At 38.6% G+C, this 115343-nt stretch carries 102 protein-coding genes and 2 tRNA genes (1 of these 104 running past the window's edge); 42 read left to right on the top strand and 62 right to left on the bottom strand.

What is annotated here, in order from left to right; all coding sequences use genetic code 11:
• The 6 genes from purH to DO88_RS14755 all read left to right on the top strand — a co-directional run.
• Positions 1-211: the 3' end of a bifunctional phosphoribosylaminoimidazolecarboxamide formyltransferase/IMP cyclohydrolase gene (gene purH, locus DO88_RS14730; protein ID WP_007586526.1), read on the top strand. 1376 nt of this gene lie to the left of the window's left edge; only the last 211 of its 1587 coding nucleotides appear in the window; its start codon lies beyond the left edge, outside the window; it ends in the stop codon at positions 209-211.
• A gap of 106 nt (positions 212-317) precedes the next feature.
• Positions 318-1139, top strand: a complete 822-nt coding sequence (locus DO88_RS14735; protein ID WP_007376020.1) for a class I SAM-dependent methyltransferase — start codon at positions 318-320, stop codon at positions 1137-1139.
• A gap of 15 nt (positions 1140-1154) precedes the next feature.
• Positions 1155-2438, top strand: coding sequence for a phosphoribosylamine--glycine ligase (gene purD, locus DO88_RS14740; RefSeq protein WP_033038208.1), 1284 nt, complete (start codon positions 1155-1157; stop codon positions 2436-2438).
• A 113-nt stretch (positions 2439-2551) separates the two neighbouring features.
• Positions 2552-5092 carry an EAL domain-containing protein gene (locus DO88_RS14745; protein ID WP_033031038.1) on the top strand — a complete coding sequence of 847 codons (2541 nt, stop codon included), beginning with the start codon at positions 2552-2554 and terminating at the stop codon, positions 5090-5092.
• Between the two features lie 22 nt (positions 5093-5114).
• Entirely contained in the window at positions 5115-5924 is an 810-nt protein-coding gene (locus DO88_RS14750; protein ID WP_008136908.1) for a DUF2797 domain-containing protein, read from the top strand.
• A gap of 6 nt (positions 5925-5930) precedes the next feature.
• Entirely contained in the window at positions 5931-6224 is a 294-nt protein-coding gene (locus DO88_RS14755; protein ID WP_007376015.1) for a hypothetical protein, read from the top strand.
• Positions 6225-6237: 13 nt separating this feature from the next.
• Here the strand turns inward: DO88_RS14755 and DO88_RS14760 are convergent, their stop codons facing one another.
• From DO88_RS14760 to DO88_RS14785, 6 genes are all read right to left on the bottom strand, one after another.
• Positions 6238-7155: a histone deacetylase family protein gene (locus DO88_RS14760; protein WP_007376014.1), complete on the bottom strand. Its 918-nt coding sequence runs from the start codon at positions 7153-7155 to the stop codon at positions 6238-6240.
• 104 nt (positions 7156-7259) lie between these two features.
• Positions 7260-8801, bottom strand: coding sequence for a serine hydrolase (locus DO88_RS14765; protein ID WP_007376013.1), 1542 nt, complete (start codon positions 8799-8801; stop codon positions 7260-7262).
• Between the two features lie 15 nt (positions 8802-8816).
• The gene (locus DO88_RS14770) at positions 8817-9311 is read right to left on the bottom strand and encodes a gamma-glutamylcyclotransferase family protein (RefSeq protein ID WP_007376012.1); all 495 of its coding nucleotides are present in this window, start codon (positions 9309-9311) and stop codon (positions 8817-8819) included.
• Between the two features lie 26 nt (positions 9312-9337).
• Complete coding sequence (locus DO88_RS14775) at positions 9338-9976, bottom strand: LysE family translocator (RefSeq protein WP_007376011.1); 639 nt, start codon at positions 9974-9976, stop codon at positions 9338-9340.
• Positions 9977-9987: 11 nt separating this feature from the next.
• A complete protein-coding gene (locus DO88_RS14780) occupies positions 9988-10761 on the bottom strand; it encodes a hypothetical protein (RefSeq protein WP_007376010.1) in 774 nt (257 codons plus the stop codon).
• Between the two features lie 30 nt (positions 10762-10791).
• The gene (locus DO88_RS14785; protein WP_007376009.1) at positions 10792-11277 is read right to left on the bottom strand and encodes a CreA family protein; all 486 of its coding nucleotides are present in this window, start codon (positions 11275-11277) and stop codon (positions 10792-10794) included.
• 204 nt (positions 11278-11481) lie between these two features.
• On the opposite strand from DO88_RS14785, the gene DO88_RS14790 reads away from it, so the two are divergent.
• Positions 11482-11811, top strand: a complete 330-nt coding sequence (locus DO88_RS14790) for a 5-carboxymethyl-2-hydroxymuconate Delta-isomerase (RefSeq protein WP_007376008.1) — start codon at positions 11482-11484, stop codon at positions 11809-11811.
• A gap of 69 nt (positions 11812-11880) precedes the next feature.
• Here DO88_RS14790 and DO88_RS18535 read toward each other — a convergent pair whose 3' ends face one another.
• A complete protein-coding gene (locus DO88_RS18535; RefSeq protein ID WP_007376007.1) occupies positions 11881-13479 on the bottom strand; it encodes an EAL domain-containing protein in 1599 nt (532 codons plus the stop codon).
• Between the two features lie 294 nt (positions 13480-13773).
• Here DO88_RS18535 and DO88_RS0118200 point away from each other — a divergent pair, with 294 nt between their 5' ends.
• Positions 13774-14121 carry a hypothetical protein gene (locus DO88_RS0118200; protein ID WP_007376006.1) on the top strand — a complete coding sequence of 116 codons (348 nt, stop codon included), beginning with the start codon at positions 13774-13776 and terminating at the stop codon, positions 14119-14121.
• Positions 14122-14388: 267 nt separating this feature from the next.
• On the opposite strand, the gene DO88_RS14795 is transcribed toward DO88_RS0118200, so the two are convergent.
• From DO88_RS14795 to DO88_RS14815, 7 genes are all read right to left on the bottom strand, one after another.
• Complete coding sequence (locus tag DO88_RS14795; RefSeq protein ID WP_007376005.1) at positions 14389-16527, bottom strand: CHAT domain-containing protein; 2139 nt, start codon at positions 16525-16527, stop codon at positions 14389-14391.
• Positions 16528-16576: 49 nt separating this feature from the next.
• The gene (locus DO88_RS0118195; RefSeq protein WP_007376004.1) at positions 16577-17932 is read right to left on the bottom strand and encodes a hypothetical protein; all 1356 of its coding nucleotides are present in this window, start codon (positions 17930-17932) and stop codon (positions 16577-16579) included.
• Positions 17933-18185: 253 nt separating this feature from the next.
• Positions 18186-19913 (bottom strand): hypothetical protein, encoded by a 1728-nt coding sequence (locus tag DO88_RS14800; RefSeq protein ID WP_007376003.1) that lies wholly within the window; start codon positions 19911-19913, stop codon positions 18186-18188.
• Between the two features lie 51 nt (positions 19914-19964).
• On the bottom strand, positions 19965-21041 hold the full coding sequence (locus DO88_RS14805; RefSeq protein ID WP_007376002.1) for a DUF4297 domain-containing protein: 1077 nt from the start codon (positions 21039-21041) through the stop codon (positions 19965-19967).
• Positions 21042-21427: 386 nt separating this feature from the next.
• A tRNA-Ile gene (locus DO88_RS14810) sits at positions 21428-21504 on the bottom strand.
• A gap of 280 nt (positions 21505-21784) precedes the next feature.
• On the bottom strand, positions 21785-21943 hold the full coding sequence (locus DO88_RS18670; RefSeq protein ID WP_002957822.1) for a YqaE/Pmp3 family membrane protein: 159 nt from the start codon (positions 21941-21943) through the stop codon (positions 21785-21787).
• A 64-nt stretch (positions 21944-22007) separates the two neighbouring features.
• Entirely contained in the window at positions 22008-22574 is a 567-nt protein-coding gene (locus DO88_RS14815) for a BON domain-containing protein (protein WP_007376001.1), read from the bottom strand.
• Positions 22575-22890: 316 nt separating this feature from the next.
• On the opposite strand from DO88_RS14815, the gene DO88_RS14820 reads away from it, so the two are divergent.
• A complete protein-coding gene (locus DO88_RS14820) occupies positions 22891-23556 on the top strand; it encodes a LiaF domain-containing protein (protein WP_033030818.1) in 666 nt (221 codons plus the stop codon).
• Between the two features lie 321 nt (positions 23557-23877).
• Here DO88_RS14820 and DO88_RS14825 read toward each other — a convergent pair whose 3' ends face one another.
• Positions 23878-24294, bottom strand: coding sequence for a VOC family protein (locus DO88_RS14825; protein ID WP_007375999.1), 417 nt, complete (start codon positions 24292-24294; stop codon positions 23878-23880).
• Between the two features lie 234 nt (positions 24295-24528).
• Between DO88_RS14825 and suhB the strand changes: the two genes are divergently transcribed.
• A complete protein-coding gene (suhB, locus tag DO88_RS14830; RefSeq protein ID WP_007375998.1) occupies positions 24529-25332 on the top strand; it encodes an inositol-1-monophosphatase in 804 nt (267 codons plus the stop codon).
• Between the two features lie 121 nt (positions 25333-25453).
• Here the strand turns inward: suhB and DO88_RS14835 are convergent, their stop codons facing one another.
• The 7 genes from DO88_RS14835 to queA form a co-directional block, all read right to left on the bottom strand.
• Positions 25454-26263: a substrate-binding periplasmic protein gene (locus DO88_RS14835; RefSeq protein ID WP_007375997.1), complete on the bottom strand. Its 810-nt coding sequence runs from the start codon at positions 26261-26263 to the stop codon at positions 25454-25456.
• 17 nt (positions 26264-26280) lie between these two features.
• Entirely contained in the window at positions 26281-28065 is a 1785-nt protein-coding gene (locus DO88_RS14840; RefSeq protein WP_007375996.1) for a GGDEF domain-containing protein, read from the bottom strand.
• A gap of 132 nt (positions 28066-28197) precedes the next feature.
• A complete protein-coding gene (secF, locus tag DO88_RS14845; protein WP_007375995.1) occupies positions 28198-29145 on the bottom strand; it encodes a protein translocase subunit SecF in 948 nt (315 codons plus the stop codon).
• Between the two features lie 9 nt (positions 29146-29154).
• A complete protein-coding gene (gene secD / locus DO88_RS14850) occupies positions 29155-31014 on the bottom strand; it encodes a protein translocase subunit SecD (protein ID WP_007375994.1) in 1860 nt (619 codons plus the stop codon).
• 19 nt (positions 31015-31033) lie between these two features.
• Entirely contained in the window at positions 31034-31372 is a 339-nt protein-coding gene (yajC, locus tag DO88_RS14855) for a preprotein translocase subunit YajC (RefSeq protein WP_007375993.1), read from the bottom strand.
• A 26-nt stretch (positions 31373-31398) separates the two neighbouring features.
• The gene (gene tgt / locus DO88_RS14860; protein ID WP_007375992.1) at positions 31399-32526 is read right to left on the bottom strand and encodes a tRNA guanosine(34) transglycosylase Tgt; all 1128 of its coding nucleotides are present in this window, start codon (positions 32524-32526) and stop codon (positions 31399-31401) included.
• Positions 32527-32796: 270 nt separating this feature from the next.
• Positions 32797-33828, bottom strand: a complete 1032-nt coding sequence (gene queA, locus DO88_RS14865) for a tRNA preQ1(34) S-adenosylmethionine ribosyltransferase-isomerase QueA (RefSeq protein WP_007375991.1) — start codon at positions 33826-33828, stop codon at positions 32797-32799.
• Between the two features lie 185 nt (positions 33829-34013).
• On the opposite strand from queA, the gene DO88_RS14870 reads away from it, so the two are divergent.
• Positions 34014-36530 (top strand): EAL domain-containing protein, encoded by a 2517-nt coding sequence (locus DO88_RS14870; RefSeq protein WP_007375990.1) that lies wholly within the window; start codon positions 34014-34016, stop codon positions 36528-36530.
• 200 nt (positions 36531-36730) lie between these two features.
• Positions 36731-36943 (top strand): hypothetical protein, encoded by a 213-nt coding sequence (locus DO88_RS14875; protein WP_007375989.1) that lies wholly within the window; start codon positions 36731-36733, stop codon positions 36941-36943.
• 18 nt (positions 36944-36961) lie between these two features.
• On the opposite strand, the gene DO88_RS14880 is transcribed toward DO88_RS14875, so the two are convergent.
• The 7 genes from DO88_RS14880 to DO88_RS14910 all read right to left on the bottom strand — a co-directional run bounded on the left by DO88_RS14880 (position 36962) and on the right by DO88_RS14910 (position 45609).
• Positions 36962-37888 (bottom strand): hydrogen peroxide-inducible genes activator, encoded by a 927-nt coding sequence (locus DO88_RS14880; RefSeq protein ID WP_033038205.1) that lies wholly within the window; start codon positions 37886-37888, stop codon positions 36962-36964.
• Positions 37889-37970: 82 nt separating this feature from the next.
• Positions 37971-39239 carry an inorganic phosphate transporter gene (locus DO88_RS14885; protein ID WP_007375987.1) on the bottom strand — a complete coding sequence of 423 codons (1269 nt, stop codon included), beginning with the start codon at positions 39237-39239 and terminating at the stop codon, positions 37971-37973.
• A 39-nt stretch (positions 39240-39278) separates the two neighbouring features.
• Complete coding sequence (locus DO88_RS14890) at positions 39279-39956, bottom strand: TIGR00153 family protein (RefSeq protein ID WP_007375986.1); 678 nt, start codon at positions 39954-39956, stop codon at positions 39279-39281.
• 150 nt (positions 39957-40106) lie between these two features.
• Positions 40107-40808, bottom strand: coding sequence for a phosphate signaling complex protein PhoU (gene phoU / locus DO88_RS14895; protein WP_007375985.1), 702 nt, complete (start codon positions 40806-40808; stop codon positions 40107-40109).
• Between the two features lie 46 nt (positions 40809-40854).
• Positions 40855-41682, bottom strand: a complete 828-nt coding sequence (gene pstB / locus DO88_RS14900) for a phosphate ABC transporter ATP-binding protein PstB (protein ID WP_007375984.1) — start codon at positions 41680-41682, stop codon at positions 40855-40857.
• Positions 41683-41709: 27 nt separating this feature from the next.
• Complete coding sequence (gene pstA / locus DO88_RS14905) at positions 41710-43359, bottom strand: phosphate ABC transporter permease PstA (protein ID WP_033032120.1); 1650 nt, start codon at positions 43357-43359, stop codon at positions 41710-41712.
• Positions 43360-43374: 15 nt separating this feature from the next.
• A complete protein-coding gene (locus DO88_RS14910) occupies positions 43375-45609 on the bottom strand; it encodes an ABC transporter permease subunit (protein WP_033032122.1) in 2235 nt (744 codons plus the stop codon).
• A gap of 382 nt (positions 45610-45991) precedes the next feature.
• Between DO88_RS14910 and DO88_RS14915 the strand changes: the two genes are divergently transcribed.
• The 3 genes from DO88_RS14915 (at position 45992) to DO88_RS14925 (ending at position 50162) form a co-directional block, all read left to right on the top strand.
• Complete coding sequence (locus DO88_RS14915; protein ID WP_007375981.1) at positions 45992-46498, top strand: glycine cleavage system protein R; 507 nt, start codon at positions 45992-45994, stop codon at positions 46496-46498.
• A gap of 96 nt (positions 46499-46594) precedes the next feature.
• A complete protein-coding gene (gene ppk1 / locus DO88_RS14920; RefSeq protein ID WP_033038204.1) occupies positions 46595-48682 on the top strand; it encodes a polyphosphate kinase 1 in 2088 nt (695 codons plus the stop codon).
• Positions 48675-50162, top strand: a complete 1488-nt coding sequence (locus tag DO88_RS14925; RefSeq protein ID WP_033038202.1) for a Ppx/GppA phosphatase family protein — start codon at positions 48675-48677, stop codon at positions 50160-50162. The genes ppk1 and DO88_RS14925 overlap by 8 nt, the downstream gene beginning before the upstream one ends.
• 47 nt (positions 50163-50209) lie before the next feature.
• On the opposite strand, the gene DO88_RS14930 is transcribed toward DO88_RS14925, so the two are convergent.
• The 7 genes from DO88_RS14930 to DO88_RS14955 all read right to left on the bottom strand — a co-directional run bounded on the left by DO88_RS14930 (position 50210) and on the right by DO88_RS14955 (position 59520).
• Positions 50210-50665, bottom strand: coding sequence for a hypothetical protein (locus tag DO88_RS14930; RefSeq protein WP_007375977.1), 456 nt, complete (start codon positions 50663-50665; stop codon positions 50210-50212).
• 200 nt (positions 50666-50865) lie between these two features.
• Positions 50866-53985: an efflux RND transporter permease subunit gene (locus DO88_RS14935; RefSeq protein WP_033038201.1), complete on the bottom strand. Its 3120-nt coding sequence runs from the start codon at positions 53983-53985 to the stop codon at positions 50866-50868.
• Positions 53986-53993: 8 nt separating this feature from the next.
• Positions 53994-55556, bottom strand: a complete 1563-nt coding sequence (locus tag DO88_RS14940) for an efflux RND transporter periplasmic adaptor subunit (protein WP_033038199.1) — start codon at positions 55554-55556, stop codon at positions 53994-53996.
• Positions 55546-56922 carry a TolC family protein gene (locus DO88_RS14945; RefSeq protein ID WP_033038197.1) on the bottom strand — a complete coding sequence of 459 codons (1377 nt, stop codon included), beginning with the start codon at positions 56920-56922 and terminating at the stop codon, positions 55546-55548. The genes DO88_RS14940 and DO88_RS14945 overlap by 11 nt, the downstream gene beginning before the upstream one ends.
• 258 nt (positions 56923-57180) lie before the next feature.
• Complete coding sequence (locus DO88_RS0118185; protein ID WP_232224781.1) at positions 57181-57543, bottom strand: hypothetical protein; 363 nt, start codon at positions 57541-57543, stop codon at positions 57181-57183.
• Between the two features lie 94 nt (positions 57544-57637).
• Positions 57638-58252: a paraquat-inducible protein A gene (locus DO88_RS14950; RefSeq protein WP_033030450.1), complete on the bottom strand. Its 615-nt coding sequence runs from the start codon at positions 58250-58252 to the stop codon at positions 57638-57640.
• Positions 58253-58254: 2 nt separating this feature from the next.
• Positions 58255-59520, bottom strand: coding sequence for an EAL and HDOD domain-containing protein (locus tag DO88_RS14955; protein WP_033038196.1), 1266 nt, complete (start codon positions 59518-59520; stop codon positions 58255-58257).
• Between the two features lie 505 nt (positions 59521-60025).
• On the opposite strand from DO88_RS14955, the gene DO88_RS14960 reads away from it, so the two are divergent.
• A complete protein-coding gene (locus DO88_RS14960; RefSeq protein ID WP_007375970.1) occupies positions 60026-60592 on the top strand; it encodes a PhnA domain-containing protein in 567 nt (188 codons plus the stop codon).
• Positions 60593-60643: 51 nt separating this feature from the next.
• On the opposite strand, the gene DO88_RS14965 is transcribed toward DO88_RS14960, so the two are convergent.
• Positions 60644-61483: a 23S rRNA (adenine(2030)-N(6))-methyltransferase RlmJ gene (locus DO88_RS14965; RefSeq protein ID WP_007375969.1), complete on the bottom strand. Its 840-nt coding sequence runs from the start codon at positions 61481-61483 to the stop codon at positions 60644-60646.
• 218 nt (positions 61484-61701) lie between these two features.
• Between DO88_RS14965 and zapB the strand changes: the two genes are divergently transcribed.
• The 10 genes from zapB (at position 61702) to DO88_RS15015 (ending at position 69615) form a co-directional block, all read left to right on the top strand.
• Complete coding sequence (zapB, locus tag DO88_RS14970) at positions 61702-61932, top strand: cell division protein ZapB (protein WP_007375968.1); 231 nt, start codon at positions 61702-61704, stop codon at positions 61930-61932.
• Positions 61932-62237 carry a cell division protein ZapA gene (locus DO88_RS14975; RefSeq protein WP_033038195.1) on the top strand — a complete coding sequence of 102 codons (306 nt, stop codon included), beginning with the start codon at positions 61932-61934 and terminating at the stop codon, positions 62235-62237. The genes zapB and DO88_RS14975 overlap by 1 nt, the downstream gene beginning before the upstream one ends.
• Positions 62238-62300: 63 nt before the next feature.
• Positions 62301-63323, top strand: a complete 1023-nt coding sequence (locus DO88_RS14980) for an MBL fold metallo-hydrolase (RefSeq protein ID WP_033038193.1) — start codon at positions 62301-62303, stop codon at positions 63321-63323.
• A gap of 55 nt (positions 63324-63378) precedes the next feature.
• Complete coding sequence (locus DO88_RS14985) at positions 63379-64854, top strand: LysM peptidoglycan-binding domain-containing protein (protein ID WP_033023267.1); 1476 nt, start codon at positions 63379-63381, stop codon at positions 64852-64854.
• Positions 64855-64918: 64 nt separating this feature from the next.
• Positions 64919-65407 carry an FKBP-type peptidyl-prolyl cis-trans isomerase gene (locus DO88_RS14990; protein WP_007375964.1) on the top strand — a complete coding sequence of 163 codons (489 nt, stop codon included), beginning with the start codon at positions 64919-64921 and terminating at the stop codon, positions 65405-65407.
• Between the two features lie 25 nt (positions 65408-65432).
• Positions 65433-66161, top strand: coding sequence for an SDR family NAD(P)-dependent oxidoreductase (locus DO88_RS14995; protein WP_007375963.1), 729 nt, complete (start codon positions 65433-65435; stop codon positions 66159-66161).
• Positions 66158-66997 (top strand): amidohydrolase family protein, encoded by an 840-nt coding sequence (locus DO88_RS15000; RefSeq protein WP_007375962.1) that lies wholly within the window; start codon positions 66158-66160, stop codon positions 66995-66997. Before DO88_RS14995 ends, DO88_RS15000 begins: the two co-directional genes overlap by 4 nt.
• Positions 66998-67044: 47 nt before the next feature.
• Positions 67045-68622 carry a S41 family peptidase gene (locus DO88_RS15005; RefSeq protein WP_007375961.1) on the top strand — a complete coding sequence of 526 codons (1578 nt, stop codon included), beginning with the start codon at positions 67045-67047 and terminating at the stop codon, positions 68620-68622.
• Positions 68623-68625: 3 nt separating this feature from the next.
• Complete coding sequence (locus tag DO88_RS15010) at positions 68626-69006, top strand: hypothetical protein (protein ID WP_007375960.1); 381 nt, start codon at positions 68626-68628, stop codon at positions 69004-69006.
• Positions 69007-69135: 129 nt separating this feature from the next.
• On the top strand, positions 69136-69615 hold the full coding sequence (locus DO88_RS15015; RefSeq protein WP_007375959.1) for a hypothetical protein: 480 nt from the start codon (positions 69136-69138) through the stop codon (positions 69613-69615).
• 5 nt (positions 69616-69620) lie between these two features.
• Here the strand turns inward: DO88_RS15015 and DO88_RS15020 are convergent, their stop codons facing one another.
• Complete coding sequence (locus DO88_RS15020; protein WP_007375958.1) at positions 69621-72161, bottom strand: serine/threonine-protein kinase; 2541 nt, start codon at positions 72159-72161, stop codon at positions 69621-69623.
• A 121-nt stretch (positions 72162-72282) separates the two neighbouring features.
• Here DO88_RS15020 and DO88_RS15025 point away from each other — a divergent pair, with 121 nt between their 5' ends.
• The gene (locus tag DO88_RS15025; protein WP_033038191.1) at positions 72283-73254 is read left to right on the top strand and encodes an FHA domain-containing protein; all 972 of its coding nucleotides are present in this window, start codon (positions 72283-72285) and stop codon (positions 73252-73254) included.
• A 131-nt stretch (positions 73255-73385) separates the two neighbouring features.
• Here DO88_RS15025 and DO88_RS15030 read toward each other — a convergent pair whose 3' ends face one another.
• The 4 genes from DO88_RS15030 to DO88_RS15045 form a co-directional block, all read right to left on the bottom strand.
• A complete protein-coding gene (locus tag DO88_RS15030) occupies positions 73386-74561 on the bottom strand; it encodes a mandelate racemase/muconate lactonizing enzyme family protein (protein WP_007375956.1) in 1176 nt (391 codons plus the stop codon).
• A gap of 26 nt (positions 74562-74587) precedes the next feature.
• Entirely contained in the window at positions 74588-75355 is a 768-nt protein-coding gene (locus tag DO88_RS15035) for a class II aldolase/adducin family protein (RefSeq protein ID WP_007375955.1), read from the bottom strand.
• A 164-nt stretch (positions 75356-75519) separates the two neighbouring features.
• On the bottom strand, positions 75520-75843 hold the full coding sequence (locus tag DO88_RS15040) for a c-type cytochrome (RefSeq protein WP_033016362.1): 324 nt from the start codon (positions 75841-75843) through the stop codon (positions 75520-75522).
• Between the two features lie 182 nt (positions 75844-76025).
• Entirely contained in the window at positions 76026-76565 is a 540-nt protein-coding gene (locus tag DO88_RS15045) for a DUF2058 domain-containing protein (RefSeq protein WP_002957867.1), read from the bottom strand.
• A gap of 198 nt (positions 76566-76763) precedes the next feature.
• Between DO88_RS15045 and DO88_RS15050 the strand changes: the two genes are divergently transcribed.
• Positions 76764-77912 carry an MFS transporter gene (locus tag DO88_RS15050; RefSeq protein WP_033038189.1) on the top strand — a complete coding sequence of 383 codons (1149 nt, stop codon included), beginning with the start codon at positions 76764-76766 and terminating at the stop codon, positions 77910-77912.
• Here the strand turns inward: DO88_RS15050 and DO88_RS15055 are convergent.
• Positions 77879-78379 carry a prolyl-tRNA synthetase associated domain-containing protein gene (locus DO88_RS15055; RefSeq protein WP_008138855.1) on the bottom strand — a complete coding sequence of 167 codons (501 nt, stop codon included), beginning with the start codon at positions 78377-78379 and terminating at the stop codon, positions 77879-77881. The genes DO88_RS15050 and DO88_RS15055 overlap by 34 nt on opposite strands.
• Position 78380: 1 nt before the next feature.
• A complete protein-coding gene (locus DO88_RS15060; protein ID WP_033038187.1) occupies positions 78381-78776 on the bottom strand; it encodes a hypothetical protein in 396 nt (131 codons plus the stop codon).
• Between the two features lie 165 nt (positions 78777-78941).
• On the opposite strand from DO88_RS15060, the gene DO88_RS15065 reads away from it, so the two are divergent.
• The 4 genes from DO88_RS15065 (at position 78942) to DO88_RS15080 (ending at position 85915) form a co-directional block, all read left to right on the top strand.
• A tRNA-Ala gene (locus tag DO88_RS15065) sits at positions 78942-79017 on the top strand.
• A 149-nt stretch (positions 79018-79166) separates the two neighbouring features.
• Positions 79167-80429, top strand: a complete 1263-nt coding sequence (locus DO88_RS15070; RefSeq protein ID WP_007375950.1) for an ABC transporter substrate-binding protein — start codon at positions 79167-79169, stop codon at positions 80427-80429.
• 50 nt (positions 80430-80479) lie between these two features.
• On the top strand, positions 80480-83653 hold the full coding sequence (locus DO88_RS15075; RefSeq protein WP_232224779.1) for a response regulator: 3174 nt from the start codon (positions 80480-80482) through the stop codon (positions 83651-83653).
• 63 nt (positions 83654-83716) lie between these two features.
• Positions 83717-85915, top strand: coding sequence for a two-component system response regulator (locus DO88_RS15080; protein WP_033038184.1), 2199 nt, complete (start codon positions 83717-83719; stop codon positions 85913-85915).
• 55 nt (positions 85916-85970) lie between these two features.
• Here DO88_RS15080 and DO88_RS15085 read toward each other — a convergent pair whose 3' ends face one another.
• Together DO88_RS15085 and proB are read right to left on the bottom strand one after the other, a co-directional pair.
• Complete coding sequence (locus DO88_RS15085; protein ID WP_007375947.1) at positions 85971-87218, bottom strand: glutamate-5-semialdehyde dehydrogenase; 1248 nt, start codon at positions 87216-87218, stop codon at positions 85971-85973.
• On the bottom strand, positions 87215-88321 hold the full coding sequence (gene proB / locus DO88_RS15090; RefSeq protein ID WP_007375946.1) for a glutamate 5-kinase: 1107 nt from the start codon (positions 88319-88321) through the stop codon (positions 87215-87217). The genes DO88_RS15085 and proB overlap by 4 nt, the downstream gene beginning before the upstream one ends.
• A gap of 862 nt (positions 88322-89183) precedes the next feature.
• Between proB and DO88_RS15095 the strand changes: the two genes are divergently transcribed.
• The gene (locus DO88_RS15095; protein ID WP_007375945.1) at positions 89184-91031 is read left to right on the top strand and encodes a cation:proton antiporter; all 1848 of its coding nucleotides are present in this window, start codon (positions 89184-89186) and stop codon (positions 91029-91031) included.
• A gap of 69 nt (positions 91032-91100) precedes the next feature.
• Here DO88_RS15095 and DO88_RS15100 read toward each other — a convergent pair whose 3' ends face one another.
• The 15 genes from DO88_RS15100 to cutA all read right to left on the bottom strand — a co-directional run bounded on the left by DO88_RS15100 (position 91101) and on the right by cutA (position 106665).
• On the bottom strand, positions 91101-91739 hold the full coding sequence (locus DO88_RS15100; protein ID WP_007375944.1) for a tetratricopeptide repeat protein: 639 nt from the start codon (positions 91737-91739) through the stop codon (positions 91101-91103).
• Positions 91740-91851: 112 nt separating this feature from the next.
• A complete protein-coding gene (locus DO88_RS15105) occupies positions 91852-93165 on the bottom strand; it encodes an adenylosuccinate synthase (protein ID WP_007375943.1) in 1314 nt (437 codons plus the stop codon).
• 214 nt (positions 93166-93379) lie between these two features.
• Complete coding sequence (gene hflC, locus DO88_RS15110; protein WP_007375942.1) at positions 93380-94258, bottom strand: protease modulator HflC; 879 nt, start codon at positions 94256-94258, stop codon at positions 93380-93382.
• 5 nt (positions 94259-94263) lie between these two features.
• Positions 94264-95433 (bottom strand): FtsH protease activity modulator HflK, encoded by a 1170-nt coding sequence (gene hflK, locus DO88_RS15115; protein WP_007375941.1) that lies wholly within the window; start codon positions 95431-95433, stop codon positions 94264-94266.
• 100 nt (positions 95434-95533) lie between these two features.
• Positions 95534-96823, bottom strand: a complete 1290-nt coding sequence (gene hflX / locus DO88_RS15120) for a ribosome rescue GTPase HflX (RefSeq protein WP_007375940.1) — start codon at positions 96821-96823, stop codon at positions 95534-95536.
• Positions 96824-96838: 15 nt separating this feature from the next.
• Positions 96839-97102 carry an RNA chaperone Hfq gene (gene hfq, locus DO88_RS15125; protein WP_007375939.1) on the bottom strand — a complete coding sequence of 88 codons (264 nt, stop codon included), beginning with the start codon at positions 97100-97102 and terminating at the stop codon, positions 96839-96841.
• Positions 97103-97183: 81 nt separating this feature from the next.
• A complete protein-coding gene (gene miaA, locus DO88_RS15130; RefSeq protein ID WP_033038182.1) occupies positions 97184-98101 on the bottom strand; it encodes a tRNA (adenosine(37)-N6)-dimethylallyltransferase MiaA in 918 nt (305 codons plus the stop codon).
• Between the two features lie 10 nt (positions 98102-98111).
• Entirely contained in the window at positions 98112-99965 is a 1854-nt protein-coding gene (gene mutL, locus DO88_RS15135) for a DNA mismatch repair endonuclease MutL (protein WP_033038181.1), read from the bottom strand.
• Positions 99966-100001: 36 nt separating this feature from the next.
• Positions 100002-101345 carry an N-acetylmuramoyl-L-alanine amidase gene (locus DO88_RS15140; RefSeq protein WP_033038180.1) on the bottom strand — a complete coding sequence of 448 codons (1344 nt, stop codon included), beginning with the start codon at positions 101343-101345 and terminating at the stop codon, positions 100002-100004.
• 24 nt (positions 101346-101369) lie between these two features.
• On the bottom strand, positions 101370-101840 hold the full coding sequence (tsaE, locus tag DO88_RS15145; protein WP_007375935.1) for a tRNA (adenosine(37)-N6)-threonylcarbamoyltransferase complex ATPase subunit type 1 TsaE: 471 nt from the start codon (positions 101838-101840) through the stop codon (positions 101370-101372).
• Positions 101841-101965: 125 nt separating this feature from the next.
• Complete coding sequence (gene accC, locus DO88_RS15150) at positions 101966-103306, bottom strand: acetyl-CoA carboxylase biotin carboxylase subunit (protein WP_007375934.1); 1341 nt, start codon at positions 103304-103306, stop codon at positions 101966-101968.
• A gap of 26 nt (positions 103307-103332) precedes the next feature.
• Positions 103333-103797 (bottom strand): acetyl-CoA carboxylase biotin carboxyl carrier protein, encoded by a 465-nt coding sequence (accB, locus tag DO88_RS15155; protein WP_002958842.1) that lies wholly within the window; start codon positions 103795-103797, stop codon positions 103333-103335.
• Positions 103798-103835: 38 nt separating this feature from the next.
• Positions 103836-104288 (bottom strand): type II 3-dehydroquinate dehydratase, encoded by a 453-nt coding sequence (aroQ, locus tag DO88_RS15160; RefSeq protein ID WP_007375932.1) that lies wholly within the window; start codon positions 104286-104288, stop codon positions 103836-103838.
• 227 nt (positions 104289-104515) lie between these two features.
• Entirely contained in the window at positions 104516-106345 is a 1830-nt protein-coding gene (locus DO88_RS15165; RefSeq protein WP_033038179.1) for a protein-disulfide reductase DsbD, read from the bottom strand.
• Positions 106345-106665 carry a divalent-cation tolerance protein CutA gene (gene cutA / locus DO88_RS15170; protein WP_008138826.1) on the bottom strand — a complete coding sequence of 107 codons (321 nt, stop codon included), beginning with the start codon at positions 106663-106665 and terminating at the stop codon, positions 106345-106347. The genes DO88_RS15165 and cutA overlap by 1 nt, the downstream gene beginning before the upstream one ends.
• Positions 106666-106843: 178 nt before the next feature.
• On the opposite strand from cutA, the gene DO88_RS15175 reads away from it, so the two are divergent.
• The 9 genes from DO88_RS15175 (at position 106844) to DO88_RS15215 (ending at position 113282) form a co-directional block, all read left to right on the top strand.
• Positions 106844-107320 carry an FxsA family protein gene (locus DO88_RS15175; protein ID WP_008138824.1) on the top strand — a complete coding sequence of 159 codons (477 nt, stop codon included), beginning with the start codon at positions 106844-106846 and terminating at the stop codon, positions 107318-107320.
• Between the two features lie 110 nt (positions 107321-107430).
• On the top strand, positions 107431-107718 hold the full coding sequence (locus DO88_RS15180) for a co-chaperone GroES (RefSeq protein WP_007580032.1): 288 nt from the start codon (positions 107431-107433) through the stop codon (positions 107716-107718).
• 48 nt (positions 107719-107766) lie between these two features.
• Entirely contained in the window at positions 107767-109416 is a 1650-nt protein-coding gene (gene groL, locus DO88_RS15185; RefSeq protein WP_002958835.1) for a chaperonin GroEL, read from the top strand.
• 332 nt (positions 109417-109748) lie between these two features.
• Positions 109749-110372 (top strand): hypothetical protein, encoded by a 624-nt coding sequence (locus DO88_RS15190; protein WP_033038178.1) that lies wholly within the window; start codon positions 109749-109751, stop codon positions 110370-110372.
• Between the two features lie 73 nt (positions 110373-110445).
• Complete coding sequence (locus DO88_RS15195) at positions 110446-110838, top strand: hypothetical protein (RefSeq protein WP_033038177.1); 393 nt, start codon at positions 110446-110448, stop codon at positions 110836-110838.
• Between the two features lie 138 nt (positions 110839-110976).
• A complete protein-coding gene (locus tag DO88_RS15200) occupies positions 110977-111552 on the top strand; it encodes a hypothetical protein (protein WP_033038176.1) in 576 nt (191 codons plus the stop codon).
• A 197-nt stretch (positions 111553-111749) separates the two neighbouring features.
• Entirely contained in the window at positions 111750-112355 is a 606-nt protein-coding gene (locus DO88_RS15205) for a hypothetical protein (RefSeq protein ID WP_198022395.1), read from the top strand.
• Between the two features lie 136 nt (positions 112356-112491).
• A complete protein-coding gene (locus DO88_RS15210) occupies positions 112492-112773 on the top strand; it encodes a hypothetical protein (RefSeq protein WP_033038174.1) in 282 nt (93 codons plus the stop codon).
• 92 nt (positions 112774-112865) lie between these two features.
• Complete coding sequence (locus DO88_RS15215; protein WP_033038172.1) at positions 112866-113282, top strand: VOC family protein; 417 nt, start codon at positions 112866-112868, stop codon at positions 113280-113282.
• 22 nt (positions 113283-113304) lie between these two features.
• Here DO88_RS15215 and DO88_RS15220 read toward each other — a convergent pair whose 3' ends face one another.
• Complete coding sequence (locus DO88_RS15220; protein WP_033038169.1) at positions 113305-114780, bottom strand: NAD(P)H-hydrate dehydratase; 1476 nt, start codon at positions 114778-114780, stop codon at positions 113305-113307.
• Between the last annotated feature and the right edge of the window lie 563 nt (positions 114781-115343).

Here is a 115343-nt window from a genome sequence, read left to right as displayed (position 1 = left end):
AGCTGCAGACGAAAACCTTGAAGTTAAAGGTTCAGTTATGGCGTCTGATGCGTTCTTCCCATTCCGTGATGGCATTGACGCAGCCGCAGCCGCTGGCATTACTGCGGTAATTCAGCCTGGTGGCTCAATGCGTGATGAAGAAGTGATTGCAGCTGCTGATGAAGCTGGCATGGCAATGGTACTAACTGGTATGCGCCATTTCCGCCACTAATCACACAAAGGGTTAAACGTTGGTTTAACCCTTTTTGTTTGCTATAAATTCACGTATTCTGATTATTCAATAACCTATTTAAAATTATAATGTGAAGGAACAAACAATGAAATTTGCGCTAAAATCGCTACTTGTAGCCACACTAACGATGACATCGACTATGGCGCTTAGCCATAACCACGAATCGAGCCTTGAACATGCACTTCAATCAAGCGAACGCAGTGCTAAAAACAGCGTTCGTGACGAATATCGTCACCCGGCTCAAACACTGGCATTTTTTGGCTTTAAACCAACTATGACAGTTGTTGAAATTGCGCCCGGCGGTGGTTGGTATAGTGAAATTTTAGCGCCAGCACTAAAAGAGCAAGGCACTTATTATGCCGCGCACTTTCCTGCTGATTCATCAGTTGGCTACTACCAACGCTCTCTTGCGGGCTTTAAACAAAAAGTAGCTGAAGATAAGCGCTTTAGTAGCGTTAAAATTACTGAGTTTGCACCTGTAACACATTTAGATATTGCGCCAGCTGGCAGTGCCGATATGGTTTTAACATTTCGTAATGTACATAACTGGTACATGGGCAAAGATAAAAGCGGTGCATTAAGTGCATTCCAAGCTTTTTATAAAGCCCTTAAACCAGGTGGTACATTAGGTTTAGTTGAACACCGTTTAGCTGAAGAACGTGCTGACGAAGATCAAAAAACATCAGGTTATATGAAGCAGAGCTACGTAGTAGACCTTGCTAAACAAGCAGGGTTTGAATTAGTAGCAAGCAGTGAAATAAATGCAAATCCAAAAGATACAGCCGATCACCCTAAAGGTGTATGGACGCTACCACCAAGCTTAAGACTCGGCGAACAAGATGCTGATAAATATAAAGCCATTGGTGAAAGCGACCGCATGACGCTGAAATTTAAGAAACCGCTTTAAATAGGAATTTTCGCCATGAATGTTTTAGTCATTGGCAGCGGCGGCCGCGAACACGCACTTGCGTTTAAAGCCGCTCAAAACACCAAAGTAAATACTGTATTTGTAGCCCCTGGTAATGCAGGTACTGCACTTGAACCAAAACTTGAAAACGTAGCAATAAACGTTGACGACTTAGATGGTTTACTTAATTTTGCACAGCAAAATAAGGTAGAGCTTACTATTGTAGGTCCTGAAATACCGTTAGTACTGGGTGTTGTTGATAAGTTTCGTGAACATAACATGGCTATTTTTGGACCAACGGCGGGCGCAGCTCAGCTTGAAGGTTCTAAATCGTTTACTAAAGACTTTTTAGCACGTCATAAAATCCCAACGGGCGACTACCAAACGTTTGAACAGATTGAGCCTGCCCTTGCTTATTTAAAAGAGAAAGGCGCGCCAATTGTTGTAAAAGCAGATGGTTTAGCTGCGGGTAAAGGCGTAATTGTAGCCATGACGCAAGCCGATGCCGAAGAAGCTATTCGCGATATGCTTGCGGGTAATGCTTTTGGCGATGCGGGAAGTCGTGTTGTTATTGAAGAGTTTTTAGACGGTGAAGAAGCGTCTTTCATCGTAATGGTTGATGGTAAAAACGTATTACCATTTGCGACCAGTCAGGACCATAAACGCGCTTACAATGGCGATGCGGGTCCTAATACGGGTGGCATGGGTGCATACTCACCTGCGCCAGTTGTTACTGATGAAATCCACCAGCGTATTATGAACGAAGTGATCTACCCTACGGTAGAAGGCATGGCAAGCGAAGGCCATCCATACACAGGCTTTTTATACGCAGGTTTAATGATTGACGAAACAGGCACCCCTAAAGTCATTGAGTACAACTGTCGCTTTGGCGACCCTGAAACTCAACCAATGATGCTACGTTTGCAATCAGACCTAGTTGAATTGATTGAAGCCGCTAACCGTGTAGAACTTGATAAAACAACAATTAAGTTTGACCCACGTGCAGCTGTTGGTGTTGTACTTGCCGCTAAAGGTTACCCTGGCGATTACCCTAAAGGCGATGCTATTTCGGGGCTAAAAGTTGATTACCCTGCAGATGAAAAAGTGTTTCATGCAGGCACTAAACAAAGTGGCAATGACGTTGTAACCGCAGGCGGTCGCGTATTATGCGCAACAGCACTTGGTAATACTGTTACGCAAGCGCAGCAACGCGCCTATGAGCTTGTTAAACAAATTAGCTGGAATGGTATGGAATATCGTACAGATATTGCTTATCGTGCTATTGCACGCGAGCAATAGGCTTATAATACCAGTTTATTGGTATAACCAGTTAATTTAACTACAAAAGCGCAGTCTCTCTGCGCTTTTTTAGTGCTACACTAATTAAAAGTTTTTTTAAAAGTACGCAAACGTTGGAACTAAGAACTTTACGTTATCATGCAATTGCTGTTGCCATACTAGTACTTATATTTTTTATTATAAGTACACTGGCATCAAACCTCGTCGTGCCTACACGATATACAATTGATAAAACCGCGCCCGTATATCTTGATTACGCGTACTATATTGATGAAACTAAGAGCCTTACTTTTGACGATGTTATAACCCAGCCGCAGTTACTCTCTCATCAAAAATTTTCGGAAATACCGTGGAGTTTTACTCAACAAAATTATTGGCTGTTTCTCGATTTAGAAAATAAGAGCTTCAAAAAAGAAAACGTTGTTGCCCATTTTGATAACCCCATGGTTGATCACCTAACTATTTTTCGACTCAATAAAAACAACCAATTAATTGATACTTATAAGCTCGGAGATAAAGAACAAGCACTTACTTTATTTCAATACAGTGTGCCGCATATCCGCTTTTCGCTCGAAAGTAAGTCCTCACAACGACTCGTAATGAAAATAGATACGATAGGTATAAGTAAAACACCTGTAAATTTATATCGTGATAAAGAGTTTATTGACTTAGTGCGTTCGCAAACAGGGATTTGGGGGATTTTTGTTGGCGTATTGCTAATGGCTGCACTGTACAATCTTGTTCTTTATTTTGGTATAAAAGACCGAGTTTACTTAATTTATATTGGCTACATTATTAGCGCTATTATACTAATGGGAGCGGTATTAGGTTTTGGCTTTTATTTATGGCCAATGGAATGGCAATTATTTATTCACGAAAAAATAGTACTTGGTAATTACGGCGTTGCTTTTTTTACCCTCTCCTTCTGTATTATGTTTTTACGTTACCACAAAGAAAAATGCTGGCGCTATAAAATGAGTACAGCGCTACTTAAGCTTATGTTTGTTCTTGCTGTAAGCAGCCTTTTTATCCCTGAAAATATAGCAGCACCTATTTTTTTTGGAGTGATGAGCCTACTTTATATAGCGTGTATTATTTTAATTTATAACAAATTACGTAGTGGTTTTAGATGGGCTAAATTTTATGTTTTTTCATGGGTGCCACTAATTTTTGGCGCGGCAATTCAACCTATGGAACTGACTGGCCTTTTACCTTATAGCTTTACCACACGCCACGCCTTTTTAATGGCTATACTATGCGAAGTAATATTAATGGCAATGGCATTAGCAGACCGAGTTAGGTATCAGCGTGAACGTGCTTTATATCACGCTACGCACACTCAACAAACAAAGCTTCTTAATAGTGCTAAGCTCAAGCAAACCTTTATGGAGTTACAAGCAAAAAACCGCTCAACAACTTTGTGTTTGATTAAAATACGCCACTTTAACTCTCTTAATACTATAATTACCCCTTCTCAAGGCTATGCACTTATAAAACATATAGCGAGAGAATTAGAGTTAGAATTGAGCCACGAGCGCGAATTTATAAATCTTGATACTAACTTAAACACCATCCCTCGATTAGCCGATCTCAATAGCGGCGTATTTGCCTGTATTTCGACTAAAACACAAAACCAAGAAATGCTAGAAGCACTTCTCACCAAAGTAATTAGCAACTTACCAAAACAATACGAAATAAAAGGGCTAAACCTGCAACTTAATTACAGTATTGGCATTAGCTGTGCGGGTAAAACTAACGACTTTGAGTATTGGTTAAAACGTGGATATTTAGCACTTAAAAAAGCAAAAAGTAGTGTTAATCAAGTAGGGTTATCATCAAACGTGAATAACCAAATGATGGACGTTTCCTTAGCTGCAAAGCTACAAAAAGCCATAAAAACAAATCAACTTACACTCTATTACCAGCCACAAATAAATTTATTAAATAACCAAGTAATTGGCGCAGAAGCTTTACTACGCTGGCCCGATCCAACCTTTAATAATTTACCGATTGAAGAGTTAGTAATTCTTGCTGAACATACAGGTATTATTAACGAACTAACACTGTGGGTCATTGAACAAGCGTGTAAAGATATTGCCGAACTAACAAAAAATGGTTACATCAATCATACTATTAGCGTCAACCTCAGCGCTAAAAACTTGACCATAAATAACTTAGCTGAAAAAGTAGAAAATATACTCATTAAATACCAAGTACCGGCTCGTTTACTTAAGTTTGAACTAACCGAATCAGCTTTTGTAGAGAGTCAAGATGCACTCATTAAATTAGTTGATGAATTATCGGCATTAGACATTAACGTTGTTTTAGACGACTTTGGTACAGGTTACGCATCACTTAACTACTTAGTTAACTACCATTTTAGTGAACTAAAAATAGATAAGTCGTTTGTTTTTGATTTACCTAATAACCCCACTCATCAAGTTATTGTACAAACAGCCATTGATATGGCGCACAACCTTAATTTATCAATAACAATTGAGGGGGTAGAAACTCAGGAGATTCATCACTTACTTAAAGACATGAATGCTGATTCTGCCCAAGGTTATTTATACGCAAAAGCACTGCCTTACACCGACTATTTACACTTCTTAAAAAGCCAATATAGCTTAAAAATGTTAGACTCCTCTTTTTAACATCTTTAGGGGCCAAGTAAAGATGCAAGGCACACTGCGTAAACTAAAATCGAGTTTAACCGAACCAGTACAATATCACTTACCTGTAGGTGAGCACTTAGTAGACTTAAATGCATTTATAGGTAAGGAGCTTACGCTCACCTTTAGTGGCACTATTTTATGTTCTAACTGCGGTAAAAAAACCAAAAAAAGCTATTCTCAAGGTCACTGTTTTGTATGCATGCGCAAGCTCGCTAGTTGCGACATGTGTATTATGAAACCAGAAACTTGCCACTACGATCAAGGCACTTGCCGAGAGCCACAGTGGGGCGAAGAAAATTGCATGATCCCACACTATGTGTATCTCGCTAACACTTCTGGATTAAAAGTAGGTATTACCCGCCACACACAAATACCGACTCGTTGGGTGGATCAAGGCGCTACTCAGGCATTACCTATTTTTAAAGTGCAAACTCGCCTGCAATCGGGTTTAGTGGAAGTTGCTTTGGCTGAATTTATTGCCGATAAAACCAATTGGCGCAATATGTTAAAAGGCCAAAACGACGCACTTGATTTAAAAGCAGCAGCGGCTGAGTTAATTCCACAAATTAGCGAAAAACTAAACGAGCTAAGTGAGTTATTTGGCGCAACAGCAATAGAGCAACTTGACGAAGATGTGGTTGATTTAGATTTTCCAGTAACCGAATACCCAACAAAAATCAGCTCATTTAACTTTGATAAAGACCCTGTTGTAAGTGGTGTTTTACAAGGTATTAAAGGTCAGTACCTAATCTTTGAAAAAGGCGTTATTAATATTCGTAAATTTACGTCTTATGAAGTAACCGTAGGCTAACGGGCTATGTTAAACAGCTACCCACAGTTATTGGTTATTTATAATGAGCTTGAGATAGCTCAAAACCAAAAAGAGCAACAAGAGTGCTTACACAGCGTTATGCAAAGTGAGCTAAGCGACGTGCGAGTACTTAATAAGCAAGGTGACTACCTTAATTTACAAGGCACTGTTTGCCCTGAATTGAGTGGCGAGCAGCTAGCACAGCTTGTTACAGCTTACTTATTAAATGAAGGACAATGTTGCCTTGGTAAAATAAAAACCCTAAGCACAGCGCAGGCGTTTGATTTACTAGGGCTATAAACACTCTTATTATTTAAACCTCAGTAAGCACTTTTATATGCGCTACAGCACTACGACCTAACGCTGATAGCGCATAGCCACCTTCTAAATACGAAATAACCCCTTTGCAACCGCCCTCCTTTGCCACACTGCATAGCTGCTCGGTGAGCCAAATGTAGTCACTTTCAACAAACTTTAAGCTTGCCATATCATCTTCTAGGTGTGCATCAAACCCTGCGCTTATAAAAAGTAATTCAGGCTTAAACGCTTTTAATTTTGGTAACCATTGCCCAGTAAACACCTCTTTTAGGTCGTCGCCATTACTAGCAATTGGCAGAGGGGAATTAACTATATGGCTATTATTTTTAACTGCTGTATTTGGGTAAAACGGATACTGAAATAACGAACAAAGCAGTACATTTTCGTCATCAATAAAAATGTCTTGTGTGCCATTACCATGGTGTACATCAAAATCCGCAATAGCAATGCGTTTAACCCCTTTGCTTTGTGCGTACTTAACGGCAATAGCTAAGTTATTAAACACACAAAACCCAGATGATGAATCCTTATTCGCATGGTGTCCTGGCGGACGTACTGAGCAAAAAGCAGCATCGAGTTTATCGGCAAGTATTTCATCAACAGCTAACAATCCTGCACCTACTGCACGCTCAATCGCTTTAAACGAATCGGGGCACAGCCAAGTATCGCCATCTAAATTAGCGAGTCCTTCCGTTGGTAGTGTAGTTTCTACGTGTTTAACTAAAGCTTCATCGTGAGCAAGTAAATAATGCTCACGCTCGGCCTTAGGTGCTTGCAGGTGTGTTAAGCCAACATCTACACCGCTGGCTAATAATCTGTCGGTAATTGCATCTAAGCGCTCTGGGCACTCAGGATGGTCGTCTATCATTTTATGCTTACGGCAATGAGGATGAGAAATAACTGCTGTACGCATAAAAAAGTCCCTTACAAGGTGTAAAAGCTTAATATAACAAAGCCACCGGCTGGTGGCTTTGCGACTTTGGTGTATATCAACACTTTAAATATCAAAACTATTAACTACTTTGCTTTTAAATGCAGGTTTCTAAAATCAAAGCTAAAGTCGGTCACTTGTGTTGATACTGCACGCATTTTAGCGCTGTTTACACGATTACTAACATCCATATCAAAGGTAATAAACGCATCTGCTTCAAGTAGCTTTTCATCCCACTTAACAATAAATGTATTGCCAGTGTAGTGCTCAAGTGTGCCTTTTAAACGTTTAGTATGCGTAAAATCAATGTGTAATTTGCTATCGAGCTGCTCAATAATCACATCGCCGTACCAGTCATCGTGCAATGTACCGGTGTAATTAATATTTGGTAATTGTGGCTGGTAGTCAGCAGGTGCTTCTGGTTTTGCATTAGCGTACGCGAGTTGCTTGCCTTCAAAATGTTTTTTAGCTAGATCTTCTACCCAGTCTTTATCTTCAAGTTCAAGCGCATCTTCAAGTACTTCATGGGTTACTGCCGAAAGCGCACCAAAAGCTTGTTGGTTAGATAAAATAACAATACCGAGTTTTTTCTCAGGCAATAAAGTAACTTGCGATACCATACCTAAAATACCACCGCCGTGACCTAACTTTTTAAAGCCGTGGTAGTCTTCAATGCTCCAACCTAGCCCATACCCTCTAAATTGCTGATGGTACGACTCAAACGCGCTTTTAGATGCCATAGACGTAATATGTGGGTGCCACATTTGCGCTTGTTGCTTTTCGCTAAACAGCTGCTCGCCATTAGGCATTTTACCGCCCGCTAATTGCGTACGAAGCCATTGACTCATATCGCTTACACTTGAAGCGATGGCGCCTGCGCCTCTAAAGTCTTCTAGGTAGTTCACAAAAAAGGGATGAAGTGAGCCATCCATAGGAATATGACCTGTTGCCCAGTTAGTGTTGCTTTTTGGGATGCGTGAAAAACCTGCGCGTGAGTTGTCCATGTGTAGCGGCTGTAATATATTTTTTTCGATGTAATCGTTCCAGCTCATACCCGACACACGTGCAACCACTTCGCCAGCGGTAACAAACATCAAGTTGTTATAAGCGTACTTACTACGAAAGCTGCTCGCTGGTTTTAAATACTGTAATCCCGCTAAAATTTCATCAACGGGCTTATCCGTGCTTGGCCAAATCATTAAATCGCCTTGCCCAAGCCCTAGCCCACTGCGGTGACTTAATAAATCACGAATACGCATTTCGCGTGTTACGTACGAGTCGTACAATCTAAACTCTGGTAAATGATCAATTACGCGGTCATCCCAGCTCAACTTCCCTTCATCAACCAACTTGGCAAGTGCCGCTGTTGTAAACGCTTTGGTGTTTGAAGCAATACCAAACAAGGTGTCTTTGTTTACTTTTTTGTTGGTATCGAGATTAGTTACACCAAAGCCTTTAGCAAATATCACTTTATCGTTTTCAACAATGGCGACTGCCATACCTGGTACGTCAAAACGTGCCATTGACGCTTTAATAACGTCGTCAATTTTGTTGGTATCGACTTGTGCCCAGCTACTAAACGTAGTGCTTGCTAGTAATGCAATTGCGGCTAATTTGGTTAATTTCATATCAATCCTATTTTATTATTTTTGATGAACTGCAAATTCAATTTCGGCACGCTCTTTATTGGTATCGCTTTTGTGCGGCCTATTGAGTATTGCATCACTGTATTCTTTTGGTACGCCTGCTTCAAGTGCGCCGCGATGAACGTGTTTTATGTACCAATCGTATGGGAGTACATCGCTGTCATGGGTATTAGCTATATAACAATGTGCGGCTACAGTCTCACCCGTTAAAAGCGTTGGGGTTATATCTACGCAGTCGTAACCTACGCCCTCAATACTGTCTAAAATGGTTTTTTCTTCTTCATTAAGCTCATAAATAACGCCATAAACCAACGCATCTTCTTTATTGCTTGGGCAGATACTGCACTTACCTGAGCCATCTTTAAATAACATATCAAAAGTAAGCTCGTAACCTTTAAGTACCGCTGTTCCTACACGCTTTACATTCGGTAAACGCGCCAACAAACGGTTAGATGACATATTAGAGCCAAACGAAAAATTATATAACGGCATTTTATCTCCTGCGCTTTTTAAATAAGTTAAATAACAACACGTACTGCAAGGGCAATTAAAATAACGCCAATTCCACGGTCAAACCAATAACCACGCTGCTGGAAAAAGCCCCTCACATTATCTCTAGAAAGCATTATTGAAAGCATTGAAAACCACACCCAAGTAGCCAGTGCCATGTACACGCCATAAACGATCTGCACGCTAGTAGGTGTTGTTGGACTAATCACGAGTGTAAATAACGACATAAAAAATAACGTGGCTTTTGGGTTTAATGCATTGGTGAAAAAGCCGCGCCTAAAAGCCACCCAAACGGGTTCCTCTTGAACGGCTTTGTTTTCAATATTTTTTGCAGCCTCGCCTTCATTACTTGCAGGCGGTTTTGCAGCTCTAAGAGCTTGCACGCCTAAGTAAGCTAAATATGCACCAGCAAGGTACTTAAGCGCCATAAATAAACTAGGCGATTGCGTTAAAATAAGCGCTACACCTAACACGCAATAGGCAACGTGCAGTAAAATAGCAGCGCCAACACCGGCGCTTGTCCACAATGCATTGCACCTACCTTGTTGCACACTTTGCTTGAGCACAACGGCAAAGTCAGGCCCAGGGCTTGCTACTGCAAAAAAATGAGCAATAACAATCAGTAAAAATTCATCTAAGTATTCCACGCAAGTCCTTGCTAGTTTGGTGAATAAGCTAATAACAGCGGGTTGGCCGAGTTATTTACCAATGCTTTAATTTCTTTTTGTGCTTTTTTAAACTGACCACGCAGATGCGGTTTTAAGTGTTTTTTAGAGACTTTATCGTTTTTAAAGTAACTAATAAGGGCATGCATAAATACCGTATGTGTTTCACTTAGCTTAGCTTCACGGTTAGCGTATGGGTTGTAACAAGAACCACAACCGCCCTTAAACTGATACACCGTGTTGCTCATCATCACACCAAACCCTAAAAAACAGGCAAGCGCATCGGCAGCTTGTGGTAAATACTCCCTACCACCTGGCGGTAGCACCCCAACGTGATGAATAAGTATAGTGGCCAGAGTACCCGCATAACTTGCTACTAAATCTTGTGGCTGATTAATCTGATTAGGATTAAAAGAAATGCTGACCTTATGGCTTGGCGGCACAATTAAATGGCAGCCTTCTCCACGTATTTCATTGCTAAATTCAAAGTGTGGAAAAACCTGAGGCTGCAATTGCTGAGGCGCAACTAACTGAATAGGCCACGCGCTCATACCTGCATAATTAGTAACGCGGGTAAAAACGTTAGTCGCCATTTCTTCAATACTTGATACCGAATCAGGAAAAAACGCTGCTGTCGGCAATATTATTTTTGTTTGCTTAGTAAAGTACTCCGCATCAAAATTCTCTACCGCCCAAATAAACGTATCAATAAGCCATTGCTGTTCTTGATCTTCCAATAATGGTGCCGATTTAAATAAAGCTAACATAAGGTGCTCTTATAAGTTTTAGGTGCTAGTTTAGTTTTTTTGTGTAAGCGCCCATTCCCACGCTTGAGTATTGTATAGCGGCACTGTTGATAGCGCATGATGATGGCTGCCACTGGATTCTTTCGTTGAGTACGATAAATACAATAAGGTGCGGTTTTCAGCATCGTAAATACGACGTACCTTTAAAGATTTAAATAAAATACTTTTAGATGATTTAAATACCACCTCGCCCGACTTACTTCGGTCAATTTCTTGTAGCTGCTGTGCTGTAATAGGCCCCGTTTGACGACACGCAATTGACATATCAGACGGATCAGAAAAGTCTAAATCAGCTTCAATATGGCTAATGTGGCACGTAACACCTTTAATAATCGGATCTTGCTGCGAATTAACCACGACATCTTTAGTTGTAAATAACCCAAGGCTTACCGACGCAACATCATCAGAGCAAGCACTCAACGTAACTACCGCACCTGCAAGTAAAGCTAAACGTTTAAATTTTTGTGGTAATTTCATACTTATCCTTATCTATAATAGGTAACTTAGCATCTACGTCACTAAGCAAAGGTTCACCTGTTTGTTTTATACTAACATCAAAAATAAATACGACTAAATTAGTTTAAAGTAAAGATTTTAGATAGCCCTAGGTTTAGCGAACCCTGTTGTATTTGATACAATTAACCCTCGCTAATGCAGTAACTCATAATAGGAAACGCCTAAATGCCGCATATTATTATTGAACACTCAGAAGACCTCCCTGTTTTACCACAAGTACTAGTAGAGAAAATTCATAACAGTACTTTTGAAAGCGGACTTTTTGATTTAGAAACAATTAAAACACGCGCAATTGCATACCAACAATACCAACTAGGTATAGGTAAAGAAGGGTTTATTCATATTCAAGTGCATATAATGGCAGGGCGAACGGTAGAACAAAAACAAATGTTAAGTGAGCACCTACTCGCATGTTTAAAAACCTACTGCAGAGACTCTGATAGCTTAAGCGTCAATATTTACGATATGGATCATGATGTATATCGAAAAAATTAGAACGTATTTTTAGAAAACGAGTAAACATTCGATGACGCTGCATTACTGTTGCACAAAACTTTTTTAAATTTAAAGTATGCGCTTCTCAAGGTTACCAATAATCTGACTCACAGGGCTCGCTTTGTGATAAAGCCAACCTTGGTGTAAAAATACCCCTTTTGATAAAAGGTAATCAGCTTGCTCTTGGGTTTCAACCCCCTCAGCAACAACATCAATTCCAATCGTTTTAGCAAGCTCAATTAATGCATCAAGCAAAATAGCCAGTTGTGACTCAGTGCCTATAGCACTGACATAACTTCTATCAATTTTTAATATGTCTAAAGGCAATGCCTTGAGGTACTGTAAGCCCGCATAACCAGTTCCAAAGTCATCAATTGCAATTAGAATATTTTGATCTTTGAAGTCTTGCATAGTCTGAATGACTTCTTGATCGTCTAAATCAATTAACTCATTTTCTGTCAGTTCCAGAACCAAGTGAGGAATAACAGCGTTTAACGAAAAAACTAACTGTTTAAAATAAGCATCCTTTAAATGCTCACCTGTAATATTAATGTTTATTTTTATATTGCTATCCCAACCAATTAACTCTGCGGAGTCTGCTATTAAGTTTTTAATTACAGCATAGGTAAGGCTTATATTCAGATGATTGCTTTCGATATCAGGTAAAAAACGATTTGGTGTTAAAACACCTTCAATAGGATGCTTTAAACGAACCAATGTTTCAGCCCCAGCAAACTGTTTTATATTCGAATCCCAAATGAGTTGATAATAATTAACAAAACGCCCTTGTTTTAAATAATTTCGCAATTCACTTTTTCTACTTTGGTAGTTTTGTTGATACACCTCTGTAAAAATGAAAATCAACAAAAAAATAATGATATACAAAGCAACATGGCTATATGAGGGGTAATACACATCTTCGTATAGTACGTTTTCATCAATCGCTATCATTAAGGCAAGGCGTGGTAAATATTTCAGTGGCTCAATAATTAAAAAATGTTTTTTTGCATCATCAAATACGACACCTTTTACAGTAAGCGGTTTTGTTAATGGAAATAGCGGGTAGTTAATCGGTAAAGTATAATCCCCAACCACTGTTACTACTTTACCTTTTCTAGCATCAACAGTAGCAACATAAGTATAATTTCTATCGAGTTCATTAATACGGCGATTTAACAGCGATTGCGGTAGCAATGCATTAATTTCGTATCCATCACTTCTGGTTTTAGCGATAATTAAAGCGGTTTCACCAATAAAATTAGCAGCAATAGGCCCAAAAAAGCGTAATCGTTTAGATTTAGTTGGTTTAATTCCGGATGTTTTCATAGGCTTTTTAAGTTTTTGCCAACTCGTACAAATTAAATTACCTTTAGGGTCTCTAATCCCTAGTTCAGCTATATTTTGAATATTAAAGTGCGCTTTACGCAGTGCTAACAGCGTTGCTGGGGTACAAGAAGGAGTAAGGTTGTCATTTTCAACAAAAAAGTCATTAAGCTGCTTTAACTGTTTATTTAAATCGCTTTTAAACCAATTAAAATCAGCCTTTACTTGAGAGCGCAAAAAAGCTTTTTTAGAAACAACCTCTAATGGGTAGTCAATCAACATAACTAGCAATACGCTAATAGTAGCAATAACGAATGCTTTAAACTTATACTGAAACTTTGGCACTATACAATTCCCAGAATGAATGGCTTTCAAAACTCCAATAAACATAACCTAATACTAACAATAAATTAATTTACATAAACACTTAAATTTTACTTTTGACTAGCAATGTTGCTAAAAACAGCATTATTTCACTTCCATCAATAGTGGCTAAAAATTTAATTGTATTTAACTCTCAGTTAAAAAATAGCAAAGAGCGTATGAGCTTTTAACAATAGCTAAAGCCTCAGAATGTAAAGCCTATTGCCGCCAAGTCTTTGAAGTAAATGGCTACATCGGGAAGGTAGTATTTATACAGTGAAAGGTAAAGGCGGCCTAATCCGTGATGTACTAATACCTAACGCACTGGCTACACAGCTAGAACAAAGGCGCTTAGCACAGCCTATAACGGTTCGTGATAGGGAAATTAACTATTTACAACGTTATGATATTGGTGGTGGTCATAAATGTTCATGCTCATTTTCAAAAGCATCTAATCGCGCTCTATTTTTTTCTAATGGCGGCCATGGCCTAAGGCATAGCTACGCACAAGAGAGAATGAATGAACTAAAAGGTTTGGGGCTTAGTAGGCAAGTAGCTCTCGAAACCGTGTCGCAAGAGCTTGGCCATTTTAGAGCTGAAATTACTGAGGTTTATTTAAAGTAACCGCCGATTTAAGTCTTGGAAGCTAGAATTAAAAGACTATTAAACTCCCCTTCCATATAGCTTTTATGGCAAAAGCAGTTGCAAAAATGTATAAAAATTCTTTTAGTCGACTTAGTAAGGGATTGGGAGCTGCATAAACTAGTTGTAATCACTCAGACCTAATATTACAGTCGCCGAATAGCGACTGTAATATTTGATAGGAAGATACAGTTCCAATCGATGAAAAATCTATTTATCGTAGGTTTTTTGTGAGGAGTATTAAAATAATTAGTGTTCATTCGCTTGCATTTTGATCTGGTGTGGTGAGCCTATGATTACTTGTTCAGGACTGCCAAATTGAAGGTATTTTAAACATTCAGGAAGTACGAAATCTTCATCAAGAATTCTTTGTATTTCATCAATATCTAAATTAATTTCTTTTGAAAGCAAGCTTTTAATTTTGGAGTGAAAGTCTTCTTGCAAGGGATCAACTTGCATTCCACATAAAAAGTTTAGATGAGTTTTCTTATCTGGAGTAGCTAGGTTTTCTTTTATCAAATAATCAATAAATTCTGTATAGTAGGTTCTTCTAATCATTCCAGAAATAAATGAAGACCAGCGGAGGCTTTTTCGTTCACGATTGATAATTATCGGTAAGTACTCTTGAAGCCTAAGCATTAATCGATAAATAAAAGTGGAAGCTTCTTTGCTTAAAATTGGCAGAGCGCTAGCAAGAACAGTTTTTGCTCCGCCATACAGAAATCCATTTGCAGTAGAAAAGTGGTTCCTGTCAATAGGGCCAGTATCACATGAGCTTAACACTACAATCGGTGGTATCCCAGCTTCCTCAATAAGATCATAGACTGAAACTACTTCATCTTTTAAACAAATAACACCTCCTCCGTTTTCATGATGTCCTCCATGGAGATCAAATATTACTATTGGACTTTTTGAGTTGTTTAACGCTGAAACAAGCTCATCATAATTCGAAGGGGTCACTATTTTTGCTTTCACCTTAAACTGATTTTCGCTATTACCAAAACCACACCTATTAAAAACTTCGAGCTTTGAAGATAAATCATCTTTTATAATGTCATCCTCTTTAAAAGAGCTAACTATAAGAACTTCACTAAGGGATTCCATAGTAATAAATGTGTTCCTTGTATCTACTAAGCACATAGTTGTTAGCCATCCTGGTGAAATAGGCAAACGGCTGACATTGTGTGCAATCATAGTAGGAAGACCATTGTGAGAAGACCACTCTATAGGTAAGTTAGATACTAGTTTTATTTCCGATGGGCGGTGGTCATTTAAGTAATCAAAATATCCAGAAGCTTTTTGATTGATATTATCCCTAAGAGCTCTAAACTTAATTTTTAAACTTCTTTGATTGTTCTTTCTATCGTTGATACCAATATCTTTAAGATTACCATAGACATCACTGTTACTTATTGGGATTTTGGCACTTGGAATAAGGTTTGAGCATGAGTACAACCCGATTAAAGTTTCTGAAAGTAACTTTTCGTTGTAGGCCTCATCAAAATACTTATTTTTCTCTGATGTTTCATTAAAACCATTTTTTAAGGCTAATTTGATCGCTTTCTCCAGCACTTTAGGGTCAGAGAAGCCTTTGTGCTTCAGAGCGTTTTGTGTGTATTCGCCTTTGTTTATTTGAAAGTCAAGATTTGTCGAGAAGTCAGAAAAGACAATCTCAATAGGGGGTAAAGATATGGGTAGTGATAAGTTTTTAGCAATGTCATTTCTAATGTAATTTAGTAGATTTATAGATTCGAATATTTCATCTTCAGAGCATTCATATCTGAAGTTTTCATAGCTAAAGCTCAACTTTGCAGACTTTAAAACTAATATATTGGCTTCAGTGTATATAGATCTATTTAACTCGATATCAGAATCTATTAAATTACTAGATTTATCAATCGAATATGTTTCCCTTAACTCGGAAATTACATCTTTTTGTTCAGAATCAAAATCGAGGTGAAACCTGTCTAAATGAGTGATTAGAGTTGTCTTGTCTATACTGCTTAAACAATTATCTTTAGATTTTTCAAGTGAACCTTTTGGCCCGAGGATATAAATTCCCTCAGGGACTTTCAACCCATCATTAGAAAGGCCATTACAAAATACCACTTTTATTTTAGAGTCAACATTTTCAACTTCTGAAAGACTTGAACAAAATCTAATTTTATATCCATCAAAAAAACCTGATAGCCTATGCTGTATTGAAGTCTCTTTATTGCAGTAAACTTCACATAAATCTTTTGGTAATTCACTAATTTTTCTGAAAATATCTATTTTATTTATTAATTCAAGCGGGTATTCATTTAAGTAAGAGTGAGCTTTATTTTCCTTGTTAATCATTATTATATAGGCAATCGTAAGGAAGCTAAGTTGTTCTTGTGGGATCAAGTTTCATACCTCAAATCTTTTGAAAACTATTTAAAGAATCATGCCATTGTTATAAATCAGGAACTACTTCCAATACAGTTGTAATGGAATTCAGAATATCACCTTCACGCTGAAGGCTAACTAAATCACCAGAATCTGGGTCAATCCACATATGGTTGATAGTGTTGAAACAATTAATATCAACTGGAATTAAGGCATTTGGATTGTGATACATTATTACGCTTTCGGACCAGTCTTCTTCGTAGTTTTCATCATCAACATCAGTCATAAATGGCAGTGGCTCTAACGAACTAGGGTCTGGGTGCAGCATGACGCCCGTCCGAAACATTTTTATATTGTCGCAACCCAGGCCAGCTAGTTTCCCCATTCTATTGAACTTGGTGATAGTTGCTGTGTTAGTAAATAATACTGCACTTATATTTTCTGCATTTTCAGTACCAAAAAAATTGGATGGGATAGTTTTCCCTTCCCAAGTATGCGATTCGATATCCTCTTCAACGAATTTCTTGTGGCCATCAATTTCTGCAACTCTAACCCGTTTGCCATAAAGGTATTCGACTAATGCATTACGAGTCCAAGTCATTGAACCTGGCATATGATAATCATGAATTGCTAATATGAGTGGCTTCCCTTGAACATGGGGCTTCTCCCAGTACTTTTTCTGAAGCTTAGAAAAAAGGCTACTCCCAAACTTTATTGGCATATAATCATCACAAAGTCTTTGCATTTCTTCATCAGACTGAGGAGGTTCAGGATCAGGTCTGTCAGGGTTTTGGCTGGGGTTAACTGTTACTGCTTCAATACAAAACGGATTGCCGTAGTAAGAAACCATATAATCCGGTGCATTATAGTCTTGATTAAATTCGAAACCTGCGTCATAAAGGAAAATATATAAAAAAAGTTCCCATAATCGAGCATCAAAGCCGTGGGTTTGGAATTCCTTAATATAATTCCCATCTACATCAATATAACTATAAACAGCCTCTACAATTAAGTTTCTTGCAGCTTCCATCCGCTTTTCATTTGCCAGTACTCTAAAATATTCATGCTGGTTAGCTTCATCTACAACAGGCAACAATATGTCATGTGGAGGCTTGACTTCATCACCCTGAACATAAACATCTTGGTCATCATTGACCAATACGTCTATTTTCTCAGCAAGCTCTTTTTCTGCATCTTCTATAGTTGGATGACTGCATGACACATTCCAAGCACGAAATAGACGCCTAGCGTCACGAACCAAGATTACAAAGTTATAATCTTGGTCAGCTTTATCTAAAATTAAAGTGGCTAAAACTTTTCTATTGCCAGCTTCATACCACTTTATTTCATTGCTCATTACCCTAAGTAGTGGCTGTCTTGCATAGCAGTATGCATTAAATTGTTTTTGGGATATTTCTCTCATAACTTCCCTGTTTCTTAGTAAATATTCTATGACAATTCAGGCACGTTCTCTTGTGACCAATAATCTTCTATCAGGACTTTGAATGACAGCCCTCCCTATGAAGGGTCTAACAATAGTTCTACCGCATCAACAACTTTAAGTTAATAGTTCAAGCAGCACATTAGCAAATACTCAATAGACTATAGGCGCCATTATTCTTTCGCATTAAGGAATGGCGGAAAGGAATTAAATGAATTATATTCAGATAGTTAGTTTAGCTTTCACTTAAGGGCAAACTAATATCAAGTGAATCATATTCATGTTTTAATTCCTTATAATGTAATTTATCTAAAAGCCTTGAACCGTTGAGTTTAATTTCATGGGCCTCTCCTCTTATTGAATCAAGAGCACTATGCTCCATACCACATAAAATTATTTGAAAACTTTGAGGAATGAATAACTTTATTACCTTTAAGATATTCTCATACCTATGACCAGCCTGCTCGTGTTGATTTGGTGTATCAATGATAAATGGAGCAATGCTACATTGATCAACGTCGGCTATTTGTTTTAAAACTGCTAACTGATATGCAAGTAGTCCCCTTGTTCCCTCTGCAGCTCCTCCACCTAGAAGCTTTTTATAGTCAGTAGGAGATTTAACCTTACTCAGATTTATACCTTCAGCTCCAAGGGTTTGAATGTTTTCAAGTAAGTTACCCATAAACATTTCGTTTAACTCTTCTCGCTCAAGCTTAGTCAATAGTTTATCTCTTTGCTTTTTAAGGTCTTTTTCTATGGACTCTGAGCTGGCAACCGCCAATTCTTTAGACTGGAGAGACATGTTAATTTGAGTATCAATATTTTTATGGGCAAGAGAACTTAAAGCTTGATTGAACTTTGTATCAGACTCATTCTCTTGCTCATCGATAAGGTATTTTTTATTAATTCGATCTATCTCAGACTCGACAAAGTTAAGCTGTAACCCTAAATCATCAAGCTCAACCTTTTTAATATGTAACTCTTTTTGAATTACTTCAGATTGAACCTCTAATGACTCTTTATCCTTAAGTAAACCAGCTCTATTTATGAGTGAATTATCATGCTCAACTCCACATAGGGGGCATTCTAAAGCATCCTCGGCCACATTTTCGACTGCAAATACATAATCTTTCTCTAATGCATTAGCAGCTAATATTGATAATTTTAGCTGTTGTTCTAAATCATATATTTCAGAACGTAAAACAGTTTGCTTCTCAAAAATTTGAGTCTGGAGTTCTGAGTGACTATTTAGCTCAATTTCTATTTCAATTTGAATTTTTTCTAGTTCATCTTTACTTAAAGCTATAACTGTACTTTCACTTGTCTCAGCTAAAACTTCTTTAGCATTGGTTATACGTTCAATGCTTTTTTTAACTTCTTTTTGAACTGACTTCTCTTCGCTTATTTGCTCTTGAACCTCAAAATATTCAGGTTTTAAATATCCGCAAAAGTACTTTATTAGAGGTGGCTTAAAGTTTGTGAACTGTTGAAGTCTTTCAAATGAATTCCAAGGTTCAGACCAACTTTTTAACTGATCAATATAAAAAGGCAAAAAGTAATATGTGGGGGGGAGCTGTTCAAGCTCTTCCTGTCTATTTTCAAGCTTACAGTTGAAGCTAACAATGCTGGCAAACTCTTCCGCAAACTCTCCTGAAATAGAAGTAAATTTACGAAGCTTACCTAATTTTTTTCCTAACAAAATTGTATTTTTATATCTACTAATTATGTACTTTACTCCATTAACCGTAAAGTAAGTAATTGTTTTAACATCATTAGATTTCCACTCCTCATCGAATTGTGGCTCACACCCCATAGACCAGAGTAAACTTTTTACAAGAGTCGACTTCCCTATACTATTATCGTTTCCTGTAACGAGATTCACTCTCTTTAGAAACTCGAACTGATTCGCTTGTTTTTTCGAATCGGATATCAGCACTAACCGTTGAAATATCAAGGCGCTCATTTTTTCTTTCCCTAAGGTTTCTAATTAGTATTTTATAGTTAATTTGCATAATTAATTCGTCAAAAATTGATAAAGGACCTCAGCCATTAAGTCATCATCATTTAAGACTTTTGACCTCAGACCATCATGTTTTGCTTGCTCTAGTAAGGCATATATTAAATCTTTGTCAGACTCATATTTTGTTTCATCTACTTTAGCTCCAGAACGTTTAAACTGGTTTAATAAGTGATTATCAAGTGAGCTTATAAAACCCACCCGCTTGAGCGCGAGTAAACTTAACTTATCTCTTAAGTTTCTTATTTGCCGATGTCTCAATGAAAATACTTTACTAACTTCATTAAAATCTTCTTTGATTTGGTTTACCGAAGGATGACTAGTATGGATAGTAATAGTTTGGCTTACTTCCTCGGAAGTTAAAGATTTTTTTTCTATCAACCTTTCCCAATCATTATAATCAAACTCAAGCCTAATTTTTCGTCCCATATCATCAGCTATGGCTCTATATATAGAAACAACATTTGTCTGGGCTCCAGGGAGCAAGGTATTAATCAGTTTTGCAAATTCCCCTAAAATAAAATTCTCTTGGTTTTGAAGTTGTATTTCAGGAATAATAAATTGAAGGTGTTCAGGTAGTACCTGAATACCTAGCTCAGCTTTAATAGACGCAGTCAACTCAGCAACAGTATCTTCTTTTAGGTCACCTGTTTTGATAATATCTAGGTTTAAATTATTAGTTGTTGGAAGTGAAAAACCATTAGATGAAACCAAACCAATAGTGGAAACCCGATCTTCATACTGCTTATTTGAACACGAACTCAATAGCTTACCCAGCACAGAATTTTTAGCTGGTTGATCAGGTTTAGATTTAACTCTTTTTGTTAGTGAGGCAGCAGTAAATACCTTCTGCTGGTTTTTTACTTGATAGAAGTCAAATTTTGCATGCTTGGGGTCCAAGCTATCAGAAATTACAACATCTTCATGATATTCAACTAGTAATGCATATTCTTGCTTATTACTGTGCTTTTCAATTATCTTACACAACGCCCAGTGATACTGAAAAGTGTATTTTCCAAAAGTGCTAGCACCGGCATTTTCTCTTTGGGGTTCTGCAAGGACATTGTCAGTCATATGACATTAATCTCGATCTATTTCCTTATAAAACTTAGTATTACATGATAACTTCAATTCACAAAGTTGAATATGCAGCTTAATTTATCATTTTAATTTTGTTTATAACTCCCTTCTACGCGCCTTCATAACTTCACCATGAATGATCTTTTAACTTTATCATTTGATTAAAAGAGGTTTTTAATGGAGGTAATATATTAGAAAGCCATTCCTTACAATTTTAAGTATTTAATAAATGCTTCTATCTAATCATTGAGAGACGCACCAAAATAACTATAAGTCTTAAAAGTTACAAGGTTACATTAATTTGGTATATTAAAAAGTAGCACAGAGGTAGCACAGGGTAATTTCGGTTAGTATGTATTTACTTGGAAAGCTTGTAAAAGTGGTGGCCCCTCCCAGACTCGAACTGGGGACCTAACGATTATGAGTCGTGTGCTCTAACCAACTGAGCTAAGGGGCCAACTTTTATATAACTGCTAGGCAGTTAATTTTTGAAGCGTTCAGTCACAGAGCGACTAAAGCGGGTTGCAGTATAAAAACTTTTTGGGGGCTTGTCACTACTAAAAAACCTTTATTTTAACAATCAGTAAGCTAACTGCTTAAATAGTAATCTTTTATGAGGGAGTAATGTGTAAAAATGAGGAATTTAAGAGAAGGGATTCATGCAAGCCAATTAAAAGTGCCTATTTAAGCTGTATTTAAAATTGACTTACACAACTAATAATACAAATAACACAACGTTACTTTTTAGCAATAATATAAATGGCGTGTATTAACCCTGGGAAATAACCTAGCAGTGTTAATAAAATATTTAACCAAAAATGCATACCTAAGCCTACTTGCAAAAATACACCTAGTGGCGGTAATAAAACTGACAATATTATACGAATGATATCCATAACTTAACTCCTTTAAAATTAAAAAACAAAAAGCCCAGATTCACTGGGCTTTGAGTATAGTGCATTATTCAGCAACGATAGATAATTTATCTACCACGTCGCGCACATCTTCAGCATTTTTGGCAATTTTAACCGCTAGCTGTTTTTCAGCTTCAGATTCTACAGAACCGTTTAGAGTTACAATACCGTTATCGGTATCAACATCGATGTCTGTACCACCAACTTCTGAGTCAAATAGGAAGCGTGTTGTGATTACGGTGGTGATTTTAGCGTCTGTTAGGTCGTTATCACCATCATCCATCATGTCTTTGTCTGTGTTTTTGGTATCCATGTTTTTTACAACAGTCAGGCTGTTTTCAACATCGGATACGCCATCTAGGCTAAGTACAAGTTCTTCTGCTAACTCTTTTTCAATTTCGCTATCAACTTTACCTGTAAGTACTACCTTGCCATTTTTTACATCAGTGTTAATGTCAAAGTTGTTTAGATTAGTGTTCATAAGTAGCACTGTTTCTGCCTTACCATCAATCCAAGCATCTTTACTTTCGTTTTCCCAGCTGTTTGCTTGGGCACTCATAGCCGTAGTACCAAGAACTAAAGCCGCGATAATAGATTTGTTAAATGTTTTCATAATCTTTCTCCTTTTGATTAAAGACACTTTAACTAATGCGAACTTTAGGCCAACTAAATTTAACATTTAAATTCAATGGGTTGGGAATTTAAATCAACTCATTTCATGTTATAGCCGTGTAACTATTTACAGACTCATCGGTAAAACTTTCTCACATTGTGAAAATAGCTAGATAATTGCTGTTTTGGTTAATCTATCGTTAATATAACAAAACTAAAAACAGACTGAAAAATTAAGCCTCTGATAATTATTGAAATTATATTTGGTACGCCGTTTGCTTACTCACCACCAATAGTAAATATAATAAGGAATACCCATGTCTGTAAAAGTTGAAGACCGCCCAATAGAGCAAGTACGCGAACAAGTGATAGATCAATTAATTTATAATTACAGCCATGGCGTTATTTCAGTGGATGCATTTGAAAGACGCTTAGATGAGGCTATGGATGCAAGTAGTAATGAAGCTTTGTTAATCCTAGTTGAAGACTTAACACTTAATACCGATCAGCAATATAAAGCAGAAAAACAATCGCAATTTACTCCACATTATAGTGCACAGCAAAACAGCGATGATGATTTTACGCTACGCAGCATTTTGGGTTCTAACGAGCGCAGTGGTCAATGGGTTGTGCCAAAAAATATATACTTAACCAATTTTATGGGCTCTGTAGTGCTTGATTTTACTGATGCCATTTTTACCCACCAAAATGTAACGATTCACGTTAACTGTATTTTTGGTAGCGATGAAATTTATGTACCAGAGCATGTAAATGTAGTCTCTAAAATGTTTTGTATTTTAAGCAGCCTTGAAAACAAGTCGGTATCGCTTAACAAGCGCCAAGGGCCCACTATTCATATTGAAGGTAAAGCAGTAATGGGATCGGTTGAAGTTAAAATAAAACGCACCATAAAAGAGAAGTTTATGAGCTTTGCAAACGAGCTAAAAACACAACTTGGCGTTAATAATAACCGCTCATTATAATTTATCTAGCAGCGCGTTAGAGTCGATTGACCTTTAAGGTCAGATATTGCCTTAATTAGGTGCGTTTAATTGCTGCCCGAGATTTGTAACCTAAATAACCTGAACTCTGGATAATAAATCTATCTCAAGCAACTATTTTCAGTGCTAACTGCAGTCCTAGGTAGAGCCTTTCGTTAGCCTGTGTTTGGCATTTATACGTTGTTATTACCTATTTATAGGGAATAAGCACACCACATAGGTGTGTTCTACTAAAAACCAAACACACGGCTTAAAATTCAACTTCGAAAGATAAATAAGCCAAAGTTACTGCCTGACGTTTTATTATAAATCGTTATTTCGCTCGCTTGGTATATCACTTAAATATTCTACAAACTCTACTTCAAATCCAGCCGGATCGATAAAATAAACATTTTTTCTAAATGGGTTGTCACCGCCTTGTTTATCTATTTTAAAATCAACTTGTTGCAAACGCTTTACTACTGCATCTAAATTTTGGGTAACGTAAGCAAAGTGCGCTAAACCTAATTGATGGCCTGCTAAATCTCGGTTTTCACCTTCACCATGATCGCTCATTGCAATGTATTGTGTGTCATCACCAAAATGCACCCAGCGCCTTGGTTTACCATGCCAAGTGCCCCTACCTTCACTTCGGATTGACCAATGAGGGAATACCGCTTGATAAAATTTAATCATATCCTCAATATTATTAACCACTAAATTGACATGTTCTAAATACATAATGTGTCCTTCTTGATTGAGTATGCAAACACAATAAAACCTCAAGTTAACTTTAGGTAAAGTGGTTTTTTAGATTTATTTAAATTTTATACAGCCGCAAATATATATGCAGAACAATAAAGTATAAAAAACACACAAAAGTATTTAGGGTTTATTGTTTACTTTATGGCAGAAATCGCTAAAATACGCCGGCTGAAATATATAAACGTTCTTTTACAACCCAAAGGTAACTCCATGCATCCAATGTTAAACATTGCGGTTCGCGCTGCGCGTAACGCAGGCAAAATTTTACTTCGCGCAAGTGAAGATTTATCAAAAGTTGAAGTGCAACAAAAAGGCGCTAACGACTTAGTAACTAACATTGATAAAGAAGCTGAAGCCGTAATTCGTGACACTATTTTACAATCTTACCCAACTCACTCGATTGTTGGTGAAGAGTTAGGTGAGCATAAAGGCAAGGATGATGATTACCAATGGATTGTAGATCCTATCGATGGAACAACTAATTTCATCAAAGGCATCCCTCATTACGCGGTTTCTATCGCACTTAAAGTTAAAGGTCGTTTGGACCAAGCTGTTATTTATGATCCAATTCGTGGTGAGCTTTTCACGGCTTCTCGTGGTCAAGGCACTCAGCTTAACAGCAAACGTCTTCGTGTAAGCAAAACTACCGTTCTTGCGGGCACTGTACTTGCTACTGGTTTCCCTTTCAAAAATAAAAACCACATGGATGCATACACTGAAGCATTTAAAGCATTGTTTGTACACACTGCTGATATTCGTCGCGCAGGTTGTTCTGCACTAGATATGGCATACGTTGCAGCGGGTCGTGTTGATGGATTTTTTGAAATTGGTTTAAAACCGTGGAATTCTGCAGCGGGCGAACTAATGGTTAAAGAAGCCGGCGGTATGGTTGTAGATTTTGCTGGTGGTAATAACTATAGCCACAGCGGTAATATCATCTGTGGTTCACCAAAATTGACTCAAGCGATTATTCGTGAAATTCGCCCAGTATTAACTGAGTCGTTACTTCGCTAATTTAATGCTACTAATACGAATCTGCATAAGTATTTGAACAATTTAACGAATTAAATTTCCCTACCTAAGTAGATTGGTACAACAGTATACTAAAAAGGAGCTCAGGCTCCTTTTTTTGTGTCTAAAAATAAGGGTTATCAAGCTTAAGCTCTATTGTTTTACCTTTTGTGTAAGGTAATGAATTAAGCTCTGTCGCGAAATACTCATAAAATAGCGCATCAAATTCACCATTTTTTTGCATGATTTTAAGCCCTTTTTCAATCGCTTGAGCCAGTTCGGGTTTATTTTTTGAGACAAAATAATAAAGCCCAGTTGGATAGCTAATGTATAAATCTGGCACTATTACTAAATTCTTATCTTTTAAATCCATGAGCTCTGAATTAACTTCGATGAATGAGCGCGGAAAATAATCAATCCGCCCCTGGCTTGTTAATGCAAACATCGAGTTTAAATTAGAAAGTGGCCTAACACTTAGTCCATTGTTAACTAATATCCGCATGTCAGGCCAATCATGACCTTGCACTGCAATAAGCATTGATAATTGCTCAACAGAGGTAATACCTTTAAATTTATCTACATTTTTTGTATTCGTAAGCAGTGCTCTTTTACCAATATACCCTTTAAATAAAGGGATTTTAATTGCAATCGCCAACGACTCTCGCTCAGGGCTACTCATGCTCCAATATAAATCAAGGGCGTTCCCATCAAGTGCCATAAGATTTCGTTGTTGATGAGGGTGAACTGGCACTAAATTTATTTCAGCTGAGTAATCGGCTCTTATAAGTGCTTTTGAGAGTAATTCATTGAGGTAGTCGTCACGCGTAAAATGCGAGTGTTGATCTTGAGGGACATTAATAATATTGACTTCGCTTGCTATAGCACTACACACAAACAAGCTTACAACGCTAACCAGATACTTAAATGGCAACATAATAATCACCTACTTTGTTAAACTACCTTTTTACTATTTGCTAAACGCACCACCGCTGGTGTAGGCCTTCTTCGCTTACAGATAAAAAGATAGCTATGACGGTATCGTTTGGCCTCTTTTTTAGCATCAGTCGCTAATGCAGCTACTTGATGACTATTTTTACACTGTTGTAAATCAGGTTCAACCAAACCAATCGATAAGGTCAGTAAGGGGACAAATTGCTTTTCACCTTCGCGATTTGTAGCCCAGTATCCTTTGCTTTTAATATGCTCAGGAGTAAAAAATAGCTGTGACTGCAATTCAAACCGTTCAATAATTGTATTGCAAATTGTAACTGCATCACTTTGGTCAAACACAACCATAAAGTCATCACCGCCAATATGTCCTACAAAGTTAGCACTGTTTGTGCAAGCTTGCACTGTTACATCGGCTAATAATTTAATTACACTATCACCGCTGGCATAACCATATAAGTCATTAAATTGTTTAAAGTGATTTAGGTCTATATAAGCTAATGAAAATTTTAACTTATTACGCAGCCTTTGCTCTATAGCTTCATTTATAGCAACATTACCTGGTAGCATAGTAAGCGGATTAGCGTGCTGTGCGTGGCGAATTTTTTCTTCGGTAATATGTTTTAAAATATCTCTCAGGGGCGCTAATCCCAAGTATTTATTATTGCGTGTAATAACTATATGCCTGCGTATATCAAAATCCTGATCTGTTATTTGCTTACTTACGACATCAAGCATTTGATTCTCGTCAACGACTAATGGCTGCTTGTCCATTAATTCTGTAACTGGGCGTTTATCATAAAGTGCGTGCCCGTAGGGGGCCGCAAATACTTCCGTTAGCTGATCTTTATGGAGTAAACCAATTGGCTGGTCATCTTGATTTAATACTGGGATACTAATAATTGATTTGTCTTGCTCAAATAGCTTGTGAGCATCCTTACAGCGTGTGTCGCTATCAATTGCTGACTGAGTTAAAGCAAGATACCCTATTGCCATTGATTGCTCACAGAGCGCCTTTGCTTTAAATGTTAGTGCTTGTATTTGCTCAGAACTAAAGTCATAACTTGGTCGTAAACTGGGCCTTTCGAGTAAAAATCCCTGTACGTTACTAATGCCTAAGCTCTCAACTAACGCCAGCTCCTCCGGACGCTCAATACCTTCTGCAATAACGGCTGTATTAGTTGCTTTAGCAAGTATAGTGATTGATTTTAAAAACTCTTTTTTAACGTCACTCTCATCACAAAAATCAATAAAATAGCGATCTATTTTTACAAAATCTGGACATAACTCAGACCACTGCTTTAACCCTGAGTAGCCAGCGCCTAAATCATCAATAGCAATGGTAAAACCAAGCTCTCGATAATGAGCAATTGTTTTTAAAAGTAAAAACCCATCATCAACTTTCTCTTGCTCAGTAACCTCAATCACAACTCTGTTCGCAGCTAATCCAAATTGCTCAATTAAATGCAACGTTTCGCCTTTGGGGTGACACGGATCGAGTAAAGTTTTAGGGCTTACATTTAAAAAGAGCTTGCCTTGGAGGTTTAATTTTACAAAGTTTTCGATTGCTTTAGAGCGACATAATAATTCAAGTTCTGAAATTAATGCATGCTGATGAGCCACTTCAAATAACTTATTCGGCATTTCAAGTGGACTATTTTTAGGACCGCGACTGAGCGCTTCGTAACCAATAATACTTTGATTAGATATATTAAAAATAGGCTGAAATAATGTCGTTATTTCAGCATTATTTAAAATATACTCTAAAACTTTGTGTTGTACGGTCACGTCGGACTCTAATTATAATTTGATAAGAATAATAAAGTAGCAAGCCTGTATTACAATTTTATTGCACTGAAATAAACGCCACGCAATAAAAAACCGCTCAACAGAGCGGTTTTTTTAACAGTTACACAACCATTACGGCATAGCGTCTTGGTCTGCACCTTCTTTTTCAATTACTTCTGGTATTAAATCTTCTTTGCTTACGCCCATTGCAAGTGCAACAGAGCTGGCAACATAAATAGAAGAATAAGTACCAATAAACACACCAAATAACAATGCAGTTGCAAAGCCATGAATAGTTTGTCCGCCCCATGCAAACAAGGCAATCAATACTAAAATAGTGGTGATTGATGTTACAAGTGTACGGTTAAGTGTTTGGGTAAGTGAAATATCAATAATTTCAACTGTGTCGTCAATACGTACTTTACGGAAGTTTTCACGAATACGGTCCGACACAACAATGGTATCGTTAAGTGAATAACCAATTACCGCAAGAATTGCCGCCAATATAGTTAAATCAAACTCTAAACCTAATATAGAAAACAAACCTACAGTAATAATAACATCGTGTAATAGTGCACCTACCGCACCCACAGCGAAGCGCCATTCAAAGCGAAATGCAACATAGATTAAGATACAAATAAGTGCAGTTAACATGGCTAGGCCACCCTGCTCTTTTAAGTCTTCACCTACACTTGGGCCTACAAACTCAATACGGCGCATTACTACGCTGTCGTCTGCTTTTTTAAGTGCGTCGATTACTTGGTTACCAATCACTTCCGCTTTTACATCGCTACCGCGTGGCGCTAAGCGAACTAAAATCTCTTGGCTTGAACCAAACAATTGTACCGATGCATCGGAAAAGCCATTTTCAGCTAGCGCATCACGTACTTTTTTAAGGTCAGCAGGTTGTGAAAAACCAACTTCTACAGCAGTACCGCCTGTAAAATCTAAACCAAAGTTTAAGCCTTTAACAAAAATTGATGCAAACGACGCTAAAATTAGTAACGTCGAAAAACCCATAGCCACTTTTCGAAGAGACATGAAACGAAGGGTTCTACTACCCAAACTTAAAATTTGCATGCCTGCTCCTTAAATCGAAAGTTTATCAATGCGTTTACCACCAACAAATAAGTTGATTACCGCACGGGTACCAACGATGGCTGTAAACATTGAAGTTAAAATACCAATCGCAAGTGTCACTGCAAAGCCCGCAATCGGACCTGTGCCCACTGCAAACAGTATAATGGCAGCAATTAGTGTCGTGATGTTGGCATCAAATATAGTGCTAAATGCGCTATCGTAACCAAAATGAATCGCTTGTTGAGGACTACGGCCATCGGCCAGTTCTTCACGAATACGTTCAAAAATAAGTACGTTGGCATCAACCGCCATACCTACGGTTAATACAATACCCGCAATACCTGGTAGCGTAAGTGTAGCGCCTGGAATTAAAGACATAACGCCAACAATCAGTACTAAGTTAGCCGCAAGCGCAAGGTTTGCAACCATACCAAAGCCTTTGTAGTACACAAGCATAAACACCAGTACAAACGCAAAACCTAGTGCAACCGCAGTCATACCCGCTTCAATATTTTCTTGTCCTAAGCTTGGACCTACTGTGCGCTCTTCAACAATTTGAATTGGTGCTACAAGCGCACCTGCACGAAGTAGCAAACTTAAGTTATGCGCTTCAGCAGGGTTATCAATACCCGTAATACGGAACGAGCGGTCAAGACGAGCTTGAATTGTTGCTACGTTAATTACTTCTTCGACCTTGATAGGTGGAAGTGCTTTACCGTCTGCATCTTTTTTACCTGATGGCTTGTATTCAATAAATACCGTTGCCATACGCTTGCCAATAGCACGCTTGGTAAAGGCATTCATTTTTGCCCCACCTTTGCTATCTAACGTAATACTTACTTGCGGACGTTGGTATTCATCAGCGCCAGATTGCGCGCCCGTAATATGGCTGCCCTCTAAAATAATACGCTTTTTAAGTACAACAGGGTAACCGTCGCGGCTCATGATCATTTCAGTACCCGCTGGGATACGACCTTGGGCAGCAGCGCTAATATCGGCGTTTTCGTCTACTTCACGAAACTCAAGTGTTGCTGTCGCACCTAAAATTTCTTTAGCGCGTGCTGTATCTTGAATACCGGGTAGTTGAACAATAATACGCTCAGCGCCTTGGCGTTGTACGTTAGGCTCTGCAACACCAATTTGGTTGATACGGTTACGAATAATCGTTTCATTTTGCTTGATAGCGTAGTCACGAATTTCTTTGAGTTTTTGCTCACTCATTGTTGCAAAAAATGCTTTATCGTTGCTGCTATCATCAATGTAAACGTTTAGCGGGTAGCGAGTTTCTAAGAAACTTTCTGCAGCATTTTTGTCTTCTTCGGTACGCATTTCTACACGCATACGTTCAGAGCCAGCTACACGGCGAACACTACGGTAACGTAGTTTTTCTTCGCGAAGATCACTGCGAAAATCTTGTTCCATTTGCTCAAGTTGGTTATCAACCGCTGTTGCCATATCGATTTCCATGGTGAAATGAACGCCACCACTTAAATCAAGGCCTAACTTCATTGGGTTGCCACCAACCGCTTTTAACCAAGCTGGTTGAGCAGGTGCCATATTAATGGCAGAAATGTAATCATCACTAAGCGAATCACGCAGTAAATCTTGCGCTTTTAACTGCTCTTCAACATTTTTTAAACGAACTAAAATTTGTCCATCTTCAAGTATTGTCGATTTAGCGGTTACATTATTTTTTTTGAGGATTTCGTTTACTTTGTCTACAACACTGAGATCAACATCAGCACCTTTAGCACCTGAAACTTGTATAGCCGGATCGCGACCATACAAGTTTGGAGAAGCATATAAAAGGCCAATGGCTACCACAGCTAAAACAAGTAAATACTTCCAAACCGGAAACTTGTTTAACACGGGGTCGTCCTTATTATTTTTATAGCGACTTCATTGTGCCTTTTGGCAATACTGCAGATACAGATGATTTTTGCACTGTTACTTCTGCTTGCTCATTTAAAGAGATAACGATGAAATCTTTATCTTCAGAAATTTTAACTATTTTACCTACTAAGCCACCTTGAGTTAGCACTTCGTCACCTTTAGCCATCGCATTCATTAAGCTTTTGTGTTCTTTAACACGATTAGCTTGTGGGCGATAAATCAAAAAGTAAAAAACTAAACCAAAAATAGCTAACATAATTAGCATTTGCATAGTGCCGCCGCCTGCCGCTGCTGCGCCTGTACTTGCTTGTGCGTTTGAAATAAATAAACTCATGATACTTCCTCTTTAATTTTTAAAGTTTAATTTTTTATATCTGCTAGCTCTGGCACATCTTGGCCTCGGCGAGCATAAAAATCTTTTACGAATTCTTCTAATTTACCTTCGCTAATTGCATTGCGTAAACCTTCCATAACACGTTGATAGTAACGTAAATTATGAATTGTGTTTAGTCGCGCACCTAAAATTTCGTTACATTTATCAAGGTGATGCAAATAAGCTCGTGAATAATTCCCACACGTATGGCAATCACACTCTGGGTCAAGTGGCCCTGTATCTGTTTTATGCACTGCGTTACGTATTTTAACCACACCTGTGGTAATAAATAAATGACCATTACGTGCATTACGCGTTGGCATAACACAGTCAAACATATCAATGCCTCGGCGAACCGACTCAACTAAGTCCTCTGGTTTGCCTACACCCATAAGGTAACGAGGTTTGTCTTCTGGCATTTTAAACGCACAGTGATCAAGAATGTTCATCATTTCGTTTTTAGGCTCGCCTACTGATAGGCCACCTAATGCATAACCGTCAAAACCAATGTCTTCAAGACCGGCTTGTGATTGTGCACGTAATTCTGGGTACATACCACCTTGAATAATACCAAACAAAGCAGATGGGTTGTCGCCATGACCTTCTTTAGAGCGCTTAGCCCAACGAAGAGATAGCTCCATAGAATCTTTAGCTTCTTTTTCAGTCGCTGGATACGGCGTACATTCGTCAAATATCATTACAATATCTGAACCTAAATCGCGTTGTACTTCCATCGATTTTTCAGGTGACATCATAATTTCATCACCATTTACAGGTGATTGAAATAATACGCCCTCTTCAGTGATTTTACGCATTGCGCCTAGGCTAAATACCTGAAAACCGCCTGAGTCAGTTAAAATAGGGAAATCCCAGTTCATAAAGTCATGTAAATCACCATGCTGCTTAATGATCTCAGTACCTGGGCGAAGCATTAAGTGGAAGGTATTACCTAAACAAATTTGTGCACCAGTCGCTTTTACTTCATCTGGCGTCATACCTTTTACAGTACCGTAAGTACCAACAGGCATAAATGCAGGTGTTTCTATTACACCACGGTCAAAAATCAAGCGGCCACGGCGCGCTTTTCCGTCAGTACGGTCTAATTCAAATTTCATATCATCCTCAATGTCAGAAAAACAGTCCAACAAGCTATAATTTAACCGCTCGATTCTACCCTTTTTGACCAGCCAATACTATTAGCTGCGGTAAATTCAATACTGATAACTTCATTCAAATAAAAAACCCCAGCAACTTAACTGGGGTTTGTAATCATTTTTACTGATAATTTAATACTTAACCTGAACCCTGGATAATAAGTCTGTCTCAAGCAACTATTTTCAGCGCTAACTGTGTTGAATTTACTTGCAATAGGGCCGGTTACTTAACTATTTACGTGTTAAAAACATCGCGTCGCCATAACTAAAAAAACGATACTGCTGTTCAATTGCTGTGTTATACGCACCCATAATGTTGTCTTGCCCGCTAAAGGCGCTCACTAACATTATAAGCGTTGATTCCGGTAGGTGAAAATTAGTAACCATGGCATCCACTACATTAAACTGATAACCCGGATAAATGAATATATCTGTATCACCAAAGTAAGTGTCTAGCTTGCCACCATGTACTTTTGCTGCAGATTCTAATGAACGCACTGAGGTTGTACCAACGGCAATAACGCGCCCACCTTTCGCTTTAGTTTTTGCAACAGCCGCTACCACATCTTCTGGCACTTCAATGTATTCGGAATGCATTATATGATCGTCAACACTATCAACACGCACTGGCTGAAAAGTACCTGCACCAACATGCAAGGTAACAAAAGCCATTTGCACGCCCTTATCCTTTAATGCAGCCATTAACTGTTTATCAAAATGTAAACCAGCAGTAGGCGCTGCCACTGCCCCTGGTTTTTCACCATAAACTGTTTGATAGCGCTCACGATCTGCCTCGTTATCAGGACGGTCGATATAAGGCGGTAATGGCATGTGTCCAATGTCGTTTAATATATCAAGTACGTTTTGACTGTGATCAAATTCAAGCTCAAATAACGTGTCATGGCGTGCAACCATTATTGCCTTGGCCTTACCTTCTAAAATAACTTCATTACCAGGCTTTAATGATTTGCTAGCACGGACATGTGCAAGCACACGATGTTCATCAAGTACGCGTTCAACTAATACTTCAACTTTACCACCTGATGCTTTTTGACCAAACATGCGTGCAGGGATTACTCTGGTATTATTAAAAACCAGTAAGTCGTTTTCATTTACCAGTTCAAGTATGTCACTAAAGACTTTGTGTTCTACACTACCACTAGGCCCATCTAGGCTAAGTAAACGACTACTCGTACGATCCGGCTTAGGAAAGCGAGCTATTAATTCATCAGGTAAGTCAAAGCTAAAATCAGCTACGCGCATAGTTAGTAATCCACATCATTTAAAATCGCGCCAAGTGTATATCTATCGCCTATCAAGCTCAAGAAATCCCCTTATATTCTGCAAAATTGAAGTACGCAAGCCTACGAATGACCATTAATTTTCTTGTTCTTCAATCAAAAAATCACTATTCTTATTCGGTTAAATAAATATGGGTTGAGAAATACGTGGTAGAGCAACTTAAATTGCTAATATTAAACGCAAGTCGTGCTGAACGCCTTACTATTCGTGCCACTTTAGAGAGCCTGAATGTTTTTGCTTTTATTGAAGTACAAGACAGCCAACAAGCTTTAAAACTATTAAAGCAACAGCCTGTTGATATTATTATCACGGGCCTCAATGTTGGTAAAATAGATGGTTGGCGCTTTTCACGGATGATCCGTTCGGGTTTATTAAAAACACCAAAGAATACGCCGATACTACTCATCCCTCCCATTTATTGTGAACGCATCGCAGAAACAACTGCGCGTAGTTATGGTATTGATGCCGTACTGCCTTTTGAGCAACAAGACATGCTGCCACAGGTTTTGGCTAATGTGCTGTCGACACATTTAGAAAAAAGTAGCCGCTTAAACCTCTTATTACTTGAGCCACTGCAAGATAAAGCCAATGATATTAGCGCACAACTAAAGCTAAACTTTGCAATTACACATACAACAACAAGCAAAGAAGCGCTAAACGCTTACTACCAGCAAAAATTTGCCATCGTACTGTTAGATGCCACAGCCGCAAGAGCTGAAACGTCGAGTGTTTTAGTAGAAGAAATTTTGCAACATAACCCAAAACAGGCAATTGTAACAATTATAGATAATGATGATGCAAATTATGCAGAGCAGCTCTTATTATCAGGTGTTACCGATTTTATTCGTGCCCCCTACGACCCTTCTTTTTTAAATAAAGTATGTGACCACGCAGCACGTCGAGAAGACTTTATGGTCAGTTATGCTGAATTCGCCAACAAAGTTGAGCAATTGAGTGTAAGTGAAGTGAAATATAAAGAGTTATTCTCAGCCCACCAACGCATTCTATTACACTTAAATACCGTGGTACTTGAACTTGATCAACTAGGTAAAATACGCTTTATAAATCCAGCTTGGGAAACACTAAGTGGGCATGGCGTAAAACCAACACTGCAAAAACCTTTAACCGCATTTTGTATTAATGAATGCCAAGAAAAATTACAAAATACGATTTGTGATATTTTAGGGGGTGGTGAAAATCAGCAACAAGTAGAAATTAAGTTACAGCACAAAAATGGCACTCAAATTTGGGTAGAATGCAGGTTTCAACTGATCAAAAATAGTCGTAATACAGCAACAATTACCGCCACAATCGACAATATTCATGAGCGAAAGCAAGCTGAATTACAGTTACGTCATTTAGCGCATCACGATCCACTTACAGGCTTACATAACCGCTATTATTTTGATCAACAACTTAATCGTATCTGCCAACCAAAGCACACTTTCGATGATATAGAACATGCTATTATTTATATCGATCTTGATCACTTTAAAATAATAAATGACAGTAAGGGCCACCATCAGGGCGATATTGTCTTAAAAGAAGTGGCTCAACTGTTTAAAGACAATATCGGTGATGAACACCTTGTTTGCCGTATTGGCGGTGACGAATTTGCTGTTATTTTAACAAACATGAACTTATTAGAAGCGCATTTAGTGGCCGAAGGTGTTTGCATCGCAATTGAACAACATACTTTTAAATCAGAGGATCAAGTTTATACAATAAGCTGCTCTATTGGCTTAGCTCAAATAACATCTAAAAATTGCGATCCCAATGAATGCTTAAAACAAGCCGACATCGCCCTATATATAGCTAAAAATTTAGGTCGAAATTTAGTCCACTGTTATTCAAAAGAAGACTCGCAAAATAAGACATTGCAAACAGGTTTGGAATGGGGTCACGAAATCCGCCAAGCATTACAACAAGATAATATAGAGCTTCATTATCAGCCTATTTGGGACTTCAAACAAAGTAAAGTTGCTTACTTTGAAGTACTACTACGATTAAAGCTCAATGATAAACTTGTGTACCCCAATCAATTTATTCCATCGCTTGAAATGTTAAACGATACATTTTTGATGGATCAATGTGTTATTCGTAACACGCTTGCTTGTGTTGAAAAACACCCAGAATTAAATCAAGTCGCAATTAATCTATCAGCACAATCATTTTTAGATGAACGATTACTGCCGCTTATAGAGTCAAGCTTAGAAAAATATCAAGTATCACCTACTCGTATTATTTTTGAAATTACTGAATCTGCAAGTATTAATAATCTAAAAGCAACACGTAAGATGATTGAGAAGCTCAATAGCTTAGGTTGTCACTTTTCTATAGATGACTTTGGTACCGGCTTTAGTACTTTTAATTATTTAAAGCAGCTTCCCGCACAGCATGTAAAAATTGACGGCTCATTTGTACGTGACATGCTTAACGACCCCATCGATTTAGCGTTAGTAAAAGCAATTAATGATATAAGCCGGTCACTCGATAAGCGTTCTGTGGCTGAGTATGTTGAAAATAAAGATATATTTTTTGCACTAAAAGAGATTGGTGTGGACTACGGACAAGGCTACTTTATTGCACGTCCTATGGCGGTTGAAAAAGTAAAGACGGAGCTTGAAAATATTTTAAAAAATAAAGTTTTTTACCAACAATAACCTAGCTCATATTAAGCATTAATAAACAATTTTAAGCATTTTATTACTATCATTATTATCTTTTTTACCTATACTTTCCTCATCACAATACGAATGTCACGTTATTTAAAGGATTACGCTTAACAAACATGACATTACCTATTGCAAATACAGAACCCTAAATCACGGGCTGTTTTAAAATAAGGTTTGAGGAGATAAATATGACGCAATTGATTATCTTATTACTACTTATTCACTTTGCAATAGCGTATCAATGCTATCGATACGCGAGCATAAAGGGCTACCCAATTCGAGTATTTACAGTATTAGGTTGCATGCCTTATTTTAATTTAGTGGTGTGGATCTATTTATTATTTTTACCGGAGCTAGAACCTTTTGAACACCATAACCATGATCAAAAGCAGCCTCTTTAGGCTGCTTTAACATTTAAATCACTTTGTTTTATTAAACTCCAAACTACATTGGCGTTGTAAAAACACCTCAAGCTGCTGACTAAATAATTTAAAGTCGCGAATTCGTCCCGTTGTTTTACGCCACAATATACCGATATCACGGTATGCGTCGCTTTGCGATGGTGTCGCTGTCATATTTTTATTATCTAAAATCCCTGCATTAATTGCCATTTGCGGTAAAAAAGTCACGCCAAGTTGATGTTCAACCATGCTAAGCAAAGTATGCAAACTTGCTGCTTCAAATGGATTAATACAACTAGCACGATTTAAGTGACACGCACTAAGCGCATGCCCTGTCATACAATGCTCACGCTCCAGTAAGAATACACTCGCATCTGGTAGCAAATTAAAGTCCTCTACCCCCTTTGCAGGCATATATTCTTTATGATGCACTAAGCTAAAATGATCTTTTGCCAAAATTTGAGTATGAAACTTATCCGTTTCGTATGGTAAGGCTAATAGCGCTAAATCAATATGACCATGCTCGAGCTTGTCGAGTAGTTTATCGCTCGTGTCTTCTATCAATACCAGCTCTAAGTCGCAAAAAGCTTGTTTGCAAAAGTGATAGAGCGGCGCAGCAATAAAGCTCGCGATAGTCGGTATTACACCCACGGTTAACTTACCGCTGAGGGGAGTTAAAAAGCTTTTAGTCAGCTCTTTTAAGCTAATTGTATCATTAATTATTTTACGAGAACGCTCTACAACTTCTTCGCCGATGCTGGTAAACATAAGGCTACGATTTTCTCGCTCGATGAGCTGACAACCAAGTGTTTCTTCAAGGTTTTGAATCGCACTACTTAAAGTGGATTGACCTATAAAGCACGCGCTCGCGGCACGCCCAAAGTGTTGATGTTGATGAACAGCTAATAAATACTGTAGCTGTTTGATGCTTGGAAGATTGGTCATTTTTTCTTTCCACAAATAAAAAGACCCCAACACCTAGGGCGTTGAGATCTTTTCAAGCTAAAAGTCTTTAAGTACTTTTTTGTTAAACCCCAAAAGCGGTTCTTAGTACGTAGAAAATAACAATAGCAAGGGCAGCACCAACTGGCAACGTAATTACCCAAGAAACTACAATGTTTCTGATTACGCCCATATTAAGTGCTCCAATTCCACGTGCCATACCTACACCTAATACCGCGCCAACTAAGGTCTGAGTAGTAGAGATTGGCATACCAGTACCTGATGCAATAACAACCGTTGAAGCAGCAGCTAGTTCAGCAGCAAAACCACGGCTAGGCGTTAAATGTGTAATGCCTTCACCAATCGTTTTAATTACTTTTTTACCTAAGATAGCAAGACCTGCCACAATACCAAAACCACCAAGCGGTAGAATCCACCATGCAATAGCGGCTTTCTTAGCAATTTCACCATTGTTTTCAACAATATTTACAACAGCAGCTAGTGGACCAATAGCATTAGCAACGTCATTAGAACCATGGGCGAATGCCATACAACATGCAGTTAATACCATTAATACAGCAAATACTTTTTCAACATTGTTGAACTGCATTTGCTTATCCGCTTGAGGATCAATCTTCAAACGAGAAATAGCAATTTTACCAATAATACCCACAATAACCGCAATAGCGATAGAAAGTGCATAGCCTTCAACAGCACCTAAATCTATGCCAACATGCTTTAAGCCTTTTTTAATTGTAACTAAAGCCATAATAAAGCCCGCTAGACCCATATAAAGCGGTACATAACGTTTAGCATTTTTAAGTGGAGCGTCTGTATCAAAAATAAGCTTTTGCGCACTCATAAATATTAAGTATGCAATAAAGCCTGATATAGCCGGTGTTATAATCCAACTACCAACAATACCACCTACTTTATCCCATTGGATTGCCTCAGTACCAACAGCAACTAAAGCAAAACCAATGATTGCGCCAATGATTGAGTGAGTAGTTGATACCGGCCAACCTAGGAACGAAGCCATTAATAGCCATGTTCCGGCTGCAAATAAAGAAGCAATCATGCCCAGAACCATAAGCTCAGGAATATCTGCAAATGGTGCTGCATCAATAATTCCTTTACGGATTGTTGATGTAACCTCACCACCTGCTAAGTAAGCACCTGCAAATTCAAAAATCATCGCAATAAAAATTGCTTGTTTGATTGTAAGCGCTTTAGAACCTACTGAAGTACCCATAGCATTAGCAACGTCATTCGCGCCAATACCATAAGCCATAAAAAAGCCGACTGCTGCGGCAATTAAAATTAATACCGTGCCGTAAGATGCAATGATATCCATTGTGTAACCTTAATCTTTCGTAATTGAACTGATTTTAAATTAACGAGCTAACATCAGCTCAAGACGTGATCCTACGCGCTCTGCAATATCTGCAAGCTCGCCAACCCACTCAATGATTTTGTATAAAAACATTACATCAATTGGATTTAGCTCACCTTCTACAACTCGCAGTTGGCGACGTACTTTTATTTGCATTTCATCCGTGTCTTGTTCTATCGCATCCAATTCTACTAGCATTTTTTCTACTAAGGTCACTTCGCGACCTTTAAAACCAGTTTCTAGCAATTCTTCTAACTCATTAATTGCTTTAGATGCTTGTTTAGTTGCATCTACACAACGAGTTAAATAAGCAAGAAAATCAACTTGCATAACTTTAGGAATGGTCATTTCACGACCAATCACACGTCCAGCAATGTCTTTCGCTTTATTAGCAATTTTGTCTTGTTGGGTTACTAATTCGAGCAGATCTGTACGCTCTACCGGCATGAATAATCCACGCGGTAGCTGTAAACGTATATCTCTTTTCATATCATCGGCTTCACGCTCTAAATTACGAATAGTGATACGAAGCTCTTCTGCTTGTACCCACTCTTCTTTAAATACGTGATTAAAAAAAGGTATCAAAGCTTTACTTGCTTGATGAACCTTCTTGATGTGTTCTTCCATAGGTTTGATAGGAGATTTTGCAAATACTCCTAAAAACGCGTTTGTAGGCATAACTGACCCTTTAATCAAATTGATATGCTTTGCAGCATGAATTTTACAGCATTCACAACGATTGTGAATGCTTTTTATTGCTTCACTTGTGCTAACAATGCACAAAGCGACACAAGGTCGCTTTAATACAAAAGAATGAAATAATTAAATTTATAGAGATTTTTCTATATCTTCTTGAGATGTATGACGAATATCTTTGCCATTTACGAAATATATAATATATTCCGCAATATTTTGGCAACGATCTCCGATACGCTCAAGCGAACGAACAGACCACACTAAGTCCATAATTTTCGGGATTGAGCGAGGATCTTCCATCATATAGGTCATTATTTGACGTGTAATGGCTTCATACTCTCTATCTACCTTTGCATCTTCCTTGTGAACCTGAAATGCACGTTGTACATCCATACGCGCAAACGCATCAAGCACATCATGAAGCATTTTTAATACTTGGCGACCCATATTTTCAATATTAACTAATAAATCTTGCTGATCTTTAGTAAATGAATCCAATGCCACTTTTGCAATGCGCTTTGCTTCATCGCCAATACGCTCTAAATCAGCAATCGTTTTTGCAATTGCAATTACTAACCGTAAATCACTGGCTGCGGGCTGACGACGAGCAATAATGCGAGTGCACTCTTCGTCAATGTTCACTTCCATAGCATTTACTTTGTAATCGTTCTGACGCACCTTTTGAGCAAGCTCTGCATCGTTACGACTAACGGCGTCAAGTGCGCTGCTTAGTTGTTGTTCAACGAGGCCGCCCATGCTTAATACATGGTTGCGTACATTTTCTAGCTCTTGATTAAACCGGCCAGAAATATGCTTATTAATATTATGTTCCATAATTGCCTTCTCTCTTAATCTTATACAACACGTTATAACGGGCTAATTAACCGTAACGACCGGTAATGTAGTCTTCGGTCTTTTTCTTAGTTGGTGTTGTAAATAAGGTATTTGTATCTGAATACTCAATCAATTCACCCATATACATAAAGGCTGTTTGATCAGACACTCGCGCTGCTTGTTGCATGTTATGTGTAACAATAACAACGGTAAATTTGTTTTTTAAATCGTTAATAAGCTCTTCAATTACCAACGTTGAAATTGGATCAAGCGCTGATGTAGGCTCATCTAATAGTAACACTTCTGGCTCAATCGCAATTGAACGAGCAATAACTAAACGTTGCTGCTGACCACCCGACAAACCAAACGCACTATCGTGTAATCTGTCTTTTACTTCATCCCACAATGCTGCACCACGAAGCGACTGCTCTACTACTTCGTCTAATTTACGTTTCTCTTTAATACCTTGTAAGCGTAGTCCATATACCACATTCTCATAAATAGATTTAGGAAATGGGTTCGGACGCTGAAATACCATGCCTACGTTACGGCGAAGTGCGGCTACATCAACACTTTTATCATATATATTTTGCCCATGAAGTAATATCTCACCTTCAATTCGGCAAATATCAACCAAATCATTCATGCGGTTGATACAGCGCAGCAATGTTGATTTACCGCAACCCGATGGGCCGATAAACGCGGTTACTTGACCTTTAGGAATGTTCATATTCACTTTATTAAGTGCTTGCTTATCACCGTAGTAAAGATCGAGATTTTTAATCTCTAACGCTTTTTGATCGTCAGTTAAGTTTTCTAAATCTAACTTCAAGCCTAAATTTGCTTGGTTTACTTGTGGAGCGACTGTAATCATGTTTGTTACCTATAAAATCTTTACAAATTAGTGTTCAAGCGATCTGAATTTTTCACGTAAATGATTACGTATACCAATAGCCGTTATGTTAAGCGTAATAATCACCGACACTAATAAAAAGGCCGTTGCGTATACCAGCGGACGCGCCGCTTCAACATTAGGACTTTGGAAGCCAACATCGTAAATATGAAAACCTAAATGCATGAACTTTCTATCTAAGTGAAAGTACGGGAAGTTGCCATCCAGTGGTAATGTAGGTGCCATTTTCACAACGCCCACCAACATTAGTGGTGCAACTTCACCTGCTGCACGTGCAACTGCCAATATTAAACCGGTCATAATTGCAGGACTTGCCATTGGAATTACTATACGCCATAACGTTTCAACTTTTGTTGCGCCAAGTGCGAGTGAACCATCGCGCACAGTGCTAGGAATACGAGATAAACCCTCTTCAGTCGATACAATAACAACAGGCAAAGTCAGTATAGCGAGCGTTAACGCCGACCACATTACACCAGGTGTACCAAATACTGGGGTTGGTGATGCTTCTGGATAAAATAATTGGTCTAAGCTGCCACCTAACATGTATACAAAAAAGCCAAGGCCAAATACACCGTATACAATTGAAGGAACACCCGCTAAGTTAATCACCGCGATGCGAATCATTTTAGTGATAGCATTTTTAGCGGCATACTCGTGCAAATAAATTGCAGCAACAACACCAAACGGCGTCACGATTACAGCCATCAACATAACCATAAACACTGTACCAAATATAGCAGGAAAAACGCCGCCTTCGGTATTTGCTTCACGTGGGTCATCAGATACAAACTTACCTAACTGTACAAAGTAGTGCCCTAACTTTGCAAAAAAGCCCATGTCGTTTGGAAACCAAACATCGAGTACTTGGTACATAGGAATAGTAACAATTTCACCGCGCATATCTTTTACGGTTACGTAGTCACGTTTAGCTTGCTTACGTAGTGCAAATAAATCTTTTTCAAGTACACCATACTCTGCACGTAATTCAGCACGTGCTTGAGCAAGCTCAGCAACACGTTCATCAGTTAATGCGTTATCGAGTAAGTAGCCCTTTTCTTTTAAACGAAGACGCTCAAGCTCGTAGTTAATATGGCCTATATCGCCATTTTGTAAATCGAGTGCCTCATCGTTTAAATCAACAGCACGCTCAACAAGCTCATGTAGTATTTCTACTTTATCGCCAGCCACCGGCTTGCCATCTTTAATTACATTTTCTACATAGCCATAAAAGTTACCGTTTTTGCTACGTTCGAATACTGCAAGTGCCGCTGGCGTTGATTTATCTTTTATGTCAGTTTCCAGTATCCAACGAAAATCTAAATCTACGTATTCCCGATTACCCGTTTTTATCAGTAAACGTTCAAACTCTTCTTTATCGAATGCAGATACATCAATACCCGTTGCCGTCAAACGTTCTTTAGGAACAAGTTCACGATCGTAAATTTCACCTATTACGGTTTGTTTTGCAATTGACCCTTCAAGTTCAAACTGTACAACTTGAGAAGGCCAAAAAAAACTTAATCCCTTCCAGGCTATCATTGCTAGGATACCTAGCACTGAAATTAAACTGATGCTCACTGCACCACCGGTCATCCAAATCCAAGGAGAACCAGACCTAAACCACTGCTTTATCATGTCGTGTCTCTCCACTTACATTGAGCTGTATTTTTCACGTAGTTGCTGACGAACAAACTCAGCCACTGTGTTAAAAATGAAGGTGAATATGAATAGTACAAAAGCGGCTAAAAACAAAATTCTATAATGTGAACTACCCACTTCTGACTCTGGCATTTCCACCGCAATATTTGCAGCAAGAGTACGCATGCCTTGGAAAATACTCCAATCCATAATAGGTGTATTACCTGTCGCCATTAATACAATCATTGTTTCGCCAACTGCACGGCCTAACCCCATCATTACTGCTGAAAAAATACCTGGGCTGGCTGTTAGTAATACAACACGCACAAGCGTTTGCCACTGAGTAGCTCCCAGAGCTAATGAACCGTTTGATAAATGTTTTGGCACACTAAATACCGCATCTTCAGCAATCGAAAATATAGTAGGAATAACCGCAAACCCCATCGCAATACCAACAACTAACGAGTTTCGCTGATCGAACGTCATGCCTAATTCATTCGTTAAATATTGACGAACATTGCCATCAAACATCCACAGTTCAATTGTTTCGCTCATTGCGAACGAAAACCAGCCAATAAGTAACACAACCGGAATAAGGATGATTGAATGAGAACCTTCTGGTATTTTATGGCGAATGCTTGCTGGCAACTTTGTCCAGCCTAATGCCGTACCTAAAATGCCCAATGGTAGTAATACTAATAACCCAACAATGGCTGGCAAATGCTCTTCAATTAAAGGAGCCAACCAAAGGCCAGCTAAAAAGCCTAAAATAACCGTGGGTAATGCTTCCATTATTTCTACGGTTGGTTTCACTACCTTACGAAGCTCACTCGACATAAAGTAGGCTGTATAAATAGCTGCAGAAAGTGCAATAGGTACCGCAAATAACATGGCATAAAATGCCGCCTTTATTGTGCCAAACGAAATAGGTACGAGTGAAAACTTAGATTCAAAGTCATCACTTGCTGATGTTGACTGCCAAATATAACCCGGCTCAGGGTAGCCTTCGTACCATACTTCTTCCCATAGCGCAGACCAGGTTACCTCAGGGTGTTCGTTATGTATTTCAAGTACCGTAAGTTTATTGTCAGCTAAAATTAATGCGGCGTTAGAGCGTGGTGCAATAGCAAAGTCTTTAATAGCACCTTCACTCACCTTGCCTTGCCATAATTTGGCTTCGCTTGTTGTATAGTACACACCAAGTTCGCCATTACTGCTGGTAGTAAAAAAAGTTCGGCGATAAAACTCTGTAAATATATTTAACTTACTTTGTTTACTTGTTTCAAATGAGCGGATTTTTTGATATTCACGACCAGTCTCAGTATTTACTTCAAACCATTGTGAAACCTCACCATTATCATTAGCAAGCATCAATGAGTTAGCACCGGCAAGTAATTGTGCAGATACTATATTTGCATTTTCTTCATTTGCCGAAAGTAATTGAATTAGCTCAACGTCGCTTGAATCACGTGTATCGTATACATAAATTTGATTAGCTGAACGAATAAAAGTACGCGTTGTATCAGGTGAAATTAAAAGCTCATCGACGCGCCCTTCAATGTTCAACTCAGTACGTTCAACAACCCATTCTACCTCGCCAGTAAACATGTTTTCTTCAGCTACAAAGCTACTAAACAAAACACGTTTGTCAGCCGTTAATGCCACAACAGCTGTTTTATCTTCATAATGACTAAATGCAAAACGCGATATAGCAGCGCCTTCTTCATCTACTTCTAGCGCCATTTCGCCAAGTGGGTAATCAACTCGCGGCGTTAATTTACGTTCATTATTTGGAAACGTGACTAAAAATTTAGGTGCAACAATCACCACCGAACCGTTTTGTAAGCCATAGGCATATTGCCCCTGAAACGGTGCGCTGGTCGCAAAGCTACTCACTTCACTTGGTAGTTCTACATCAAGTGTTTTAAGTTTTTTACCAAAACTAGCTTTTTCTACATTGTAAAAATCTACACTGCCTTGCTTGCTAAGTAAAAAAGCAACTTCTGTTTGCTCTTCAACACCTAAACCAACAATTTGATCTGCATTGGCAACATTGAAACTGTCGCGCTTTTCAACTTTTGCTGATTCAAAAATCGGTTGTACTACATAAAGGAGGTAGAAAAAAATTAATAGCAGCGCTATTAATACCATTACTCCACCTGCGGTTATGCCAAACTTGGCAAACCGATCTTTAAATAGACGGCTTCGATCCGTATTAAAAGTCGGCTTATTCGGATTGGAAGTCATCAAAACACCCTTAAATCTTAACGTTGCATAAATTATATTTCATCAAGATGACAGTATTGTTACAGCGGTAACAATAAACCTTTTTAGCCAGCTAATAATAAGGTGGTTTAATTCATTGCATATTTTGCATTAAACGAATAGTTTATAAGTGAACTTAATTATAAATTTATTGGACAAAGTATTTATCGAGGTCAATACTGAAAGGCGCCTAATAAATAACAATAGCAATGAGCTAAGCACTTAGTGCACATTGCTAGACGCGCACAACTCTAGGGTTTGAACCTATCGTTTATAAAACAACCCATAATATTTAGATTTAAGTTAGATAAACACTTAATGCCTATGCATTTACCTTCTTTGGGCTTAAAAAAGAGAATTATTTATGAAGCAGTTGGTTATAACAATTTTAGGGAAAGATCGCCCTGGCTTAGTAGAAAGCATCTCAACCATTATTTTAAAAAATAACGGTAATTGGCTCAGCAGTAACTTAAGTCATTTGCTTGGTCACTTTGCAGGGATCATACAGCTAGAGGTCGCTGAAGAGCATTTACAATCACTTCAAAATGCATTAAACGCATTGCCTAAGCTTGATGTACGTATTGAAACCGGCAATACAGAAATAGAACATGTTGAACTTGAACAGCTAAACTTTGTGATTACAGGAAACGATCGCCCTGGAATAGTACAAGAACTTGCCAGTGTTATTCGCCATAAGGGCGCTAACATTACCCATTTAAACTCAAGGCAACAGAGCGCCCCAAACTGGGGAGTCCCTATTTTTAGCGCCGTAGCTACCATAACATTACCTAATGGAATGAATAAAGATGAAGTAATTGATGCTCTCGAATCGATAACTAGTGATTTGATTGTTGATGTTGAAGACGTTTAACCTTCCTTGATGCGTGTCATAAACCTGACACGCATGTCATTTTAATGTCATGAACTTGCACTATATTTTATTTAGCATCTAATCGCGGAATAAAATATGAATGCCCATACAGGAAAAACGCAAGTTATTGAATATTTTGCAAAAGAGTTAAGCTGGCTATCGTTTAACGAGCGCGTATTACAAGAAGCAAAAGACAAAAGTAACCCAATCATTGAGCGTATGCGTTTCTTAGGTATCTTTTCAAATAACCTTGATGAGTTTTTCAGAGTTCGAGTGGCCGATGTTAAGCGCCGTATTTTATTAAGCAAACTACCTGATGCTAATTTTGAAGAAGACGAAGTTCTTTTAGGCCAAGTACAAAAAAAAGTATTATTGCTTGGTAAAAAATTTAACCAAGTTCATCAGCAAATTTTAAGTGACTTAACCGCACATAACATCCATGTTGATCGTCCTGAAAAGCTAAGCGAATTCCATTTAAATTGGTTGAAAATTTACTTTAATGACAATGTACTACAGCATATCTCGCCCATATTACTTGATGAAAATAAAGATTACTCAGATTACGTCAACGACACCATGACCTATCTATTCGTAGAAATGTGTGACGAAAAAAGCCATTACGCTATGCTCGAAGTACCCACAGACCGCGTGCCAAGATTTATAAATTTACCGCCTGAAAAAACTCGTCGCCATAAAACTATTGTGATGCTTGATGACGTTATTTTATATTTTTTAAATGATGTATTTAATAGCTTTTTTAGTTTTAAAACAATTCAAGGTTACTCAATTAAGCTTACTCGCGATGCAGAATATAACCTTGATGACGAACTAGAAGAGGGCTTATTAGATAAAATGTCTAAAGGCCTCAAACAGCGTATTTACGCAGAGCCCGTTCGTTTGGTATATGACGAAACCATGCCTGATAATATGCTTAAAGTAATGAAAAAGCGCCTGAGCGTAACTCATCACGACGCACTTATCCCAGCAGGCCGTTATCGTAACTTTAGAGACTTTATAGCCTTTCCTAATGTAGGGCGTCAGTACCTTGAAAATAAACCGCTGCCGGCATTACAAAGCGCTGCATTTAATAAACACACCAGCGTATTTGATGCTATTAGCGAACAAGATATTCTCCTTTATTATCCGTACCACACATTTAACCACTTACTAGAGTATGTGCGTCAAGCAGCATTCGACCCAAAAGTTACGCAAATTAAAGTTAATATTTATCGCGTTGCCAGTAAATCTCGATTGATATCATCACTCATCAATGCCGCTAAAAATGGTAAACAAGTCACTGTAATGGTCGAGCTAAAAGCTCGCTTTGATGAACAAAATAATATCGAGTGGGCAAAGATATTAAGCGGTGCAGGTATTAGAGTGATTTTTGGTATACCCGCGTTAAAAGTACACAGTAAGTTATGTATTATTCATCGTAAAGAGAAAGGTCAAATAGTAAAGTATGCACACATTGGCACTGGTAACTTTCACGAAAAAACAGCAAAAATCTATACCGACTTTAGTTTATTCACAAAACATGTTGGGATCTGCGAGGAATGCGATAGCGTATTTAAATTTATAGAAAGTAGCTACAAACCTTTTAATTTTGAATACTTAATGCTGTCACCTGTAAATGCTCGTGACACTTTACTTGATTTAATCGATAAAGAAATTCAGCATGTAGAGAACGGTTGTGCAGGTAAAATTACTATTAAAGTAAACAACCTTGTCGATAAACAGCTTGTTGATAAACTCTACTACGCTGGTCGTCGCGGCGTTAAAATACGTATAATTGTACGTGGCATGTGTTCATTAATACCAGGGGTAGCTAGATTTAGCGACAATATAAGAATAATAAGCATTGTAGATCGCTTTTTAGAACACCCAAGGGTAATGGTTTTTGGTAATAACGCAAACGACAAAGTTTATATTTCATCTGCTGATTGGATGACCCGTAATCTCGATCACCGCGTTGAGGTGGGCGTGCCTATTTTAGATGCGAAATTAAAGCAGCTCATTATTGATATTCTAGAACTGCAATTTAAAGACCGTACAAAAGCACGCTTAATCGATAGCGAACAAAAAAATGCCTATGTAAGACGTGGAAACCGTAAAAAAATCCGCTCGCAAATAGCGATTTATGACCACCTAAAAAAGTGGGAAGGTAACTATAATAATGGATGATCACCCCTCTATTGCCGCTGTCGACTTAGGCTCTAATAGCTTTCATTTAGTGGTTGCCCGTGAAGTGGATGGCACACTGCAAATTCTGCATAAAGAAAAGCAACGTGTATATTTAGCTGACGGGCTAGACGATAAATTTAGGCTAAGCCAGCAAGCAATTGATCGTGCCCTAATAGTGCTTAAACAATTTGCAAATACTCTACAAGACTTCCCTGCATGTAATGTAAAAGTAGCTGCAACGTATACTTTTAGACGAGCTAAAAATATCCATGCGTTCTTAACACAAGCCAATAAGATCTTTCCATTTCATATTGATGTTATTGCAGGGCAAGAAGAGGCACGGCTCATTTATCAAGGTGTCGCGCATTATGTACACAATGAAGAAAACCGCTTAGTAATTGATATTGGCGGCGGCAGCACCGAGCTAATAATAGGTAAGCACTTTAAACATAAGTTACTCACAAGCCGAAATATAGGGTGCGTAAGTTATACCAAGCAATTTTTTAGTGACGGCATAATAAACGCCAAACGCTTTAATAAAGCAGAGATAAAAGCAGAACAAGAAATAGAGGTTATTTTTGCTAATTACATCAATGAGGGTTGGCAAAACGTTATTGGTACATCTGGCACTATTAAATCTATTTTGGCTATGGTGGGCGCCCAAAACCCGCATCAGCCTTGTATAACCTACAATGATTTAGTCACCCTTAAACAGCAATTCATAAATGCCAAACATAGCGATAATTTACTCATTGAAGGTTTAACACCGGAACGACAGCAAAGTATTTGTGGCGGTTTAGCGATACTCATTGCTATTTTTAGAGAGTTTTTGATTAAAGAACTAACTTATAGTGATTTTTCGCTACGTGAAGGTTTATTACATGAAATGCAGCAAAAGTTGGCCGATAAAGACATTCGTAGCAATACCATTAATAACGTAAGTGATAGATACACTGTAGATAAAGCACATGCAATCCGTGTTACTAACACTGCAACTTGGCTTTATGAGCAACTTAAAGCGCCGTGGCAGCTTAATAACAATGATGATATTGCTTTGTTAACATGGGCTGCTAGTCTTCACGAAATTGGCCTATCAATTAACTCTTCGGGTATTAATAAACACAGCGCTTATATTGTTGCTAACAGCCAGCTGCCCGGCTTTACCCAACAAGAACAGGTAATATTAAGTTCGTTGATTCGCTTTTACCGGAAAAAAATTAGGCTCGATGAGTTACCTGAATTCATAACTATTTCTCAGCAGCAAGTGCTCAAGCTTATTACTATTTTGCGTTTAGCGATTCTATTTAATCAAAAACGCCAAGTAAGCCAAAAACCCAATATGGAAATTAGCGCAAATAGCACCGGCTTATTTATAAAATTTTGCGATAACTACTTGCAAGAACACACACTACTACAAGCTGATTTAATACAAGAACAGCGTTACTTAAAGAAAGTGGGTATAGCGCTTGATTGCTCCTAAAACTAACATATATCAAAAGTAGGATCAGTAATACCCCGCTTTTTTAGCTACATATCCATATGACGATTCGTACTTTGCATCATTTGCTTTATACCTTGCTTTTCCAGCTCTAGTATTTGTTGCAGCTTTTCTTGTCCGCTTTGGGTTTCGGCGCGTTCAAGTAAGTATTCGTATAACTCAATTACTTTTTGATGTTGCTGTGCTAAATAGCCTTGAATAACTTCTTCATCAAATTGCTGATCTTTACTAATATCTTCAAAAGTAATTAGCTCAGGGTTTTTAGCAAAGTATTCATAACAGTACGTATCGAGCGTATTTATTTCGGTTATCGCTTTAAACCCGACCAAATCTTCAGCCAGTTTTTTTTCGTAATTTAAGTAATAGTCCACCAGCATTGCATTATGTTCATCGAGTAAATCCTTTACGCTATGAAAATTAGCCGCCATTTGTGTATGAAACAAAACGGTCCAATCGTATACTTCTTTAATTGTTTTAACTTGCATGTGCATTCCTTACTTAGTTGACTGTATAGGTAGTACACTGCGTAAAGCGTGCCAATTAAAAAGCTATTTAAAAACAATCGGTTAGTTTGTGTATGAGTAATAACTAGCTATTTAATAGAACAACTTACAAATTATAGGTAATTTTTATAGAGCAATGCGTGGGAAGTAACCGCACTGCTCTATCGTCTTGTTGCTTTATATTATTTAAGTCCTTGTTTGCGCCACAGTAGGTAAACCGCAGGAATAACAAGTAAAGTAAGTACAATTGCACTTCCCATACCGCCAACCATAGGCGCTGCTATTCGGCTCATTACTTCGCTTCCAGTACCGGTGCCATACAGCACAGGTAGCAAGCCAATAATAATGGTCGCGACAGTCATCATAACCGGGCGTACTCGAAGCCCTGCACCTTCAATAATAGCTTGCTGTAATTGCACTAAACTAAGTGGCTTACCAGTCTGCTCTGCTTCGATGCATTTTTCTTGATAGGCCTGGTTTAAATACACCAACATAATGACCCCAATTTCTACCGCTACCCCAGCTAAGGCAATAAAGCCCACACCTACTGCAACTGAAAAGTTAAAGCCCTCTAAATACATTAGCCATACGCCACCAATCATTGCCAGTGGCAACGTAGCCATAATAATTGTGACCTCAGCAAAGCTTCTAAAATTAAGGTAAAGCAATACAATAATAATCGCTAATGTAAGTGGTAATACATAAGTCAGTTTGTCTTTAGCGCGCTGCATGTATTCATACTGCCCAGCCCACGTAATTGAGTAGCCAGCAGGTAGTATTAGGTCTTTATCGAGCACTTGCTGAGCGTGCTCAACGTAAGTACCAATATCAACGCCATCTATATCAATAAAACTCCAACCGTTTAAACGTGCATTTTCGCTTTTTATACCAGGCGGTCCATCTTCAATAAATACATCAGCTACATCACCAAGTGCTATACGCTGCCCTGTAGGCGTTACAATAGGTAACAACATTAGCTCTTCTGGCGAGTCTCTGTATGCTTGCGGGTAACGCAAATTAACTGGGTAGCGCTCTTGCCCTTCTACCGTTTGTGTTACGTTTGTGCCACCTATTGCAGTAGATACAACTTGCTGTACGTCGCTAATGTTTAAGCTATAACGCGCGGCTTTTTCACGATTTATATCTACTTTTATATAACGTCCACCGGCTACTCGCTCTGAGTAAACCGATGCGGTGCCTTGAACATCTTTTAAAAGCACTTCTATTTGTTGACCAATTTTTTGAATTTCACTCAACTTTGGTCCCGCAACTTTAATGCCCACGGGAGTTTTAATACCGGTTGCGAGCATATCAATACGTGTTTTAATTGGCATTACCCACGCGTTCGTCAACCCCGGAAACTTAACCAAACCGTCGAGTTCTTTTTTTAGTTTTTCAAGAGTCATCCCCTCGCGCCATTCGTTTTTTGGTTTTAACTGAATAAACGTCTCTATCATTGTAAGCGGCGCAGGATCTGTTGCTGTTTCTGCTCGCCCAACTTTACCAAATACGGTTTTAACCTCGGGTACTGTGGCAATTAGCTTGTCGGTTTGCTGTAGTATTTCGCGCGCTTTACCTACCGATAAACCAGGATACGTTGTGGGCATATACATTAAGTCGCCCTCATCAAGTGGCGGAATAAATTCACTGCCAATTTTGTTTACCGGATAAAAGCCAATAACAGAAACAACCACCGCGAGTACCAATGTCATTTTTGGAAATTTAAGCACCCAGTTAAGTAGTGGGCGATACGCTGCGACGAGTAATCGGTTAACTGGATTTTTTTGCTCCGAAATAACTTTACCTCTAATAAAGTAACCCATTAATACCGGCACTAAGGTAATCGCAAGCCCAGCAGACGCTGCCATAGCATAGGTTTTAGTGTAAGCCAGTGGCGCAAACATACGTCCTTCTTGCGCTTCTAAAATAAATACCGGCATAAAGCTGACGGTAATAATTAATAAACTAAAAAATAATGCAGGACCCACTTCACTCGCCGATTTAGCCACAACTTCCCAGCGATTTTCGTTGGTAAGGGGCGTTTTTTCCATATGTTTGTGCATATTTTCAATCATAACGATAGCGCCGTCGGTCATTGCGCCTATCGCTATTGCAATTCCCCCTAAAGACATAATATTGGCGTTAATCCCCTGCCAATACATAATTATAAATGCCGTTAAAATGCCAAGCGGTAACGTAATAATTGCCACCAATGATGAGCGCACATGAAACAAAAACACCACACACACCAAAGCAACTACAATCAGCTCTTCAATTAGCTTACTCGTTAGATTATCTACCGCGTTATTTATTAAGTTGGAGCGATCGTACACAGGGACTATTTCAACGCCCTCTGGTAATCCCTTTTTAAGCGATTCTAATTTTTCTTTTACCAGCTCAATAGTTTTTTGTGCATTTTCGCCATAGCGCATAATAACGATGCCGCCAGTTACTTCGCCTTCGCCATTTAGCTCTGCAATACCACGGCGCATTTGCGGCCCGACTCTAATATCAGCTACATCACGCAATTGCAGCGCAGTACCGTTGGCGTTTACGCCAAGCGGAATAGCTTCTAGGTCGGCAACACTCTTAATGTAGCCGGTGCTTGTTACCATGTATTCAGCTTCAGCCATTTCAACTACTGAGGCGCCCATCTCTTGGTTGCCTTGCTGGATAGCGGTTTGAATAAGGCTAAGCGGGATACCATATGCACGTAATTTATCGGGCTCTACATTGACTTGGTATTGCTTAACCATGCCACCAACAGCAGCCACTTCAGAGACTCCTGGTACGGTTTGTAGCTCAAACTTTAAAAACCAATCTTGTAAGCTTCGTAGCTGACTAATATCGTGTTTATTTGTTTTATCAATTAGTGCGTATAAGTAAATCCAACCTACGCCTGTTGCATCAGGACCAAGCTCTGGCGTAGCGCTATCGGGCAATCGGTTTGCTACTTGGCTTAGGTATTCTTGTACTCGGCTACGCGCCCAATACAAATCGGTTTTTTCGTCAAAAATAACGTAAACGTACGAGTCACCAAAAAATGAAAAACCTCTTACGGTTTGCGCACCCGGCACAGAAAGCATTGCTGTAGTGAGAGGAAATGTAACTTGGTCTTGCACTACTTGCGGCGCTTGCCCCGGATAAGTAGTTTTTATAATGACCTGAACATCAGATAAGTCAGGCAAGGCATCCACGGGCGTATTTTTTATCGCAAACAACCCTCCACCTAGTAAAATTAATGTAAGCAACAACACAAAAAAGCGATTGCTAACAGACCAGCGAATAATGGCAGTTATCATAATGACTCCTAGTGAGAACTGTGTTGCATAGGTTGCATAGTAGAATGATCAATCAGCTCTGCGTTTTGCGCTTTAGTGATTACAAATTCATCATTAATAATGCTAAAAGTAAAATTAATATACTGGGCATTTTCAAACTGACTAATATCAATATCTGGCGCTAATACAAAGTCCATTGTGGCGGGTTCTCGATTCCATTTTTCAATGGCTTCTCGACTAATATTTATAATGCGATTTTGTATATCTATGGCATTAATAGTGCCGTTAACCGTGGCGCTTTGTGGCTGCATATCCATGTTCATATTAGAGCCTGAACCAGAATCCGACCCCATACCTGAGCTAATACCAGAACTAGGTATTTCCATTCGTTTAAAGTCGGAGCTTTTACTCGACTCAGAATCTATTAAAAATTGCGCTGAGGTCACTACCGTGTCACCTGTCATTACACCTGACAAAATGACCGCTTCATTACTATTAATTTGCCCAACTTCGACTTCTACCGATTTAAAACGCCCCTCACCTAATGCAATAACCACACGGTTTTGATGCTGCGTGCGAATTACCGCTTCTATAGGGACTGTAAATTGCGCTTTACTCGCTTTAGCGTGAATGCTCACTTGTGCAAACATATTTGGTTTTAACCGATGATCTGCATTTTCAAACCTGAGCCTTACACGCAGAGTCCGGTTTTTAGCATCAAGCGCGGGGTAAATGTAATCAACCTTACCTTCCCACTTTTGACCTTTTAAATAATCAAGCGTCATTGTAACGGGCAAGCCCACGCTAACTTGTTCTGATTGGCGCTCAAACACTTCTGCCTCTACCCAGATTTCATCAAGCTGGGCAATACTCATCATTGATGTGCCTGGTTTAACGTAAAAGCCCTCTCGTACTGTTAGCTCATCTACCACACCACTTTGCTTTGCGTAAAAAGTAATATTTTGCATTATCTTTTTATTTTTTTGTAAGCGCTCGATAAATCCATCAGATACATTTAACGACTCTAAACGCGCCTTTGCAGCGCGAATTAACACGGTATTATTACGATTCACCGCCAGTAAAAACTCTTCCTGTGCATTCACCAATTGTGGTGAATACAAAGTATATAAAGGCTCACCGGCTTTAACTTGTGCACCTTGCGCTTTAACGTACAAGCTTTCAATCCAGCCCTCTACACGCGGATGAATGTGAATAAGTTGGTCTTGGTTATATTGCACATATCCTACAGTATTTATATCGCTGTGAAGTGTTTTAAGCTCTACTTTGGCAGTTCTTACCCCCAAGTTATTAACTACTGCAGGCGAAATAGTTACTGCACCTGGTCCATCCTGAGCATTGCTATCGTTTTCATATACAGGGACTAAATCCATTCCCATTGGCGACAGCCCTGGCGCGTCACGCCTGTAATTACTATCCATAGGGGCTACCCAATATAAGGGCTGTTTTTCAGCACTTTGCTGTTCATGCATTGCCGAGTTACTAGGTAAAAACTGCATTACTAAGGCGCCAATTAACGCAAATGCGCCCGCACCAACTAAGGCAGCAACAAGTAACTTTAAATTAGTATTCATTGTGTAATTCTCCAGTTTGCTCGCTCATTACTTGGGGGTCTAAGCTACTTGCATAATAATTAAGGCGAGCGGTAATAATATGCTGATCTACTTGAATATTAAGCGCGTCTATTTTGGCGTTAAGCTCACTAATACGCGCGCGCATCACGTCAGAAAAATCCCCATCGTCGCGCGTATAAGCATTAAGTGTTGCTTGAGATTGCTCTGACATTTGCGGTAATAACGTACTTTGATAAAGCGCATCGCGTTTTTGCAAACGAGCGAGTTGGCTAAACTCCTTAAAGTACATGCCTTTGAGTTTTTGAAGCGCCACCAGCTTTTGTGTTTTAGTAGCTTCTGCACTAGCAATAGCCGATTTAACCTGTTGATCTTGTCTGTTATCAGTAAACAATGGCAAATCAATACTAAACCCTACAGAGAGTAAATCAGCTCGCGACTCCCCCATCGGCGTATCATCTCGGTAACCATAACCCACATTAACGCCCATTTGAGGTTTGTAACTTTGCTTGGCGAGTGCAACTTCGGTTTGCTTTGCGGTGACGGTTTTGTCTATCGCAATAATTGCAGGATGCGCCATAAGCAACTGTATTAATTTATCAAATTCAAGGTTTGCAAAATCAACCAGCCCTGTGGTTTTAGTAAATTCGGCATTTAAAGGCTGCATAAGCATATTCATAGGTAACCACTGTGCTAAACGGTTTTTAGCACTTTCAAATTGCTGCTCAAGCATAACCAGCTTATCTTCAAGGCGAGTGAGTTCTAATTGCGCACGAATAATATCTTGCTGGCGTGTTTTACCTAAGGTACTTGCGTAGCTTGCTTCGGTAATTTCAATAAGCTGAGTAAATAATCCTTTATCTTGCTCAATTAAAGCAATACTTCGCTGAGCACGATACGCGTTTAACCACGACTCAATCACAATTGCTTTTACTTGTGCTAGGCGATCGGCGCGCTGCCAAGGATATTGTTGAGCAGACTGAGCTAATGCCTTTTGTTTAAGTGCTAAACTATTCCCTCGGCTAAACTTTTGGCTCAAATCGACTTTAAGCTGCGTCATCCCTTCTTGATCAAATGCATAACCGTTAGTAGGCAAGTTAAGTAAGCCAACCGTTAAAACAGGATCGGGTAAGGTGCCTGCGGCAATACTTTGCGCTATTGAGGCATCTTCTTGGTAGCCACTCGCTTTTAGCCATGGCTCATGCGTTAGTGCATAATTAAGCGCTTGCGTTAAGCTAAGCGTTTGCTCATTGCGGGCTTGCTTTAGCGTATCGATATTTAGGTTATTTGAATTTTTTTGCGCATTAACAGCTGTGCTAAATAACACAACACTACATAATACGGCTTTAATACTTACAGCGTGGTTCATCACCTGCTCCATCTAAAAATAAAAGAAATTCTTAAATTAGGAAGCAAAAAAGGTGTTTAGGAGTTTTACAAAAACCTTTTATATCAATTGCATTGAATTAATAATCTATTATTGCGGTAGGAAAATAGCTCTATAACAAGGAAAAAATTACGCAGTATAGTTACTTTATATAAGTAATTTTTAACGCAGTTAGAGAGGTATTTAACTCGCGAGAATGAGCATGTTTTCAATAAAATTGATATTACACCTATCCTGCTATTAAGCAGACATAGGAGGGCGGTAGAGTGAACGAGGTATATTAATTTGTGTAGTAAATACACTTATATTTACTTTTTCAGATTCAAGTAAAATAACGCGAAATAAAGTATCAACATTAACCATTGAATTAGCAGCGCAGCCACTAATAGGGCATTTGCAATCATTTTGTGGCGTACTTTCGTCGTCGCAACAATCCATCTGCATCATATTTTCAGACATGCTAGCGACAGCTGTTGTATCACTACTTTGTGTCATTGGCATTTGGGCATGCATTGCTGTTTTCGTTGGCATATATGGCATTTCGCATACCATAGCTACAGACGCAACTGCCTGACCCACAAAAATGAGCAGTAAAGTTATCATGAGTAAACTAGAGTAAAAACGTTGCAACATTATGCCTTTTAATAAATTTTAAAATGATTGTAAGATAACCTAACGGCAACCACAAATACTTTAATTATGTAAACTGCGGTTTATCAGGTGTTTTAATTAAGTTACTCGCTATAATTGCAAATATACAATATGCGCTAAAATACCAAAAGCCCTCACCAAATTGTGCATTCATAACAAGTAGCTCACCACTTTTACCATGAGCGTTACCTGCTAGATAAGTCACTATTAATGCAATAACAAATACATCAACCATGCTCCACTTACTTAATGCACAAATAACCAGACCGAGCTTTTGCTTAAACCCATTCAAAGGTAGGCAACAATAAAGCAATTGTAATAGCAGCTTCAAGCTTGGAATAACAATAGAAAACAACCCCACTAAAGCAGCTACAAGTAAATTGTTATTATTAGCAAGTTCTTTAACTGTACCTAAAATACTTTGTGTTTTGTTATAGGCGCTAATCTCGCCCTCTAACTTATCAAGCCCTAGCATATTTGAGAACATCATTAGCATGCTGCGAGTCCGGCCATCGCCCTCTTCAGCCAGCATTTCAATACCCGCTTGCGCTAACTTTGATTTATCTATGTTGCCCTCTATTGTTAATACTGGTTTTGTAATACCAGGAAACAATAAACAAAGAGCAACCACTACACTTATAACCGACAACCAATTACGCATATTTAATCAACCACAACCTCTATTACATCATCACTATAAAGCATCGACTCTAAAACAAAGTTATAAAGTTTCTCAATTGGGAGCTGTGGATTGATTTCTTTTAAGGTTGTATCAACTAATGACCAGTTTTTATTTTCAATAGCTTTGGCAAGGATTAAGCAATCGCCTAGCACCCCAGAGCCATATAATAAGGCATCAGTGATATCTTTGTTTAGTGTAAATTCTTTAACAATACTATTTAATTCAATATCCAAAATGGCATCAAGCATTGAGAACAACCCAACTAAATAGCCTTGCTGAGCCAAATCACGACTTTCTTCAGTTAAAATTAACTCTATTAACCTTGCTCGCACAAGTGCAAATTTAGTGAGCTCCGTCGGTTTATCTATACCTAAGTCACTGAGAGCTAGTACGCGGACAAACTGGCGAATAACGTCTTCGCCTAGATACACTACAGCTTGCGAAATAGACGTAATTACTAAATTACTATTTCCTGAGCGTGCATTAGCTAATTTCAAAATACGCGTGGTAATACCAACATCTCTCGCTACACGCTGATGTATCTCCTCAAAACATAAAGACTCTTTTGACGTTGATTTAAGTAAATCAAACACAGTAACTTTTGAAGGATCGATACCACTGTAAGTTAGCATTTCTGGACGAGCAAAAAAGAATCCCTGAAATAAGTCACATCCAGCAGTTTTTAGTACTTTAAACTGCTCGTGTGTCTCTATACGCTCAACAATAATTTTACAGTGAGGGTATTTACGCTTAAGCTTTTTTACGTGCATATTAGTTTTTATTATGGGCTCATCGGCCTCTATTTTTATATAACTAACAAGTGCTAATAATGGCTCCCACTTTGCATCGCCATCATAATCATCAAGTGCAAAAGTGTATCCCTCTTTTTTTAATGACGTAACACGTTTAGCTACTTCATCTATATTCACTGTGCGTTCTACAATTTCAATAACCGTCATTTCAGGATTTAATAATTTAGGGAAGTCATCGAGTAATGCATCCGTTGATAAATTAATAAATGCCAGTTGATGCGCAGTAAGCTTTTCAGCACCTACCAACATAAGCGTATTAAAAAATAAACGGCTCGTTGCATGTTCATCACTTGTACCTACTGGAAAGGCGTTATTTGATGAATTCCTATACAGCAACTCATACGCAAAAACCTCTTTTTCAGCATTAAATATGGGTTGTCTTGCTACATACTGCGTAAGAGTAGGAGTTAAAGTTGGTGTATTAGACACTTTCAATAGGTTTAGCCTGTAAGTTCATGTGTGCAATTAGCACTTATATAGTTACTTTAATACATGTGACAAATTAAAAGTATAGTAAAAATATCTTAATCATTGCAAACAACTAAAAGTAAATCATATAAAAGGATGCTCAACTAAATATAAAATAGCGATCTATTGCCATCGTTTTTATTATCAAACCTCCCGCAGACACATTACACATATTGCATAAACGCCTTACAAAAAGAATAAACAACTGGGCTTGTTGACCTTTGTGGATTGAAATTTGTTCAATCGTGGGGCTATTTATGAGAATAACCACACACCATAGGCTCTGCCTCGCCTAAATACCAAACTGACTGCTGTAAATTTAACCTCGAAAGATAAGCAGACCTAGGGTTCAGAAATTAAAAACCCCCGCATGAATAATATACCCTTACAAAACCAAGGGGCTTATAGCGTTCAGCAGCCCTGCTAGGGTATAATAACGCCAAATGTAAACTTCACTTAAATAAGAACCTTCATGAGTATTGAAAAAGCCTTAATTGAACGCAGTAGTAATCAATGTGAATTATGTGCAGCAACCGAAAACCTTTCTGTATACGAAGTACCTCCTGTGACAGAAACTCATTCAGATAAATGTATTTACACATGTCAAACCTGTAAAGATCAAATCGAAAACAGTAGCGAATTAACACCAACACATTGGCACTGTTTAAATGACAGCATGTGGAGCCAAACACCCGCAGTACAAGTTGTAGCTTACAGAATGCTTTCGCGCTTAGCGCCTGATAATGGCTGGGCACAAGACGCACTCGACATGATTTACCTTGAAGAAGATACACTTGCTTGGGCTAAAAAAGCACTTGCGGAAGATGACGATGTTAAACATGTTGATAGCAACGGTGTGGTACTTCAAGCTGGCGATACCGTTACACTTATTAAAGATTTAGACGTTAAAGGCAGTAGCCTTACCGCTAAACGCGGTACCGCAGTACGCAATATTGGCTTAACGAGTAATCCTGAACATATTGAAGGGCGAGTTGATGGTCAACGTATTGTTATTTTAACTAAATACGTTAAAAAATAAGGCATAAAAATAAGCGCTGTATTGCACAGCGCTTTTTATTTAACATTTCAGCTATTCATTTACTAATTGTTCACTACGATAAAAGCCACTCGGCTTGCTTAATAAAGTCATGAGCTCTGGTAGCACTGCATCCATAGTTTGCTTTAGTTTCCATGGCGGATTAATGACTATCATGCCAGATGCGGTCATGCCGTGTACATCGGTGTCATCTTCAGTGCCCAATTCAAATAATTGAATATTACGCATACCTGAATCTATTAAACCTTGCTCCATATTATCAATACGTTCCCTATCCACTACAGGATACCAAATCATATAAGTACCTGTCGAAAAACGCTGGTACGCTTTGATTAAAGTAGTAACAACCGTTTCATAATCATCCTTAATTTCATATGGTGGGTCGATCAATACACATGCTCTGCGTGAAGCAGGTGGCAAAAGGCCTACCAATCCAGTAAATCCATTCTCACCACGTACACGAATAGATCGTTTACCTTGCATATTCTCTTCAAGTAATAACAAATCGCGCGGATGCAGCTCAAAAAACCATCCTTTATCGTGACGACGTAAAAAGTGCTCAGCAATCTTTGGTGAGCCCGGATAAAATGCAAGTTCATCTGTTTCATTAAACGATTTAATTAACGCTATATATTCATTAAGCGCAGCGTGTTCACTTTTATGCTGCCACAACTTTTCTATACCATCTTGATATTCTTGTGTTTTTTGCGAATCAGCTGCGGCTAATTCAAAAAAACCTGCGCCTGAGTGTGTGTCTATGTAATCAAGTGGTTTATCTTTAATTGTTTGATAACCTAGTACTTGCGCTAACACTAAATGTTTGAGTACATCGGCAGGGTTACCAGCATGAAATGAGTGTCTATAACTAAGCATTATTTATTTTCGCCATACGCTATTTAATAAAAAACAGTGAACCATAAGCACTATACTTTGGCAACTGAGAGTGAACCATTTATGAATGAAAAAGCCTTCACGCTGAATTATCCCTTAACGCAGAAGAAAAATCAGCTAAAACCACCGTAAATGCTGGCAAATCAATACACTTTGCTTTACATTTGCATGACATTAATTACAGTTATATGAGCGCCTTTATGAATAACAATACTCTTCAACAACTCGAACAACTGATCGATTCACTAATTGATCGTAATAATCAATTGCTAACTGATGTTTCAAACTTAAAAGAACAAAATAGCAAACTAGCAGATGAAAACGAACTATTACAGCTAGAAGCTATTGAAAACGAAGAAAAACAAAAAGATGCCAGCACAACTTTATCTGGTCTTCTTGATAAATTACAAAGTGCACAACAGGCTAGCTAATGTCTGAGCTGCAAAACCAGCGGGTCACTGTTGAGTTGCTAGGTCAAGAGCAGCAATTTGCTTGTCCTGAAGGACAAGAAGAGGCACTAATAGCAGCAGCTAAAAACCTTAATGATTTGGTGGAGCAAATGAAACAACGCTCTTCAGTTCGAAATGATCAAAAAGCCTTACTTATGGCAGCGTTAAACTTAAGCCACGAATTGCTAGAAGCAAAAACACAGGCTACAGTTGAGCAGCTGCAACAAGACCAACTCGTTGACAAACTAAGTCAGCATTTGGCAAGTGACCCCACACATCAAAAATAAAAAGCGCAAACTGCGCTTTTTGTTTATTATTAGCATAATTAAATAATAGCGTAGAGACACAGGATGAAGTTAAACCTATCTTATATAATCGCTTCATGTAAATACTTACTACTAGCATGTTCTTTATTTCTCGTAGCGCCAACAACTTATGGCGCAGTCAATTGGGTAACTATTAATGCTAATATCCAATTTTTAGAACAAGAAAAAAAGCTGCGTTTTTACGACTCTAACCAAGTACTTATCGAAGGTGACAAGTGTGCACTACTTGTTGATGCAAGTGGTAATTTTGCTGCTGTGGAACAGCTAGCTAATGACCTAAAAAAACACCTAAAAACACCATTATGCTACTTACTTGCTTCGCATTACCACGATGATCATTTACTCGGTATGGCGGTTATGCAACACTTCTACCCTGATGCAAAACTAATTGTGCATCAGCAAGTAAATAGCGATTTTAATCGCTACCAAAAAGCATTTAATGACCAACTCGATAGTTACGAAAAAAGTATAGAGCTGAGTTACCAACGCTTAGCCGGTATTTCAAAAGCAGAACAAGCACAATGGCGTGAAAAGTTGGAGCTTGCAAAAAAACGCCTTTTTCGCTGGCAAGAATATCAACTAAAGTCGCCAGAAATTATTATTGATGAAAATAAAACACTTGATTTAGGGGGTTTTAAAGTAACCTTAAACGCCCATAAAGCCCACACAAGTGGTGACTTAACACTCACAACTAATAGCGGTCGTGTTTTAATTGGTGGCGACATTGTTGACTGGCTCCCTTATCCTGGGCACGGCGAATTTAAAAGCTGGCAAACGCTGCTTAAACAATACATTGACGATGAAAATCTTGCGCTGATTATACCAGGGCATGGTGGTATACTTGATAGAGCTCAGCTCAAACAGCCGTTAGCATTTCTAACCGCTATTACTGAGCATGTGAACAAAAACAACGATCAAACGATAGAACAACTTGTGTTATCGTTTCCTGAAAAAGTAATGAAACCTTACACAGAAGAATCTTTAAATGCAAAATCGAGCAATTTGTTTTTGCAATCAGGATTAGCTCGCGCGAAAAACGCAAAATAACCCAACACAATGGACTGTGTTAAAATAGTAAAAGGAATTTACAAAAGTGAATATTATGCGCAGCTTGTCTCTCTGTTTTTTAGTTTTATTTCTATTCGGTTGTGAAACAACTGAATCAGAAATTCAAGAAACACCAAAAATATTTACTCACTTTGAGCCAAAACACACTTTTTTAGACAAATCGGATCAACGCATAATTGAAGATGCTCAAGTAAAGCCTCAGAACACAGTATTACTACATAAAAAAGTAAACATTAAAAAACCATCTCCCAAAGCAACTGACTTATGGGTTCACATTGCCGAGAACCTGCATTTTAAAATTGATCAAAACCGAGCTTTAAAGCAACGTATAAATTGGTATTTAAAGCAACCCAATTACTTACGTGCTGTAAACAAACGTGCAGCGCCGTACCTGTATCACATCGTAAAAAAAATTGAGCAAAAGCAATTACCTATGGAGCTCGCATTACTACCATTTGTAGAAAGCGATTTTAGACCAACGATAGCCTCATCACAGCAAGCTGTTGGTGTTTGGCAGTTGGTTGGCGCAACGGCGCATCACTTTGGTGTTAAGTCAGACCAATGGTATGACGGGCGCCAAGACGTACTTGCTTCAACCGATGCTGCACTTGATTACTTAAGTTACTTACATAAACGCTTTGATGGTAATTGGCTACATGCTTTGGCCGCTTATAATAGTGGTGAAGGCCGTGTTAAACGCGCAATCGAAAAAAACAAAAAGCGCGGTAAAAGCACCGATTACTGGTCGCTAAGCCTACCAAAAGAAACCGCTGACTACGTCCCCAAGTTACTCGCTTTAAGCTATTTAGTTAAACACCCACAAAAAGGCATTAAGCGCCCAAAGCTTGCATATAAGCCATTTACAACACAGATGAATATAGGCCAGCAGTTTGACTTTTCAGTTATTGCTAAGCTCTCTGGTATAGGCTCCAAGCAGTTACATGCAATCAATCAGGGGTACTTAAAAAATCAAAGCTCACCTAACGGGCCGCACACTTTACTGCTTCCTATAGGGCAAGAGGCATTATTAAAAAGTCAGTTTTTTAAATCAAACTTTGCTGGAGAGTACATCGTTAAACAAAACGACACGCTTTATGGTATCGCTAAGCGTTTTAGTATGTCGGTAAAAGCTCTAAAACAACTTAATAATAAAAATAATAATTTAATCGGCGTTGGAGAAAAGTTATTAGTTGGACAACCTAAAACTCTGCCAAGCACATTAACTGTTGATTACAAAATTAGCCCTTATTTAGAGCACCAAGAAATTGCGATTCCCACCATTGAAATAGATTACGAAGTTAAGTCAGGCGATAGCCTTTGGAGTATAAGTCAGCTTTATGATGTCCCTCATAGCGACTTGGCAAAATGGAATAAGCTCTCTGCATCAAGCATTTTAAAGCCAGGCACTCAATTAGTGCTGTTTATACCTCAGGCTGAAAAGCAAAAAGCAGCACCAATAAAAAAAGATTTACTGCTAGATTTACAAAAAACACTAAATCAGCCACGTTAAGTTTATAAACAAGTATATTTCGCGTAAAATCAGCCTCAACATAGTCAAATTTAAAGAGATAAGCATGCAAATCAGTAAAAATTCAGCTGTTGAATTTCACTACACACTCAGTGAAGGCACTGAACAAGTAGAAAGCAGCACAAACGAAGCACCACTCACTTACATTCATGGTAGCGAAGGCATGCTTCCTGGTTTAGAAAAAGCACTTGAAGGCAAACAAGCTGGTGAGAAGTTTAGTGTAACGCTAGAGCCAAGTGAATCGTACGGCGAGCGTGTTGATGACTTAATTCAACGCATCCCGCTTAAGCACTTACAAGGCGACGTTAAAGTATGGAAACCAGGTATGACAGCAATGGTAAGTTCTAACCAAGGTCGTCATCAAGTGACTATTGTTAAAGTAGGTCGCTTTAACGCAGATTGTGATTTAAACCACCCATTTGCGGGTAAAACGCTAACATTTGATGTGGAAATCATCTCTGTACGTGAAGCAACAAGTGAAGAAGTTTCTCACGGACATGTGCACGCTGAAGGCGGCTGTGGCCACTCTCACTAATCACCTTTACTAATTAGGATCAAATATGGCTAAAGTTGCTATTGTTACTGGCGGAACAAAAGGCATTGGTTTAGCAGTAATTAAACGCTTGCTAAACAGTGGTTACCAAGTTCATAACCTCGATATAGAGCCTAGTGAATACGGTATATTCCATCAGTGCGATGTCAGTGATGTAACAGCCGTACGTAGCTGTATTAATATTATATACGAGCAATCGCAACGAATAGACGTACTTGTTTCTAATGCAGGAAAGCATTTAAGCGCAAATATACAAAGCACCGACGAGCAAACTCTCGATGCACTGTTTGCGCTTAATGTTAAAGGCGCTTATGCGGCAGTACAAAGTGTATTGCCTAGCATGAAAGCGCAAAATAACGGCGTTATTATATTAGTCGCTTCCGATCAGGCGCTTATAGGTAAGCAAAACTCTTTTGCGTATAACCTGACCAAACACGCCCTTGCCTCTATGGCAAAAACAACAGCGCTTGATTACGCGAGTTTCAATATTAGAGCAAATGCCGTATGCCCTGGCACGATAGAGACCCCGCTATTTCATAACGCAATAGATGCGTACTGTAAAAAAAGTGGTGCAAACAAGGCCGAGATAGTTGCCGAAGAAGCAAGCCTTCAACCGCTTAACCGATTGGGGCAAGCCGACGAAGTTGCCGCTCTTGTGAGCTTTTTAGCAAGCGACGATGCCAGCTTTATTACTGGCAGCCTACAAAGTATTGACGGTGGCTATACTGCCCAATGAGTAAAAAAATAATTGACCCGCATGTCCATTTCTTTAATTTAATTGAGGGTCAGTATTTATGGTTGCAGGGCGCCAATCCGCCAACATGGACAAATTTAGATAAAATAAAACAGCAAATTAGCGCAGAACAACTTATTGAAAGCACTGATTTCGAACTTTCTGGCTTAGTGCATATAGAAGCTGGATTTGATAACAGCGCACCTATTAATGAGTTAAAATGGCTTGATAAACACTTAAGTAATATTGCCTATAAAGCGATTAGCTTTATACAAATTGATCAAGACAGTGAGTCATTTGAACGTACGCTAAAAAACCTTATACACCCAACGTTAGCCGGGATCCGAGATATTACCGAAGGCAATGATGCAGCACGCTTATTAAACAGTTTTTGCTTAGATAATCTTAAAATATTAAGCCACTTGAATCTGCATTTTGAAGCGCAGCTTGAGCTTGAAAATATACCAATAGTAAAAAAATTAGCGTATTACGCGAAGCAACTCCCACATCTACAGATTGTAATTAATCATGCTGGATTACCAAGCAATATAATACTTTGGCAACAAGGTATTGAACTATTAGCCAAAAATTGTAACGTTGCAATTAAGTTTTCAGGGTTTGAGCTTCTGTCGCTAAATAACCAACAGCAAATTACGTGTTTTGATATTATTTTTCAGCATTTTGGTGAGCAACGGATTATGTTTGCCAGTAATTTCCCCGTTTGCCAAATTAACTCCAGCTATAACAATTTATGGCATGCTCATTTGGGGTTGTGTAACAGCGATCACATCTGGCACCATTTAAGCTACAAAAATGCCAAACATCTCTATCTAGTATAAATAAAAACCGCTATATTTACGTAATAGTATAAAAAGCGAGCCTTCACATGTTCATTCCTACGAAGTTAAATATTGCAAAAACCATTCTGCCTTTAACACTTATTAGCATCTTAAGCGCATGTGGCGGTGGCGGAAGTTTAAATGACAGTAATAGTGTCACTCCTATTGGCTCAAATACAACAACTTGGACCGCCAATGAATTTGCTCGCGCTAGTCAATTTAAAGGCCAGTGCCAAGCAAGTGATGAGAAGAACTGGCTACGTTCATGGAGTAACGAAACATACCTTTGGTATGATGAAATTATCGACACTGACCCAGCTCTTACGAGTGGAGTCCTTGATTACTTTGAACAACTAAAAACCAATGAACTCACCGAATCGGGTGCAAAAAAGGATAACTTTCATTTTAATTTACCTACCGATGAGTGGGAACGCCAAAATCAAGCAGGCGTAAGTTATGGCTACGGTTTCAATATAAAAATTCTAGCGTCTAGCGCACCTCGCCAAGCCATAATAAGTTATACGCAGCCCAATACTCCGGCAAGTAACCAAAACCTAACACGTGGATTTGAGTTAGTTGAAGTAGATGGTATTGATTTTGTAAATACCAACTCATCAAATGATGTTAGTGTTATTAATGCAGGTTTATTCCCTACGCAAACAGGTAAAGTAACTGAGTTTGTATTTAAAGATATCAACACCAACGAAAACCGTACTGTTACCCTCACGTCGCAAAATATAACCTCGCAACCGGTAAGTAATGTACGGACTGACTTAGCAAATGGAGAGGTTGGATATTTTCAATTTAATAGCCATAATGCAATTGCTGAAGAGCAACTATACAACGCATTTAACCAACTTGCTGCAAGCGACATTAAAGACTTAGTCATCGATATACGCTATAACGGTGGTGGGCTTTTACAAATGGCAAGCCAAATTGCTTATATGATTGCAGGTAATAGTAATACACAAGGTAAGGTTTTTGAACGTACTATTTTTAACGATAAAAACCCAAATACCAACCCAATAACAGGGCAAGCACTTACCCCAATGTCTTTTACCAATCAATTTGTGGGATTTGAGAGCAACCCAAGTATTACACCGGGTACACCTTTGCCAACACTTAACTTAAATCGTGTATTTGTGCTTACAACCAGCAGCACTTGCTCTGCCAGTGAAGCCATTATTAATGGTCTACGCGGCGCAGATGTAGAGGTGATTCAAGTGGGTTCAGGTACTTGTGGAAAACCATATGGCTTTTACCCAACAGATAATTGCGATACAACTTATTTCACCATTCAATTTACCGGCGAGAACAATAAAGGCTTTGGTGAATTTTCAGATGGTTTTGCACCACAAAATACATTAGATAACGCACTCCAGCCTGTATTAATAGCAGGCTGTGCCGTTGCAGATGATTTTACTACTTCCTTAGGTGATGCTAATGAAGCACTACTCAAAACGGCACTTAGCTATCGCACAACAGAAAGCTGTCCTGCGCCAAGCTCTACCAGTAGCAAGCAGGGTTTTGCTCCATCAATTGTAGATGATTCACCAAAGGTAGAAGATACCCGAGTGCAAACCATGCTTAATCAAAATATTATTCTCAGCGATAACATAAGGTAGGCTATGCAAATGCGTTTACTAATAATCACAGCTATCATAATGTGTACGCTTACTGGGTGCTCAGCACAAAGCTCTGAGTCGACACCTAAGCTGCAACATGCATTATTGGTAGAGCCAAATAGTGAGGCTGTAGCCGAGGTTATAGCTCTACTACTTCATAGTCAGCAGATACAATTAGCTGATGACGTATTTTTAACAAGTAGTACGGTAACGCTCGATAGACTTAATCAAAAAGACACTTTGGGTAACCCGATTATAGGCAAGCAACTCAACATGCCCGATCAATTTGAGTTAATGATTAAAAACGAGCAATGTTTTGTACGTCACCTTGATAGTAAGGCAACCAAAGTCATAAATGATGTTAATTGCCGAGTAAATAACTAGTTTGCTCAATGGCAATTTATGTATAAAAAACGCTATGCTCACTGGAGTATATGTTTTACCTAAGCGCAGGTTATTTAACCTGTAAAACAACTATAATGACATTTATTAACCCTAAAACAGGATATTAAAATGAATAATCTTAGCTTTCGAGTTATTCCTACAGAAAATGGACAATGGAACATTTTTAGCCCTACGGGCGGAGAGAGTGAAAATATTTGTATTGATTATAAAGCATTAAAGGCAGGCCAAGCCGTCAATTTATATTATGAATTGGTTGATTGTCTAGGATGGGAATTCGCTGAAAATGGCACCTATTTCTCTGATGCTAAAGATAATTTTAATTATCAATTAACAAGTATAGTGGCCAATAGCGGTCAATCACTTATAGTGTCTATCTCAAGTATCATTCCTGCCCACGCATTACCTGCTCAGCTAGCAACAGAACTTGCTAACAATCCAGACGAAGCTGTTTCAGGTATGCTAAGTGAGAGCGCAGACTATGAAGTAAACTTCCGTCTTGTCGCTAAAAACACAGCTAATCAAGAACCAACAATGCGTTATTTTTCTCAAGATCCGCGAGTGATTCTTCAAGACATGGAACCACACTAGGAATTTTATGTACAGAGAGAATCATAATTCTCTTTGCCTAAGAGTTTTTGAAACTTACTCTCTGTACATAACGGTTTAAACCAACCAAGTCGATAAAAAGTGGGGCTCCATCCCTTTTTAATACTTTGCTCTACAGATGCAACCGCTGAGTACTTCTCTCCTAAAATGGCCTGAATCATAGCTTTCACAAAGTATACTTCGCTTAATTCAGAACTTTGAGCTAAAGCACGATCGATACTGATCATCGCTTCTTGCCCTTTATTCAAATGAACCTGGGCTTGCGCTTTTTCTAATAATAACTCAACAACTTGTGTATCGTCTGCTATCTGTCGATCTATCTTTTTATAAATATCAAAAGCCAGTTCCTTTTTATCTAACATATATAAAATATCAGCTAGATTGAGCTGTTGCGTACTATTTATAGAGGAGAGTTCTGCTGCCTTTTGGGCATGGTGTAATGCATCTTTTAACTCCCCTTTTAAAGACAACACAATAGAGTAATTTGAATATGTTGATGAAATAGCAGTCCCTGCTGAAATTAATCGCTGGTAGTTAATTTCAGCTTCCGCTAGGTCACCTGATAACAATGAAATATCTGCGAGCGTTTGTAGCGTAATAAAATCATTAGGTGTGTAGGTAAGTATTTTTGATAAATACTCTGCTGCTTTTTGATTATTGCCTTGCATAAGGTGGGCAATAGCTAGATTCCGTGTTGCAACAAGTGTTGGCCTTATTTTATAAGCGAGCTTTGCATGCGTTAAGGAACGCGCTAAATCACCATTTCTTTTATAGTAAATTGCTAGTAATGTTTGTTTTTGAAACTCTTCAAGATCTGACTCCTGAATTTTTTGTATCACAATTTCCGCATTATACTTATCTTTAACATGCTGATGAACTTCTAACATATCAATTAAGTAAGCAGCACTATTACGATAAGTACGAGGTAAAGTATTTAAGGTTTGTTTTAATTTTTTTATAATTTCGGGATCATGTGTTTTATCATACTGACGAAGTACGATTTTACGATACAGTGGATATAGAGGTGTAAACTCGGGACTGTGTAAAATCAAATTCTCAGCATCTGCCATTAAAGATTCCGCATCACGTGAATTATTTGACACTACGCGTACTAAATTCACATATTGATCTAAAAACTCACTCTCTTTTTTTAGTGTTTGCCTACTCGCAACATTACCTGTGTATAATTTTTCAACAAAACTACTCGCTAAATTATAAATTCCCATGTAATTTTCAGTATCACTTGCACTTCTTTCTTCACGAATTAGCGTCGCATTTCCCCCATTCAGTAGGCTTAAGTTGATATCACAAGAAAGTGGAGTGCAATCTAAGTGCGTAACAAGTAATTGATCCGAATTAAGTGCTTGGCCTAAAGTGGCTAAATTTGTGTCTTTGCCTAATAATTTTTGAGTTTGTCGTATTTCAGTTTTTGAGATTAATGCATAATCAGAGTGATTTAATAAGTAATGCGCTATAGCATCATTAATTGCCAAGTTAAGCACTTGCTTTTGAGCATCTAAGAGTTTGGTTGTTTTACTAAATTCGACAGGTAACACTGCAACGTAAGTTTTGGGTTTATTTGCTTGCCAATACCAAATGCTCACACTGAGTAAACTGATGGTAATACATGACAATAATGCAAAAATGCCCCACTTATTCCTTTGTTTGTGTTTGCTAGCTAAATGAATGTCTGCCATAGAAATAGTTTCACTATTACCATTTAACGACAATAAAATACGTTTTAATTCATCAGTAACTTCTACGCAAGATGACGGTCGGTGTTTTACATTATAAGAAAGAAGACGGTTTATAAGTAGCCCCAATGGTTCTGGGATACCCGTAATAGCGCATGCATTAGCGCTGCATTTATTATTTTTTATTTGCTCTGCTATAGACTTATTAGTAAGGTCAGAAGACTGCGCACTATATGGATGTTGATTAGCGAATAATTGATAAGCAATTAATCCAAATGAAAACAAATCACTTCTAAAGTCTAACGGTTGATCATTTAGCTGCTCTGGAGACATTGCTGTTAAACTGCCAAAGCTCATGTTTTCTTCCGATTGCAAAGTATCTTTTATCTGTGAAATACCAAAATCAGCGATTTTAGCTGAACCACTTTCATTGACCAAAACGTTGCTTGGCTTCAAATCAAGGTGCAAAATATTTTGCTGGTGAATGGTTAACAACCCTTCACTTATATCAATTAATAATGCTAGCTTTTCTTGTGCAGTTAATACTTGTTTTTTTAACAAACGTTCAAGTGTTGTACCTTTAACATATTCCATTTCAAGAACCAATTGCTCACCATACTGGATGGTCTTATAAATCTGGACTATGTTTGGATGATTAAAACAAGCTAATAATTTAGCCTCTAATAGTATTTGATCTGTAACTGAAGATGATAAATCGATTACTTTGAGCGCAACTTGGCGATCTAACTTTAAATCAGTAGCAAGGTAGACTTTGCTCATACCTCCTTGTGCTAAAACGTTTAGCTTATGGTAATGCTCTTCTAATTTAAACACACTGCAACTCAATAATATTTACATTTTAATGGTTAGTGTAACTTCAAAGATTAAATAATTACAATCTATTGATATTATTTAAGTATAATAAATTATATCAATAAGAAAAAACGGATGAACCATGGCTGTTTTAAAACATATAGAATCCCAGAGTAAATTCTATTTACGTGCTTTCCACCGCTTTGGTAGATTAGTACACTCTGTAGATACTTTGCTTGATTTTCCTGAAATTACACGTATTCATGCCGTAATTGAATGGCTAAATGAGCAATGGTGTATAAATGATTTAAGCAAAAATGGCGTTTGGTTAAACGATAAAAAAATCAGTAAAAATCAAAATATACCTTTAAAAAAAGGCGATAATATCCGTTTTTCTGAAGTAAATAATGCGGTGTATCAAGTTATTTGCGTCGACCCACCAAGAGACTTATTGTTACCAGAAAATGCCTCGCATGAAGATGTCATTTTTCTAGAGCAATACCATTTTTTACCTGACAATAAGCAACCTGAAGTGATTGTCTTTTTCGACTCACAGCAGCACTGTTGGTATTATGAAACTATGCAAGATCACCTTCTGACCCTAATGAGTGATGGTCAAAATTTATATATCGGCGGAAAAAGTTGGTGCTTATTTCAGGCTGAATCCACCATGCAAGAAAAAACAGTTGAACTCAAAAGACAGCCTAATAATAATTTAGAGTTCATTTTTAGCCTAAGCCTCGATGAAGAATTAGCCGAACTAAAAATCAAAAAAAATAAAGTTACATTAGACTTTGATGTACGTTCTCATCATTATTTAACTTTGCTATTAGCACGATATAAATTAAATGACATGCAAAATAATTTTGAGGCTGATGTACAGGGTTGGGTGCAAGTAAAAAAACTAGCAAAAGATTTAGGCATTAGTGAAAGTCACGTTAATATTCAAATCCATCGCGCACGAAAGCAATTTGTTGAAATACTTAATAATGAAATAATACCCAGTGCATTGATAGAACGTAAACGCGGAAAAGTCCGCTTTGGCGGAAAAACGTTTACTATTTATAAAGGAAAAAAAATAGAGTCTTCAAATTTAGAAAACAATGCAGAGTGAGCAGCAGATCATACAATAAAAAGCACTAGTGACATTTTTAGTAATAAATTAGACCGGCTGAAATAGTCGGTCTAACTTATTTTTAATAGTGTATTTTTTAAAGTGTAATATTATCAATCTCAACGCATTGGCTACTTAATTTCAACTCGCTGAGAGCGCATAACAATCTCGTCATTTAGCTCAATACCCAACCCTGGCTCTTCTGATACTTCAAAGAAGCCGTTTTTAGGCTGTGGATCTTGCAAACATAACTCGCGGTTCCATTTTTTAATCGCATAAGTATGGTGCTCATGAATTAAAAAGTTAGGGATAGCCGTTTCTAAATGCAGTGATGCTGCGGTTGCAACAGGGCCGCCACATACGTGAGCTTGAATTCGCACATCAAAAATATCAGCGTAGTCACATACTTTCTTAGTTTCGGTAAAACCACCGCACAAACCAATATCTGGCTGTAGAACATCAATACTTTGATCTTCTAAATATGGGCGCACTCCCCAGCGGTTATACAGACGTTCGCCACCAGCGATAGGCACATTAACTTTATCTGCTACTTTTGCGTGTAATGAGTGGTTTAGGTAGTTAACTGGCTCTTCAAAGTACATACAGTCAAATTCTTCTGCAATTTCACCCAACTGAATGGCTGTTGTCACGCCTGGTAAACTGTGGCATTCAAAAATAATATCCACTTCATCGCCTACTGCTTCGCGAATAGCTTGCATGCGCGCACGGTATAACTTCATTTCAGTACGTGAGATTATTTTTGTACGATCGTAATAAGTATTGCCGTCTTTATCGTACTGAATTGGATCTACTTTAACTGCATCATAGCCTTCGGCCATCGCTTTTAAAGCCGCTTCTGCATATTCTTGCGGCTGTACTAGCGCTTTAAATTCGCTATCCCAGTCAAACTGTAATTGCGATGCATATGTACGTAGTTTGTCGTTAACTTTACCGCCTAATAATTGATATACAGGTAAACCAAGCGCTTTACCTTTAATATCCCAAAGCGCGGTATCAATTGCGCTCATTGCAGCATATACAACTGGTCCGCCGCCTAAACCCCAAAAGCTCTCACGTAACATACGTGACCATAGTTTTTCTGTTTGAAAAGGGTCGTGGCCGATTAAAAAGGCGTCGGCCATTTCTTTAATCATAGCAGCGGCTGCACTGTGGCCTAAATCGTAAGCAAGGCCTGCCTCGCCAACACCACTAATACCTTCGTCAGTATGAATACGTACAAATACAGGTGTCCAAGAAGGCCTATCAGGACAGTGAATATCAAATACTTCAACGCGATTTACTTTCATTAAAATTCCTTATTAACCGCTATGGGTTATTTTGCAAAACTAGAGTCAAGTCGGTACGCTTTACGCAACATCGCAGGCCACGCAAGTTGCCCGCCAGTGCTACCGCTGTGTACTACGTTTGCTTGATTATAAATATTGTCGATTATAGGCTGCGGCACTTCAATAACCTCTTGCGAGCTTGATTGTAGCGCTAATTGAATTTCGCATGCGCGCTGTAAATCATAAAAGCGCATAAACGCATCGCCTACCGTTGGGCCTACCGTTAAGCCACCGTGGTTTACCAATAACATATGGTTAGTGCTGCCCAAATCATCTTGCAGTACTTTTCGTTCATCGTCGTTTACTGCAAGCCCTTCGTAGCCATGATAAGAAAGCGATGGCAGTGAAAACATTGAATATTGGCTAAGTGGTAACAAACCATTTTTTTGTGTAGCGACTGCGATTGTTTCTTTAGTATGAAGGTGAATAACACAATGAGCGTCTTCGCGTACCTCGTGAATCGCACTGTGAATAGTAAAACCAGCTGGATTAATACTAAATGGCGTATCGTCAATAATGTTGCCGTCTAAGTCGACCTTCACTAAATTAGAGGCAGTTACTTCATCAAAGGTTAAACCAAAGGCATTCACTAAGTAGTGGTCGGTGCCAGGCAAACGTGCTGATAAATGCGTATAGATTAAATCCCCCCAACGAAAGTGCTCTACCAGTCTATAACATGCGGCTAAATCAACACGAAGTTGCCACTCTTGTGCTGATACTTTATTTTTTAAATCGAGTTGGGGTAAATCAAACATAATAAGCCTTTTAAAACGTACATTATCAATCTGTACGAACAGATGTTTAGAAGTCTAAAGCAGTCTCTATTTTATAGCAAACACCAAACAAAACAGCCACACTATTGTGTGGCTGTTTATAAAGCTAAAATACCAATTGCATTCAAATGGTATAACTGCGTAAATTATTTTACGTTAGCGAGGTAATCTGCAATTGCGTCAAACTCTTCATCTGTTACCGTTGCAACCATTGCTTTCATGGCCATGGTCATACCGTTGTTACGTGCACCTGATTTAATGTCTTTCATTTGCGCTACTAAGTAGTCTTTATTTTGACCATTTAGCTTAGGGTACATACCCATAATTGGTGCTTTACCTTCAGCGCCATGACAGGTTTGACAATTTTTAGCGGTATAAAGTGCAGCGCCATCAGCAGCAGCTGCATTAAACGAAAAGCTTGCAGCTAAAGTAATACCTGCACCTAATAGTAGTGTTTTCATCTTGCTCATTGTATTTACTCTTCTTTTTTGACGGTTAGAAAAAAACTGTTCTATTGATTGTAGTAAACAATCAAATAAAAAGCATACGTACGAAACGACGCTAGACGATCAACTTAACCAAAAACTGCTAACCCGTTTCTACTCGTTTATCTATCTTAACAAACAAAAATGAGCTTCCCCTTAATAACTTATTACCAAACTATATCATCTGGTACTTCAAAGTCTGCATATGGGTCGTCTTCATCTTTTGGCTTGTTTTCAGGCTCTACATGAAAAACAATATACTTTTCGTCAACTTCAGCCACTTTACGCGCAGGTTCATCGTCTAAAACGTAAAATTGCCCTTCTAGTACACAGATAGCTAAACGACCACCCGATAACGCTTTTTGCGTTTTCTCGTTGACATCGATATTTTTTACTTTGTTTTGATAAGTAAAATTAAACGTGCGCTCACCACGAATAGCGTCTTGGTTGTGATGCTCTAAAATTTGTTTAACACGCGCTTCTTGTTCGCGCTGCTTTAAGCTAACTTGGCGTGTTTGGTTAAGCTCTTCAGCCTTTTTTTGCTGCTCTAGCTTGGTTTGTTGGATGTGCTTTTGCAGATCACTTGGGTTACTAGTAGCCCCTTTCTTTTGCTTTTTTTGTTGCTTACGTTTTTCTGATTTAGCAACTTTAGCATTATGCGATGTTGTTAATCCTGCTTGAAGCAATTGGTCTTGTAATGAACCCATGGCTTTGTTCCACTAAAAACTAATATTAAGGTTATTTTAATCACCAACGAGTCTAAATAACAGCGCTATCGACATTAATCTAACAAACTAGTTAAAACAAACCATGATATAGCGCAAAGAGCGTGCTTTTAATTATGAATTAAAAGCAATTTTTAATACAATGCCACCTAACCAATCAGCAAATGTACAAGGCATATAATGCGTTTACCTCACCTACTCGTTTGCTCGGTATTTATATTTTTTGTACTTTATGCGCCACAGCCCTTACTCAGTCTTTTTGCGAATGAGTTTAATGTAGCCCCTGCGGTAGCTGGCAGCTTAATGACCGCAACTATGCTGCCCTTGGCCATTGCACCACTTGTTTATGGTGTACTTTTAGCAAAACGCAACCCATTACTCGTATTGCGTATTGCAATGGTATTTTTAGGACTTAGTAGCCTGCTTTTCATTTATGTACCGAGCTTTGAACTTTTGCTCTTGGTTAGATTTCTACAAGGTTTAACGCTTCCAGCAGCTTTAACAGCAATGACCAGCTATATAGGCATGAGCTACAGCGCAGATGCCCTTCAAAAAAATATGACTCTGTATATTGGTAGCAGTATAGTTGGAGGTTACTTTGGCCGCGTACTCGCTGCTTTGTTTAGCGATTTGTGGCATTGGCAAAGTTTTTATTATGTTATTGCTTTTATGCTTATTTTTTTGGCTTTAACAATTAAGCATTCTCGCTTTTCAAACCCAACTACACCGTCGCAGCTCTCCCCTCTAGATTACCTTAAACAACTTAAAGAAGGTGCTGTACTTAAAGTGTATGGCGCCGTTTTTTGTATGTTTTTTTGTTTCGCTGCGCTACTTAATTACTTACCGTTTATATTACAAAACACGTTTTTAATTACCAATACTCGTGACATAGGTTTAGTTTACAGTGGTTATTTAATTGGTGCTCTCGCCTCTATTACTGCACCTTGGTTGCTTAAAAAAACAACTTCAGCTTGGCATCTTTTAGTCGCTGTATTTAGTTTTTATAGTGTGAGTATTATTTTATTAATGAGCCACCAACTTAGCTTATTTTTAATCGCATTTACTTTGTTTTGTGGGGCAATGTTTGTAATCCATTCAACTGCAGCGCCGCTCGTTAACAAAATAAGTAAAGCCCCACCAAGCGTAACCAATGGCGGGTATGTATCATTTTATTACAGTGGTGGTGCATTAGGGTCGTTATTACCCGGTGTGGTATACCAACATTATGGGCAAACAGCGTTTATGTTTACGCTGCTTGCGGTTTGCTTATGCGGTTTATCGTTAATTGTGTGGGCTTATTTTGAGGGTAAAAATACAACTCGCGGTTGATGCTTTGTGTAATTAAAAAAAGTTTCTAAGTCAGCCTTGCTAAGCAACCATGTTTGGGTATTTTCAAATGGATGACAATGGAACAAATCGCCACCCCAAATATCTTGGTCAACCCATAAGCTCACTTCGTTTTGCTTATCATTTAAAAGAGCCAACATAGATACACACCCAGGAGCCACTTTTAAATATTTAGCTAGCCGCTCACTTGATGCAAACCCTAAGCGTGAAAGACCTTGCTGCTTTGACAATACCTTTAAGTCGAGTTGTTTATCGTGCGCTGTAATAACTAAAAAATGTCGCTTACCCTCATTGTCACGTAAAAATAAATTTTTAAGACGTGTACCTGGGCGCTCAATCATAAACTCATCAGCCGCTAAGCTAGTATGCAGCGGCGGATGCTCTATTACATCGTAATTAATATCTAGGTGCGCTAAAAGCTCTGCTAACTTAGTTTTATCAGCCAACATATTACAAACAACGTCCTCTTAATTGCACACTCAAATCTCGCCATATAACGTCATTGACTTCGTGTTCGTTATCGCAATACTGACGCTCTTTTAGCTCTTGATTTAATAACTCAACAGCTTGGTCTTCTAGCTGTAACTTTAAAACACTCGACTCTTCAAAATGCTCTTGCTCAATATATTGCTTAACCTCACCACGACTTGGTCTGTTATTAGGACCACGGTCAAGATTAAAGTTTTCACGATGCTTAGCTTTTACTGAAACAACATAAGCAAAAATTTTATTACCTTGCGCACCTTTTTTTTCATGAAACTGTTTGTTGTTTATTTCAAAAGGAGGCCCGTCACTTGACGCACAACCTGCGAGTAAAACCATCATCACTAGAACACTTTTTTTCATGTTTTTTGTCGTTTTAGTTTGTAATTAAGCCGAGTCTATCAAAATTTGTCATAAACAGTAAAAATTAGCGAAAAAATACTTGACCAAATTTATAAAAAAATTTAAAGTTCGTCCCGCTTGGAACTCAGCAGCCAAGTAATTACGTAAATCGTAATTTAGGAATGTGGGGCTATAGCTCAGCTGGGAGAGCGCCTGCCTTGCACGCAGGAGGTCAGCAGTTCGATCCTGCTTAGCTCCACCACTTTCCTACCTCCTCATCAAAAACCAAAAATTATTTTTTCGTAGTGTTAATTACTTTCTTTTCTAACTAATTTTTATAACTTTCAACTTGAGTCTTTACAACTTATTAGCTATATATAATGTCATATGTATTAATGCTTTAGGCTTATCATGGACACCCCTAAGCGCTCAACGTTAAAAAAACTTGCTGTTATTGGTTTGACTGCTGGCGCGATTACGCATGCTCCTTATGTTTTTGCCCGAAAAAAAGTCACTTTAAGAGTCCTTGGTACACATGTCACATTACAAGATGCTATTCGAAAACAAGCGATGAGCGACTTGGGTATTAATATCGAATTTACACCCGCAGGCAGTGCAGCCGTTTTACAAAGAGCGTCAATGGCCCCAAGCTCCTTTGATCTATACGAACAATGGTCAAATAGCATAAATGTGCTGTGGAATGCAGGCTCTATACAGCCAATAGAAAAAAAACGACTCACTTACTTTAATGAAATTAACAACCTCACTAAAACTGGAAAGCTCACCGAAAATGCAAATATTGGTGCAGGCGATGCTCCGTATAAATTATTAAATGTCCAACCCGATGGTACATTAAGCGAGCACGAAAGCGATCACATAAGCTTTTTGCCTTATGTGCACAATGTTGACTCTTTTGGTTACAACACTGATTTCATCAAACCAGGTATAGCTTACGAAACAGAAAGCTGGAGTTGGCTATTAGATGATACGAACCGAGGAAAAGTAGCCATTGTAAATGCCCCTACTATCGGATTATTCGATTTGGCCTTAGCTGCACAAAGCAAAGGCCTCATAAAATTTAATAATATCGGTTCAATAACGCGTTCAGAAATGGATCGACTCTTTAGTATATTACTTGATTTTAAACGCCAAGGTCACTTTAGTGGTTACTGGAACTCTGTGCCAGAATCAATCGAGTTTATGAAGAGCAAACGTGCGCATATAGAGAGCATGTTCTCACCAGCAGTAGCCGCGCTTAATAGCCAAGGTGTTAATGTGCGCTTTGCCGCTCCAAAAGAGGGTTACAGAGGCTGGCACGGTGTGATGTGCTTATCGTCACAAACACAAAATAGCGTTAAAGATGCTGCTTACGATTATATGAATTGGTGGTTATCAGGTTGGCCGGGGGCTTTTATAGCTCGTCAAGGTTATTACATTAGCAACCCTGAACGCTCAAAGCCACTACTGAGTTCTTCTGAATGGGACTACTGGTACGATGGTAAAGCAACTGAAATAGACTTACGAAATACCAACGGTGATATAACGATAAAAGCAGGAGAGGAACGAAATGGAGGTAGTTATCTCAAACGTTTCAGTAATGTTGCAGTATGGAACAGTGTTATGCCAACCTACGATTACAGTTTGCAAAAATGGCATGAGTTAATTAGTCGCTAATGAAAATTCGTTCGATAAAATCAAAAATAATTTTAGCTTTGTGCTTACTTATGAGCTTATTAGTACTGCAAAGCTATTTATTTAATTATTCACAAAAATCATTATTAAACTTACAAAAAGCACAACACAATGCACTGATGCAAAATGAAAGTGTAACGCGTTTAGAAAACGATGTTATTTCACTGCAAAGTCAGGCGATTGCTTATGTTGATAAAGCAAATCAAAATACAATCGAAAAATTCGACCTTTATTTAAATGAAGCAAATAAAAACCTCAATCTCTTAAAAAGCAATTCTGTAGAGCATTCTTTAGAGTATCAAAGTGCACTAAACAGACTTGGTGACTACCTAAGTAACTATCAAGACACGTTCAATCAAATTGTGATGAATCGAACTAAACGAGAGCAACTTTACATAACGCAATTTAAACAACCTATTACAGATCTAAAAATACAGATAACGAAATTAGAAACGCAAGCTTCCCCTAAAAGCAAAGCTATTTTTAGCGATATATTGCTTACTATAAGCAACCTAGAGCACGCGGTAGTAAGTTACCTGTATAAACCTAATTTTGACGAAGCACAAAATGTTAATAAAAACCTTGAGCATTTACACTCAAAATTAGCGAAAGCACCTAGCATAAGCAGTGTCTCCATGAACACGATTACAAACTTAAAGAAAGCCTACAGCCAATTAATGCTGCTGACACGTAGCTACACTTTTTCGATTAATGTTGTGCTTACTGGTATTGAAAACGAATTACTCTATTTAGCTAATCAAGTCAAAAAAACTGAAAAACTGAAATTTAATGAAACTGAAAAACAGCTCAGCTCCCACCTAATAAGCTACACAGAACAAGCGAATTTATTCGCTTTATTAATTACGATTATTGTTATATCAGTCGGCTACTTTATTTTTAGATCGGTCATTAAACCAATTACTCAGTTAACCACTTTACTAAACGATATGAGTAATGAAAAACAAGTTACGCTCAATAAAAACCATCATAATCAAAGCGAGATATCCGCAGTAATAAAAGCAGCAAATATGTTGTATCAAAAAAATCAGCAAACCAAAGAGTTACTGATTGAAACGCAGGCGTTAAATATCCAAATGGAGACTATGAACAAAGAGCTTACAGTTGCGATAGCACAAGCCGAAAGTGCTAACAAAACAAAAAGTGACTTTGTGGCAAATATGAGTCACGAGCTGCGAACACCAATGAATGGCGTATTAGGTATGCTACAGCTTTTAAGAGACAGTACTTTACCTACTAAACAGCAACATTACGCAGACAAAGCATATTCAAGTGCACATAATTTACTGCATATCCTGAATAATATTTTAGATTTTTCTAAACTTGAATCAAAAAAAATAAAAATAGAAGAAATACCATTTACTCTCGACTCTATTGTAAAAAACACGGGCAATTTATTTAAAGATACCGCGAATCAAAAAGGCTTAGCACTTGAATTCAATCTACATGCTGACCCACATTTAGAGCTGATAGGGGATCCATTTCATCTGAACCAAATCATCAATAATTGCGTCGGAAACGCAATAAAATTCACTGAACATGGGAAAATTCATTTAATTGTAGAAACAATATCCCAACAAAAAAACATAATTGATTTAAGGTTTTGTATTAAAGATACAGGCGTAGGAATTGAACCTGAACAGGTCGAGAAAGTATTTAACTCTTTTTATCAAGGTGATGCTTCTATTACTCGCAAATACGGTGGCACGGGGCTTGGGTTAACTATTAGCCAACAATTTACAAAAGTACTCGGTGGAAAAATTCAAATTCGAAGCGAAAAAGATAAAGGCAGTGAGTTTTATTTCACCTTACCATTTAAACTTTCACCACAACACAGACAAAAAAAACGAGCCTTACTCATTACGCCACAAAAAGAACAAGCTGCCCAACTTGTGTCTTTACTCAGCAGTGTTGGAATAACACCCGAAACAACAGAAGAGCCGCTACGCGCTCTCGCTAAAATATCTCAACCAAGCTCTCCTTTTGATATTGTCATTTTGTCATTGACGCAAGAAGAAGCCAAAAACAGTATTATTCTTCAAAAACTCACTGAAAGCAGTCAGCTATCTAAAAACAATTTAAAAATCATCATAATAATTACGGATACCGATCAGCCTCACACCCAGCCAACACAAAAAAATGTACATATTATAAATAACAGTTACAAACAGTCGGATATCTTAAAATTACTTGCATCTGAAAGCAAAGCAAGCATCACCCCAAAGCCTGATAACTTGATTAAATTTACTGGTATAAAAGCACTCATTGTTGACGATAACCCTCTGAATATAGAAATCACCTCTGCAATGTTAAAAAAATTAGATCTAGACATTGTAACGGCAATGAACGGGCTGGAAGCCGTTGAGTGTGTTAAAAACAATATATTCGACATTATTTTTATGGATATTCAAATGCCAGTAATGGATGGTATTTTAGCCACCAGTAAAATTAGAGAAAATGGTGAAACGCTACCAATAGTTGCATTAACCGCGGCAGTACTTCCTGAGGATAAAAAGGCAGCTATTGATGCAGGTATGAATGACTTTTTAACCAAGCCCCTCATTTTTGATATGCTATTTCAAAGCCTTGAAAAGAATTTATCAACGCCCCAAAGTGGTTTACTCATTAATATCCCTCTAGCACTTGATAACTTAGATAATAATGAACGTTTGCTAAATAAATTGATTACACAGTTCGCGATAGACTATGAAAACTTTATTGTAAAGTTTCAAAAGCTACAAGAAACTAATAATAATATTGAACTTGCCCGCCATGTTCATGCAATAAAGGGTTTAGCGGGCACTTTAGGATTAGAAGTTTTAGAGCAGCTAGCTAAAAAAATTGAATCTCAAATACGTAATAAAGAAGTTGTTTCATTTTCACTGTTTAGTGAGCAATTTGTAATTACTTTGCATGCAATTAAACAGTATCTAACAACTCAACGCCTTAGCGAAGATGTCAGTTTAGAGGGCAATGAAAATGCAAGCGAACTTACAACCCTTATTGATAAAATTTATGAATTAACAATTAACTCAAAGCCAATTCCTAGCGGCTTAGTAAGAAGCTTAAATGGCTTCACTTTGAAATCTCCCCATCCTTTACTCGGACTTAAGTCGGCAATAAATCAATTTGACTATCAATTAGTATTAGAGTTGATAAGCCAATTTCGTGATGACAATTTAAATTAGCCAAGCGTAAAAAACTAAGCTAGATTAGATATTAAAGACTCAAAAGGATTGAATGTGCATTCGATGTATCCGGCTAAAAATACTAGTGAAGCTCAAGATAAAAAACAAAAACCTTTAGTGCTAATTGTTGATGATGAGCCAAACAATCTTCATGTACTAGTTGAAGGGTTACTTGCTGACTATGACGTTAGAGTATCTATTAGCGGCGAACAAGCCCTAGCTTTTATAGAATCAACACGCCCCGATTTAATTTTGCTTGATATAATGATGCCGGGTATGGATGGCTATGAAGTATGTGAAATATTAAAATCACGCCAAAATACCAAAGGAATCCCCATTATTTTTGTGACAGCACTGACCACTGAAGACTCAGAAGAACATGGGTTTGAATTAGGTGCTATTGATTATATCCACAAGCCTTATAAACTTGCTTTAGTAAGAGCCAGGATTCGTACTCACATAACATCTCAGGGTATGTTAGACCGACTTATAGAGAAGAACTTTGACCTGCACGATAAGCTCCTTGAAATAGAATCTCTAGCACAAGAATTAAGTGAAAGAGAAGAGGAGCTTAAGCAATTATCATCTAAACAAAAGCTTTTCTATCAGGCGTTGGTGAGTACTGCCGATGGTGTTGTTATTACTGATTCCGATGGTAAAATAATTGCTGTTAACCCTTCCTTTTGCCGTATCACAGGCTTTACTGAAGCCGAAGCGCTAGATATTAAGTTACATAAACTAAAACAAAATAACCAAGCAGGTATAAGCTTCAATAATGTTTGGCAACACGCTAACAAAGCCGGTTATTGGAGCGGAGAGCTCGTTACGCGTCGTAAAAATGGTGAGCTATACCCTGAATTACTGACACTAAGTATGGTAAAAGGTGAACAAGACACAAATATTCATTTCATTGGTGTATTTAGTGATATTTCGAGTTTGAAAGTAACCCAAGAACGCATTGACTACCTTACTTGGCATGACGAGCTAACCGCTTTACCTAACCGAAACGGTTTTCTAAAGCAGCTAGAACAACAATTACAGCGATGTTCTTTAGACAATAACTACGCTTATATTTATATAATAGACATAGACAGCTTTCACTCAATTAATGATGGCCTTGGTTTGTTAGCAGGCGACAAAGTTCTTAAAGAACTTGCCAATCGTATCCATAATAAACTTGATAAAAAAGACGTTATTGCACGCTTAGGCAGCGATGAATTTGCCGCTTTGAGTAGTGTTGACAAAGGCGTTGGTCGACTAAGATCACAAGAAATTGCAGAACATAAGGCACAAGAGTTATTAAGAGTTATTAACGAGCCTTTCATAATTGATGATCAACAAATAAGTATTACAATTAGCATCGGCACCTATATTTTCCCTAGAGAAGATCAGTGGGAAAATGCGATTGAAACGATCAGAAACTGCGAAGCTGCTTGTTATAAAGCAAAAGAAAAAGGCGGTAATAGAGTCACTTTCTTTGATAACTCTTTTGGTGAACAGGCAAAGCGCCGCTTTGAAATTGAACAAGACTTACGAAAAGCAATATCGCAAAATGAATTAACACTTTATGTTCAGTCTCAATTTGATAGTCAGCAAAAGTTAAAAGGTGGCGAAGTGCTCTTACGGTGGATGCATCCTGAGAAAGGCTTTATTAGCCCCGCTGAGTTTATTCCTATTGCTGAAGAGTCAGACATTATTTATGAACTAGACTCATGGGTACTTACAAATTCTTTGTCGCTTATTCAACAGTTAGATGATCGTCATTCAACACTGAGCTTATCGGTAAATATTAGTGGTAGACACTTTCATGAAGCACGTTTCCTATCATTATTAAAAACTAAAATAGAGTTTTACGAAATAAAACCAAACCAGTTAACTATCGAAATTATTGAAGGCACCTTACTCAATCACATAGAGTCCGCCATTGAGGCGGTACAATACCTAAAAAACTTAGGTGTTCGTGTATCCATTGATGACTTTGGTACGGGTTATTCAAGCCTTACCTACCTCAAACAATTGCCTATTCAAGAATTGAAGATAGACCGCTCATTTGTGTTTGATGCGCCGACTGATAACAACGATAAATTAATTATTGATATGATTGTTAGCTTAGGAAAGCTATTTCAGTTGAAAGTTGTTGCCGAAGGAGTAGAGAATCAGTCCCACTTTGATTTATTCCAAGAGTACCCTGAAGTAATTATGCAAGGCTATCATTTGCATAAGCCAGAACCAGCAAGTGATTGGATAAAAAAATTAAAATAAACCACAAATACAGCAAAGCCGAGCAATGCTCGGCTTTATTACTTACATCGTTAATTTATTCACGAACTTGGCCTTCGCCATTTACTAAGTACTTCTCAGTAGTGAGTGATTCAAGCCCCATTGGACCGTATGCATGAAGCTTGGAGGTCGCTATACCAATCTCCGCACCCAGACCCAATTGTGAGCCATCAGAAAAGCGAGATGACGCGTTAACCATTACTACAGAAGCATCAACACTGCGTTGAAATAACTCTGCGGCAGTTTGATTTTTAGTACAAATCACTTCGGTGTGGTTTGAACCGAACTGTGCAATATGCTCAACTGCTGCCGTAAAGCTTGGAACAACGCGAATAGCAATTTCTAAATCTAGATACTCTTCACCAAATTCATCATCAGCTAAAACGGTTGCGTTATCAAAATATTTAGCTGCAAAACTGTCTGCATTTATTTTCACACCTTCTTGGCGTAATACGACTGCACACAGATTTAAAAACTCATCTGCCACATCTTGATGAACAACTAAGCCCTCTAGTGCATTACAAACACCGGTACGCTGCGTTTTACCATTAAGTAGTAAGTTAAGGGCTACTTCTAGATCTGCATCTTTATCCACATATAGATGACAAACACCTTTGTAATGCTGAATTACAGGAATCGTACTGTTTTCAGTAACAAAGTTGATTAAGCCTTCGCCGCCACGTGGAATAATTAAATCAATACTTTCGCGTTGCTGCATTAACTCCATTAATAGCGCACGATCTGGATCTGGAATCACTGAAATAAGTGATACTGGTAAGTTATGCTTTTCAAGTACGCTATGCATCACACTTGCGATAGCTTGTGAACTTCTAAGTGCTTCTTTACCGCCACGTAAAATTACGCCATTACCTGATTTAAAACATAATGCACCAGCGTCTGCTGTCACATTCGGGCGTGCTTCGTAAATCATACATACAACGCCAAGAGGTACGCGCATTTTACGAATTTTGATACCGTTTGGACGCTCGGTAATATCTCGTAGCTGACCAACAGGATCATCAAGGCTTACTATAACTTCAATGCCTTGTGCCATTGATTCAATACGCTCATCGTTTAACGTTAAGCGGTCGATCATTGAGGCAGCTAAGTTATTGTCGCGTGCTGCGCTTAAATCACTTTCATTTTCTTTTATTATAAATGCTTTTTGCTCTCTTAATGCCGCTGCCATTTCAACTAATACTTGGTTTTTAGTCTCGGTATCGAGTAAAGCAAGTGTATGTGCAGCTTTAGCTGCCTGACGTGAAATGTCCGTAATTAAACTCATGACTTCTCCAATAATGCGATATGTTTTTCAGATATAACTGGTCCAATTGAATCCTGCATTTTTTCGCTGAATTCACTCTGTTCGTTGTCTGCAATAAAGTTTAACAAACAGCTACTATAATTTGCGGTCGCTTTAGCTAGACGCGTACCGTCTTCACTTCGTACTAAAATGGTATCACCGATAGCAAATTCACCGTGTACTTCAACGATCTCATCGCCGCGAATACACCCAGTTTCACCTTCTAATGACTCATCAAACGACCCATCAACAACAACTTCACCTTGCTCGTTTGCTGTATGTGTCATCCAATGTACAGAATCTTGCATTGGCTTTTCGTATGGCGAAAAAATAGTACCTGGATTTTCTCCAGCTAATAATCGAGTAAATGTTTCTTCTTTAAAGCCATTAATAATATAAGTGGCTATACCGTGTGATGTTGCCTTTTCCGCAGCCTCTATTTTAGTTTTCATACCACCTGTGCCTACAGCACTCGTAGCACATCCTGCCATAGCATAAATAGATTCATCAATTGATTTTATTTCAGGTAATAAAACAGCATCGTCGTGCAAATTAGGATTTTTATCATATAACCCATCAACATCCGAAAAAATCAGTAAAGCATCTGCATCTGCTGCAGCGGCAACCATAGCGGATAAATTATCGTTATCACCTACTCGTAAATCGTCTGTTGTCACAGCATCATTTTCATTGATGATTGGTAGCACACCGTGCTCAAGTAACGTAAATACGGTTTCCCGAATACTTTGATAACGCTCATGATCACGTAAGTCACCATGAGTTAGTAGTAATTGCGCAGATGGAAAGTCGAAAAAACGGTCCCACATGGCAATCATTTCTGTTTGGCCTGCTGCCGCCATTGCCTTTTTCATTACAACTGAACGTGGTTTATCTGATGGAAACAAGTGCGCGCCAGCCGCTACCGAACCAGACGAAACCAGGATCACCTCAATACCACGCGCACGGCAACGAACAATAAACTGTGCGATGGTTAATATATAACGTGAACGGCAGCCATCGTGATCCGGTGCAATTAAAGCGCTGCCTACTTTAAGTACAATGCGTCGCCAATTTAACTTTTGCATAAATGCTCAACTTTCCATTTTATTTGCGCTCACTACTCGTGAGCTAAAACTAAGTAGCTAGGTATAAAACCTTGCTTCGAATTTATTTATCGTTTGACAGCACTTTTAAACGCACACAAAAAGGCCAAATCTAAAACGTTGTTTTAAATTTAAGCTCAGATATAAAGTAGCACCCACCCAGTGTTATGAGCAGTACCAATAAGAAAGTTTAAAAGTGTTGTTTATGCATCGCTGTAAAAAGCTGTGTGTGGCTTTTCTATTAACAACATACATAGAGCCTCTAGAGTCTGATACACCAACAGATAGGGTGAAGACTCAAGGACCGAGATTTAATCGCCACGATGGGGATTAAATATTGAAAAGTAATAGTTCAACTCAAACCTTTATTTGTTAAATAAAATAAACAAACTTGTCCAGTAAAACCATACTTAAGAATTCGGAAAATAAAATTTTAACGTTCAGATACTAATTTAGTATTCAAAACATGATTATAAGCAGTAAAAATGACCGTAGTATTAACGCTCAACTATTTCAACCAACAATCTTAATTAGATAACTAATAATTCGAACTCAAAGTATAATACGCTAAATTACATAGTAAGATCAAGGCTAAAATTCAAACAGAGCTATTACACATTGATAATAAAATATATATTTTCATTATAAATCAACAAGATAATAGTAGTTAATGTGCTTTTATAAAGTCTTTGCATCCAAGAACCAAAATTAAAGATCACTAATCTTTTATTAGCAGCTAAAATTGATTAGTAATATTTGAATTTCCCGTGTATACCCCTGTATTAATAATTAACAAAAGTTATACTTTTAAAATATATCGTCATAAATAAGGAATTCTTAATCTATGTCAGCAATTTATATAGCCGGTATCGCACTTTGCTCTGTACTTGCCCAGTGGGTCGCGTGGGCATTTAGAGTACCCGCTATTCTTTTTTTATTGCTTACTGGTCTTTTACTTGGGCCATTTAGTGGTGTTTTAGACCCTGATGCATTGTTAGGTGATTTACTGTTTCCAGTTGTATCACTAAGCGTTGCAATCATTTTATTTGAAGGTTCTCTTACTCTGCATTTCAGAGAATTAAAAGGGATTGGAAAAGTTGTAAGAAACCTTTGCTCAATCGGCATGCTTACTACCTGTATTATTATTAGCCTAAGCGCCTATTGGTTACTTGAGCTTAATTGGCGTGTAGCTGCAGTCTTAGGTGCAGTGTTAGTTGTAACAGGCCCTACTGTGATAGCACCGCTATTAAACTCAATGCGCCCAACACAAGACATTGACCGCATACTACGCTGGGAAGGTATTGTAATAGACCCAATCGGCGCATTGTTTGCTGTATTAGTATTTGAAGCCGTAATGCTTGTAGGCCAAGGCGAAGTATTTAGCCACACTATTATTGCTTTAGTTAAAACCCTCGGCGTTGGTTTAAGTATTGGTGTTGCTGCAGGCTGGCTAACAACACTATTAATGCGCCGCGAATGGCTACCATTTGAATTACATAAGTTTGGAATTTTAGCGTTAGTACTCATTAGTTTTTCTGTATCAAACTATTTAAGCCATGAATCGGGTCTTTTAGCTGTGACAGTATTTGGCATTTGGCTTGCTAACCAAGACGATTTAGAAATAGATTCTGTACTGGAGTTCAAAGAAGACTTGTCGATGATATTAATATCAACGCTGTTTATTTTACTTGCAGCACGCTTACAGCTCTCTGATTTAATGATGCTCGACAGCGATGTATTTATATTTTTAGCCATCGTACTTTTTGTTGCACGCCCATTATGTATTGCTATTTCGACCTTTGGTACTGACCTACCAATGAAGTCTCGCTTGGTACTTGCTTGGATAGCTCCACGCGGTATAGTCGCCGCTGCCGTTGGATCGGTATTTGCGCTTAGTATGATGGAGTCTGGTGTTGCTGATGCTGAAAAAATGGTACCTCTTATATTTACAGTAATTATAATTACCGTTGTACTACAGAGCTTAACTGCGATTCCTGTTGCTAAACTTTTAGGTGTACGCCAACCGTCGCCTAATACGATTTTGATTATTGGTGCAAACCATGTTGCACGTGCCATTGGCCGAGGCTTAAAAGATCAAAATATTCCTGTTCATTTATCAGACCCAGCATGGGAAAACTGTAGAATGGCACGTATGGATGGCTTAGCGTGTTATTACGGTAACCCGCAATCGGAGCACGCCGAACGCTATTTACCACTAACTACTATTCGCAGTGTACTAGCACTCTCACCTAATCGTCATCACAACGCGTTGGGCGTCCAATATTTTTCTCACTTACTTAATGAGAAAAATGTATTCTCATTGCGCTCTTCAACGTCGCACGCAAAAGCAAATAAAGACAGCGCAACGTTTTTATCACGACAAATACTTTTTGGTGACGAAGGGTCATATGCACGCTTAAGCAGCATTATAGCTAAAGGTGGTAAAGTTAGTTCAACACGTATTTCTGATGAATTTAGCTGGGAGCAATATCTAGAAATGAACCCTGAGGCTATACCACTGTTTATTCTCATTGGTGATAAAGACAGTGATGAGGATACACCAATTAAGCTCAGACCGTTTACAATCAACATGGAAAAACCGCCGCAAGAAGGCGAACGCGTTGTTGCATTACAGCCGCCTAAAATGTCAGTTTTAAAAGACCCGCAAACAAAGGCTAAAGAAGACAGTTAAATACTTTTACAGTCTGTAAAAACTAAAAAACCCTAACTTAAAAAGTTAGGGTTTTGTTTTTTAAAGCCATTAAATAGGAAGACGAGCTCGAGCAACCACACTTGCTGGCATTTTTTCAGCTAATTGAGTAAGTGATTGTTCAATTTTTTGATGGGTTGCTTTATCTGCTACCATAGAGTTAAACAACCATCGATACGCATCTTCAAAGTCTCGTGGACTACCAAAGCCATCATTAAATAATTTAACCAAGCGCAACTGAGCTTTTAAATTGCCTTGCGATGAAGCTTCACGTAAATACGTAATTGCCATCGCTTTATCTTGTTGCACTAATCGGCCAGTGTCGTAGTAACGTCCTAGTTGCTCTAATGCTGCCGCTAAGCCCTGCTGAGCAGCTTTACGCATATAATACACACCTAACTCTACATTTCGATCAACGCATACGTTATAAGCCAGCATATCGCCATATAAAAACTGATAAGACGGTAACGCCATTTTATTGGCTCGTGCTTCTATATCTTGCACTAACTGGCAATCATCAGCCTTTACGCGCTGTAAATGGACATTTTTATTTATCAATGCAATCAACTCAGGCTCAGTGTACAACGGCACAGCAGCAGATGTTTCCTCAGCTAAGCTATTGCCACTTATGAGTAAAGAGAGTGATGTTAGCGATATTGCCAACATTGAATTACAAAATAATAAACGCATATTCGCCACATATAAAAATGATATCTACAAAATACTATACAAAGATCGTTCCAAAGTGAATTTTAGGCACAAAAAAAGCTGCACTAGGCAGCTTTTTTTAATCTAATAGTAATTACGCAAACGGGTTGCGAAGTACCATAGTCTCTACACGATCAGGACCTGTAGAAATAATATCAATTGGAACACCCGTAATTTCTTCAATACGCTTGATGTAGTCAATTGCAGCTTTTGGTAAACCGTCAAGACTTGTTACACCAACTGTGTTCTCTGACCAACCTGGCATCTCTTCGTATACTGGTGTTACTTTATCGTAACCTTCAGCTGCTAATGGTGTTACGTTAGTAACTGTACCATCTTCGAGCTTGTAACCAATACAGATTTTAAGTGTTTCTAAACCATCTAAAACGTCAAGCTTAGTTAAACAAAAACCTGAAATACTGTTGATTTGAACTGCACGGCGCATAGCCACTGCATCTAACCAACCAGTACGACGAAGTCGACCTGTTGTTGCACCAAACTCATGGCCTTTATCGCCTAAATGCTTACCAACTGGATCTTGTTTATCAAGACCATCGTAAAGTTCTGTAGGGAAAGGACCTGAACCAACACGTGTCGTGTACGCTTTAATAATACCTAGAACGTAATCAAGGTTTAATGGACCAAAACCTGCACCCGTCGCAACGCCACCAGCGGTAGTATTTGAAGACGTTACATAAGGGTAAGTACCGTGATCGATATCAAGTAACGTACCTTGTGCACCTTCAAATAAAATGTTTTCGCCTGCTAAACGCGTTTGATCTAAAAGCTCAGTTACATCTACAACCATTGCTTTTAAGATATCAGCAACAGCCATTGCATCATCAAACGTTTTTTGGAAATCTACAGCATCTACTTTGTAGTAGTTAACTAAAGTGAAGTTATGGTATTCAAGAACTTCTTTTAATTTAGTTGCAAATAATTCCGGATTAAACAAGTCACCTACACGTAAACCACGGCGCGCCACTTTATCTTCGTACGCTGGACCGATACCACGGCCGGTAGTTCCAATTGGCTTATCGCCACGAGCAGTTTCGCGGGCTACATCTAATGCAACATGGAAAGGCAAGATTAGTGGACATGCTTCGCTTATTAAAAGACGCTCGCGTACTGGTACGCCGCGCTCTTCAAGCATGCCAATTTCTCTCATTAGCGCTTCTGGTGATAAAACTACACCATTACCAATCACACATTTAACATTGTCACGTAATACACCCGATGGAATAAGGTGTAGAACCGTCTTTTCACCTTCGATAACTAAAGTATGACCCGCATTGTGGCCACCTTGATAACGAACTACTAAAGATGCTTTGTCCGTAAGGAGGTCAACTACCTTACCCTTACCTTCGTCACCCCATTGGGTGCCTAATACAACAACGTTTTTACCCATTGTAAATTCACTTAGAGAAAATTAGGACGAGATTTTACCAGAAAACTAAAGTAAAGATCACCCCTGTTCAGCTTATTTTTTCCGCGTAGTTTTTTTTAAACCTAAACGATAGCTAATAACCACATAAATAACAGTAATTTAAACTATTAAATACCCATTAACAAAAAGCCCCGCAAATGCGAGGCTTTTAACTTTTAAATACTTAATGTAAAGCTTATTGAGCTTTAGCACCTTTCATATATTGGAAGAAGTCGCTATCTGGTGAAAGCACCATAACGTCTTGCTTATTTTTAAAAGTCTTTTTATATGCTTCTAGCGAGCGTACAAAACTAAAGAACTCAGGGTCTTTATTATATGCATTTGCATAAATCCCAGCAGCGTCTGCATCACCTTGACCACGTACAGAACGAGAATTACGCTCTGCATCAGCAAGCATAACCGTTACACGGCGATCGACACCAGCACGAATAGTTTCAGCTTTTTCTTGACCTTCAGAACGATGCTCTTTTGCAACGGCAGTACGCTCAGCGCGCATACGTTGATAAATAGAGCTACTGACCTCTTGAGGTAAGTTGATTTGCTTAACACGCACATCAAGTACTTCAATACCTAACTCGCGTGCACTTTCAGAAGCTTGTACTAACGCCTCTTCCATTAACTCGCTACGCTCACCTGATACAATTTCGCGAATAGTTCGCGTACCAAAGTTAGTACGCAAGCCATTATTTACTTTTTGTTCAAGTAACGTTTCAGCATATTGCTTATCGCCACGAGCACGTAAGTAAAAAGTGCTAAAATCGTTTACACGCCATTTTACAAATGAATCAACAATTAAGTCTTTCTTTTCACTTGTAACAAAGCGGTCTGGCGTACCATCTAATGTTTGAATACGCGCATCAATACGTCGTACTTGGCTAAAAAACGGTACTTTAAAGTGTAAACCAGGGCTGTAAACAACAGCACTGTCTTCACTGTCTTTTTGTACTTTGCTAAATAGCAAAACAATTGCTTTTTGCCCTTCAGGTACAACAAAAACTGACGAGAAAGACATCACAATGGCAGCTAATAGTATTACTAAACTAAAGTTTTTCATTATGCTTATCTCCCTTCATTAAAGCGATCATTGTTAAAGCGGTCATTACCACCATTAACAGTGCTATTGCGTGATGTATTCACTTTATTACGTAAATCTTGAATATCACTTGAGCTTGGTAGAGCAACACGTGTTGCTGTGCCTTGCTTATCCATGATCTTATCAAGCGGTAAATAAATCATGTTATTACCACCTTTCACATCAACCAATACTTTAGAACTACTCCCTAGCACTTCTTCCATTGCATCAATGTATAAGCGCTCACGAGTAACTTCTTTAGCTGCTTGATATTCAGGTAATAACTTTTCAAACCGAGCCACTTCACCCTGTGCTTCTAAAGTTATACGCTCTTGGTAACCTTCAGCTTCCTGCGTCATACGTGTTACTTGACCACGTGCACGAGGCTCAATTTCACGGGCGTAGGCCTCTGCTTCACGAATGAAACGTTCTTCATCTTCTTGTGCAGCAATTGCATCATCAAATGCATCTTTAACTTCAGTTGGCGGACGAGAATCTTTAAAGTTAACGTCAGTTACAATTAAACCCAAGTTATATGGTTCGATAATCTTATTAAGCTCATCCCATGTATTTTGACGAACAACCTCACGACCATTAGTCAAAACTTGGTCCATTTTGGCATGGCCCACAACATAGCGCAGTGCGCTATCTAATGCTTCTTCTAAGCTGCTATCAGCATTAGTTACACTAAATTTGTAAAGGTATGGGTCAATAACTCGGTATTGCACCTGAAACTCAACGCTTACTACGTTTTCGTCTTCAGTTAACATAAAGCCAGTAGCTGATAGTGAACGAACTGCTTCAATATCGACTGGGATCACTGTTTCAATAAACGTCATTTTCCAACGCAGACCTGGATCTGCAATTCGGTCATATTTGCCAAATTGAAGAACCACACCACGCTCGGCTTCTTTTACCGTGTAAATACCACTTAACGCCCATACAATAACGGCGATAATAAGTATAAATGAAATACCGGCTCCGCCAAGTCCACCACCGCTACCATTGCCGGATTTTTTCCCGCCAAATAAGCCGCCGAACTTGTTACTAAATTTACGGAACACCTCGTCTAAATCAGGTGGGCCTTGATCACGTCCGCCTTTATTATTCCACGGATCTTTGTCATTGCCATTATTACCCGGTTCATTCCAGGCCATAGCTATACTCCATTGTTATCTAAATAAATTAGGAAATTGTGTTAAATCTAACAAATCTACCGCGTTTCTCATACAAAAACCGACATTTAAACGTCAATTTTTAATTACGGCTGATAAAACCAGCAATTTCAGGACCAAATTCTTTAATTAAACGATTCCACTCAACCATAGGCATTCTAACATCTAACAGCCAATTACCTTGATCATCAAATCGCTCTTCATGCACTGCGTTTAAACTAAATAATGCAGCCCTTAGGCGACCATACAATGGCGTAAGAAATAAGGTTTCGTTAAACATTTTCTTAGCAAGTAACTCACTAATGGCCTCACTAAGTAATTCACAGCCTTCACCAGTCTGGGCGCTAAGCCACACCCTTATAGGTTGTCCTTCGTCATCGCGATCAATACGGGGAGCTGCGTTATCTAGCGCATCAATTTTATTATAAATTAATAGCTGTGGTACTTCATCGGCTTCAATTTCTTTAAGCACCGATTGTACTTGTTCAATATTTTCTTGAAGACGAGAGTCTGCTGCGTCAATTACATGTAGCTGTAAATCAGCTTCACGAGTTTCAGTAAGCGTTGCTTTAAAAGCCGCGACTAAGTCATGCGGTAAATGACGAATAAAACCAACCGTATCCGCTAAAATAACGGGGCCAACATCACCTAATTCAAGCTTGCGTAAAGTTGGATCAAGCGTTGCAAACAACTGATCGGCCGCATATACGTCTGAGTGTGTAATACGATTAAATAACGTAGATTTACCCGCATTCGTGTAACCCACTAACGATACAGTAGGTATTTCATTACGTGTACGAGCTCGCCTACCTTGTTCGCGCTGTACAGCTACTTTAGCCAAACGCGCACGAATATTTTGAATACGAGCACGAAGTAATCGTCTGTCGGTTTCAAGTTGGGTTTCACCTGGCCCACGCAAGCCAATCCCGCCTTTTTGACGTTCAAGATGGGTCCAGCCTCGAATTAATCGAGTTGACATATGGCGAAGTTGTGCCAATTCAACCTGCAGCTTACCTTCATGGGTACGTGCACGTTGGGCAAAAATATCAAGAATTAGCGTCGTTCTATCAAGTACACGACACTCACAAACGCGTTCTAAGTTACGCTCTTGTGACGGTCTGAGTTGATGATTAAAAATAACGACATCTGCATTGTGGATTTTGACAATTTCAGCTATTTCTTCTGCTTTACCGGTACCGACGAATAGTTTCGGATGTGGTGCTTGACGGCTGCCTTGCACAACCGCCAAACTACTAACACCAGCAGAGGATACCAACATTTCTAATTCATGAAGATCTTCACGATCTCCTTCTTTAGGTAAGTCGATATGAACTAAAATTGCCTGTTCGCCGGATTCATAGCGGTCAAACAAGCATTACGCTCCTAATTAAAAGTTTCCAGCTTCTGGCTCTTCAGTGCTCTCATCCCCTTGAACACCTTGGAAGTTGACTGCGCGAGCAGGTACAACTGTTGAAATTGCGTGTTTATACACCATTTGGTTTACAGTGTTTTCAAGTAAAATAACAAATTGGTCAAATGACTGAATTTTACCTTGTAATTTTATGCCATTTACCAAAAAGATTGATACTGGAATGCGCTCACGACGTAGTGCATTCAAAAATGGGTCTTGTAACGATTGGCCTTTTGCCATGTTATTATTCCTTCGTTCTAGGTGTTATTATAATTAAGTGGCTGAACTTATTTAACAAAGCTAAATTTTGTTCAACTACTACTAGCTTAGCGAACTTACTACACGATGCAAGTTTTCTTCATCACCTGTTGTTAACCAAGTAACATCAGGCCAGCTTCTCAACCAAGTTAATTGACGTTTGGCCAATTGACGTGTAGCAGCGATGCCGCGAAAAACCATTTCATCATGGTCTATCTCACCCGCAAGGTAATCCCACATTTGTCTATAACCTACACAACGAATAGAAGGCATATTGGGGTGTAAATCCTTACGTAGATATAGGGTCGAAACTTCATTTTCAAACCCCTGATCAATCATTATTTTAAACCTTTCTTCAATTCGCGCATGTAATTCACTGCGTTCTTGCGGTGCAATCGCAAATTGATGAAAATTATAAGGTAAAGGTGGCTGTTTTTGCTTTTGCAACTCAGTCATGGTTTTACCAGTTAATCGGTAAACTTCTAAAGCGCGATTAATTCTTTGTGAATCATTTTCACTCATTTTTTCAGCTGCTTTAGGGTCAACTTTAGCTAATTCTTTATATAAATGAGGCCAGCCAAATTCTTTAGCTTGTGCTTCTAATTCTGCTCTTATTACTGCATCTGCTTCAGGCAAAGGCGATAAACCATCAATTAAAGATTTGAAGTACAACATTGTACCCCCAACCAATACAGGCACTTTACCTTGTCTATGGAATTCGTCAATTTTTTGCACTGCATCGCGCCTAAAATCTGCAACTGAATACGTTTCACTCGGGTCAAGTAGATCAATTAAATGATGTGGAGCTTTAACAAGTTCTTCTGCATCGGGTTTTGCAGTTCCAATGTTCATATCTTTATACACTAACGCTGAATCAACGCTGATTATTTCTGTATTTAAATGCTCGCACAGTGAGATAGCCAATGCTGTTTTACCAGCAGCAGTTGGACCCATTAAAAATATAACTGGTAAATTACTCAACACTGATACCTTAATCTAATTGCGTTAAATAGTGATTTAACTCTATTTTAACTGCTTTTTCGCGTAAGCGTTCAATAGTTTGCGGATTATTTTGTAAGCGTATTTGTTGCGCTAAAAATACATTGCTCAAATAAAATCGAGTTGGTACACATTTCATCTGCCACGCTAACCAGTTCTCTATATTTTCGAGTCCCGCTTTACATGCGTCAAGCAGCTCACCTATTGCTGTACTTACATCAAGTAAATATAAACACGCTGGTAATTTTTTAACCATTACAAACTGTTTTTCTATTACGAGTTCAAAACCAAGTAATGTAAACCACGATTGCTGAGCCTTTATAAGCAAGCAATCTTCTTTGTCTAGGCTTACCCGCACAGGTAACAAAAGGGCTTTCCCTTCTAAACTTCCGAACTCTTTAATTTGATTATGCCAATCATCAACTAATGCATATTTAAAATGTGAGCAATACAATTGCTGCTCTGCACTAAATACACACACACCTTCATTAACACTAATGATAGAAACAATCTGTAAAGTATTATGTGTTTGTGCTGGCTCTAACGGCTGTTGTACAGCAGGTATGTTTACTGCATTGTCAAAATGCGCAGCGTGTTGCTCACTCACACCTTGATAAAATGCATTTACATCATGATGATTCGCACTTGATGTAGCGCGATATGTCCCACTCCCCACGCCACTTCGTGTGCCTGATGACGAACTACCTGTCGTTCCAGAATAAGAAGGCTGTAGTTGCGATTTAGGGTAATCAAATACTCCATTGCTCTCTATATTATTACCGCTACTATCTGTTGGGCTTGTGAACACAGAAGAAAATTCAGTTTCAGTGCTTACTGACTCGCTAACAAACTCACCTTGCAAAGGTACTACAACTTGCTTAATAGCTTGCAATATAAAATCATGAATTAATCGCCCTTGATGAAAACGCACTTCATGCTTAGCAGGGTGAACATTTACATCGACCTGTCGTGGGTCAATATCAATATAAATAACAAACCCAGGTAGCTCTTGCGTCCCACTCACCTCTTCAAACGCTTGGCGTATCGCATGTAAAATAAGCTTATCGCGCATCATGCGATTATTCACATAAGTGTACTGAGTAGTATTCGCTGAGCCTACAGGCAGCACCCAACCATGCAACTGTAAACCGCCTTCTCCTGATTGAATATGCAAACCTTGCTCGGCAAAGGCCTTACCTGCAACTTGTGCTACGCGTGTTATAGCCTGAGAGGGATCTGTTTTGGCACGATACTGCCTTACTACTTTTTCGTTGTGAGTTAGTGTAATAGAGACATCAAAGCGACTAAGCGCAATACGCTTTATCAACTCATCAATATGGCTGAATTCAGTTTTTTCGGTGCGTAAAAATTTACGACGTGCTGGGGTGTTAAAAAATAAATCTTTTACTTCAATGGTTGTGCCATCGGGGTGCGCTACTGGCTTTACTTGCACGGCCATGTCGCGGCCTTCTGCAAAAGCTTGCCAAGCTGCTTCTTGCTCTTTTGGTTTTGAGCTCAGCGTTAAACGCGACACAGAACTAATTGACGCAAGTGCTTCCCCTCTAAAGCCAAGTGAGCAAATGTTTTCAAGGTCATCAAGTGATTTTAATTTACTTGTTGCGTGGCGAGAAAGCGCGAGCGTTAGCTCATCTTTACTTATCCCAGCGCCATTATCACGAATACGAATAAGCTTATGGCCGCCGCGCTCTATATCTATTTGAATACGGTTAGCACCAGCATCTAAACTATTTTCGACTAGCTCTTTTACTACCGACGCTGGACGCTCGACCACTTCGCCTGCAGCTATTTGGTTGGCTAAACGCGCGGGTAATATTTCAATATTCATGGAACTTCCTAGCAAACATTGCGCTGATAATAATGACTAACTTTGCGGTATATCAAGCTCTTGCCCAATAAATAAAGTATTAGAGCTTAGTTTATTAACTTGCTTTAATTTACTGACCGTAATGCCATAACGACTTGCCAACATACTCAAAGACTCTCCAGGGCGTACTTTATGTTTTGTTGGGTATTGCGACTTTAATTTGGCAAATAAAGAATCATCAGGTGGATTTTTTAAATAATAATTTTTAATTGAAGTAAATATCGCTTTAGCTAAACGCTCTTGATGATTAGCGCTTTTAAGTAATTTTTCTTCTCGCGGGTTAGATATAAACCCCGTTTCTACCAAAATAGATGGAATGTCTGGTGACTTAAGTACAGCAAGGCTCGCGTGTTGCGGATCTTTTTTATGCAGTTTGGCAACTTTACGCAACTCTTTAACCACCTCGTCGGCTACACTTAAGCCAGTTTTCATCGAGTGGTCCATCGACATATCAAGCAATGCTTGTGCTAGATATTTTTCATTAGCGGCATCTTTCATTACATCAGCAGCACCACCTAAAAGCTCAGAGTGCTTTTCTTTATCTTCTATCCATTTACCTATTTCTGAATTAGCACGCCTTAGTGATAACACCCAAACAGAGGCACCATTTGGTCCTGGGCTTGTAAATGCATCTGCATGAATAGAAACAAAAAAATCGGCCTTTTTTTCACGCGCTCGATTAGTACGCGTATTGAGTTTTACAAAATAATCACCGCTTCGTACCATACGTGAAATCATACCGCGCTCACCGTCGATCATGCGCTCTAATCGCTTTGCTATTTGCAATGTGACTGTTTTTTCGTACGTGCCTGATGGACCTATGGAGCCAGGATCTTCGCCGCCATGGCCAGCATCAATTGCAATAACAATGTCGCGTTCTTGACTTAATTGGCGATTTTTAGCCGCTGTTTGTGCAGGTGATACAACAGTTTTTGCTTGGCTCTTATTATATAAATCAACAACGAGTCTATTTTTATAAGGACCAGTAGGTGCTAAAGCAAACACAACAGGCTTTACTGGTGCGTTTAATTCAAACACTAACCGTACACTGTGCTTATTTTTAGGTTTTGAGTAGCGTAGCTTGCTCACTATTTGATGTTTTGGTGGTACACCTGGCAGTATTTTTAACTCGCTAGTATTTTCTAAATCGACCACTAAGCGGCTAGGGTTTTTTAGCATAAAATAACTAAAGTCGGGCTTGTCATTTAAATCAAACACCACACGCGTACTGTCTGGAGATGGCCATACACGTACGCTATTAATAGTATTTTTCGCCCACAGCGGCAGGCTTATGGTAATAACCATAAGGTAAATAAAGAGTTTAACTGCACCTCGACTCATTTGATAATTACTGCCTTCACTAATTTATTGTTTTTTATTTAGTTTTTCGACAATTGCTACACCGCGATCACTCGCACTATTAATAACAATTTTACGTTCGTTACCCACATAGCTTAGGGTAATATCTAAATCAGGCACAGGAATAAATTCGCCACCTTTTTCAGGCCATTCAACAACACAAATTGCATTTGCTGAAAAATAATCGCGTATTCCCATGTATTCGAGTTCTTCAGGGTCGCCTAAACGGTATAAATCAAAATGATAAACATTTGCTTGTTCAAGCTCATAAGGTTCTACTAACGTATATGTGGGGCTTTTAACCTTACCAGTATGGCCAAAGCCTTGCACTACGCCACGGGTAAACGTGGTTTTACCAGCTCCTAAATCGCCATGTAAATAAATCACCGCACCTTGCTCTATAATAGCTGCAACTTGGTTCCCCATAGTAACGGTTGCCACTTCATCATTTAGGTGTGATTCAAAACTACGCGTCATTACTACCTCAAAAATTTACTTAAAAGCGCATGTTTGCCAATCATACCAGAATATTTATTTAAGGCGATAAATTGCAGTTTCAGGCATAAAAAAACCGGCCTAAGCCGGTTTTTAAAACGCTAGAATTATAACCCTAATTTTTTCTCAAGATAGTGGATGTTAGTGCCACCATTTTGGAAGTTTTCATCTGCAAGAATTCTCTTATGCAAAGGAGTATTAGTTTTAATTCCGTCAATTACTAGCTCGTTAAGTGCATTGCGCGCGCGAGCAATAGCTACGTCACGGTTTTCACCGTAAGTAATTAGCTTACCAATCATTGAATCGTAATGTGGTGGAACCGTATAGTCAGCGTAAATATGGCTGTCCCAACGAATACCTAAACCACCCGCTGGATGGAAACGGGTAATTTTACCCGGTGACGGGATAAACGTTTCAGGATCTTCAGCATTAATACGGCACTCAATAGCATGACCACGAATAACAACATCGTCTTGAGTGAATGATAACGGTTGACCCGCTGCAATTTTTAACTGCTCTTTCACTAAATCGATACCAGTAACCATTTCAGTAACAGGGTGTTCAACCTGAATACGTGTATTCATTTCGATGAAGTAAAATTCGCCGTTTTCGTATAAAAACTCAAACGTACCTGCACCACGGTATCCAATTTCGATACATGCACGTGTACAGCGCTCGCCAATGAATTTACGCGTTTCAGCAGTAATTCCTGGTGCTGGCGCTTCTTCAACTACTTTTTGGTGACGACGTTGCATAGAACAGTCACGTTCACCTAAATGAACTGCATTACCTTGGCCGTCAGCTAATACTTGAACTTCGATATGGCGTGGGTTTTCAAGGAATTTTTCCATGTAAACCATACTATTACCAAAGAATTGCTTAGCTTCTTGCTGTGTTAATGCAATTGAATCAATAAGTTCAGCTTCGCTGCGAACAACACGCATACCACGACCACCACCGCCACCAGCAGCTTTGATGATTACCGGGTAACCGATACGCTTAGCGATTTGCATGTTGCGTTCTTTATCATCTGATACTGGGCCGTCAGAGCCTGGAACACATGGAACGCCTGCTTTACGCATTGCTGCGATAGCAGACACTTTATCACCCATAAGGCGAATAGTGTCGCCACGAGGGCCAATAAATACAAAACCACTTTGCTCAACTTGGTCGGCAAAATCAGCATTTTCTGCAAGGAAACCGTAACCAGGATGAATCGCTACAGCGTCAGTTATTTCAGCCGCAGCAATAATGCGCGGAATATCTAAATAACTTTCAGTTGCTGAAGGTCTCCCAATACAGATGGTTTCATCTGCAAGCAATACATGCTTAAGATCGCGATCTGCCGTTGAATGCACAGCAACCGTTTTGATCCCAAGCTCTTTGCAGGCGCGCAATATACGAAGTGCAATTTCACCTCGGTTTGCAATGACTACTTTATCTAACATTAGAGTTGGCCTTTTAGGTTACGCTATTATTCAATGATGAATAGAGGTTGATCAAATTCTATTGGCTCGCCATTTTCAGCTAAGATAGCTCTTACTGTACCGGCTTTATCTGACTCAATTTGGTTCATCATTTTCATAGCTTCGATAATACAAAGCGTATCGCCAACTTTAACTTGCTGACCAACTTCTACATACGCTGGAGCTTCAGGAGACGCTGCTGCATAGAAAGATCCAACCATTGGTGATTTAACTTGATGGCCAGTAGGTTCTGCTGGAGCTGCTGCTTCAACTGCTACAGGAGCTGCTGCAACTGGAGCTGGGGCTGCTGGCGCCGGTGCATATTGCTGTGGAGCAAATTGCGGGTAACCAGGGCCTGCGCTCATGTTGTTACGGTTAATACGTACTGATTCTTCACCTTCAGTGATTTCTAGCTCAGCAATACCTGATTCTTCTACTAATTCGATAAGCTTCTTTATCTTGCGAATATCCATTACACGACCCGCCTGTTAGTTTGTGTGTTAATTTAAAATTAAATTGCGTTTTGCAACCGGTTAACTGCTGCATTTAATGCTGCGTGATAACCCATTGCACCTAATCCACATATCACGCCTTGTGCCACATCAGAAAAATACGAATGATGACGAAAGGCTTCACGTGCGTGCACGTTACTTAAGTGCACCTCAAAAAACGGAATATCAACACTTAACAGTGCATCACGTAATGCGACGCTAGTATGCGTAAATGCAGCTGGGTTGATAATTATGTAATCAACCGCTTGCCAAGCATCGTGAATTCGTTCGATGAGTACTTGCTCACTATTACTTTGAAAATGCGTTAACTTAACATCTAGACTATCAGCAGCACTGGTTAGTTCGTTCATAATCTCACTGAGCGTCTGAAAACCGTATTTGTCCGGTTCACGTTTGCCAAGCATGTTTAAATTTGGACCATTTATAACTAAAAGGTTAAATTTTGCAGCCATAATACGCGATATATCCTATAAGTAATGAGTTAAGCGGTTACTAACTAATTTTTCACTTTTAAGTAAGTAAAAAAAGCAATGTAGCAACAAATTCTCACGTTAACCAACTATTATAGTGATTTCGATGTAAATAGCAGCAAAATACTGGTCCAATCTCTGTTTTGGGAACGGATAACTAGGAGGTAGTCGTAAGCCACTTGGTATATCCAAGTGGCTCTATTGCACTATTATTGTGCGCTGGCGCGCACTGTAGCAAGGTGTTTAGCAAAATCTTCTGCGTTTAAAAAGCCGGTTACACGTTGTGTAGTTAGCTCTTTACCTTGGGTGTTAAAAAACAAAATACTAGGTAAACCAAACACGGTGTACTCTTCCATTAACTCAATTGTTTTATTGTCACTGTTAGTTAAATCAACTTGAATTAGCTGATAATGGCTAAATTCACTTTGCACTTTGGCATCTGGAAACGTGTAATGCTCAAACTCTTTACACGCCACACACCAGTCGGCATATAAGTCGACCATAACCATTCGACCTTCATTACTCGCTTGCGCTACGGCTTCTTTTAGCTCAGCTAAATCCGCCACCTTTTTAAACTCATTACTTTGCGAGCTTACTTGCATAGCTTGTACTGGCCAAAAGTAGTTTTTAGTTAACGTAAACCCTGTCATAACTAATAGCGTTGCAGCAAACCATAATGCAGTTTTTAACTTGCTTTGTGTTTGGCTACTTTGCCAGTGATGTAGATAAAGTGCCGTTGCTAATGCAAGCACACCTGCCATTAATAATATAATGTCGGCGCTGATTAGGCGCTCAAGTAATATAAGCGGCACAACAAGCATTACAAAGCCAAACAAGGTTTTAACTTGCTCCATCCAACCACCTGCTTTAGGAAGCAACTTACCGCCAGATGTACCAAGTAATAAAAGTGGTAACCCCATACCTAAACTAAGCACGTATAGTGTTAAACCACCTACTAAGTAATCACCACTTTGCGCAACAAATAAGAGCGCCGCCGACAGTGGCGCAGTAGTACACGGTGATGCAATTAGCCCCGACAGTACGCCCATTAAAAATACGCCAACGTAGTTGCCGCCTTTTTGATTGTTACTTACTTGGGTTAGCTTGCTCATCATACTGCTTGGCAATTTAATTTCGTACCAACCAAACATCGACATAGCCAATAATACAAATAGTAAACTAAAGCTAACTAATACAAATGGATGCTGTAAATACCCCTGCACTTGCCCACCAAGTGCAGCAACAACTAAACCTAATGCCGCATAGGTAACTGCCATTCCCTGAATGTATACAAACGACAACGCAAACGCTTTTTTAGTTGAAAGGTTTTGCTGACCCGCAATTAAGCTCGACAAAATAGGAAACATTGGAAATACGCAAGGCGTAAAAGCAAGGCCTACACCAACAACAAAAAATATAAGTAAATTAGTTATTAAGCCCTGACTTGCTAATTGCTCAGTAAAAGTAAGGTCTTTTTCGGTATCATCCGAATTTGTTGTAGGTTCAGTAGCTGGCTCGTTGAGTGCCGCAAATGTACTTTGCGCAGTTGCTGCTTCATCTGTAGTGTTATTTTGGTCTACATTTTTAACCTGTGCACCACTAATAACACTAAGTGGGATGCTGATTACTTCTGGTGGATAGCAAAGCCCTGCTTTTGCACAGCCTTGGTAACGAACTTTAACCACAGCGCCTTCGGTTACATTACTTAGCTTACTAATAACACTCGCGGAATTAAAAAAAACCTCTGTTTTACCAAAAAATTCATCTTCAATAATTTCGCCACGGCCAGAGTCGCCTACTTGAATGTTTGCACCTTTGGCGATAATTTCTATTTTCTTTTTATATAAATAATAGTCTGGCGCTATATCCCAACCTACAAACAAGGTGCTGCCTTGCTGATCAAAGTCAAACATAAACGCTTGGTCTACAGGTAAAAAAGTCTGTTGCGGAGGCCCAAGGAGATCACCAAGCACATTATTAGTTGTAGCCTTTACAGGCGCAGTTAATAGCGTTACCAATAATAAAAAGAAAAAACGCATTAATTCAGTACCTCATCCATCCAATTAAAATATGCTAAGTTTCCAGTTGCAACATCAATAACTTGTATCTCTGGAACTTCATAACTATGCATTGCTTTTATTGTTACAAACACATCGTTCATTTTGTCTGATTTCGTTTTTATAAGTAGTTTAGTTTCAGTCGCTTCAGCCACTTCGCCTTCCCACATATAAATAGATTCCACATTGGGTAAAATATTTACACAAGCAGCAAGCTTTTGCTCAACTAATGCCCTTGCAAGTATACGTGCTTCGTCTTCGTCTTTGCAGATCGTGAAAATCAGTTTAAATTGCGTAGTCATTGTGAACCTTTACTTATTTAACAGTGTCTAGCTTCATAGTATCTGATAGCCGATACAATGTGTAGACGCTTAAATATCAGTAAAATGACTATACCTATGCCCTAACCTTGAAAAGAGACCTCGTCACCCTCATTTATATTTCATCAACTCTTTTGAGTGTCATTATTTAGAGAGCGTTATGTTTAGATTTTTATTTGTGTTGTTTATCATCGTGCCTATTATCGAAATCGCCTTACTAATTCAAGTAAGCGACGTAATTGGTGGGTTTGCAACAATCGCACTTGTTGTTATTACTGCTATTTTAGGTGCCAAAATGGTTAAACAACAAGGTATGAGTGCACTACAAAATGTGCAAACGCAAATGGCACAAGGGCAAATGCCAGCTAAAGAATTATTTACCGGAATATGTGTGGTCATTGCAGGTGTATTACTACTTACTCCTGGCATTATGACTGACGTATTTGGGCTACTATTATTAACCCCTGCCATTCGTAACAAATTGGCAGCAGGCCTTGCTAGCCAAGCAACTGTTAGAATGAGCGCAGGCATGCAACAAGGGCCATCACCGTTTGCTCAACAACCACATTCACCGCGTGAACAGCAGCAAATGGACCAGCCGACCACTATTGATGGTGAATATGAGCGAAAAGATTAAAAATTTATCGTTTTTTCTCTTGGAATTTTTCACTCTACCCCCATTAATGAATGCAAATTAGAAAAGCTTTTTTCTGTACTGTTCAGAAACTGTTAGGAGAACTAAAAAACATGAACATTCGTCCTTTACAAGATCGCGTAATCGTTAAACGTCTAGAAGAAGAAACAAAATCTGCTGGCGGTATTGTATTAACTGGCTCTGCAGCTGAAAAATCAACTCGCGGAGAAGTTGTAGCCGTAGGTAATGGTCGCGTTTTAGAAAACGGTGACGTGAGAGCGTTAGAAGTTAAAGCCGGTGACACTGTGTTATTTGGCTCATATGTTGAAAAAGTTGAAAAGATCGAAGGTCAAGAGTACCTGATCATGCGTGAAGATAATATTTTAGGCATTGTAGGCTAAACCTACTTTTCGTTTATAAACATTTAAGAATTTAGAGGAATTTAAAACATGGCAGCAAAAGAAGTACTTTTTGCAGGTGACGCACGCGCTAAAATGCTAACTGGCGTAAACATCCTGGCAAACGCAGTAAAAGTTACATTAGGTCCTAAAGGCCGTAACGTTGTACTAGATAAATCATTTGGCTCTCCAGTTATCACTAAAGATGGTGTATCTGTAGCAAAAGAAATCGAACTTGAAGACAAGTTTGAGAACATGGGCGCACAAATGGTTAAAGAAGTTGCATCTAAAGCAAATGATGCAGCCGGCGATGGTACAACTACCGCTACAGTACTTGCACAGTCTATTGTTAATGAAGGCCTTAAAGCTGTTGCAGCAGGCATGAATCCAATGGATCTTAAGCGCGGCATCGACAAAGCAGTTATTGCTGCTGTTGCAGAGCTTAAAGCGTTATCTGTTCCTTGTTCTGATACTAAAGCAATTGCACAAGTAGGTACTATTTCAGCTAACTCTGATCAAGAGATTGGTAATATCATTGCTCAAGCAATGGAAAAAGTAGGCCGCAACAGTGGTGTTATTACTGTAGAAGAAGGTCAATCACTTGAAAACGAACTAGATGTTGTTGAAGGCATGCAGTTTGACCGTGGTTACTTATCTCCTTACTTTATCAACAGCCCAGAAAAAGGCACTGTTGAGCTAGATAACCCATTTATTCTACTTGTAGATAAAAAAATATCTAACATCCGCGAATTATTGCCAACATTAGAAGCGGTTGCTAAAGCAAGTAAACCACTACTAATCATTGCAGAAGACCTTGAAGGCGAAGCACTAGCTACATTAGTAGTTAATAACATGCGCGGTATTGTTAAAGTATCAGCTGTTAAAGCACCTGGCTTTGGCGATCGTCGTAAAGCAATGCTACAAGATATCGCTGTATTAACTGGCGGTACTGTTATTTCTGAAGAAATCGGCTTAGAGCTTGAAAAAGCAACAGTTGAAGACCTAGGTACAGCTAAACGCGTAATTATCACTAAAGATGATACAACTATCATTGACGGTGCTGGAGAAGAAGCGGGTATTACTGGTCGTGTTTCTCAAATTAAAGCACAAATTGAAGAAGCTACATCAGACTACGATAAAGAAAAACTTCAAGAGCGCATGGCTAAATTAGCTGGCGGTGTTGCAGTAATCAAAGTAGGTGCTGCTACTGAAATTGAAATGAAAGAGAAAAAAGACCGCGTTGAAGATGCATTAAATGCAACTCGTGCAGCGGTTGAAGAAGGCGTAGTACCTGGCGGCGGTGTTGCACTTGTACGTGCTGCTAGCAAGCTAGTTGATTTAGTTGGCGACAACGAAGATCAAAACCACGGTATTAAAGTTGCACTTCGTGCGATGGAAGCACCACTTCGTCAAATCGTAACTAACGCAGGCGACGAAGCATCAGTTGTAATTAACGCAGTTAAAGGCGGCGATGGTAACTACGGTTACAACGCAGCAACGGGCGAATACAACGACATGATTGAAATGGGTATCCTAGATCCAACTAAAGTAACACGCTCTGCACTACAGTTTGCAGGGTCTATTGCGGGTCTAATGATCACTACTGAAGCAATGGTAGCTGAAATCCCTAAAGACGAATCTGCTGGTGCACCTGATATGGGTGGCATGGGCGGAATGGGTGGTATGGGCGGAATGATGTAATCATCACAACCCACATTAACCATTGATTTATAAGGGTTTATCCACTCTACGTAGAGACATATGTAGAGACATGGATAAACCCTTTTGTATACTTAGGTATACACCTGCCCTACTTTCCTATTCTACCTAGTAAATAAAACTACTTCTTCATACCCTCTTTTAAATTATTTAGATTAGCTCACTACATATGTGTTGTGGGTACTAAAGTACTCTTACGATTGCGTCGCTCCATGTTTTTTAAAACAACGTTCAGTTGAAAAGCTGAATCTTATGTAATACTTTAATGATTCATGAAAGACAAACACCCATTTACACACTTGCAAGGAAGCTAAATGAAACATCTACTTTTACTGAGCATACTGATTTTATCTGGTTGCATGTCAATACCAAGCACTGAGTCTATGGCGACAAGTATGTTTAACATACCTTCCTCTGGACATTCAGAGTTTGATGGAACTAAGCATATTCGTATGAGCAATATGGGGTGTATTAATATTAGATTTGAGCTTTACCAAGACACGCTCAAAGCAGAAAAAGGTATTGTTCTTTTAAAAGCAGGGACGAACACAATTACAAATATAGGTAACGATTCATCACTACATTTTAGGTTAGATGATGGCGTGCATAGCTTCTCAGCCTCAAGCCTCTTAACAGAGCATGAGTCCACACAGTTCAAATATGGAGTCACAAGTAACTTTTCATATAAAACTTTTATTGTCCCAGAAGAATTTATAAGAAAAATAGCTAACTCAGATACTTTTATAGCTAAAGTAAATCTTTTAAATAACACCTATCTCGAAGGTAAATGCTCTACCTTAACCCTTAAAGAAACAAGGGAAATGAACCAATACTCAGACATACAGATAACCCAAGAGACACTTGATATATCTAACAAAATAGTAGCAATAACAGGCTTCCGTAAATTTGTAGAGATGATGAATTCAGCTAACTGGTAAATCAGTCAGACTAAAATTTTACGCTAAAAAACCTTAAGTCACATCTATATAAATTTAAACAGAGAGTCATGATTTGAAAACTTTATTCACACTTATTCTTATATCGTTCAACTTCAGTACATTAGCTAATGTCGATGAGTATCAATTCTGTCAAGCTCGTGTTGATTCAATTAGACAGTTATCTAAACTATCTATAAATGAACTCACATCGCTTAAAAAATCTATTGCTATTGCATCTTCAATAGAAGAGCTTAATACAGCCACTTCTAAAGATTTTTCACCCGTAGTTACTTCTATCCAAGAACACCAAAAAATAACTAAAGCATTGGCAGAAAAAACAACTTTACAGTTACTTAAAATGCTCGAAACAAGTGCTATAAGTAAAGCAATAAGCTTGCATGGTAACGAGAATGAAAGAATTTGGAGTTTTCAATTTGATAAGTGTGTAGAAGACAATTTAGACTAAGGGTTAAAAGCATATAGCAAACTTTTCAAGAGGTTAAATGGATCGCTCCCATTTCTTAATTAATTATCTTAAACGACTACTTTTTGGCTCTCAATAAGGTGTTACTCTTATTTGAATAATCGAAACAAGGCTAGGGAAATGGCATTACATCCACACTTAAATGACTTCTACAACGAGTGGCTATCCAAAGCAGATAATTATGATGGGCGGCAACTATCTGACTACTTTAATAAGGCTTTTTCATTATTCACTTTATATAATAAATTGTATGCAGAGGCTACTTTCGAACTTGCCAGAAGAAATGTAATCACTTTAAGTAACACGTTCCCTGATCGCAAAGGAGCTACAGAATATGCACCTAAATTTATTGGATATATGCCTCTTTACATTGCTATCACTGACGATCAAAATTGTAGTGATTGTTTACAAAGCTTAATTGGACATATCAGTGATCATGATTTTTATATTAAGTTGAGTATGCCCTACGGTGAGCCCCAGATTGAAAAGGATAATGACTTAGTGAAAAGACTTAACTCCAAAATTCCCTCTGTCAAAGTCACTGCAATCTTAGATCTAATTTACTCTGTCAGATGTAATATGTTCCATGGGAATAAGCAGTTTGATCATGTACAGGTAGAGTTACTTAGCCCTATCACCGTTATACTTCGAGCTGTAATTATAACGTTATATGCAGCTCTGAGAGATGAGCTATAACAGCTCATTGCAGAGAGCGTCTGTAATGTATGGTTTATAAGGGGGGTATGGGAGAGGTATTAGATGGTATAAGCGATTGCATCGACTCACTACGCTTAAAAAAAACGTGTTTTATATTTATCTGTTTTTTATAAATGTAGAGCAAGTATGATAAGTGCGTTAAGCTTAGCTATAAAAGTCATATTCATATTGGAGCTATGGTGTATAACAGAAAGGAAGTTAAAGAAATAATATGGAAGAAATGGCTATTCCCAGACTTTTCTAACAAACTCACTTGGTTCATTGGGGGGACTGGAGCAGCAATCATTTTAACCCCAACCCCTTTTAAACACCTATTTTACAATTGGCTGGTAGATACCTTTAATTTAAATTCTGGTATTCCTTATACCCTATCAGATTTGCAAAACAGTACAGCTGATTATTCTTTAGGGTTTGGTTTAATCTTTTTAGCCCTACTACACAATATTGTTTATCGAGTCCTCATATATAAGACTGAGCAACTATCTCAAAATAAGAAACAGGCTCAAATTGATGTAGATAAAAAATTATTCATAGAATTCGCTACTTTATTACCTGCAGATGGCCTTGATGTATGCACATTAAAAGACCATGACTTTGGTAATGCTCATTATAGAGGTAGTTTTGATTCTTTAGAGAAGTTTGTTAATACGTGGGACAACGCTCAAAAATCCTTCTTAGATGAAGAGCTTGAGTCTAAAAGAAGTCATTTTTTAGGTAAGGTAAAGCATTTTATTTATACCCTCGCTGTTAAGTCTTACCCTATTGGTAATGGCGATGTGTGATAAACATCACCGTTTAAGCACCTCGCTTATATAAAAAACCAGCTTCGGCTGGTTTTTTGCTTTTTAGAATAAAAATCATTGATATTGTTTAATTTATACCCATACCTAAGTTACGTATAACTAAGATTTATATTAAATGGATTTATTAAATAATAACGAAATATTCATCTTCTTTGTTTTTGTTGCTCTTGTGACTGGGTTATTTTCATTCGTAGTTTGGGCTATGCTCAAAATGGTCACGTGGGGTAAAAGTATGTCTAAGGGGGCTTATTTATTTTTAGCATTCTTTCCGCTTATTTCTATTATTCCTATCCCACCACCTACATACGAAAATGTACAAAAAGCAAAACAAGAACAAAGAAAACGCAAAGAAGACTCAGGTGATCCACCCGATGATGAAGACGAACTCGCAAGTTAATTCATATTACATACTGCGGGCATATACCTGCGTAATCGTTTACTAAATATGATAAAAAGCACATTTATTTAATAGTACAGAGTGAGCTAAACATGACTAACGTTCAACAGCATATCGGCAGCATTGCATTAGTTGTTAAGGACTACGACGATGCCATTGAGTTTTATACTCAAAAGCTCAATTTTGAGTTAGTAGAGGATACTGATTTAGGAGAGGGTAAACGCTGGGTGTTAATTTCACCTCCAAATTCAAACGGGGCTTGTTCGAGCAGGACTAATCTACTACTTGCTAAAGCCACAACACCCGAACAAATAAGCGCTATTGGTAATCAAACGGGTGGGCGCGTGTTTTTATTTTTGCATACCAATGACTTTTGGCGAGATTATAATTTAATGCTTTCTAAAGGCGTTACATTTAAGGAAGAGCCTAGAGTAGAACCCTATGGCACCGTAGTGGTTTTTGAAGACTTATATGGTACGAAATGGGATTTACTACAACTTAATAATTAGTACGATAAAGTGACGCTTAAACTCACGTCACTTTATTAACTAACTCTCTTACAATTGGGAATAAATCACTGGGTAGCATTCCCCTTTGCCCGTCTCGCTCACTGGCGATATCACCGGCTTTAGCGTGCAGTGTTACACCATAACGTGCTGCTTCATCAATAGTTAAACCTTGAGCAAGTAAAGCACCAATGATACCAGTAAGTACATCGCCACTGCCGCCAACGGCGAGTGCCGGACTGCCATCTTCACATACCCACGTTTGCTGAGCATTATCTATTAATGTTCCGGCCCCTTTTAATACACAAGTCGCGTTATAGCGCTTGGCGCAAAGGCGGGCATAATTAAAGCGGTCTGATTCTATTTCGCTGGTGCCAACACTTAGCAGTCGTGAAGCTTCGCCTGGGTGTGGCGTAAGTACGCATTGCTTTAACGTGTATGATGAAGCTTGCTTAGCGAGTAAATTAAGGGCGTCTGCATCTATAACTAATGGCATTTTATTGCTTTGGCAATATTGCATTACTTCATCGAATGTTTGTTGTGCCCACTCATCTTGCCCAAGCCCTGGGCCAATAACAACACAGCTTGCCCACTCTAGCGCTTGATGTAAGTTATTACTGCTTACCATAAGCTCTGGTCTGCCAATACTAATAGGCGTTATTGAGCTTTCGTGTGTATACACCCTTACCATGCCAGCACCCGCTCTAAGAGCTGCTTCACTACTTAACCTAATTGCACCTGCAGTAGCTTGATTGCCACCAACACATAAAAGCTTGCCATGGCTGCCTTTGTGGCTATTGATTGCCCGCGTGGCTATTCCTTTAAAGCTATTAATATTTATCAAGGTTCCTGAAGATTGAGCGATACAAGTAAACGCATCACCAATTGCTAAATCATCAAATACTAACTTACCGCTATATTGTTTACCTGCTGTAGTTGTGAGTCCTTGCTTTATACCCACAAAAGTAACGGTTGAAGTCGCTTGTACTGCGCACCCTAAAGGCTGCCCTGTATTAGCCTCAATACCTGATGGGATATCAATGCTTATTACGGGCTTACCACTGTTATTTACAGCGTTAATTATATTCGCAAAATTATCGCGCACGGCGCTATTAAGCCCAGTCCCAAGGAGCGCATCAATAACGATATCGCACTCATTAAGAGCATCTTTTGTAAAATGAGAAACCATCCCACCCGCTTCTATCCATAGCTGCTGCGCTTTTGCAGCATCACCTTTTAATGTTTTTTCGGGTTCAGCAGCACATACTGCTACCTTTTTACCTGATTGCATAATAAGCCTAGCTACAACGTAACCGTCTCCAGCATTGTTACCATGGCCAACAATGACTAATGTATGCTGTGCATCAAATAACTGCCATTGCTTATATACAGCCTCGCCTGCACGCTGCATTAGGGTAAATAAATCATAATGACTATTTTTAGCAGCTAAAGCTTCATTGTCTCTCACTTGCTCGGCGCTAAATAGAGTTTGGTTCAACATAAATATTCCCCTTAACTGGCTCTAATTTTACTTTATCAAGACTCAAACCTATCGGCTAGATTAGTAATTAATTTTTTGTATTTTATGTAGCTGTGTTAGGAGGTAAATATTTAAATAAAAAGCCACTCTGGAACAAAAGTAGGAACACCGCTTTTATATGACACTTTATTTTAGACATTAAAAAGCCCGAAACTAAGCTCGGGCTTTTTGGTAATAATTAGCTAGGCTAATAATTACGCTTTGAACGTTGCTACAAAGCACCTACGCCTAAGGCAAGAGCGCCACCTTCATATGACACTTTTCTTCAGACATTAAAAAAGGCCACCTAAGTGACCTTTTTATAACAATTAACTTTTAAGCTAATTATTACGCTTTGACCGTTGCTACAAAGTACCTACGCCTAAGGTAAGAGCGCCACCTTCATATGACACTTTTCTTCAAGCATTAAAAAAGGCCACCTGAGTGACCTTTTTATAACAATTAACTTTAAAGTTAATTATTACGCTACGATAGTTGCTACAACACCAGCACCTACAGTACGACCACCTTCACGGATAGCAAAA

The organism is Pseudoalteromonas sp. S3431 (genome assembly GCF_000690035.1).
In the GTDB taxonomy this organism is placed as follows: Bacteria; Pseudomonadota; Gammaproteobacteria; order Enterobacterales; family Alteromonadaceae; genus Pseudoalteromonas; species Pseudoalteromonas fuliginea.
This window is presented reverse-complemented; position numbering and strand designations above follow the sequence as displayed.

Bases quoted from the DNA above. Each gene is read 5' to 3' on its own strand.
- accC (WP_007375934.1), bottom strand. From the start codon at position 103,306: ATGTTAGATAAAGTAGTCATTGCAAACCGAGGTGAAATTGCACTTCGT.
- phoU (WP_007375985.1), bottom strand. From the start codon at position 40,808: ATGGAACATAATATTAATAAGCATATTTCTGGCCGGTTTAATCAAGAG.
- DO88_RS14965 (WP_007375969.1), bottom strand. From the start codon at position 61,483: ATGCTTAGTTATAGACACTCATTTCATGCTGGTAACCCTGCCGATGTA.
- DO88_RS15200 (WP_033038176.1), top strand. From the start codon at position 110,977: ATGGCATTACATCCACACTTAAATGACTTCTACAACGAGTGGCTATCC.
- DO88_RS15180 (WP_007580032.1), top strand. From the start codon at position 107,431: ATGAACATTCGTCCTTTACAAGATCGCGTAATCGTTAAACGTCTAGAA.
- purD (WP_033038208.1), top strand. From the start codon at position 1,155: ATGAATGTTTTAGTCATTGGCAGCGGCGGCCGCGAACACGCACTTGCG.
- DO88_RS14990 (WP_007375964.1), top strand. From the start codon at position 64,919: ATGCAAATCAGTAAAAATTCAGCTGTTGAATTTCACTACACACTCAGT.
- DO88_RS14835 (WP_007375997.1), bottom strand. From the start codon at position 26,263: ATGTTGCCATTTAAGTATCTGGTTAGCGTTGTAAGCTTGTTTGTGTGT.
- DO88_RS14890 (WP_007375986.1), bottom strand. From the start codon at position 39,956: ATGCCTACAAACGCGTTTTTAGGAGTATTTGCAAAATCTCCTATCAAA.
- DO88_RS14785 (WP_007376009.1), bottom strand. From the start codon at position 11,277: ATGAAATTACCACAAAAATTTAAACGTTTAGCTTTACTTGCAGGTGCG.
- DO88_RS14800 (WP_007376003.1), bottom strand. From the start codon at position 19,913: ATGAGCGCCTTGATATTTCAACGGTTAGTGCTGATATCCGATTCGAAA.
- accB (WP_002958842.1), bottom strand. From the start codon at position 103,797: ATGGATATTCGCAAGATAAAGAAGCTTATCGAATTAGTAGAAGAATCA.
- DO88_RS14925 (WP_033038202.1), top strand. From the start codon at position 48,675: ATGGATGATCACCCCTCTATTGCCGCTGTCGACTTAGGCTCTAATAGC.
- DO88_RS14780 (WP_007376010.1), bottom strand. From the start codon at position 10,761: ATGTTAGCTTTATTTAAATCGGCACCATTATTGGAAGATCAAGAACAG.
- DO88_RS14930 (WP_007375977.1), bottom strand. From the start codon at position 50,665: ATGCAAGTTAAAACAATTAAAGAAGTATACGATTGGACCGTTTTGTTT.
- DO88_RS14765 (WP_007376013.1), bottom strand. From the start codon at position 8,801: ATGAAATTAACCAAATTAGCCGCAATTGCATTACTAGCAAGCACTACG.
- DO88_RS14735 (WP_007376020.1), top strand. From the start codon at position 318: ATGAAATTTGCGCTAAAATCGCTACTTGTAGCCACACTAACGATGACA.
- DO88_RS0118195 (WP_007376004.1), bottom strand. From the start codon at position 17,932: ATGAGAGAAATATCCCAAAAACAATTTAATGCATACTGCTATGCAAGA.
- DO88_RS14805 (WP_007376002.1), bottom strand. From the start codon at position 21,041: ATGACTGACAATGTCCTTGCAGAACCCCAAAGAGAAAATGCCGGTGCT.
- DO88_RS15050 (WP_033038189.1), top strand. From the start codon at position 76,764: ATGCGTTTACCTCACCTACTCGTTTGCTCGGTATTTATATTTTTTGTA.
- DO88_RS14820 (WP_033030818.1), top strand. From the start codon at position 22,891: ATGTCTGTAAAAGTTGAAGACCGCCCAATAGAGCAAGTACGCGAACAA.
- DO88_RS15075 (WP_232224779.1), top strand. From the start codon at position 80,480: ATGAGCTTATTAGTACTGCAAAGCTATTTATTTAATTATTCACAAAAA.
- DO88_RS15035 (WP_007375955.1), bottom strand. From the start codon at position 75,355: ATGTTTGATTTACCCCAACTCGATTTAAAAAATAAAGTATCAGCACAA.
- aroQ (WP_007375932.1), bottom strand. From the start codon at position 104,288: ATGGCTGCAAAATTTAACCTTTTAGTTATAAATGGTCCAAATTTAAAC.
- DO88_RS15105 (WP_007375943.1), bottom strand. From the start codon at position 93,165: ATGGGTAAAAACGTTGTTGTATTAGGCACCCAATGGGGTGACGAAGGT.
- yajC (WP_007375993.1), bottom strand. From the start codon at position 31,372: ATGAGTTTATTTATTTCAAACGCACAAGCAAGTACAGGCGCAGCAGCG.
- DO88_RS14960 (WP_007375970.1), top strand. From the start codon at position 60,026: ATGAGTATTGAAAAAGCCTTAATTGAACGCAGTAGTAATCAATGTGAA.
- DO88_RS14880 (WP_033038205.1), bottom strand. From the start codon at position 37,888: ATGACCAATCTTCCAAGCATCAAACAGCTACAGTATTTATTAGCTGTT.
- DO88_RS14885 (WP_007375987.1), bottom strand. From the start codon at position 39,239: ATGGATATCATTGCATCTTACGGCACGGTATTAATTTTAATTGCCGCA.
- DO88_RS15040 (WP_033016362.1), bottom strand. From the start codon at position 75,843: ATGAGCAAGATGAAAACACTACTATTAGGTGCAGGTATTACTTTAGCT.
- DO88_RS15205 (WP_198022395.1), top strand. From the start codon at position 111,750: ATGGTGTATAACAGAAAGGAAGTTAAAGAAATAATATGGAAGAAATGG.
- DO88_RS15100 (WP_007375944.1), bottom strand. From the start codon at position 91,739: ATGCGTTTATTATTTTGTAATTCAATGTTGGCAATATCGCTAACATCA.
- DO88_RS15000 (WP_007375962.1), top strand. From the start codon at position 66,158: ATGAGTAAAAAAATAATTGACCCGCATGTCCATTTCTTTAATTTAATT.
- DO88_RS15055 (WP_008138855.1), bottom strand. From the start codon at position 78,379: ATGTTGGCTGATAAAACTAAGTTAGCAGAGCTTTTAGCGCACCTAGAT.
- DO88_RS15030 (WP_007375956.1), bottom strand. From the start codon at position 74,561: ATGAAAGTAAATCGCGTTGAAGTATTTGATATTCACTGTCCTGATAGG.
- DO88_RS15060 (WP_033038187.1), bottom strand. From the start codon at position 78,776: ATGAAAAAAAGTGTTCTAGTGATGATGGTTTTACTCGCAGGTTGTGCG.
- cutA (WP_008138826.1), bottom strand. From the start codon at position 106,665: ATGACTACGCAATTTAAACTGATTTTCACGATCTGCAAAGACGAAGAC.
- DO88_RS15010 (WP_007375960.1), top strand. From the start codon at position 68,626: ATGCAAATGCGTTTACTAATAATCACAGCTATCATAATGTGTACGCTT.
- DO88_RS14975 (WP_033038195.1), top strand. From the start codon at position 61,932: ATGTCTGAGCTGCAAAACCAGCGGGTCACTGTTGAGTTGCTAGGTCAA.
- DO88_RS15070 (WP_007375950.1), top strand. From the start codon at position 79,167: ATGGACACCCCTAAGCGCTCAACGTTAAAAAAACTTGCTGTTATTGGT.
- DO88_RS14980 (WP_033038193.1), top strand. From the start codon at position 62,301: ATGAAGTTAAACCTATCTTATATAATCGCTTCATGTAAATACTTACTA.
- DO88_RS14950 (WP_033030450.1), bottom strand. From the start codon at position 58,252: ATGCGTAATTGGTTGTCGGTTATAAGTGTAGTGGTTGCTCTTTGTTTA.
- DO88_RS14910 (WP_033032122.1), bottom strand. From the start codon at position 45,609: ATGACTTCCAATCCGAATAAGCCGACTTTTAATACGGATCGAAGCCGT.
- DO88_RS14985 (WP_033023267.1), top strand. From the start codon at position 63,379: ATGCGCAGCTTGTCTCTCTGTTTTTTAGTTTTATTTCTATTCGGTTGT.
- DO88_RS0118185 (WP_232224781.1), bottom strand. From the start codon at position 57,543: ATGATAACTTTACTGCTCATTTTTGTGGGTCAGGCAGTTGCGTCTGTA.
- DO88_RS14790 (WP_007376008.1), top strand. From the start codon at position 11,482: ATGCCGCATATTATTATTGAACACTCAGAAGACCTCCCTGTTTTACCA.
- DO88_RS15190 (WP_033038178.1), top strand. From the start codon at position 109,749: ATGAAACATCTACTTTTACTGAGCATACTGATTTTATCTGGTTGCATG.
- DO88_RS15025 (WP_033038191.1), top strand. From the start codon at position 72,283: ATGGCTGTTTTAAAACATATAGAATCCCAGAGTAAATTCTATTTACGT.
- DO88_RS15015 (WP_007375959.1), top strand. From the start codon at position 69,136: ATGAATAATCTTAGCTTTCGAGTTATTCCTACAGAAAATGGACAATGG.
- tgt (WP_007375992.1), bottom strand. From the start codon at position 32,526: ATGAAATTTGAATTAGACCGTACTGACGGAAAAGCGCGCCGTGGCCGC.
- hfq (WP_007375939.1), bottom strand. From the start codon at position 97,102: ATGGCAAAAGGCCAATCGTTACAAGACCCATTTTTGAATGCACTACGT.
- ppk1 (WP_033038204.1), top strand. From the start codon at position 46,595: ATGAATGCCCATACAGGAAAAACGCAAGTTATTGAATATTTTGCAAAA.
- DO88_RS14755 (WP_007376015.1), top strand. From the start codon at position 5,931: ATGTTAAACAGCTACCCACAGTTATTGGTTATTTATAATGAGCTTGAG.
- zapB (WP_007375968.1), top strand. From the start codon at position 61,702: ATGAATAACAATACTCTTCAACAACTCGAACAACTGATCGATTCACTA.
- mutL (WP_033038181.1), bottom strand. From the start codon at position 99,965: ATGAATATTGAAATATTACCCGCGCGTTTAGCCAACCAAATAGCTGCA.
- secF (WP_007375995.1), bottom strand. From the start codon at position 29,145: ATGCAAATTTTAAGTTTGGGTAGTAGAACCCTTCGTTTCATGTCTCTT.
- DO88_RS15085 (WP_007375947.1), bottom strand. From the start codon at position 87,218: ATGAGTTTAATTACGGACATTTCACGTCAGGCAGCTAAAGCTGCACAT.
- proB (WP_007375946.1), bottom strand. From the start codon at position 88,321: ATGCAAAAGTTAAATTGGCGACGCATTGTACTTAAAGTAGGCAGCGCT.
- DO88_RS15045 (WP_002957867.1), bottom strand. From the start codon at position 76,565: ATGGGTTCATTACAAGACCAATTGCTTCAAGCAGGATTAACAACATCG.
- DO88_RS14750 (WP_008136908.1), top strand. From the start codon at position 5,115: ATGCAAGGCACACTGCGTAAACTAAAATCGAGTTTAACCGAACCAGTA.
- hflK (WP_007375941.1), bottom strand. From the start codon at position 95,433: ATGGCCTGGAATGAACCGGGTAATAATGGCAATGACAAAGATCCGTGG.
- suhB (WP_007375998.1), top strand. From the start codon at position 24,529: ATGCATCCAATGTTAAACATTGCGGTTCGCGCTGCGCGTAACGCAGGC.
- DO88_RS15080 (WP_033038184.1), top strand. From the start codon at position 83,717: ATGTATCCGGCTAAAAATACTAGTGAAGCTCAAGATAAAAAACAAAAA.
- DO88_RS18670 (WP_002957822.1), bottom strand. From the start codon at position 21,943: ATGGATATCATTCGTATAATATTGTCAGTTTTATTACCGCCACTAGGT.
- tsaE (WP_007375935.1), bottom strand. From the start codon at position 101,840: ATGACGCGTAGTTTTGAATCACACCTAAATGATGAAGTGGCAACCGTT.
- groL (WP_002958835.1), top strand. From the start codon at position 107,767: ATGGCAGCAAAAGAAGTACTTTTTGCAGGTGACGCACGCGCTAAAATG.
- DO88_RS15215 (WP_033038172.1), top strand. From the start codon at position 112,866: ATGACTAACGTTCAACAGCATATCGGCAGCATTGCATTAGTTGTTAAG.
- DO88_RS14770 (WP_007376012.1), bottom strand. From the start codon at position 9,311: ATGCCGTTATATAATTTTTCGTTTGGCTCTAATATGTCATCTAACCGT.
- DO88_RS14760 (WP_007376014.1), bottom strand. From the start codon at position 7,155: ATGCGTACAGCAGTTATTTCTCATCCTCATTGCCGTAAGCATAAAATG.
- hflC (WP_007375942.1), bottom strand. From the start codon at position 94,258: ATGAAAAACTTTAGTTTAGTAATACTATTAGCTGCCATTGTGATGTCT.
- DO88_RS15165 (WP_033038179.1), bottom strand. From the start codon at position 106,345: ATGCGTTTTTTCTTTTTATTATTGGTAACGCTATTAACTGCGCCTGTA.
- DO88_RS14825 (WP_007375999.1), bottom strand. From the start codon at position 24,294: ATGTATTTAGAACATGTCAATTTAGTGGTTAATAATATTGAGGATATG.
- DO88_RS15210 (WP_033038174.1), top strand. From the start codon at position 112,492: ATGGATTTATTAAATAATAACGAAATATTCATCTTCTTTGTTTTTGTT.
- DO88_RS15140 (WP_033038180.1), bottom strand. From the start codon at position 101,345: ATGAGTCGAGGTGCAGTTAAACTCTTTATTTACCTTATGGTTATTACC.
- DO88_RS14995 (WP_007375963.1), top strand. From the start codon at position 65,433: ATGGCTAAAGTTGCTATTGTTACTGGCGGAACAAAAGGCATTGGTTTA.
- DO88_RS14815 (WP_007376001.1), bottom strand. From the start codon at position 22,574: ATGAAAACATTTAACAAATCTATTATCGCGGCTTTAGTTCTTGGTACT.
- DO88_RS14915 (WP_007375981.1), top strand. From the start codon at position 45,992: ATGAAGCAGTTGGTTATAACAATTTTAGGGAAAGATCGCCCTGGCTTA.
- DO88_RS15095 (WP_007375945.1), top strand. From the start codon at position 89,184: ATGTCAGCAATTTATATAGCCGGTATCGCACTTTGCTCTGTACTTGCC.
- pstA (WP_033032120.1), bottom strand. From the start codon at position 43,359: ATGATAAAGCAGTGGTTTAGGTCTGGTTCTCCTTGGATTTGGATGACC.
- DO88_RS14875 (WP_007375989.1), top strand. From the start codon at position 36,731: ATGACGCAATTGATTATCTTATTACTACTTATTCACTTTGCAATAGCG.
- pstB (WP_007375984.1), bottom strand. From the start codon at position 41,682: ATGATTACAGTCGCTCCACAAGTAAACCAAGCAAATTTAGGCTTGAAG.
- DO88_RS15220 (WP_033038169.1), bottom strand. From the start codon at position 114,780: ATGTTGAACCAAACTCTATTTAGCGCCGAGCAAGTGAGAGACAATGAA.
- DO88_RS14940 (WP_033038199.1), bottom strand. From the start codon at position 55,556: ATGAATACTAATTTAAAGTTACTTGTTGCTGCCTTAGTTGGTGCGGGC.
- DO88_RS14935 (WP_033038201.1), bottom strand. From the start codon at position 53,985: ATGATAACTGCCATTATTCGCTGGTCTGTTAGCAATCGCTTTTTTGTG.
- DO88_RS15005 (WP_007375961.1), top strand. From the start codon at position 67,045: ATGTTCATTCCTACGAAGTTAAATATTGCAAAAACCATTCTGCCTTTA.
- queA (WP_007375991.1), bottom strand. From the start codon at position 33,828: ATGCGCGTAGCTGATTTTAGCTTTGACTTACCTGATGAATTAATAGCT.
- DO88_RS15175 (WP_008138824.1), top strand. From the start codon at position 106,844: ATGTTTAGATTTTTATTTGTGTTGTTTATCATCGTGCCTATTATCGAA.
- DO88_RS14945 (WP_033038197.1), bottom strand. From the start codon at position 56,922: ATGAACCACGCTGTAAGTATTAAAGCCGTATTATGTAGTGTTGTGTTA.